Raw genomic sequence first — 113740 nt, forward strand, 5'->3', positions numbered from 1 at the left:
GACAGCAGGCTGGCAATGTCGTCCTCATCGATCGTCACCGGTGCGGCATGGCCGCTCAGGACCTTCGGCCCGTCATCCTCGAAGACGACGGTCTGAGAGATGTCGGCGCTCTGTGTGACGTGGTCGCCGTCGCCATCGGTCGCCGTCACGGTGACCGAGACCGAGCCGGCGCCGAGCGCGATGCCCTCGTCGTTGCTGCTGGTGTCGGGATGCTGGAGCGAGACGTATTGCGCCACCGCGACCTGGCCGGTGGCGGCATCGATATGCAGGGCGATGGCGACCTTGTCGGTGGCGGTGATGCCGTTGTTGTCGGCATCATAGACGCCGATCACGCGGCCGCTGCCGTCGGTGAACAGCGAGATGGCGTGGCCGTCGGTGGTCTTCAGGCCGGAATCCACGCCCGTATTGCTGGCAAGGGTGAGCGCATAGACAAGCGAATTGCTCGTTGCCGGGCCATCGGCGCCGAACAGCCCCGTGGCGTTCACGACGCCGCCGCTGCCTTGCGCATATTGATGCAGCGGCATGTCGGAATCGGCTCCGGCATTGACGCCGGCAAACAGGGCCGCCACGGCCGGATCGGTGGTGTCGTCGGAATCAGCATCGACACCTGCGGTCTCGTCGATGACGATGATGTCGCCGACCTTGATGTTGGCCAGGAAGGTGCCGGTGTTGTCGCCCGCTTCGCCGATCTCACGGAAGGTCAGTGAGTTGTCGCCGGCCGTCGCCGTGACGTCGATGGCGATGGTCTGCATGACGCCCGACGTAGGATCGTAGGTTCCGACCGAGACGCCGTTCCACAGCACTTCGAGCTTGGCGCTGTTGGCAATGCCCGGATCGTTGGCGGCGCCGATCTCGAAGGAGATGCGGTATTCGCCGGCGCTGAGGCCATGCAGCGTCTGCGAGATCTGGATGTTGCCAGGGCTGGCCTCGAGGTCGACCATAACGCTGTCGGTCGGGCTGTCGACGCCGCGATAGCCGTCACCGACCTTCTGCAATTCGATGCTGCTGGCGCCTTCGTAGGGCGAAGCCGTGACAGTCCAGGCGCCGGCGGGACCGGTCGTGGTGCCGCTGCCCGCGCCCCAGGCGTCGCCATTGGGAACGAAGCCGTCCAGGAACAGGCCGTTCAAGGCACCGTTCGGCTGCGAGATGGTCAGGCTCGGACCATCGTCGTCGAAGCTGATCTGGCCCGAGACGTCGGCGCTGGCGCTTGCGGTGTCGCCGTCGCCATCGGTGACGGTCACGCTCACCGCGACCGAATGCGAGGCCAGCACCACCGTGTCGTCGGGATTGCCGGTGTCGGAATGATGAAGCGACAGATACTGCTCGACGGTCACCTTGCCGGTGGCCGGATCGATCGACAGCGCGAACGCCGCATCGCCATCGAACGTGCCGCCCTGGACGACGCCGACGACGACGCCGTTGCCCAGCAGCTGCAGTTGGATCGCGGAGCCGTCGGTGACGGCAAGGCCCGAGACCGCATTGGTGACGCTCAGCGCATAGACGGTGTGGCCGGAGATCGCCGGACCATCGGCACCGAACAGCGCCGTGATGTTGACGAAGGCACTGTTGCTGGTGCCGTGCGCGATCGCGCCGCTGCCGCCGACATCGGGATCCTCGCCCCTGGCGATGCCGGGCGTGGCGATCAAGGCCGCATCGCTCGTGGTCGCCGTCTCGTCAAGCGCTACCGTAACGCCGGTGGCGGCGACAGCCGTCACCTTCGGCCCGTCATCGTCGAAACTGATCTGGCCCGAGACGTCGGCGCTGGCACTAGCGGTGTCGCCATCGCTATCCGTGACCGTGACCTTCACGGCCAGCGAGCCGGCGGTGAGTGCAACCGTGTCGTCGGGATTGCCGGTGTCGGAATGGTGGAGCGACAGATATTGCTCGACGGTCACCTTGCCGGTGGCCGGATCGATCGATAGCGCGAACGCCGCCTCGCCATTGAACGCGCCGCCCTGCACGACTCCGACAACGACTCCGCTCGCAAGCGTCTGCAAGGTGATCGTCGAGCCGTCGGTGACGGTCAGGCCGGAAACGGCGTTGATTACGCTCAGCTGATAGACAGTGGTGCTGCTCGCCGCCGGGCCGTCGCCGCCGAACAGCGCCATCACGTCGACCAGGGCGCCGCTGCTGGCGCCGGAGGTGATCGCCCCGGTACCGCCGATATCGGGATCCTCGCCCTTGACGATGGTTCCAGTGTCGATCGCAGCCGCCATGCTCAAGCCCTGCGTCTCGTCGAGTGAGACCACGGCGCCGGCGTCGGCGACGACTGTCACCAAAGGTCCATCGTCGTGGAACTGGATCGCGCCGCCGATCTGGGCGCCGCCGAATGCGCTGTCGCCATCGAAGTCGGTGACGGTCACCGAGGCTGTGACCTTGCCCGAGAGGGTCAGCACGTCGTCATGGGCGGCAGCGCTCGATCCATCGACAGCGTGCTCCAGCGGAGCGTATTGGGTGACCGTAAGCGTGCCGTTGCCGTTGATGACGATGGTAAAGGCGGTGTGGGTGCCGCCGTTCTGATAGGTGCCGGTGACCGTCGTCGCATTGGTCTGCAGCAGCGTGATCGCAAAATCGCCAATGGCCGTCTTCAAGCCCGAATCGAGCGATGCGGCATTGCCGGTCAGGCCCAACGCATAGGCGATGCCGCCGCCAGCGGCGGCGCCGTCGGCACCGAAATTGGATGCAATGGAAATAATCGGGTTGGTGCTCGTCACGTCGATCGGAAAGCCGGCCGGCGAACCGGCATTGGTTTCATCGAGCACCGCGGAACTGGCTGCCGTGTTGCCCACAGTCAGGGCAGGGCTGTCGTCCTCGACGACTACGGTCATGTTGGCAGTTGCCGAGCCGCCGAACGGATCCTGCACGGTAACCGGGACGACGATGGAGAGGTTATCCTCGAAGCCGGCCAGCGGGTGGTCGAGGGGGCCGAGCAGGGCGATCTGGAAGGTTCCCGCGCTCGCATCCGTGATGGTGACACTGATCACGACGTCCGATCCGACCCTGCCGACGAGATGCGTCGAATCGACCAGTTCCCAGACGACGTCGGTGCCGTGCGAGGTGAGCGTCGTGGCAGGCACGCCGAGGCCGTAGGTCAGCGGATCGCCATTGGGATCCGTAGCGCCGAAGCTGCCGTTGATCACCGAAAGATTCGATTCGTCGAAGGGTGAGCCGGGATCGCTGTCCGGGTTTGCGCCTGAAAGCCCTTCTTCCGACACGCGGACGGTGAGATCGCCAAATTGCGGGTTCGCATTGGGAAGGAACAGCTCCCGCCTCTCGGCCTGCCCGAACTGCAGATCGGTCGGCGGCAAGAGCGCCGAAAGATCAAATCCATCGCCGATGCCGCCGGGAGGAATTTCAAAATTTCCACCGGCGCTCGAGGTCGAACCTCCAGGGCCAGCCGACATCGAGCCATCGGCGCCGAAGGCGACATCCACATGGCTTGCCTCGAGCGCGGCGATCAAGGCGACGCGCGGCACCTCGACATCGCCAAGGACGAAGGTCGGCACGTTGAGCGCGCCGTCCTTGATTACGATGACCGAGCCATCGGCCTGTTCGAGCACGAGATTGTGGCCGTCGACCTTGATGTTGTCGATCGAGACGTTCGCCGGAAGCTTCACGACGTTGCTGGCGTCGGCCACGTATTCGTGCGGCGCGGCTGCCGCCGGAGCCTTAGCCTCCGCTGGTGCTTCCGCAGGCGCACCGCTGCCCACATCGACCGGCACTGGTTCGGCCGCTGCCGGCGCGGCCTGCTGCGTCGAAGCCGCTTGGGCGACCTGGAACTCTGCCGGCGAGGTCTGGTCGTGACGTTCACTGGCCATGGAATGCTCGTCCCACGAACCCGAAACGGCGTCCAATTCGTTATTGATGGTCATTGCTTGTACCCCTCCGGCATTTTCCGGAAAGAGACAGCGGCAACCATTACTTTGCAACAGTTCGTCAATCTGCTTTATATACTATTATATGCGTACAAAGGCATTTTTTACGCGTGGTAAACTGGGAGCATATATTCTGTTATATAAGTCGATATCCGTCGGTGCGGATGAGGGGCTCGCCTCCTGCCGCATGGTAAATAGAAGTATAAATTCTAATAAAATTTTACGAAAAATGGGAGAGGTAAGTTTCGTCGCCATTATCTACCTTCATTGCCAATAATTTGAGACAAGATTGGTACCGTCCACAGTCAAAAGGTGGGCGTTATGAAAAAAGAAAAAACCGCGCCGGGAACAGCCGGCCTCAAGCTACTCTTGCTGACGATCAGCCTTGCGGGCCTGCCGCAGCCATCGCTCGCGAGCGTCCCTTTAGACGACACCGCTTCGGTCGGCGGGCTTGTTGAAGACGTGCGGATGCCGTTCAGCCTGGGCGGCGTTTCCCTGGAAAGATCCCAGCCTTGGCAGCCGGCGGCAGGATACCAGCCCGGCGTGGTTTCCATGAGTTACACGCTCGACGATGCCCAAACCGGCGTTGCGTCGGGGCCTGCCGATGTCGGAATTGATCCCGTCAAAACGGCGGCGATCATCCCCGGCGTGTTCGGCTCCGTCGCGTTGTCCATGCATAACTTTCCCGTCGCCGCGCGGTGGGCGCCGGTCTACCAGGCAATTGTCGGCTGCTCGGCGGGGAGTGCCTGCGAACAGAAGAGCGCGGCATTTGCAAGGCTGATCTCGTCGGCACAGGGCAAAGGATTCAGCGAGAAACTGTCCTTCGTCAACAGCGGCATCAATCACCTGATCGCCTACAGGAAGGACAGCGTCGTCTATGGCAAGCTCGATTATTGGGCAAAGCCCGCGGAGGTGCTTGATAAGCGCGCCGGCGACTGCGAGGATTTCGTCATACTGAAGATGACGGCGCTGCTGAGGGCCGGCATCCCCGCGCAAAGCATGGCGTTGGTTGTTCTCCAGGATCGCAGGCGGGGATTCTTCCATGCGGTCCTGTCGGTAAGCACGGCAAGTGGCGTGTTCATTCTCGACAGCCTCAACAACACCGTGCTGCGCGACAGCGATCTCCCCGACTATGTTCCGCTGTATTCCTTCAGCACGGACCGAGCCTGGATCCATGGCTCGAGGTCGGGCAGCGCGCAGGTCGCGGAGATCAAGGGCGGTTTCGCAGGCGTCGCGCCCGGCGAGGGATTGCAGCCCGACATGGCTTCAGGAGCGCTTGCCCGTCGGTGAGCAACCGCGGTTCGCCGTTTCTATGCAACGCCGAACCGCTCTATCTCTCTGTTTTTTTCACAATTCCCAAGGGCGCTACGCGCTTTTCCCGGGGAAAGCGTTTCGCACCTGGAATTGCTTCTAGCCGCTGACGAATGCCATTAGCAGGTCCTGCCCGACCAGCGGTGCTCGCACGGCATTCAATTGGCCACGATATCGGCGCTCGCCGGCGCCGATGACGAACCCACTCGCGACCGGAATCTCGCCATTGGCATCCAGCCGCGCGAAGATGTCCGCGACGTTGAGATCGAGAGCCAGCCTGAGATCCTGACGGCCGTCATCGCTCGGCGCCGTCGGCAATTGGCGCTTTACCAATTGTTGGAATGGAGCGTTGAAGGTCAGGATCTTTTTCGACGATGAAAGGGCGAAGGCGGGCGAGGGGCAGGCGACCAGTATCGCGGTGATCGTCCTGATTGATGCAAGCCTCTTCAACGTCAGGTTTTCTTCCGTCAAGTCACGAATGCAGGCAACCCTGATCGCCGATGTCAGGTTGCCAGCGGGAGACTGGCTCTCGGCGATCTCATCGACAAGCATGCCGATCGTGCATTTGCGGCTTTCCGCCATCTGCTTGAGTGACGTCCAGAACGTCCGCTCCAGGCGGATGCCGCGGCGGATGCCGCGGCGCGCGACAACCCGGAACTCCATGCCGAGATCTTCCGTGGCCATCGGCACGAGCAACCGCTCGAGGACAGCGGGAGGCGTGGCGCTATCGTTCACTCATCGCCTCCTCTCGTGCCTTGTTGATGGGTTTCAGCAGGTAGGTCAGGATCGTCTTGCGGCCGGTCTTGATGTCGACGGAGCAGATCATGCCCGGGATGATCGAATAGGTCTTGCCATCCCGCGTCAGCGTCGACCTGTCGGTCGCGACGCGCACCTGATAATAGGGCTCGCCTGTCTTCTGGTCGACGAGACTATCGGCGGTGATGTTCGAGACCTTGCCTTCGATGCCGCCGAAGATCGAGAAATCATAGGCGGTGACCTTGATCAGCGCCTCCTGGTCCGGCCGGATGAAGGCAACGTCGCGGGGCGAAACCCGCGCTTCGACCAGCAAGGTCTCCGAAGTCGGAACGATGCCGGCCACGACCGCGCCGGGCTGCACGAAGGCGCCAACCGTATTGATGTCAAGCGTGTTGACGATACCGTCGACTGGAGAACGGATGTCGGTGCGGGCCACCTTGTCGGTCGCGCCGCGTATGGTTTCATCGACCACCGAGAGATCGGCCAGCGCCTGCGTCAGGTCGCTCAGCGCTTCCTGTTGCAGCTGCAGACCGAGCTCATCGACCTGAAGCTGGGCCTCGGTGATGGCCGATTTGGCTTTCTTGGTGGTTTCTCCAGCAAGCGTCAGCTGCCCGTTGAGCTCTGTCTGCTCGCGTTCGACCCGGAGTTGCTCGGTTCGCGCCATCAGGCCTTTCTTGACCATCGCTTCGACCAGCTTTGCCTCCTGGTCGCTGACGACCAGATTCTTCGTAAGGCGATCGGAATTGGCGGTCGCCTCGTCCAATTCCTTCTCGCGCTGATCGAGGCGCGACTTGAGAACCGACAGCTTGACTTCGAAGTTGTCGCGGCGGGCGACGAGCAGCTTCTGCTCGTTGTCGCAGATTTCCGGGGCGACCTTCTGGATTTCGGCCGGACACGGAAATTCCCCTTGCAGATCGCCGCTCTGCTCGAACTTCAGCCGTGCAATGCGGGTCTGTAATGCCCGTGCCTTGGCCTGTTGCTCGCCAAGGCTGGAGGTGTTGAACGTATTGTCGAGGCGGATGATGAGGTCGTTCTTCTTCACCACCTGCCCGATCTTGACGGCAATTTCCTGGACGACGCCCGGCTCGCTGGCCTGGATGATCTGCGTTTTGGAAGCAGGTATGACCTTGCCGTCGCCGCGTGCGATTTCATCCACCTCGGCAAAGGACGCCCAAGCAACGGAAGACACGAAGAGTGCACCTATGATGAATATGGACGCCGACGCAAAGAGCGGCGGCCGGTCTTCCCTTGCAAGCATTTCCCACGGCCCCAACGCATTGAATACTTTGATAGTTTTTGTTCTTCAGGTGCTTTTTTTCTGCAGCGCCTGTATCACTTGGTCCTTTGGTCCATCGGCAACGATCCTGCCTTGCTCGATGACGATAAGCCGGTCGGCAAGTTCGAGCATGCTGAAGCGGTGCGTCGAGACGATCAACGTCGTATTTCGATCGAAAGCCACTTTGAGCTGCTTGATCAGTTGCCGCTCGGAAGCCAGATCCATCGAGCCGGACGGCTCGTCCAGGAAGACGACTTTCGGTTTGGTCAGCAACAGCCGGGCGATCGCCATCGTCTGTCTCTGGCCGCCCGAGAGATTGGTGCCGCGTTCGCCGACATTCATGTCATAGCCACGCGGGTGGCGAGAGACGAAATCATCGACGCCGGCGGCCTTGGCCGCTTCGACGATCTGCTCATCGGTCGCCTCCGGACAGGCCATCAAAAGATTTTCCTTGATGGTGCCTGAAAACAGATCGTTCGCCTGCGCGACGATGCCGACGGCGGCGCGAACCTCGGAGGGGTGGTATTGGCGGATGTCGATGCCATCCAGCAGCAGTTCGCCGGAACTCGGCAAGAAAAGCCTGCCGATCAATCGGCCCATCGTCGTCTTTCCCGATCCTATGCGGCCGATGATGCCGATCCGCTCGCCCGGCTTCACGGAGAAATTCAGGCCGGTCAGGACCTCGTTCTCGGAGCCGGGATAGGTAAAGCCGACGTTCCTGAACACCATGGCGCCGTTGCGGATGGGCCGGTTGACGAAGCCCACGGTGTCCGGGCGATCCTCCGGCTGAGCCATGATCGAATTCACCATCCGCAAAGAGAGCATGGCCTGGCGCAATCTGGACAAGGTGATGGCGATCTGACCGAGCGGGGCGACAGCCCGGCTGGCCAGCATGACGGTGCCGATGATGGCTCCGGTGGAGACATGTCCTTCGGAGAAGGCGTAGGCGCCGGCTACCACCAGCGCGACCGTGACCATCTGCTGGATGGCCTGCGTTATATTGCCGGCGGCGGCCGAAAGCTGCTTAATCTTCTCGGAGGTGTTGGAGGCATTTTTGGAATGCTCTCCCCATTTTCGCAACAGGTAGGCCTCGGCGCGCAGCGACTTGATCGTTTCCAGCGTGGAGATGGATTCGACCAGCAGGGCCTGCCGTTGCGAGGCCTCGTTCATGGACGCCGCCACACGCTTGCCGATGCGCCGCTGCGTGACCAGTCCGACGATCACCGACGCGACGAAGGCCAGTGCGGGTATCATGACCAGCCAGCCGCCTATCGCATAGATGACGAGGAGAAAAACAAACACGAAAGCCGTGTCGATGAACACGCTGATGGTGTTGGACGTGAAGAATTCGCGCACGAATTCATATTGAGTCACGCGATTTGCGTATTCGCCCGTTGAGCCCGGCCGTGCCGCCAGAGACGAGTTCAGCACCTTCTCGAACAGCATATATGAAATGCGCAGATCCGCCTTGCGCCCGGCATAGTCGATGAGCGATGCCCTTGAGGTCTTCAGCAGCAGGTCGAACAGGATGACCGCGCTGATGCCGATGGCCAGCACCCAGAGCGTCGATATCGCCTTGTTCGGCAGGATCCTGTCGTACACGTTCATGGTGAAGATCGGCGAGGCGATGGCGAGCAGATTGATGAACACCGCCGACAGGATAACCTTCGAATAGGTGCGCCAGAACGGCCCCATCGTTCCCGTCAGCCAATGTCGTCGCTCGATCTTCGGCGCCGAGCCGACGCTCATCGCCTCCGTTGCGTTGGCATAGGTGATCGAGAAGGACGCACCGCCGCTGATATAGCTGTTGGCCAGTTCCGACCGGCTGATCGTGGTGCGCCCGTCCTCCTGGGGAGCGGTGAAATATTCGCCGGCTTCACCATCGGCCAGCAGCGCGACCGGCAGCTGGCTGACGCGAAAGACGATCGCGGGGAGGTCGATGCGCCCCCGAACAAAGTCGCGATGGCCGAACTCTGTGATTTCAAGGCCGACGCGTTCGGCAAGATGCCGGATCGCGTCGATATCGATGCGCGTTTCGGCCAGCGGCACGCCGGCAAAGAGCACGGTTTCGGCACTGGGGCGGCCGAGATACGCGGCTACGGCCGAAAAGCAGGCCTTGAAAGCCTCTTTCGGTGACAGGATGTTGGGTTGCTGGTTCACGATCCGCCCGCGGGGACTCTCGATCGATCCTTGGGCTCGCCTATTTTTTCCTGACCGGCGCCAGAATATCGAACGGCACGTCGTTCTTCTGTTCCGAGGGCGTGCGCGCATAGGTTTCGGTGTCGGCCGTTTCCGGCGCGGCGAACTCGGTCCGCGCATATGCCGTAGCCTGTTTTGGCGGGTGGATGTCCATCGTTTTCAGCAACTGCCCAGTCGCCGCCAGAAGCCGATATTGCGCGAAAAGGGATGCATAGGACGCGGTGTCGGCCAGTGTCGCGGTGTTGAACCGCGTATTCTGCGCATCGAGCACGTCGAGCAGCGAGCGCTGCCCGACCTTGAACTGTTCGCGATAGGACGCGACCAGCTTTTCGTTGGAGGCGGCTTGCAGCTTCAGGGTCTTGGCCAGATCGGCCTGCCGGAAGCGACGATCCCATGACGTGCGAACGGCTTCCTCGATCTCTCGGAGAACCTGGTGCATCGCGAGCCGCTGCTCGCTGGTGCGGCGGATCTGCTCCTGCTCATTGGCCTTGTCGATGCCGCCCCGATAGAGATTCCAGCGCAACACCAGACGTGCCTGCAGATCGGATGCGTCTCCATTGTCGCCGTCAATGTCGTAGCCCGCCCGGGCAGAGCCTTCGGCAATGATCGAAGGACCGTATTTCGCCCGCGCCGCGTCCACCAGCGAGGCCGCCGCGGCAATATCGCTGTTGGCCATGTGGACGCGCGGGTTGCTCTCGCGCGCAAGGCCCAGCGCATCGTCCAGCGACCTTGGCAGCGTGCCGGATACGTCGGCCGGCCTCGCTGCATTGGTCAGCGGCTTGCCGACAGTTTTGAAAAACCGTATCCGCGCGGCCTCCAGTTCCTCCGATGCTTCCTGCATGCGGGCCTTGGCCGCGAACAGCCGCTCCTCGGCCTGTTGTCGGTCGGCTTCGTTCAACCCGCCGCCGGCAATGCCTTCCTGGATATCGTGGAGGATTGCTTGATGGAAGCCCAGGTTTTTCTTTGCCTCGGCAACAATCGAAGCCTGGAGCATGTATTCGAGGTAGTCTTGGACAACAGAGAGGCCGATGAATTCCGACCGTTCCAGCACCCGAAACGACGCGCCATCGACGCGGGAGGCCTGGCGGTTCAATTCTGCGCGCCTTGCGCCGCTGTCATAGAGCGTCTGCGAAACGGTCAGGTCGGTTTCTGCCGGATAAAGCGCGTCGTCCTCTATCGAGAGTGCGCGCCGTGACGAATTGTCGAGACGGCGAGCGCCAGCCGACGCCTGCAGGTCGACGCTGGGCAAATAGAGGCCCTTTGCCTGACGCAATTCGAACTCGATCGCTTCGCGATTTTCTATCGCCTGACCGATCTCCGGATTGGATTCGACTGCTACCGCCACGGCCTCCTTGAGCGTGAGGGCGTTCGCCCCCCCGCAAGTCAGCATCGTAGCCGCCATCAAAAGACCAAGGCGCTTGCCTATGGCCGACATGCCAGTTCTGTTCATTTAGCCCACCCGTTTCCCCAACGCCTTCCTCAAGGCGCTTAAGCGGGCCAACCCCAGGCCCACCATTGCCGAATTACCCGATATATTCAGAAAATACGTGAGCGAATATTAATTTAGATGACTCTAAATGGGTTTTCCCCGTCATGAGCAGTGACATGTAGCAAAAATAACACATAGCAGCGGGGTCGATCGGGGCGGGAGAATGCCGATCGGCTGCGACGAAAAATGCCTTGGTTGGAGCGGTGAGGGCACTTTTTGAAAAAGCCGCGCAATGGTTCCCAATAGTTGGAGGCGCTTGCCCGGGCCGAGACGTGGCGCTGTTGCCGAACGGGGACACCGGGCGCGGACTATAAAACGGATGTAGCCTCCGATAAGTGCCGATAACGCGTCAATGGAGTGCTGCCCATCCAGTCACAAGAATAAGGGCAAGCGTAACCAGCGCTCCCGAAACGTACAGAACTGTCCTGACGCTACCTCCCTTTGCGGCGTTTCCGCCACGTAGGTAGATTCCCAGATGAATCAGGCGTATCGCCAGGTGCAGCCCTACAAGGGTCGCCAAAGTGGTCGGTCCAACACCAACCATCATCGCCAGCACCGCGGGCACGACAAAGGGCGCCAGCGCCTCAACCGAGTTCATGTGGACGCGGTCGATCCTGTAGAGCGGGTTGTGGTCGTCCGCCGGGACTACCGGTCCTGAAAGTACCCCTGCAAATCCCTTGGACGAACCGGAATAGACTGCCAACACCACTGACAGCAAACAAAGCGTAAGCACGCCGAGGATGCTTAACCAATAGGCTTCCATGTTGTCTCTGCTCCTGGAATCTCAGTGGGCGATAAGGTGCTTGCGAGTCATACCCCATGAACTGCAACGCGATTTTCAGGCTGCCCGATGGTTGAACAGCCCGTGGAACCGTTGCAGGTAGAGCGGCCAGCCCTGATCGCTATCAACTGCACCCCTCACGCCCTCCCAGCCTTCCCCATGGCGCTCGAAATGCCGGTGCTCGATCTCAACCCGGGTTCTGTTCTCGGTCTCGGCCGTGAACCGGACCTCCCATTCGCTCGTCTTGTTCGGGTCGGTCTCGATCTGCCACCGAGGGCTGATGTCCCAGCTCAGAACCAGCCGGCTGGGCGGATCGTAAGCCAACACACGAGCCCAGCGGCACTCGCTGCCATCCACACCTCGGTCGTAAACGTGCCCTCCGACCCGGGGGTCGAAGATCGTTTCTGCGATCGGAACGGCAAGAAGATTGTGCTCTGGAGGTTTGAATCTCCCGAAATCCTCGGTGAAAACCTTGAAGGCACGCGCAATGGATGCCTCGACGACGACGAAATGCCTTACGGGCGCGAGTGCAGGATCCTTACTCATGCTTGGTCCTTTTTTGGATACTCGACGGCTGATTTGTAGCCCGCCAGGGTCTTGCTCCAGAACTGGTCCATTTCCGCGCGCAGGCCTGCCAGCCCATCCTGATCGATACGGTATATGCGTTCCTTGCCCGAGCGCGTGTCGGCCACAAGCCCGGCAGCCTTGAGTATCTTCAAGTGTTGAGAGACAGCCGGCCGGGTTACAGGCAGGGCACGAGCAAGTCCGCTGACCGAACAGGGCTGTTCGACCAACAGTTCGAAGATCGTGCGCCTTGTCGGATCTCCGAGCGCTGTCCAGTAGTTCGCGTTAGTCACCACTAACGCGAACTTAATTCGATGGTCGCGACCTGTCAATATCGGGAGTCAATGATGCGTCGTCCAAGGCCCCATCCGGCTCCGCGGGATTAAAGGGAAACCATTCAGCGACCTGCGCTCTCTCGTGGCATGAATCATGCGGCCGTCGCAGGGAGTGTCAGTTGCGCTTTGACGGTATCGGCATAGCCAATTGCATTTTTTGAATTGGCCTCTGCCGACCTGCCTTGGCATTTATCGAAGCAGTCGGTTGATGCTGGGATCGAGGATGGCCAAAGTGGCGCAAGTCTATTGCAATCGGCGTTACATGCCCGAAGACGAGGCGCGCATCGGTTTCTTCGATCGGGGATTCCTCTTTGCAGACGCGGTCTACGAGGTGACCGCCGTGATAGGCGGCAGGCTGATAGACAATGATTTCCATCTCAATCGTCTCCAGCGGTCGCTTGCCGAGATCTGTATTCCCATGCCCGTGACGCTGCCTGAGATAGAAGCCATTCAATTGGAACTGATCTCGCTCAACGGATTGGATGAAGGAACGGTCTATCTCCAGATTTCGCGCGGCGAAGCCAAGCGCAATTTCCTGTTTCCCGATGATCTTGAGCCTACCATGGTCGCCTTCACAAGCGCCCGCAAACTCGTAGGAACCAAGGCTCAGACCGAAGGCGTCGCCGTCGACCTAGCGCCTGACCCGCGCTGGGCACGGCGCGACATAAAGACCGTCATGCTGCTGGGGCAGGTTCTGGCAAAGCATGCTGCAAGCGAGAAAGGCTTCGATGATGTCTGGTTTGTCGAGGGTGGACAGGTGACCGAGGGCGCGTCGGCGACGGCTTTCATCGTTACGCACGACGGCCGTGTCATCACTCGCGCCAATTCTCAAGCCATCCTGCCCGGCTGTACGCGGCGAGCAGTGGCGCGTCTGTGTGAAGACCAGGGCATTTTGTTTGAAGAGCGTGCGTTCTCGCCAGAGGAGGCGTTTTCGGCGGCGGAAGCGTTCCTTACCTCTGCCTCGAGCCTGGTCACCCCCGTCATCCGTATTGCCGGCCACAGGATCGGAAACGGCCAACCTGGTCCATTGACACGTCGCCTGCAGGAAATTTACGTCCAGACAGCTTTTGCAGAGATGAACGGGCATGCGGCCGGACGAGCGGCCCTTGCTTGATGAGCGGGATGTGAGCATGGGTGCCGCACGGCGTTTAGGCCTTGGCATGGGGCGGCTGCCGCCCGGCCCGAACAATGCGATCACGGACGTGCCGGGTGTCCTGGTCGGCCACAAGACGATCATCGCCAACGGACTGGCGACAGGCGTCACCGCGGTCTTGCCCCATGGCGGCGACCTGTTCAGATCCAAGGTCAGGGCCGCGGTCGATATCATCAACGGTTTCGGCAAGTCTGTCGGGCTCATGCAATTGGCCGAACTGTGCACGATCGAAACGCCGATCCTTCTGACCAACACGTTTTCGGTCGCGCCATGTGCAGAGGCGCTGATCAAGCGTGCCATTGCCGCCAACCCGGAGATCGGCCGCAAGACCAGCACGGTCAACCCCGTCGTTTGCGAATGCAACGACGGCGGCATCAATGATATTCAGGCAATGGCGGTCAGCCGGCATGACGCCGAAGCGGCGCTGGATGCCGCGAGCGCCGGTCCGGTCGAACAGGGCAGCATCGGCGCCGGCACCGGAATGACGTCGTTTGGGTTCAAGGCGGGTATCGGCAGCGCATCCAGGTCTGTCGAGATCGGGTCTCGCGCCTTCACGCTTGGCGCTCTGGTGTTGTCCAACTTCGGCAGGGCAGGGGATCTTGTCCTCCCGGATGGCCGCAGAGCCGATCCCAAAGGGCTCGGCGAGCCTGAAAGCGGGTCGATCATCATCATTCTCGGCACGGATATTCCTCTTGACGACCGGCAATTGAACCGTGCCGCCAGCCGGGCCGGCGCCGGCATTGCCCGTCTCGGTTCGTATTGGGGACACGGCAGTGGCGATATCGCCATCGCCTTCACGACCGCCGATCCTCTGCCGCACGTCTCCCCTTCACCGTTCAGTTCGATTTCGCGTGTCGATGACAGATACATCGACCTCGTTTTCGAAGCGGTTGTGGAAACCACGGTCGAGGCCGTTCTGAATGCCCTGTGCGCCGCGCAAAGCGTGGTTGGACGAAATGGACGCAGGATTCCGGCGTTGACCGAATGGCTGAAGGAGCCCCTTTGAGCATGAAGATTTTCATTTCGGCCGATATCGAAGGCACCGCGGGCATTCAATCCTGGGACGAGGCGGAAAGAACGCATGCCGACCATAGGGAATTCCGCGAACTGATGACCGGGGAGGTCCTGGCCGCCTGCGAAGGAGCGCGAGCCGCTGGCGCAACTGAAATCATGATCAAGGATGCGCATGACAGCGGGCGCAACCTTATTCTCGAACGCATGCCGCCCTTTGCGCGCATAGTGAGGGGCTGGTCGGGACATCCGGACGCAATGATGTTCGGGATCGATGAAAGCTTCGATGCCGCGCTCTATACCGGCTACCATTCCAAGGCCGGCGTCGAGGACAACCCGCTCGCACACACATCGACATTGCGCATATCGCGGCTGATCCTGAATGGCGAAACAGCGTCCGAATTCACATTGAATGCGTTGTGCGCCGCGCGCTATGGCGTGCGCTCGGTATTTCTTTCCGGCGACGAAGGCATTTGCGCGGACGCCAGAGCCCTCGTCCCGGGGATAGCCACTGTCGAAACCCTCAAAGGCGCCGGCGCGGCCACCATCTCCCTGGCGCCTGCGGCGGCGCGCGGCGCAATATGCGAGGGCGTTGAAAGGGCGTTGCGCGACACGGCGCGGCAGGCTTTGCCGCCAATGCCGGAAAGGGTCGAGATCATCATCGAATTCAGCAACCCCGTCGATGCCTATCGCGCCTCCTGGTATCCCGGAGTGCGCCGGCACGGGCCACGTGCCGTCGCCTTTGCATCGAACGACTATTTCGAGGTGCTGCGCGCCTTCCGTTTCATGAAGAGCTGAAGGTCGCTGTGCCCGCGGGCTTCAACGTTTGCGCCAGCGCCTTGGAGGATTGCCAAAGAGCCTCCACCATGGTGCTTCGAGTCTTCTCCGAGCTGCGATACAATCGTATCTCGAGATCGAGCGTCCATGTGCTGTCATTCGAACAGATGACAAGGGCTCCATTGGAGATGTCGTTCTCGACGAGGCTTTCTGGCAGCCAGCAGATGCCCGCGCCGGTCAGGGCAAGTTCCTTGAGCCCGGCGCTTATTGTGCTTTCATGCACTGTTTGACGCCGGAACGGCGAGTGCTTCGAGAAGAGTTTTCCGAGGGCAACGCCAAAGAAAGAGCTGTAACCGTAGCCGAGATAAGGCAGAGCGAGCTTTGCCGTTTCCGGACTGTCCAGAATGCCCGCCGCGGGCACGGTCGACTTGTCGAAGCGCAGTTCCGGCGCCGCGACCGGGATGAGCCGATCCGATCCGATAGCCAGATGAGAAAACTTGTCGCGATCCAGGTGAAACGGCACTTCACGGTGCGCATAGGTCAGGAAGAAGTCGGTTTCGCCATCGGTCAGTGCGGCCAGGTTCGCCTCGATGCCACCTCTGTCAGCCATGAAGGACGTGCCGAAGGTGCGAGTGTTCCGCTGCACCTCCCGCAGCCAAACCGGAAAGAACGTGATGGTCAATGTGTGAAGGGCCGCAAAGCGGACAAGCCCCTGTTCCGCAGGCGGGCGTAGAGACTCGCGCACCGAATAGAACATCCTGATGGCGTCCTGCGCCATTGGAAGAAAATTGCGCCCGGCCGATGTCAGTTCGGCCGGCATGGTGGCACGACTGATGAGCGGTGCTCCGAGCCACGTCTCAAGTTGCTTGATGCGCCGACTGAAGGCCGATTGGGTGACATTGCGGATTTCGGCTGCCCGCGAAAAGCTCGATGTTTCTGCAAGCGTCACGAAATCTTCGAGCCATTTGATTTCCACGCGGCCTCTCCTCCACTGCGTTCGAGCACTGATCGAACCGCAATGGGGAACATATTTCATTATAATTGCTATGTTATGCAAATTTTGCATGCTCGATTGCGAAAACCGAATTGGCCTTGTGATCGCTGACGCCCCAACGTCCGCAAAACGAAAAAGCTGGCAACTGGGGCCGGTGGCAGGGGAAACGTGAAGTCGAGCGCGGGAGAAGAATCTGACCGTGCGCGAAACGGAATGCCACTCAAGTTAAATCTATGTCGGCGGCGGCCGTGAACGCCGGAGAGAAGAAAAGGCAGCATGAATTCGCAGAACCAAGCCGATCTCGTTTTGCATGGCGGCAAGATTTGGACCGGTTACGGAAATCCGATCGCGGAGGCGATTGCGGTCTTGGGCAACCAGGTCGTGGCCAGTGGCTCCAACGCCGCTATCAAGCCCCTGATCGGAAAGGGCACGAGCGTCGTGGATCTGGCCGGGCGCTTCGCAATGCCCGGTCTGAACGATGCGCACCTGCATCTGATCTCGACGGGACTCCTGCGTGGCAAGGTCGATGCGACGCCCGATGCCGCGCCGACCCGCGGCGCGCTGATGGCTGCGTTGCAGGCGCGGGCCGCCGAAACGCCCAAAGGCGCATGGGTGACCGCGCGCGGTTTTGACCAGACCCGCTATCCCGACGGTTTGATGCCCACCGCGAAGGAGCTGGATGCAGCCCTGCCCGATCACCCGGTTTCCGTCACGCGCGCCTGCGGCCATATCACTGTCGCGAATTCGCGGGCGCTGGCGCTGGCGGGGATCGACATCGACACGCCCGATCCGGATGGCGGCCTCATCGGCCGCGAAGCCGGACAACTGACCGGATTGCTGGCGGAGAACGCCCAGAACCTCGTCTACGATGTCCAGCCCACGCCCTCGCTTCCCGAGATCATCGACGCCATCGAGGCGGGCGGCCGGCACTTGCTACAATTCGGCATAACCTCCTGCATGGACGCGGCTGTCGGCCAGATCGACGGAATGACCGAGATCGAAGCGTATCGGCAGGCCGAGCGCGGCGGCCGGCTGCCGGTCCGGGTCTGGGCGACGCTCCTGGGCGATCCCGGTTCGTCCATCGTCGAGCCCTGTCATGCCGAGGGTCTCGTCACCGGTGTCGGCAGCGACATGTTCCGCATCGGAGGCGTGAAGGTGTTCACGGACGGTTCGGCCGGCGGACGCACGGCCTGGATGCGCCAGCCATATATTGGCCAGCCCGACAATTTCGGTGTCCGGATGCTGCCGGACACCCGCTTGTTTGAACTGGTCGACCGCTATACGGCAATGGGCTACACCATGGTCTGTCATGGCATTGGCGACGCCGCCATCGACCAGCTCGTGCGCGCTTATGAACGTGTGCGCGCCGCCAGGCCGGATCACAAGCACCTGCACCGGATCGAGCATTGCGGCTATGTCGATGACGCCATCAATCAGCGGATGTTGAAAGCAGGCATCTTGCCCGCACCGCAGCAGGCTTTCATCTACGATTTCGGCGACGCCTATGTCTCGGTTCTTGGGCCGGAGCGCGGCTTGCGCTCTTATCCGATCGGAACCTGGGATCGTCTGGGCATGAAGCCATCCACCGGCAGCGACTCGCCGGTTTGTTCGCCCAATCCCTTCCCCGATCTCTACGCCATGCTGACGCGCAAGACGCACAAGGGCACGGTAATGGACGCTTCCGAGATACTGACGCCCGAACAGGCGTTGCGCGCCTACACCGAACATGGTGCTTACTCCCAGGGCGCGGAAACGGTGAAAGGCCGGCTGGAGCCTGGAATGCTCGCGGACATCGCCGTCTTCTCCAATGACCTCCTGGCGGCCGCACCGGAGACAATCCTGCGTGAAACGCGCTGTGAGATGACAATTCTGGACGGGCGCATCGTCTATGAAGGAAACTGAGGCGGGATGCCGGTTGGGCCCGCCTCTGACAGGAAATCAACAACGAACCACAGGGAGGAATTGAGGGATGTTGAACAGACTTGGCTTGATCGCGGCGCTTGCGCTTGGAACGGCGACCGCCGCGCTGGCGCAGGACGCCACACCGAAGGATGGGGGGAAATTGGTGTTTACCGCACCTTATGGCAACTCCATCACATCGCTGGACATCACGGCGACACCGCATACGCAAGACGAGATCGTGGCCAAAGCGATCAACCGCTCCCTCTACAAATGGAACCCGGAAAGCGGCAAGCCTGAGCTCGACCTCGCCGAAACGGTAGAGAAGTCGGCCGACGGCAAGACCTATACCTACAAGCTCCGGGAAGCGACCTTTCACAATGGCGACAAGCTCGACGCCGATGACGTGATCTGGTCCTACAACCGTCTGGCCGATCCCAAGAAGGCGCTGCCGGGCGCCGAGCAGATGCTGCAGATCGCCGGCGTCGCCGAATTTCAGGCAGGCAAGGCCGATCATATTTCCGGGTTGAAGAAGATCGACGACAGGACCATCGAAATCACTTTCATCAACCTGGCCGATCCGGGCTGGAACCTGATGTCGAACTATGCGCCGATCTACTCCAAGGACTATCCGGAAGATCAGCTCGCCTCCAAGCCGAACGGCCTTGGCCCGTTCAAGCTCGCCAATTACGTCGCGGGCTCGAAGGTCGAACTGGAGAAGTTCGACGGCTATTATGAGAAGGGCAAGCCGCATCTCGACAAGCTCGACATCATGCTGATGGGCGAAGCTTCGGCTCGCGACGTCGCCTTCCGCAACGCGGAGATCGATACCAACGTTCTCGGCCCTGTGCAGTATGAGGCCTACAGCCAGGATCCGGCGCTGAAGGATCACATCCTTGAGGTGGCCGAAGTCTACACCCGCAATATCGGCTTCAATCCGAAGGTCGAGGCATTCAAGGACAAGCGCGTCCGGCAGGCGATCAATTATGCGATCAACAAGGACCTGATTGTCGAGAAGCTCTTGAAGAACAAGGCTTATCCCGCGGTCTCCTGGCTGCCGATTTCATCGCCGGCCTTCGACAAGGACGCCAAGCCCTATGCCTATGATCCGGAAAAGGCCAAGGAACTGCTGAAGGAGGCAGGGTTCGAGGCCGGCCTGAAGTTCTCGGTCACCGCGACCTCGAACGAAAGCTGGGGCCTGCCGATCGTCGAGGCGATCATCCCGATGCTGGCCAAGGTGGGCGTCACCGTGACGACCGACCCGGTGGAAAGCTCGGTCCTGTCCGACAAGATCCTGTCCGACAATTTTGATGCCTTTATCTGGTCGAACTCGTCGGGCCCGGATCCGCTGAAATATCTGAATTGCTTCTATTCGAAGACGTCGCAAACCGCCTGCAACTACGTCAAGTTCAACAACGCCGACTTCGACAAGCTGATCGAGCAGGCAGGCAACGAAACCGATCCGGCCAAGCAGAACGATCTGCTGAGGCAAGCCAACAACCTGCTGCAGGACGAGGCTCCGGTCTGGTTCTTCAATTACAACAAGGCCGTCATGGCCTACCAGCCATGGGTCCACGGGCTGAAGCCGAACGGCGCGGAACTGGCGATCCAGGATTACGAGGACATCTGGATCGACGACAGCGCACCCGCATCACGCAAGTAGCGCGATGGCATGGCTGGCGGGCGGGACCGGTTTGTACGGCCCCGCCCGCCGCATGGCGCCCACTCCCGCCCGGCGCATGGCGCCCAGTTGTTGAAAGGCAGGATTCGCGGATGTCGCGCTTCATCTTTCGTCGCACGCTGCAGATGATCCCGACCCTGCTGGCGGTCGTGCTGATCATTTTCGTGATCTTCAGCGTCGTCCCCGGCAGCTTCATATCGAGCCTGATGTCGGAGGGGCGCAACGCCACGAATGCCGATGTGATGGCGCATCTGAACGAGCAGTTCGGGCTGGACAAGCCTCTGCCGGTCCGCCTGTGGGACTATCTGTGGGGGCTGGCGCATTTCGACCTTGGAATTTCCTACCGCACCCGCGAACCGGTGTGGAACGTGATCGAGCCGCGGCTCTGGCCTTCGATCAAACTGGCGCTGGCGGCGATGGGCTTTGCCGCGGCAGTCGGTATTCCTCTGGGATTTCTGGCCGCGCTGAAGCCCGGCAGCGTGTTGGACACCGGCACGATGATGCTGGCGGTTTCCGGCCTGTCGGTTCCCGAATTCTGGCTAGGCTTGCTGCTAATGTACGTCTTTGCGCTGCAGCTCGGCCTGCTGCCGAGCTTCGGCTACCAGCCCGGCGGCATCCGCTACATCATATTGCCTGCCATCGCCCTCGGCGTATCGCCGATGGCGCTCTTGGCGCGAACCACCCGCGCGGGCGTTCTGGACGTGATGAACGCGGATTTCGTGCGCACGGCGCGAGCCAAAGGGTTGACCGAACCGCGTCTGGTGCGCAGTCACGTTACCCGCAACGTGCTGGTGTTGATCCTGACCACGCTTGGCCTTCAGATCGGTTCGCTCATGGGGCAGGCGATCGTGATCGAGAAACTGTTTTCCTGGCCAGGGATCGGGTCGCTTCTGGTAGACAGCGTGTCGGCACGCGACATTCCCGTGGTTCAAGGCACGGTCATCGTGATCGTGTTGTGGTTCCTTGTCATCAACATGCTGGTCGATATCGCCTATGCCATGATCGACCCGCGCATCAAGGTGGCCTGATCCATGCGGTTGCGTTTCAATTTCGCCCTTGGGCTGGCGCTGGCGTTGCTCGTGGTCGCCGCAGCCGTCAGCGCCGGCTGGATTGCCCCGTACAACCCGATATTCGACGCCGACCTGATGAATTCTGAAATGCCACCAAGCTGGGACCATCTTTTGGGCACGGACGGGCAGGGTCGCGACGTCTTTTCCCGTATCCTCTACGGCGCCAGGGTGTCGCTGACCGTCGGCCTCGTTTCGCAGTTGATCAACTCGTGCATCGGTATGGCGCTCGGGGTTTCGGCCGGTTATTTCGGAGGCTGGTGGGACGATCTGGTGAACGGGCTGACCAACGTCATGCTGGCGATCCCGTCCCTGGTGTTCGCGCTCGCCATCATGGCGGTGTTGGGACCCGGCTTGCCAAGCCTCCTGATCGCATTGGGCCTGACCAACTGGTCCTGGACCTGCCGCATCGCCCGCAGCTCCACCTTGTCGCTCAAGAATCAGGGCTTCGTGCAGGCCGCCAGGGCGGCCGGCTTCAGCGACGCCAACATCATGCGCACGCAGATACTGCCGAATATCGTCGGTCCGGTGCTGGTCATCGCGACACTTGGCATCGGCGGCGCGGTTCTGGCGGAAGCTGCACTGTCTTTCCTCGGCGTCGGCATCCGGCCGCCGCAGCCGAGCTGGGGCAACATGCTGACCGATGCGCGCGAACTGATCCGCACCGCCCCCTGGGCCTCGCTGTTCCCCGGCATCGCAATCTTCGCCACGGTCCTTGGCTTCAACCTGCTCGGTGACGGGCTGCGCGACATGCTGGATCCGCATATGAGGATCAGGCAGGCATGAGCGGCATTCTTCCCGACCCTGTTCTGTCCGTCCGCGACCTGCGCATCGGCGTCGGCAAGCGGAACGAAATCCTTCACGGCGTGTCTTTCGATATCCTGCCTGGGGAAACTTACGGACTTGTCGGCGAATCCGGCTCGGGCAAAAGCATCACCGGCCTTTCGGTGATGGGGTTGCTTAAGCGTCCGCTGGAGGTGACCGGCGGCTCGATCTTCTTCCGGAGCCAGGACGTGTTGAAGCTTGGCAGCCGCGCCAGGCGCCGTCTGCGCGGCGACCGTATGGCGATGGTGTTTCAAGAGCCCATGACGGCGCTCAATCCGCTGATGGCAATTGGTCGGCAGATCGCGGAAATGTTCGTCGTCCACAGGGGCTTCGGATGGTCGGATGCGCGCAGGAAAGCCGTCGAGGCGCTGGAAAGCGTTCGGGTGCCGGCGCCCGAGGAACGCGCCCTGTCCTATCCCCATCAACTGTCGGGAGGGATGCGTCAGCGCGTCATGGTTGCCATTGCGCTGGCCTGCCGTCCCGACCTGCTGATTGCGGACGAGCCGACCACCGCACTTGATGTGACGGTCCAGGCAGGCGTCCTGGAATTGCTTGCCGAACTTTGCACGGCTGAAGGAACGGCCGTGCTGCTGGTCAGTCACGATCTGGGCGTGATCGCCAATATGTGCCGGCGCGTCGGGGTCATGGACCGGGGGCGGCTCGTCGAGGAACAGGACACCAAGGCTCTGTTCGAAAATCCGCTGCATCCCTATACCCGCGGCCTGCTCGCGGCGCGCCCCCGCCTGGGGTCGCGAACGCTGGTTGGACGCGCCCGCCTGACCGAACTGGACCAGGTCGTGACCAGCGAGGAGCGTGGACATGACGCACCGACGCTGACCACGCCGCGCGGCTTTGGTCAAGAGGCGACCGCATGAACCAGCCTCTTCTGGAAATCCGCGACCTCAACGTCCATTTCCCGCTGCCGCGGCGCTCACCGTTGGGCCCAAAGCGGACGCTTCGTGCCGTTCAGGGCGTGAACCTGACCCTGAACGAGGGAGAGTGCCTGTCCATCGTCGGTGAATCCGGCTGCGGAAAATCCACCACCGCGCTGACCGTGATGGGCCTGCAGGAGCCCACTTCGGGAAAAATCCTGTTCCAGGGCAAGCCGTTGGCAGGCCCTGGCGCTCCCGCCCGCAAGGAGCGCGCGCGCATCGCTCAGATGGTGTTTCAGGACCCGTATGCGTCGCTGAATCCGCGTCAGACCATCGGCCGCATGCTGTCCTCGCAGCTTGCCCTGCATGGAATCGCCAAGGGAAGCGAGGCCAGCCACCGCGTCGCCGAGATGCTGACCCGCGTCGGCCTGACACCCGATCACGCCAACCGTTATCCGCATGAATTCTCCGGTGGGCAACGCCAGCGGATCGGCATCGCGCGGGCGTTGATGCTCGATCCGAAGATCCTGGTGCTGGACGAGCCGGTGTCGGCGTTGGACGTGTCCATCCAGGCGCAGATCATCAACCTGCTGATGGACCTGCAGGAAACGCTGGGCTTGAGCTACATCATGATCTCCCATGATCTGAGCGTGGTCGAGCATGTCAGCGACCGGGTTGCCGTCATGTATTTCGGCCGCGTGGTGGAAGAGGGTGACTGGCATTCGATTTTCAGCCGCCCGACGCATCCCTACACGCGTCGCCTGATCGGTTCGGTTCCCGATCCCGATGCGATCCTGACCGGGGCACGCACCTTGCCGGATGCCGCCTTCGTTCCAGACGCCGCCCGCTTTTCGCCCGACATTTCGCGCCGTCCGGACCCCGACGAAGAACCCGAGCCAAGCGAGCTTGTCGAGATCGACCGCGGTCATCGCGTGCGTCTAGCGCAATAGGAATTGCCCATGACCTTCAATGTCCTTACCTGCGAATTCATGCACGAGAGCAATACGTTCTCGCGCTTCCGTACCGACTTGCCGCAGTTTCAGGTGGACACGCTTCTCCTTGGCGATGACGCGATCCGCGCCCGGCGCAACGCCAATACCGAACTTGCCGGATTCATGGATGTGGCGGAACCGGCGGGCTGGAATGTGATCCACGCGATTTCGGCACATGCCGTGCCCGGGGGGCGCGTGACGAAAGCCGCCTATGACCACATCGCCGGTATTATCCTGGAAGCAGCGCGTTCGAACAAGAGCCGACTCGACGGAGTGCTGCTTGGACTTCATGGCTCGATGGTGCCTGAGTTTTGCCCGGACGGGGAAGGACATCTGCTAGGCCTTCTGCGGGCCGAACTTGGAGCGGACATTCCTGTCGCGGTAACGCTCGATCTTCATGCGATGGTGTCGGAAGACATGGTCCGGGACGCGCAGATCCTTGTCTCCTACAAGACCTATCCGCATGTGGATATGCGCGAAATCGGCGCGCATGCCGCCCGTATCCTGGATCGCGCAATGAGGGGTGAAATCGCGCCCCGGACTGTCAGGGCGCATGTGCCGATGCTGGACGAAGCGAATTCCGGCCGCACCGACATTCCCGAGACGCTGGCCCTTTATGACCGCGCCCGCGAGGCCGAGGCCGAGGGCTTGCTCGCGGTTTCCGTCAATGCAGCCTTCACGGGCGCCGACGTGTCCTGCGTCGGTCCCACCGTGCTCGCAACCTATGACAGCCGTGATCCCGGCGCGAAGGCAGCCGCCATGCGTGTGACAGAGGAACTTGCGGACAGGATCTGGCAGGGCCGGACCAAGAAGCGCAATGTTTTCATCGAGGTCGACCAGGCTGCTGCCGAGGCGCATGCCTGGCGCGGCGACAAGCCACTGGTCATTGCCGATTATGCCGACAATCCCGGCGCCGGTTCCTACGGCGACTCGACCGCGCTGTTGACGGGCCTGCTCGATGCGGGAGTGAGGGGTGCGGTACTCGCGCCGATGATCGATCCTCAAGCGGCAAATGAATTGCACCGTCACCGGCAAGGCGAAACCGTGACGGTGACGATTGGCGGCAAGGGCGACGCCAACTTCGGCGGCGGCCCGCTGACGGTGACGGGTGTGCTGACCAGGCTTTCGGACGGCACCTATGTCGGCGACGGACCGATTCAGGGCGGGCTCACCCATAGCTTCGGGCCCAGCGCCGTACTCGATGTCGACGGGATCGAAGTCCTGGTCGTTTCAGAAGCGCAGCAGATGGTCGACCTTCAGCAATTGCGGGCTTTCGGGATAGAACCGACGGCCCGCCGCGTGCTGGTCCTGAAATCGATGCAGCATTTCCGGGCGGCATTCGAGCCGATAGCGGGCAAGGTCATCGTCTGCGATGCGGGCGCGCTGGCAACGCCGCGGGCAGAACGGCGCCCCTATATCCACGCGCCGCGCCCGCTCTGGCCGCTCGACAAGGATTTCGAGCGCTTCGTTCGTCCCTTGGCCGACATACTCTAAACTACCAAAGCGGGCCAGTGCGGACGGCCCCTTCGATCTCCTCGCTGTATTTGTCGTCCATCTGCGCCACTTGGCGCCAGAACGCCTCCTTACCCTCCTCGGTAAGCCAGGGCTGGAGATAAAGCCGCATCTCTTCTTCGCGCAATTCGTGCTTCACAGCGGCACCGATATACGCGCGCAGGACTGCTTCATGGATATAGGCCGGTAGACCGGCAAAAACGTCTTGGTGCGTCTTGGCCGCCTGCACCAGCGCGGGAGGCCGGTCGATCCGCCAGTGATGGGAATGACGGCTTCATGATCCTGCTCCTCAGATGACCCCGCCATTCGCGCGGACGATCTGGCCGTTGATCCAGCCGCTGTCCGGCCCGACCAGCAGGGAGACGACGCGCGCGATGTCGTCGACCTCGCCCAGACGGCCGAGCGGGTTCATCTGTTTGATGCGGTCGAGCGTAGCCTGATCTTTGCCTTCGAGAAAAAGCTCGGTGGCCACCGGCCCCGGCGCAACCGCGTTGACCGTGATGGCGCGGGATCCCAACTCCTTCGCCAGGATGTGGGTGAGCGCTTCGACCGCGGCCTTGGTGGCCGCGTAAACGCCGTAGGTCGGCTGGTAGAGTCCGACGACGCTGGTCGAGAAGTTCACGATGCGGCCGCCGTCGCGCAGGCGCCTCGCCGCCTCGCGAAGGCCGTTGAACGTGCCCTTGAGGTTGATCGCGATGGTCTGATCGAAGGTCGCATCATCAAATTGAGCGACCGGCGCGAGCTTCATGATGCCGGCATTGTTCACCAGCACGTCGACGCCGCCATGGGCCGCTTCGGCGGAATCGAACATCCGTCTCACAGCTTGCGGGTCGCTGACATCGGCCTGGAAGGAGGTGGCTCGACCACCAGCCTTTTCGATTTCATCCACCAGCTTGGCGGCCGCGTCGGGGCTGCCTGCATAGTTGACGACGACCGTGAGGCCGTCGCTCGCCAGCCGGCGGGCGATGGCCGCTCCAATGCCGCGAGACGCTCCGGTGACGATCGCAACTTTGTTCGTTGAGGTGATCATTGTCGTTGTTCCTTTGACGTGTTGCTGCCATCAATCTTTCGCTCGATATTCCTGCGGGATCACGAAGACCTCGTCGGCGCGGGCGTAACCGCCGTCCTTGACCTCCTCGATCAGGACCATGGTGTGCCGCCGAGCGGCCTCGGAGAAATATTCCACGAGCATCGCCGTGGCCCGATGGACGATCTCTTCTTTCTGGGCCCGGTTCAGCGCCGCTTCGGGGACCTTGAAATTGACGAAGGGCATGATCTTCACTCCTGTCGATCTGATGACTTGAATGGTGTGAAGGTAGCTGTTTTTAAAACAAGCACTAGAAAGCCGATTTTAACATCACCATTTCAAAATCCATAACAATCGACTACGAGATGGTTATGGATCGCATCGACATCATGCGGCTCTTCGTCAGGATCGTCGAGCGCGGGAGCTTTGCTCAGGCCGCGCGGGACCTGCGGGTTCCGCGCCCAACCGCCACGCATGCGATCCAGCGTCTGGAAGCGGATCTCGGCGTTCGGCTCCTCGAACGGACAACCCGAAATGTGAGGCCGACGCTCGATGGCGCACGCTACCATGAGCGCTGCATCCGGCTCCTTGCGGACCTGGATGAGGTGGAGAGCGTCTTCAGGAATGCCGAACCCAAGGGTCCGCTTCGTGTGGATATGCAGGGGACCATCGCGCGGTTTTTCGTCATGCCCGTCTTGCCCGAGTTCATCACGCGCTATCCCGGCATCTCGCTCAGCCTCAGCGAAGGCGACCGGATGGTCGACCTCATCACTGAAGGCGTCGATTGCGTCGTGCGAGCCGGCGAACTGTCCGACTCGTCTCTGATCGGTCGCCGCATCACCGCATTCGAGCAACTCACCTTGGCGAGCCCAGCCTATCTCGAACGTCACGGCGTCCCTTCGACACCAGATGATCTCGGCGGCCATCGAATGGTTGCCTATACCGCCTCCGCGACAGGGCAGCCATACCCGCTGGAGTTCGAGAAGGACGGTGTGGCAAGTGAGGTTCCACTACCCTACGATATCGTCGTCCGAGGCGCCGAAATCTACACGGCCTCCGGCGTTGCCGGGCTCGGATTGATACAGGTCCCGCGCTATCGCGTGGAACATCAGATCGCCGCCGGACAGTTGGTTCCGATACTGGAAACCTTTCCACCCCCGGCGATACCCGTATCCGTGCTCTATCCCCAGAGCCGCCATCTGTCTTCGCGGATCAGGGTGTTCATCGATTGGCTGGCGGACGTCTTTCGCGCCCCTCGCGGCGCTGCCGGGCGTTCCTCTCAGAAGGGCTCGGTCGAGATATCAAGCTGAGGCAGTTCATCGTTGCACGGAAAGGCGGAACAGGTACGCCACGCTTCGGCACACCGTCTCATGGCCCGTCTCTATGCATGAATGTGAGATGCCTCTGGTGCATTCTCAGGCGAAGGCGTCTGGCGAGCAGAAGCGCCAGACCAAGCGCAAATACGATGCCGCCCGCCACCAGCGCCTGGGCCGCCAGAACCAGCACCGTCTGCTCTGTCGTCGAGCCTGCCCGCATCTGGCGCACATCGGCTGCCGTGACGCTGACTTGCGGGTTTCCGAAGCGCGCGGTCACATAGTTTGCAAGGGCCGCCACCTGGCCGTCGTCCAGCCAGCCGTCAAAGGCCGCCATCGATTTGCGGCCCGCGACGCCGCCTGCCTTGACGCCTTCAAGGATGGTCATGACGACATTCTCAGGCGAGGTTACGCCGAGAGTGCTGTTGTTGGTCAGTGATGGATAGGTGCCATCCGCCGATCCGTCTCCATTCAGGCCATGGCATCCCGAGCAGAGCGACCGGTAGAGATCGTCGCCCACCGCGACCCCGCTGCCCTCCACGCTGGTTTTCGTCCCGGCATCGCGGGCGGCTGCGGGCGGATTGGCCCACGCGAAGCGCGGCCGCGTCTCGTCTCCCGATTGGGCGGGCACGGTCCTGAGATAGGCGACGATGGCACGAATATCGTCGTCCGAAAGATATTGCAGACTGTTCATGACGGTTTCCGCCATCGGACCGCCCGCATACGCCTTTCCAGGCACGGCGCCGGTCTTGAGAAACCGAAACAGCTCCTCATCGCTCCAGCCCCCTATGCCCGCGATCTTGTCGCTGCTGATGTTGAACGCCTGCCAGATGCCGGCGCTGCCGCCGGCAAGCTTGCGGTCTTCATCCATGCCGAAAGTCGTATTCCTCGGCGTGTGGCAGGCGCCACAGTGGCCGAGCACCTCCACCAGGTAGGCGCCCCTGTTCCACGCGGCGGTTCTGCTTGGATTTGGCCCGAAGCCGCCGGCGTGGAAGTTGGCAAGTTTCCACAACCGGAGCGTCCAGCGCTGGTTGAATGGAAAGGGCAGGATGTTTGGCGGCCGCGGCTGAGAAATCGGCGCCTTCGTGAGGAGGTACGCTCGAATCGCGAGCACGTCCTCGCGGTTCATCCCGGCGAAGCTGTCATATGGCATGGCGGGATAGAGATCGGCCCCGTCGCGTCTGACGCCTTTCTGCACGGCTCGCACGAATTCGTCGGCGGAATAGCGCCCGATGCCTGTGTCGGGGTCCGGTGTGATGTTGGTGGAATAGACATCGCCGAACGGCGTTGGCACCCGATAGCCTCCGGCGAAAGGCCGGCTCGGATTGGACGTGTGGCAGCCGACGCAATCGGCGGCTCGGGCAAGATATTCGCCTTTCTGGATCTCGTTCGCCCGCAGCGGCGTGCCAGGCGCCAGCGACGCCATGACGGTCGCGACTACACGTAGGAGAACGGCGAGGAACGGAACGCTCGCAGCAGGCCACCGCAAACGCTGCCCATGGCGGATGACCGCTCGTCGGCTCCGCTGCACAGTCACAGTTCGCATCCGCTGAAGATCAATCCGGCCGCCATTTGCGCCAGCATGACGAGCGTGAACAGGGCCCCGATACCTACCGAAGTCCTGGCCAGAAACGCGCGCGTGCGCGCCTTTAGGGGCGGGCTCGTGCCGTGCCTTGGATCACGAACGGCGCGCCATGACCACAGGACGCCCAGCGCCGCGACGGCGGCGCCTGTCAGCGAGAACAGAACAGTGGGCCGAAACCCGGCGCTGCATTGCCAGTATGCGATTGAATAGTCGAGCTGCAGCGATACCGCCCACGCTGTTGGTCCGGTGACCAGGCCTGCCCAGGAAACGCCCGTGCGGATCGCCTGCATGTTACATCCTCGGGACCCAGTAGATTACGAGATAGAGCACGACCCATGAGACGACCACGAAGTCCCAGTAGAAGGCATTGTCCGACACGTCGCTGAAGTGGCGTCCGGTGTTGCCTTTCTTGGTGAACATGAGAACGGCGAGCACGATCGTGTCCCCGACATCGGTGAGGAGGTGTGTCGTGTGCAGGCCGAGCAGGAACCAGACGATCGACCCGTAGGCATTCTGGTCCCAGGAGATCCGGAGCGCAGGAAATTCCCAGATGCGCACGATCAGGGGAAGAATTCCGGCGATCGACATGACCACGATGCCGATGCGCACCTTCACAAGGTCCTGCCGCCGCGCCCAAAGATCGATCAGACGGTTGGGAACGGCGCTGGCAAGCAGAATGACCAATATTGCCGTGCCCGGCAGGAGATCGGGTGCTGGCGCTCCGATCGGCCAATGCCGCGCCTGCACAGCCAGGTAGAAATAGGTGCCGATCGCCAGGGCAAAACCGGTCGCTTCAAGGGCGATGAAGGCCACCGTTCCCCACCAGATCGGGCTCGCCGATCCAAAATCATAGGTGGGCAGGCGGCTGACGTCGACGGTTGGCCGGTGTCTCATTCTTCGTCCTCCGGCTCGCCTTTCGGCCAGAACCAGCAGATAAAGCCGATCGAGACCGGTATCGCGCCCCAGACCACCGCCCATGGCGTGTATATCGAGCCCAGAAACGCGCCGCCCACGGCAATGGCCGAGAGCAGCGGCCAGATCGAATTGTCGGCCGATGGCACCCGCAGCTGCGGCACCGCATCGGCGACCGTGCCGGCAAGCACCTCGCGCGCGTCGACGCGCAGGCCCTCGACGACCGGGAGTATGTCTGCTTCGGCCCAGAGCGGCTCGCGATGGGTCACCACCGGCAGGCGCGAAAAATCGTAGGAAGGCGGCGGCGACGTCGTTGCCCATTCCAGTGTGCTCGCCCCCCAGGGATTGTCTCCCGCGATGCGACCGTTGCGAAGGCTGAGCAGCACGTTCAGGACAAAAAGCGCGAAGCCGGCGAACACCACCAGCGACGAGATGCTGATGAACAGGTTCGTGCCGCCCCAGCCGCTCGCCGGCGGATAGGTGTAGACGCGCCGCGGCATGCCTTGCAGGCCAAGGATGTGCATCGGGAAGAAGGTGAGATTGAAGCCGATGAAGACAAGCCAGAAATTCCAGCGGCCGAGCCTCTCGGACAGCATGCGGCCAGTGATCTTGGGAAACCAGTAATAGACGGCGCCGAGCAGGGGGAATACGGCGCCCCCGACCAGCACATAGTGGAAATGCGCTACGACGAAATAGGTATCGTGCACCTGCAGGTCGAGCGGCACCGAGGCGACCATGACCCCGGTCAGCCCGCCGATCACGAAGGTGAAGATGAAGCCGAGCACGAAAAGCAGCGGCGTGGCAAAAATCGGCCGGCCGCCCCAGATCGTCGCGGTCCAGCAGAAGATCTGGATGCCGCTCGGAATGGCGATCATCATCGAGGAGGCGGTGAAGAAGCTCTCGCCGAGCTGCGGCAGGCCCGTGGCGAACATATGATGCACCCACAGACCGAAGGAAAGAAAGCCGATCGCAATCAGCGACAGCACGATGCCGAGATAGCCGAAGACCGGACGGCGCACGAAGGTCGGCAGGATTGCCGAGACGAAGCCGGTCGCGGGAATGAAGATGATATAGACCTCCGGGTGGCCGAAGAACCAGAACAGGTGCTGCCAGAGCAGTGCATCGCCCCCGGCCGCCGGATCAAAGAACCTGGTGCCGACCAGCCGGTCGAGGATCAGCATCGTGCTCGACACCATCACGGCGGGCATGGCGAACAATATGATGAAAGCCATGACAAGGACCGACCAGACATAGAGCGGGATGCGATCGAGCGACATGCCAGGGGCGCGCTGCTTGAACACAGTCGCGATGATCTCGACGGCGACCGCGAGTGCGGACACTTCGGTGTAGGTCACCATCTGCGCCCAGAAATCGGGACGCTTGCCGATCCCATATTCAGGTCCGGCGAGCGGCACGTAGGAAAACCAGCCGGCATCCGCGCCCGTGTCGAAAGCGAAGGCGATCCAGATCATCAAACCGCCTGAGAGATAGACCCAGTAGCTGAAGGCGTTGAGCCGCGGGAAGGCGACGTTTCGGGTGCCGATCATCAGCGGCACCAGGTAGATGGCGAACGCTTCCATGACCGGTACGGCGAACAGGAACATCATCGTCGTGCCATGCATGGTGAAGAGCTGGTTGTAGAGATCGGGGCCGATATGGCGTGCCTCCGGCGTGGCAAGCTGGAACCGCATGGCAAGTGCCGACAGGCCGGCAAGGGCGAGGAACAGGAAGGCCGTCACCATATAGCGCCGTCCGATCAGCTTGTGGTCGACCGTGACCAGCCAGCCATAGAGGCCTTTCGGCGTCCGCCAGGCATGCGCCAGACACTCGTGCAGTCTTGCCTCGTCGAGGCCGATGTCGCGGATGCCTTTCAGGGCCGCTTCCTGTCTTTGCCCGGCCGTCTTCCCGGCAACGCCACTCATTCAAGGCTTCCAAGATAGGCGACGACCGCATGAAGATCGTCGGCGCTGAGAGCAATGCGCGGCATCTTCGCGCCGGGCTTTAGAGATTGCGGATCGGCGATCCACGCGGCAAGTGCGCCGGGCGCCATGGCCAGCGTGTCGGCGGCCAATGCACGCCGGTTTGCGAGATGGGTAAGGTCGGGCCCGACCGTTCCCTTGGCCGGCGTGCCCCTGATCGTGTGGCAGAGCGCGCAACCGGTGGAAAGAAAAGCCTGCTGGCCGCGGCGTTCCTCCTCGCTGGCAGGCGCGATGGCGGCGGCGTCTTGCCTGGACCGCCATGCCTCGAACGCTTCGCGGCTTTCCGCGACGACGATGATGGCCATGTGGGCATGCTGGTAGCCGCAGAACTCGGCGCACTGGCCGCGATAGATACCGGGCCTGTCGGCAATGAGGGTGATCTCGCTTGGCCGGCCCGGAATGAGGTCCCGTTTGCCGGCGAGACTTGGCACCCAGAAGCTGTGAATGACATCGATCGAATCGAGCTCGACCTTGACTGGCTCGCCGACGGGAACGTGGATTTCGTTCGCCGTGACAATCGTCCGCGACCGATCATCGTTGGGATAGCGTATCTCCCACCACCATTGATGCCCTGTGATGCGGACGGTGAGCGTCTCCTTTCCGCCCAGCGAGGCAATGGATTTGCCTGCGAAGAAGCTCGTTATCGTCAGCGCGGAGAGAACCAGCACGGTCGCCGCGACGGCGCTTCCGACCGCGCGGCCAAACCTGTGCTCCTGATGGCTGTCGATGACCAGCGGCGGGGGTGCTGCTTGTGCCCGGCGCTGATGGAAGAGCGCCATTGCCAGGGCCAGCATGACGAGCAGCCAGGTGATGGTCGCCACCGCGCCAAAGGACCAGATGAGATCGAGAATCGCACGGGCATTCGCACCATGTGCGTGGAGCGCGGATTGCCAGCCGCTGCACCCGCTCAGGACCGTCGACACCAATGTAGACGCGGGGCCGGCCCGTTTCAGGATGCCTAGGAAGACGATTGCCGGACGCGGTTCGAGCTGGACGTGCAAAGGCGGACGCAACCGATGATCGCCGCCGTTGCCGGGAGCGGATGACGGGCCCGTGCATCTTGCCATGTAAAATCCACCATCGATGAAGGCGATAACGCGGATCGCTGTAAAAGGATGCTTGGCAACGGTGGCCGGCTTTTCTGCGCTGCGATTGGCGCCGGGCCGAGGCTTGCGCGCCGGGAGCGCAACCAAATGGCGGATATGCCCGTTTCTTCAGGCAAAGGCGCGGGACGCGCATCGGACGGGTCCGCGCCGCGAAAGTTTAGGAACTAGCCATGAGCAACACAGACAAAACGGCCGGCGGACATCGAAGCGTCGCAGGCAAGGACAATCGCAGCCAGGACGCGACGCGCAACGACCGCCGAGGCAGGGAAGAGACGCGGCAGGAACAGGCTACGGACAGCCATCCGGAAGAGGATCCGGCGGAGGGTTCTCGCCAAACGGTCGAGCGCGAGTTGGACAGGCTGGATCGGTCGGGGCGTAGCGCCTCGCAATCCACCGACCAGGCCCAGGTGGAACGCGCGCGTGAGAAACTGCGGGAGCAGGTCAGCGAACAGACGCAATTGCCTGGACGAGGCTCGGCCTGACAGCACCAGTAGATCGCCCAGGGTCGACTTTCTGTTTTTCTCGGCTATCAGACGGCACGCAGGTCGTGCCGCGCCTGCCGCTTTCCGCTTTCCCGAATCCAGAGAGCCGCCATGAGCAGCGCGGCCCCACCATAGACGGCGCCCACGCCATGGCGCCACGATCCCCGCGAGCGGTAAGGTGATGGAAGAGCCAGCGTCCAACCAGCGGCAGGGGCGCCATTGCCATAGCAGATGGAGGTCGAAAAGAGCGCGGTGAGGCTCATCGCCGGCACCTTCCGCGAACGTCGCTCTCCTCGTCGGCCCCGGGGCATATCATGTCGATGTTCAAGCCGATGCGGCTTCAGCGGCATCAACGGGCAAGCCGGGCGCTACGTTCCATTAGGCGGTTGGCTTCCACAGGAACAAAAAGCCTGAACGGGGGTTCCAGCCTCAATCTCAGAAACGGCACTTGGTCGGAACAATCGACATGAATTTCTCCTGTGTGGCCTCGTTGGACACGCCTCTCCAATGAGTGGACCAGCTGACAATGCCGACCAAAGCGAGAGGCAGCGAAAAAACGGCGGCATCACCCGGGCGCTCGGGCTCGGACTGATCACCGGGGCGGCCGACGACGACTGCTCGGCCATTGGCACCTATGCGAGTGCCGGAGCCCGGTTCGGGCCCGACCTTTTGTGGACGGCTCCCGTCACTCTCCCGATGATGTACATCGTCGTCTATCTCTCGTCCAAACTTGGCCAAGTCTCGGGCCGCGGTCTTTTCAAGGTCATTTCCGATTTCTATCCGCGTTGGCTGCTGTGGTCCGTGCTGGTGGGCGTGCTGATCGGCAACACGATCGAGGCAGCCGCCGATCTTGGCGCGATGTCGGCGGCTGTCGTGCTGTTCGTTCCGCTGCCTTCGAACTTGGTCGTCATTGTTGTTGCGATGATCATTTTTGCCTTGCAGGTGTTCGGATCCTACAAGCTGATCCGCAACATATTCCGATGGTTGGCGCTGGCCCTGCTTGCCTACGTGGTCTCCGCCGTGCTCGCCAAGCCGGACGTGGTCTCTGTGCTGCGCGGCACCTTGCTGCCGAAAATCGAGTTCAGCCGCGAATATCTGTCCATCATCGTCGCCATCGTCGGCACGACGCTGTCCGCCTATCTCTACACCTGGCAGTCCAACCAGGAGGTGGAGGAGGAGATCGCCAAGGGCAGAACGAGCCTCGAAGAGCGCAAGGGAGCCACCGAGGGTGAACTCCGCCGGTCCCGGCGCGATATCCTGATCGGCATGATCTTTTCCAATCTGATCATGTATTTCATCATCCTTTCTACCGGATCGACGCTGTACGAGGCAGGGCAGACCCAGATCGAAACGGCGGCGCAGGCGGCCGAAGCGCTGCGGCCGCTTGCCGGTGACGCGGCGGGAATTCTCTTTGCGGCCGGGGTGATCGGCGTCGGCTTCCTGGCGGTGCCGGTCATGACGGCGGGCGCCGCTTTCGATTTCGCGCAGGCCATGGGATGGAAGAATGGCTTGAACGCCAAGCCCCGACACGCGCCCAAATTCTACATCGCCACGGGAGTGATCACCCTGGTGGCGGTGGGTCTCAATTTCTTTGGCTTCAACCCGATGAAAGCCTTGGTCTGGTCCGGCATCGTGCAGGGTTTTTCAACGCCACCTCTGCTGCTTCTCATGCTCATCATGACCAACAATCGCAAGATCATGGGCGACAAGGTCAACAGCAGGGCCACCAACATTCTGGGCGGCGTGACGACCATAGCGGTCTTTGCGGCGTCCGCGGGACTGGTGGCGACCTGGTTCATGTAGTTCGCCGGCGCGGAAAGGACGTTCAGGCCCAGTGGAACATCCACGGTCAACTCTCGTTGAAGTTCGTATGAGAGAAAGGGCTGTCCATGTCAAAGTTCCAAGCCGCCACTCAAGAGCATTTAGAGCAACTGAGACTCGAGGCTTCGGCTCGTTTCGCCCCGATGATGCTGCATGAGGCATTGTTGCGTCTTTCCCGGGCCTGCGGGGATGATAGCCTTGCCCGGTTCGAGAAAGCCATGGTCGATCAGATCGAGGCGACCAAGGACGATCGGGCCGATTTCGAGGCGATCAAGGAATTCGCGATCGAACAGCTTTATGGCTGGATCAGGGACGTGAACGAATCGCCGGATAAGAAGCAACCGCTGGAAAAGATAGAGGACCGCAGAACCCCCGGCCGCTCGGAAGAGCCGCAAACGCTGGAGGATCAGCTGCAGGCCGGTCTGGAAGATTCCTTTCCCGCAAGCGACCCGCCAGCGGTGGTGTCCACCTCCATTCCAGGCGGAGCCAAGAAGCTGGTCGGAACCGACGAAGTGCTGAGAAAACAGCGGGAGGCCAAGGAGCAACACCGCCCATAACCCGCACCACTGGAATCCGGCTGGCCGAACCGCCGCTCACGGACGGGGAATCCGTGTGGGGTCGATCGCGTCACAGCTTGACGGCCGCTTCCCGGGCCCACAGTCGCAGCTTGCGGCAAGCCTGCACGAATGCCTTGGCGGAGGCTGCGGAGTCCAGCCGCATCAATCCCTCATCGGCATCGGCGGCGACGCCTGCCTTGGCCAGCAGCGGCTCGGCTCCCGGTGTGAAGCCGATGAACTTGCAATGTGCGAAGGCATCCGACACGAAGTCCTTCGCGGCTGCCTCCTTCACCAGCAACTCGGCGTCCGGTTCGGACAGGAGCAGTACCACGGCGTCGAACAGGACCGATGGACCGCCGTCGATCATGTGCCTGGCTTCGATGTGGGTGCCGTCGGCGGCCTCGACGCCGCCTACCTTGGGTGCGATTACCTCCATGACCGCGCCTTCCGTTTCGATGGCCGAGCGGATTTGTTCGAAAAGCGCCGTGTCGGCCCCGTCGCTCAGCAACACGCCGACCTTGCGGCCTTTGAAACTGTCGGGGCCGTTCTCGATAATGCTGAGAGCCGGAGACGGCGGCAGGTCGTCGCGCGGCGGGACGGCGGCCTCGGCGGGGTCGGGCATGTTTCGAATGCCAAGCTTGTCGGCGACTTGAGTCGCCAGCGTTTCGTCTATGTTCAGCAGATGCGCCACCATGCGTTCGCGGATCGCCGGTGCCTGCACCTTGCTCAATTCGAATGTCAGCGCCATGGCGATATGGCGTTGCTCCGGCGCTGTCTGGCTGTTGAAGAATTGCCGCGCCTGGCTGTAGTGGTCGGCGAAGCTCTCCGCCCGCAGGCGCACCTTCTGCCCCTCTTCGGCGTCGGCAAAAGAGCGGAAGCCGCGTTGCGGATCCTCGCGGGGACCCGATCCCCACGAATTCGGCTCATAGTTGGCGCGGCCGACCGGGTTGTGCATGGCCATGTGCCCGTCCTGCTGAAAATGTGCGAAGGGGCATTTCGGAGCGTTGATCGGAATATGGGTGAAGTTCGGGCTGCCCAGCCGCTTCAACTGGGTGTCGAGATAGGAGAAGTTGCGGCCCTGCAGAAGCGGGTCGTTGGAGAAGTCGATCCCGGGCGGCACGTTCTGGGTCATGAATGCGACCTGCTCGGTCTCGGCGAAGAAATTGTCCGGCATGCGGTCGAGCACCAGCCGCCCGACCGGGATTGGCTCGATGATCTCTTCAGGGATGATCTTCGTGGCGTCCAAGATGTCGAAGTCGAAGCTGTCGGCAAAATCCTGGTCGAACAATTGCACCGTCAGCTCCCATTCCGGGAAGTTTCCTGATTGGATCGCTTCCCACAGGTCGCGGCGGTGGAAGTCGGGATCGGCACCATTGATCTTGACCGCTTCGTTCCAGATCACCGACTGCATGCCGAGTTTCGGCTTCCAGATGAATTTGACGAATGTGGATTCGTCGTCGGCATTGACGAGGCGGAACGTATGGACGCCAAAGCCTTGCATGAAACGGAAGGAGCGCGGTATCGCTCGATCCGACATGATCCACATGACCATGTGCATCGATTCCGGCATCAGGCTGATGAAATCCCAGAAATTGTCATGTGCGGTCTGGGCCTGCGGGAAAGCCCGGTCGGGCTCCTGCTTGGCGGCATGGATGAGGTCCGGAAATTTGATGGCGTCCTGGATGAAGAAGACGGGAATGTTGTTGCCGACGAGGTCCCAATTGCCTTCCTTGGTGTAGAGCTTGACGGCAAAGCCGCGTACGTCTCGGGCGAGATCGAACGAGCCCTTGTTGCCGGCAACGGTCGAGAACCGCACGAAGGCTGGCGTCTTTTCGCCAGCGCGCTGGAAAATGTCTGCACGCGTGTATTTGGCCAGCGATTCATAGGTCTCGAAATAGCCATGAGCGCCGTAACCGCGGGCATGCACCACCCTTTCCGGGATGCGTTCGTGATCGAAGTGGAAGATCTTGTCCCGAAAGTGGGAGTCCTCGATCAAAGACGGTCCGCGCTCGCCGATCCGCAATGTGTTCTGGTCGTCGGAGACAGGAGTTCCCAGGGAGGTCGTAAGAGCAGGCGTTTCGGCTCCCGCGATCTGGTGCAATTCGCCGCCATTTCCCCGCGCGGCATTCTGATCGTGCACGCTCGCCGATTTGGGAGCTGAACGGTGTGCGGATTTGGCCATGATTTTTCCTCGATTGACGCCCGCGGGCTGACTTGGCTCAAGGCGCCGAACTGCTGGCGCAGGGCTTTGTTCCCGCACAAACGGCGCGCCGCCCTACCCGAAGCCAGCGCGGGCACGCCGGTGCACGCGCGCCAGGGGGCGCAGGCACAGCAGGATCGTTCGGCCGGCATCCTGGCAGTGCAGAATTTTCTGGAGAGTTATCTTCAACGCCCGGAACGATACAAACGTCCATGCATTTAGCTGGGGTCTGCATTCATACTTCTTTCTGGGAGCTGGACCATTGTCAGGCGAAGGCTATGTTTTGGCCGACCAGGAAACCCATGAAGTTTCCATCGTTGACCTGATACCCGCGCTGCGGGCTTTCGCGCGCACCTTCTGCCGCATCCCCGACGATGCCGACGATCTGGTGCAGGAGACGCTGACGAAGGGGCTCGCCAACATCGACAAGTTCGAACCCGGCACGCGCATGAAGTCGTGGCTCTTCACCATCATGCGCAACACCTACTACACTCGCATCAAGGTCGCTGCCAGGGAAGCGCCTGGCCTGCTCGACTGCGCGTCCTCGAGGCCGATTTCGGAAGCCACCCAGGAATGGACAGTTCAGAGCAAGGAAGTTCACGGCGCCATCCAGAGGCTCCCTGAGCACCAACGCGAGGTGCTGATGCTGATCGGCGTTCTTGGTGTCAGCTATGAGGAAACGGCCGAGATATGTGGTTGTGCGGTGGGGACGGTCAAAAGCCGGCTCAATCGTGCCCGCGCCGCCGTCCTTGAGTTCCTGGGGGAGAGTTCGCTGCAGACGCTGGTGGAAAGACGAAATCATCTGTCGAATGGACAGTTCGATATCGATGCCGACAGCCGCAGATAGTCAGTTCTTTACGTCGCGCCGGCGTTTCGCGACGAGCGCGTTTTGCAGTTCGATCGCCAGTCTGGTCAGGCGATCGGGAACCTTTTCCTGTTCGATGGCGATCAGCAGAGAGGCAATCTCCTGATCCATCGCCATGCCTGCGCGCGGGTCCATGGTATCATCGCTCGAACGGGACATCGTATTCTCTGGATGGATGGCAGTCCTTCATCCTACTGTGATGACAAGCGCCGGGCATTACAAGCAGATGGCCGGCGCAGAGACCGTTGCCAGGTAGCCCTTGCACAGGTTTTTTCTTCTATTCTCGATTGCCGAGAGTCGCGGATGCAGCGCGGCGCCTTTCAGTCCTTCGGCAATCGATTTGCGGCGTGATCCTGATATTGATCGGACTTGATCTGATTGCCATCCAGGCCGCGTTCCTCGCTGTGCTGCTTCTTGTCCCTGTTCGACAAAACCGCGTTTTCTTCGATCTTGTCCTTGGCCAGTTCGGTCATTGCTCCGGAGTCGGCACCTTTGTCGTGGCTGCCGCTGCCGACATGTTTCTTGCTGCCGGATGCCATGCTGTCCTCCATTGAATTGGCGGCGCTCTTCAGCGTCTCTGTGTTCGAGGCCCGAACTGGCATTGGCTGGTAATGTTCCGTCACGCCGGCAAGCAGGAAGGCGTCGCCGTCCCACAGCCGAAACGGCTTTTCGCTATCGATGACGATCCGCAATCCGTGACGTTGCGCCAGGCGATGGATATCGGCGCGGTCCAAAAACATTGATTCGCGATATGAGTAATTCAGCAAGGCCAGCCTGCCCGGTCTTTTGAGGACGCGCGCGATTTCGCCGAAATGCCGCTCTGCCACGCCGGCCAGCACCAGATAGGGGAAACTGTCGACCGCCAGAACGCAGTCGAAACTCGCGTCACCGAACTCCGCCAGATCGAGGCCCGAGGTTCGCCGCAGCTCTACATTGCCAAGCGCTGCGCATTGCTCACGGGCGATGGAGATCATCCTCGACGATATGTCTATGCCGACGACCCGGCCACAGGATGCCGACAGGGCGCGCTCGAAACGCCCGATGCCGCAACCGATGTCCAGAATCTTTCGTCCAGCTCCGGTGAAGTCTTGCGCTTCCAACCATGCGACTATTTCGTCGGTCGTGGCGGCTAGCCTTTCCTCATCGCCGAGAGAAGCCAGCTGGACACTCGCCACCCGGGAAATCGCTGCCGCGGCGTCAAAGCCCGAGGCCAGCCGCGTGACGACATCTGCATCCGTCTCGTCGTCGTCGCGTTCGTGACGAACGGCGGAACCCGTTTTCTGCAACGTGGCAAAAACCTCCGATCCGCGGCGAAGCAGCCCGGCTATCTGCTGGAGCCTTTCCCTGTCTCGGGAATCGACCGAATCGATCTCCGCCACGATCTCCGCCAATTCGACTGCCCCGATGCCTGGCTGGAGATGCAGCGCCAGCCTGGCGATCACGGCCTCGGCGCTGACAGCGTCCGCCATACAGTCCTCGACCGCCAGCCTGACCGCTATCCGGCGGCGCACGGATGTTGGTACCATCGAACCCATGGGCTCATTTCCGCGTCCAAGTCCTTCGCATCGTCCACCTGTCGCCAGCGCCCCAGCCATATTTGTAAGGCTCCCGGCCGCGCAGGAAGTCGAACTCGCGCGCACTTTCGCGGATCGATTCGGCAATTGCGTGGCCAACCAGGATCGCGCCTGGACTTTCCTCCGCATAGGCAGGATCAAAGCCGCCAAGATAGGCATAGGCACGGCCGCGATGGTGAAATCCGTAATAGGCGCCGATTGGCTTGCCGTCGATCGCGAGCAACCAGCAGCGGGTCAGATCGCGGGCGTCGAGCAGGGGAAGTGAGCGCCTGTGGAATCGCTCCACCGCCGGGTCGGCCAGCACACCGCCTCCGTTTCCAGCCCAGCGCGCGCCGTGCAGGCCTATCAGGTGATCGAGGAACAGCTGAGGATCATCCCTTGCCGGCGACAACACGACCCGGCCGCGCCTAAATGCGGCGCGCCGCGCCCGGCGTAACTGGCGTCTGCGCCGGGCGGGGACGCAGCCCGCCAGCGTTTCGTCGCCGTCGGTGGTGAGCACGGGACAAACGGCATGCCCGACCGGTCCAGCGGCCTCCAATTCGGGATGTTCGATCGCGAGACCGGCACTGCCCTGCGGCAGATCCGGCAGGATCCACTGCGACCACTCGATCGAGAGTATCTTCTCGGCAAGGGCAGCGGCGACCTGGGCTTCGCTGCCGGGCACACAAAGCACGTCCAGATAGTCGCTGAGTGAAATGCCGATCGGAAGCAGTTTCGACCCTGCCGTGCCATGTTCGAGATAGAGCGGTGCCAGGCCCACCAGATCGTCGCAGCGCCAGATGGCGACCGTCGCCAGTTCCCCCGGAGCGAATGTGTGCCACCACGGCAGCAGCCAGGCGGGACATTGAAAGGGCGTCGCCGACGAACTCTGCTCCCACAGTTTCCACCAATGCGGCATCAGCGCATGCAATTGCTCTGGCTCGCCGATGATCTCGCTGCGCAGCATCGGCTCGTTCACCGTGCCGCGGCGAAGCGCCTGCGGTCGGCGCCGAGCCGGGCCAGCGCCAGATAGGCGCTCATGTAGGATGAGACCATGCGCTCCAGCGAAAACCGCCGACGCGCCTCGCTTCGGCACGTCTCGGCATCGAGGCCGGGTGCCGCGAGAATTGCTTGCGCCATCTCGTCGACATTGTTGACGATAAAGCCGGTCTTGCCGTGCTCGACCACATCGGGAAGCGCACCGCTTGGAAGGGCGATCACCGGTGTGCCGCACGCGAGTGCTTCCATCGCGACCAGCGAACTGGTCTCGGCGGCGAGGCTCGGAACGACCAGGCAGCGTGCTGCATTGAGCAGGCGCCGCTTGGCGGTGAAGCCGAGCGGGCCGAGGAAGCGGCGCCGGCGATCAAGGCGAGGTTCGACTTCATCGCGAAAGTATTGGATATGCGTTTCGTACGGATAGACCCGCCCGCCGATGACCAGCGGCACATCAGCCCGCTTAGCCGCATCCAATGCCAGGTGTATGCCCTTTTCCGGGCAGATGCGGCTGAGCACGAGGGCGAAGCCGCCCCTGGGCCGCGGCTGGTTCAGCGCGTCGATATCGACACCATTCGGGATCGGGGTAATCAAGCTTGCATCCGGCGGCGCGGTTCTCTGCTGGGCCGACGAGACGGCGTGAAGCCAGAGGTCGTCGCGTGTCGGGCGCAGTACCCCGGCCGGGTACCAGTCGAGCGGCAGGTGAAGGGTCACCAGGGTCGGACCGTCGGCAGGCAGGTAGGCGTCGAAGTCGATGCCATGGAGATGAACCAGGTCGATCGGCCATCGGGTGCGGGCGGCGGCGATCGCGGCGCGATGGGACTGCTGCGCCCGGTTTTTCGCCGCCTGGTCGAGCACGCCGGCTTCGGCGGGCGTTTCCACCAAAATGCCGCTTGCACTGGAACCCTGGCAGCCGATGACAATGGACCGATGGCCGGCGTGGGTCAGCGCCTGATCGAGCATTGACAGCACCTGCTCGGCGCCGCCAACGGCGTTCGGTCCCACCGGCGCGAGAGGATAGGCAACATTGAGCACTGTGAGCGTCATGGCTGGTCGAGCCGGAGCGCCTCGTGAGCACGGGCGCTCGCATGCAGCCAGGTGCCGGGCTCGAAACCCAGCGGCAGCGATTCATAGTAGAGCCTGCCATCGTTGGGCAGCTTCAGGAAATCATAGGTCGGCGCCAGTCGGAAGCGCTCGGTGCGGGTGGAAAACGGCGCCAGCGTTCGCTGCTGCGTCAGGTGGCTGGCCAGCATGCGCTGCTTTTGCTGAAAGGCCGCTTCGGTCAGGCAGACCTCTATGCAATCACTGCCGGTGCCGCTGGCGAAATCCTGAAATACCGGGCCGTCCGGGCCAGCCGAATAAAAGGCCATTTCGATGATGGTGGGCACGGGCCGGCGGTCACGGCGCAGAAGATGGCAGGCCGCGTGAACGGCAAAAGCGGTCGCGTCGTGGTCGGGATGGCCTCCCTCGAAAGGATGTGTGCAGACGAAGCGGATGTCGGGTTCGCAAACAAGGCAGGCGAGTTCCTGCGCGAGCGCCACGAGATTCGCCGCAGCCTCCTTGTCGGGATAGCCAAGGGCGGTCAGGCCCGATGGCGATATGCCGGCCGCGGTCAAGGCTTCCGTCAGTTCCGCACGGCGCGCATCGGCATAGCCCTGCCATGTCTCGAAACCATGCGCTTGCGCGTCGGCAAGATCGCGTGGTGCTCCGTCTGTGACATGGACGATGCGGCATGACCGCAGTCCGGCAAGATGCCCGCCGATGCCGATCGTCTCGTCGTCCGGATGCGCGACGACGACCATGATGGCGGAGCCATGTGCTGCGTCACTGCCCGTCAACAGGGCCGCGAATTCGCCCAGGGTTGCCGACGGTTGATGCATGGGAGCCTCACGCTGCCGAGGCCCGCCGCCTCGACGTGGAAGCCACGCCGGGCGCGTAGCGGCGGATCATGGTTGCACAGAATTCGGCGAATTCCTCCGGCACCAGCGGCGGACTGGTGTGGTGAGGCATCATCCCGCGATGCTCCGGCGTGAAGCAGAAGGTGACGGTCACGTCGAAATCGGCGAGCGCTTCCATTTGTCGATCGAACCAGTTCAATGCATTCGGCCTGAAGCTGTCGGCCCAGGAAAGTCCGGTCCGCATATTGGTGACCCCGAGCCGCTTCATCCAGGCGACGGCGTCGTCCAGTCGCGGGTCCTCGAAATGAAACCACTGCACCAGCCCCATCTCGGGCGTACGGCGCAGGAATTCCTCCAGTGCCGGTTTTGGCGTGCCGTCCTGGCGCAGCAGCCCCATATGGAAATGACGATAGTAGGAGGAGCCTTCCGCTTCGCGATGGCGCGTCGTTGCTTCCCATTCGCGCGGGAGATCATAAAGGCTGTACCACTGGATGCGCGGAGCGTTGCCGAGCAGCAGCTCAGCGGTGCGCCTGAGGCCCCAGACCTGGATCTCGTCGGCGCCGAAGGTCGATACGCCGACTTCGCTGACCCAGATCGGGAGATCGGTGACGGCCGCGATCTCACCGATCTTCTGCGGCCATTCCTGGATCTGCCACAGGTTCCAGTCGAGCGGGAAGCCATGCACGGCGACTGCGTCGACATGGTCCAGCAATCCGAATTCCTTCATGCGCGTTATGAAACCGGGGTCGATCGGCGAGATGCCGCCGAGTACCTTGGTCAGGGCCGGATTCTCGGACGCGATCGCATCTGCCGACAACATTGCCATGGCGGCGAAGCGGCTCCAATCGGGGTCGAGCTCGGGGTCCCAGTGCGATTTGTTGTTGGGCTCGTTCCAGATCATCGCGGCTTCAATCATGGAGCTGTCCTTTCGATGGGTAGACGGCGCCGCCGCCGGCCGGGTCGCCGGCGGGACGGCAGAAATAGACCTCCTGCTCGGGATGAAGAAAGATCTCGAAACCGGCGCTGCGCAGCATCGCTTCGGTGCAGGCGCGGTTGGGGATCCACCAATTGGTCGGATCGTCGGCGTAGCGATGTTCGATGAAATGAAGTTTCGGAAAATCCGGCTCGTCGAACAGGTCGTGCGTCCAGAAGTGATAGTCCTGCTCCAGCGCGGGCAGATCCTTGCTGCCGCGCTGCATCGACTGAAAAATCATCAGCTCACCCGCGACATGCTCGCGGATCAGGTCGAGCGCGAGCAGGGGGTGGCGCAGGTGGTAGAGCACACCCATGAAAAGCACGATGTCGAATGTCTCGCGCAGGGCACCGACGTCGTAGACTGAAAGCTTCTGGAACTCGATGTCGCAGTCCGCGATCTCGGCGGCAAAGCGCGCCTGTGCCAGATAGGCCTCGTCGAAATCGATGCCGAGGACACGACCGGCGCCGCGCCGTTTCATTTCGATGGAGTAGAAACCGGCATTGCAGCCGATATCGAGCACGGACTTGCCGGCCAGGTCGGCGGGGATGGCGTCGGCGAACTTGCGCCACTTGACCAGCGGGTAATTGCCGAGAAAGTGGTCGGGAGCGGTTTCGACGCCTGCCAGCTCCATATTGTGGAACCATGGGCCAAGGGCATCGATACGGCGTCGAATTTCAGCATGGGAATGCAGCATGGCTAGGCTCCTTCGCCCGGAACGGCAGGCACATGCGAATGTGCCTTGGACGCGATCATGGTGGGCCGGTGCTGTTTGGACGCGGCATCTTCGTCGAGCAGCCGAAGGGCCGCGCGATAGCCGTTGAAGGTCCCGACGTCGACATAGGCGGCCCCTGCCTTGACACCATAGGCCTGACCGCCCGCTGCCAGATGGGCGTTGATCAACGTGCCGATATATTCGTCATGGCAATCCCGCTCGCGCCAGAGTGCCGCTAGCCGGTGCAGGACATGGCCCGGCATCTTGAAGGCGCCCCATATCCAGTTCGTGGCGGCGTCCTCTCGCTTGACCTGGATTTCCCGCACCCGGCCGTCCTCGCCGAGAACCACGGCATCGAAGAATTCCGGCCGCTCCACCGGGAAGAGCAGGAATGACAGCTGGTCGTCCGGCAGACGGCAGAAGCCGTCCTCGGGAAACCAGATCGTATCGGGAAGGCCGATCAACACCGTCTCGTCCGGTGCGACGAGGGGTGCCGCTCGGAAGATCGCGTCGCAAAGGCCGACAGGTGTGGGCTGTACCACGAACAGAGCGGTCGCCGCGCCGTAGCCCGCGGCATAATATTCGAGGATATCGGATTTGCCCGATCCGATGATGAAACAGATCTTGTCGACGCCGGCGCGCACCATCCGCCGCACCAGATATTCGCTTACGGCGCAGGGGCGCTCCGTCTGTCCATCGATCCGGCTCCCGACCGGCAGCAGTTCCTTCGAGAAGCCGAGCGGTTGAATGCGGCTGCCGCGTCCGGCAGCGGGCACGATGCCCAACATCAGACTGCTTCCTTCATCGGTTCGCCGGCCGACCTTTGCAAGGCTTCGTTCAGGATGCGATCCAGCTCCGCCGCGCGCCGTGCGGACGTGTGTTCGTCCAGTACCCGTTCACGCGCACGGCTTCGGATGGCATCGAGCTCGTGCGCTGGCAGTTTGAGCGCTGCGACCACGTCGTCCGTGTCGTGCGCCAGCAGAATCTCGCTGCCGGGTTTGAAGAAGCTGCTGAGGCCCGGCCAGGTGTCGGTGATGATCGGTACGCCGCATGCCGCCGCTTCGAACAGCCGGCCCGACGGACACCAACCCTTCTGTGCCATCGCCTCGCGCGTCACATTCAGCGTCAGGCGGGACGATGAAAAGAAGGCCGGATGGTCGGCCGGCGGAAGGTGCCTGACGAAGAAGATGTTGTCGCTCCACGGGAATTCCTGCGGATATTGCGCACCGCCGATGATGAAGCGGTGGTCAGGCAGGCGCGCGGCCGGGCGGACCAACAGCTTTTCTACGCCGGCCTGGCGATCCGCCGCATAGGTGCCGAGATAGGACAGATCGCCCGCAAATTCCGGCCTAGGTACTGCCGGCCGGTGCTGGTCGGGATCGACATGGCCATAGAGCGGCACCACGTGGCGTGCACCGAGGACCGTCTTGAGCGCGTCGATCGCCGAGCCGCCCGTGTAACTCAGGACGAGATCGAAATCGGCAAGGCCCTCGGGCCCGAAATAGGGTGGGCGTTCACCTTGATCGACGCGCGCCAGCGTGACCGGAGTGTCCAAGTCGTAAAAAACACGCAGCCCGCGGCATGCCTGCCGCGCCAGGCGTGAAGCGTCCACGGCGTCGGGGCAGTAGGAGGTAATGATGACGACGTCCGATTGCTTGATCGTCTGCTCCGCGACCCTTCGGATATCCTCCCAGTCCGGGTAGAGCACGACGTTGCCGCCGTCCAACTGATCGAGGTCCCTCGCACCGGCATAGTAAGGGGTGTCGCGCTCGAAAAAGGTGATGGACCAGCCGTGCCGGGCCAGCGCCCGGATCAGCCCGCGCCACAAGGTGGCGTGACCGTTTCCCCATGAGGACGTGACGGTGAGACCGAAAATGACCATCTGCATCCGGCAAGTCCTCGTCAGGCAAGTTCGTTCAGGCGGAGGAGCTTTGCTCCCCAGTCTCCAGATACGATCGTGGTGATGGAGGCGGGGTCGATATCGAAGCGAAAACTGTTGCCGACGGGCAGGCCGAGCACATTGCAGATCGCTGCCTTGATCACGTCGGCATGGCTGACCAGCGCGACGCATTGGTTCTGATGCCGCTCTCGAGCCTTGTCCATGAGCGAGACGATACGCTGTTGGACGTCCAGCATGGTTTCGCCGCTTGGGGTGCTTGCTTCCTGCCGCCGACTGTTCCACGCCTGCCAGCCGGCATCGCCGTTTAGCTCCTCGAACGTCTTTCCCGACCAGATGCCGAAGTCGATCTCGTCGAGTTCGGCGCAGATCGCGATTTCGCCGACATTACAGGCAGCCGCGATCGGCTTCGCGGTTTCCAGCGTGCGCTCGCGTGGGCTGCACCAGATAGCGGCAATCGACTCGCGGCCCATGCGGCGGCCAAGATGCGCCGCCTGGTCCCTGCCGGATTCGCCAAGGCGAACTCCGCCCATCCGTCCGGCCAGATAGGAGCCGACATTGTCGTGTGCCGCGTGCCGGATCAGGAAGAAGGTCGTCGTCATTCCGCGGCATCGAGCATGGGCTCGTCCCTGCCGGTGATGAATGCTAGCGTGCGTTGCCGAGCTTCGGCATCGGTGAACTGCTCAGGCGGAGACTTCATGAAATAGCTGCACGGACCGGTCAGCGCGCCCGCGATGCCGCGGTCAAGCGCCAGCTTGGCGCAGCGCACGGCGTCGATGACCACGCCGGCCGAATTGGGCGAATCCCAGACTTCCAGCTTGAGTTCGGCGTTGAGCGGCACTCCACCGAAGGTCGTGCCTTCAACCCGGATGTAGGCCCATTTGCGATCGGTGAGCCATGGCACATGGTCACTGGGGCCGACATGAATGTTGCCAGGCTCCAAGGGAACATCGAACTGGCTGGTCACGGATTGCGTCTTCGAGATCTTCTTCGATTCTAGCCGCTCGCGTTCCAGCATGTTGAGGAAATCGGTGTTGCCGCCGAAATTCAACTGATAGGTGCGGTCGATGCGGACGCCGCGCTCGCGGAAGAGATTGGCCAGCAACCGATGCACGATGGTCGCGCCGACCTGGCTCTTGATGTCGTCTCCGACCAGCGGCAGCCCGCGTTCCTCGAAACGCAGGCGCCATTCGGGCCGTGACGCGATGAAAACCGGTATGCAGTTGACGAAGGCGCAGCCGGCCTCGAGGGCGCATTCGGCATAGAAGCGCGTCGCTTCCTCCGACCCCACCGGCAGGTACGAGACCAGCACATCGGCGCCGCTGTCCCGCAGGATTTCGCTGACATTGGCAACCGGCTCCGGCGCTTCCTCGATTTCCGTGCGCAGATATTTGCCGATGCCGTCCAACGTGGGGCCACGCTCGACGCGAACCCCGGTTGCAACCGCATCGGCAAAACGGAACGTGTTGTTCGGGGCGCTGTAGATCGCTTCGGCCACGTCGCGCCCGACCTTGCCCTTGGCGACGTCGAACGCACAGACGACCTCGATATCCTCGACGTGGTAGCCGCCGAGATCGGCATGCATCAGCCCGGGGATCGGCTCGTTGCCTTTTGCATCTCGGTAATAGGAAAGGCCTTGCACCAGGGAGGATGCGCAATTGCCTACGCCGACGATACCGACACGAACTTTCTTCGATCCCACGAAACTGCCGTCCTGTGCTGTCCAAGGTAAGTTCCTGGGGCCGAACCGCCAGCTTGCCGGAATGTTCCTTGGCATGTGGAAAAATTGCGCGCGGCAGGATGGATCGAAGCCGCGCAAGCGGCGTTGGCGCACGGCAGGCTTGGAATCGATCGATGATCGTCTACGGCGACCACAAACGAACGGAAGACGCGCGGCAGCTTCGCAAGGCTGCAGGCAAAATGGCGGAAAGCCTCGATCGCATGCCCTGTGGCATCCAACGCCACGCTGCCTTGGTAGGGCTGTTCGTCAAGGTCTCGGAACTGGTCCAGGCGCTGGCTGATATCGAGTTCGAGGCCGGCGGCGGGGACACCGCTTCGCCGCGGCAGCGGCAAGGCGCCAAGCTGCTGGTCGGCCTTGCGGCGGAAGTGGCGAGGTCCTGGCAAAGCGGCTTCGCGGTAAGCGGCGCCGTCGATCCCGTGCTGAGGCAAATGCTGGCGGCGCTCGACTGCCAGGGCAAGGTTCTTACCGGCACGGCCGAGGGGTACGCCCATTATGCGCTTTATCCGGAAAGCTATCTCGGCGCGGCGCGGGCATCAGGCCTCGACGCGAATACATGCGTCATCGGCATCCGCAGCATTGGCCTCGGGCTTGCCGCCCTGGTCGCCGCGGCGATCGACGCGCCGGCACCCATCAGCGTGCGCCCGATCGGCCATCCTTTCCGCAGGCATGTCAACGCCGACCCGGAATTGATCGGCGCCTGGAGGGACAAGCCGTCCGCCTGCTTCGGTGTCGTCGACGAGGGCCCCGGCCTGTCGGGCAGTTCGATGCACGCCGTCGTCGCGTGGTTGCGGCGGCTGGGCATCGGTAGGGCCCGCATCCACCTGTTCCCCAGCCATTCCGGTGGCCCGGGTGCCGAAGCCTCTGAGGAGGTTCGTGAGACATGGTCGGGTTGCCGCAAACATGTGGCGATGGCCTTCGAAAGCACCTTCCCGGGCGGCGCGCAAATGCCGACGTTACGCGATTGGGTGGCGGAGGCGACCGGCAGCCCGCAATTGGCCCTGTCCGAAATATCCGCTGGAGAGTGGCGAAACCTCCACTACGCCGAGGAGAGGCTCTGGCCGCCCAGTCAACGCGGCATCGAGCGGCGAAAATTCCTGGCGTCCGCAGGACGCGATCGGTGGCTCGTCAAATTTGCCGGCCTCGGTCAAATCGGGCAGCGCAAGATGCAAACCGCAGAGATGCTGAACGAAGCCGGTTTCGGACCGCGGATCGTCGGGCTTTGCCACGGCTTTCTGGTTGAACGGTGGGTCGACGGCAAGACAATGGATCAGGCAAGCCTATCGAAAGACAGGCTTGTCGCGAAGCTCGCACGCTATCTCGCCTGGCGTGCGGCCAATCTGGGAACTCCGGAGCCCGGTGCTCCATTGCCGGAACTCGTTGAGATGGCCATCCACAATGGCGCCGAAGCCCTTGGCGAGCAGTGCGCGGCAGAGCTGCGGAACTGGTTCTCGAAGCAAGGCCCCGCACAAGCGCTGTCACGGGTCGAGATCGACGGAAGGCTTCACCCGTGGGAGTTTCTCGTTTGTGCCGACGGGACGCTGGTCAAGACGGATGCCGTCGACCACTGCCGGGGACATGATTTGATCGGCTGCCAGCCCATAGAGTGGGATATTGCCGGCGCTCGCGTCGAATATGGATTTTCCGACAGCGAGCTAGCGACGTTGGTCCACCACATGGAAGCCGGGGAGCGGCTCAATATCGATACCGGCCTCATTGACTATCTCGAACCTTGCTACCTGGCGTTTCAACTGGGACTCTGGAACGTTGCTGCCCGATCCGAGCATGGCCCGGAGAAGCCAAGGCTGGTAGCTGCGGCAACGCGGTACAAGAATGGGCTGCTACGCTTCCTGGAGAGGTCCGGGCCCTGACGATCAGTCCAGTCTCCGCAGCATGTCCGCTTCGCGTTCGAGAATGGTGGCCACTTCCTCGCGCTGCAGATGCGTCATCATCAGGCTGACGCAGCACTCGAGATAGGTGATGGAGGCCCGTCGCAGAAAGGCAGCCGTCTCTCTTTCCGCAATCTGCTCGATATCCTTTGCGGATCGTTTGGGTTGCACGGGTCCGTTCTCCATAGCGGGGTCTCATCGTCAAACCCCGAGCTCGCCAGGATGTTCCGGGCAATCCGCAAAAGTGCGGCAGGAGGCATGACCGTGCTTGAGCGGTCATGCCGGGGGCACGTGGCTGCGGCGGCCTGGCTTCAGGCCGGAAGGTTTTGCAACCTGCCCGATCTTGCGTTTGTCGCAACAGCTGTCATCCGGCCGCCGTCGATCCCGCTGGTTTCGAGATTGGAGAAGTATCCGATCGTCTGCATCAGCCCTTGCGTGAGTGGCACTTTCGGCGTCCAGCCGAGCAGCGCCTTTGCACGCGAGATGTCGGGCTGCCTGCGGCGGGGGTCGTCTTGCGGCAAGGGCAGGAATTTCAGATCCGACTTGGTTCCGGTCATGTCCCTCACCATGGATGCCAGTCGCATGATGGTGAATTCTCCGGGATTGCCCAGGTTGACGGGTTTCCCGGGATTGGGATCGAGATCCATCAGGCGCATCATACCGTCGATCAGATCGGAGACGTAGCAGAAGGACCTTGTCTGCAACCCATCGCCGAATATCGTCATCGAGCGCTTCTCAAGCGCCTGCATGATCAGGTTCGAGACGATGCGGCCGTCGGCGGGGTCCATCCTGGGACCGTAGGTGTTGAAGATGCGGGCCACGCGAATATCGGCTTTTGCCGCTCTCAGATAATCGAAGCAAAGCGTTTCGGCGGTACGCTTGCCTTCGTCGTAGCAGGCGCGCGGGCCGGTGAAGTTCACATGGCCAACATAGTCTTCCCGTTGCGGATGTTGTTCCGGGTCGCCATAAACTTCACTTGTCGACGCCTGTAGGAATCGTGCGTTGTTGCGGACGGCGAGTTCGAGCAGGTTGAGGGTTCCGATGACGCAGGTGCGCGTGGTGTGTATCGGATCGGCCTGGTAGCGAGGCGGCGAAGCAGCGCATGCCAGGTTGAAAATGCGATCCACCGGCTCGCTGAGGTTCAGTGGCCGGCAGATATCCTGCTCGATCAGCCGGAAGCGCGGCTGGTCCATGATAGAGACGATGTTGTCCATGCGGCCGGTAAGGAAATTGTCGACGCAGATCACACGCCAGCCGTTGCGGAACAACGTTTCGCAAAGATGCGAGCCGAGGAAACCCGCGCCGCCGGCGACAAGCACTGTCTTCGCCCTTCGCGCTTTTCTTGTTTGCCGCATCGCTGTTTTCTCCTGTCTTTCAGTCATGCTGCGGTTCCGATATCGACATCGATCATCGCCGCTCTCGGTCCTGTCAGCAGCGACACGAATTCGCGGGCCCTGGCCGCACCGGTATGTGCTCCCAGGACGACTTCGCGCGCCCGGCCGGCCATGGCGAGCCGGGCGTGCTCGGATTCCCTGAGCAGGATATCGACGATGTCATCCCCCTTGTCGGCCATGTGGATCGCCGAAGCAGGAAAGAAGCTGTCGAGACCTGGCCAGCGATCGCTGATAATCGGCGTACCGCAAGCGGCCGCTTCGAAAAGGCGCACGCTGGGGGACCATCCGGCGGCGATCATCGATCTGCGCGTGACGTTGAGCGTGTAGCGCTGGCGGCTATAGAAAGCGGCATGATCGGCCGGCGGCAAATGTTCGATGCGTTCGACATTTTCGGGCCAGACGATGTCGGGCGGATATTGCGAGCCGGCGACGACAAAACGGCGGTCCGGCATGCGCCGTGCGGGCTCGAGCAACAGCGCGTTGAGCGTTGCCTGCCGGTCGGTGCTGTAGGTGCCGAGATAACCAAGATCCCAACCGACCGGGTCGGCGGTTCGGTGATGCCGTTCCGGATCGACCGAACAGTAGAGCGGTTCGGCGCGGCGCGCACCGAAATCCTGCGCCAGTCGGCCAAGCGTCGGCCCGCCGGTGAAGGAGAAATAGACATCGAAATACGGAATCTGGCGCCCACTAAGATAGTCGCATTCATCCGTCGAAAGCTTTGCCAGGGTCACCGGCGTGTCGATGTCATAAAAGCAGAGCGCCCCCTTGCAGAGCGCCGCGGCAATGTCGATGACCGCGCGCCCCTCCGGAACGAAGGACCCGACGACCACGACATCCGCCTGTTGCAGGCATCGTGCGCAGTCCTGTTGCAACTCATGGGTGGTTTCGTAATAGCGCAGGGCGCAGAAATCGGGATCGCGCAAATCGCGATGATTGGCGTACCACGGCACGTTACGCTCAAGGAATGTCACACGATGGCCGAGTTCGTGCAGGCCCTTCAGCAGGCCTCGAAAGGTCGTGGCGTGACCGTTTCCCCAGGACGAGGAGAGGGACAGGCCGAGAAAGACGATGTTGAGCCGCTTGGTCATCACGCCGCCTCCACGGTCCCGCGCTCGAAGTGCCGCTTCAAGACCGCGTCGGTCACCGCCGCTCTCATGGCGTAGGTATGTTCGCCGCGGACGCGGCGCAGTGCGGACGCGCCGATCGCCTTTGCCCGGTTGGGGGGCAAGGTGCGCATGATTTCGGCGACATCGCCGCCGTCGCGCGCGACCAGAATCTCCTCGCCGGGTTTCAGGAACAGTTCGACACCCAGCCACGCATCCGTGATGAGGCAGGCACCGGCGCCCGCCGCCTCGAAAACGCGGGTGGCCGGCGAAAAGCCGTTTGCGGCCATGCTGTCGCGGCTGATGTTCAACACCGCCTTAGGCGTGACGTTGAAGGCGTTGTGGTCGCGGGTGCCGACGTGGCCGAGCCAACTGACATTGGCGGGAAGCGGCTTGTCGCCCCAGCCCGATCCGCCAAGCAGGAAACGCTGCTCCTGCAAACGGCTGGCCGGATCGAGAAAAAACGCCTCGACGCGCGCCTCACGGTCCGGCAGCCGGTTTCCGAGGAAGGCGAGGTCACAAGCAAAACGCGCCTGACTGGCGACTGGATGGTGCGTTTCAGGATCAAGCGCATTGTAGATCGGCACGCATTCCTTCGCTCCCATGGCGCGATAGGCCCAGACCACGGGGTCGCCGCCGCCATAGGTCAACACAAGATCGATTTGCCGTAGCGCGGCATGCAGCGGATGGTCCGGTTCATCGCGCAATTGGCCGAGCGTCGCTGGAGCATCCACGTCCCAGAACACGACGAGCGCGTCAGGACGCGCGTGATCGAGCACGGCACGCAGCAGCGCCTCATCCTCGAAACCGACGCCGCTCGCCTTGACGACGATATCCGCCTCGGCGGCTTGCGCCGCCACCTGCATCAGCGCGTGCCGGGTCGCCTCGTAGACGACGACGGCGCACCAATCCGGCGCCTCGATGTCGCGGTTGTTCCGGCGGTCATAGACGTCAGGTTCATAGAAGGTGATTTCGTAGCCGAGTTGGGAAAGCGCCTTGAGCAACCCACGGTAATAGGTAGCGGCGCCGTTCCAGTAGGACGACAACAGGCTCGATCCATAAAAAGCGATCTTCATTCAGCAGCTTCCTTTGCGGCGGTCGGATTGGTGATGTGTTGAGGTCCGCATTCGGCGAGCACGCCGAACAACTCGTCCACGCGGTGCCGGCATGTGTGCCGCAGGCGGATGGTCTCAAGACCAGACGCTGCCAAGGAGGCAGCGAAATCCGCGTCGCTGAGTACGGCCCGGAGGTGTTGCCGCATCTGGGAGCCATTGTCCGCAAACAGGAAATCGACGCCTGGTCTGAACAGTTGCTCGGTGTCGGACCAAGGGGCCGAAATCAGCGGAATGCCGCAGGCGAGCGCCTCGAACACGCGGATGGTCGGAATGCCGGGCAGGCCTTCCCGATAGGGGCGGCGCGGAACATGTACCGTGACACGATGCGCTGCGAACGCCTTCGGCACGTCGGCATTGGCGATCCAACCTTCATGGCGCAGGCCGGCGGCTGCGAGATCGGCGAGCGCCTGCCTGGGGTAGCGCACGCCATGAACGGTGGCCTCGAGGCCGAGTTCGTGCACCGGCTCGATCAGAAATTCCTTGAGTTCTGCGGTACGCTCGTCGTCGCCCCAGTTTCCGATCCAGATCAGGTCTGACGCAGGGCGGATCTCCGGGTGCGGTCTGAACAGGCGGTCGTCAGCCGCCTCGTGCCAGGTGAAGACGCGTTTGCCCCACCCGGCGCGCAGGTAGCTCTCGCGCAACGCTTCGCCAAAGGCGAGGACGCCGTCGTAATGCTCCAGCTGGAGCGCCGAGATCGCCTCGGTCGCCGACACGGCGCGGTGGTGGGTGTCGTGAAACAGGAGGATGAAATTGCCGCCCCTGGCCCTGGCGCGACCAATGCGCGCTACGAGGTCCGGCTCGGTCCATTCATGGACGACCACCACGTCCGCATCGGCGATCCAGGCCTCGTGGTCAAAGCCGGCATCGTAGGTCACCGGCATCAGCTCTGGGAAATCGTTCCTGAAGCGCTCGATGGCGAAGGAGCCCTTCTCGGCCAGCAGATTCGAGCGGCTCCAGCCGTCCGCCGGCTCCAGCGCGATCGCCTGATGCTGGCGTGCGACCAGCTCCCGCATGATGCCGCGCAGGAAATGTGCGTTGCCGTGGTTCCAGTCGGAAACGACCGAATGGGTATAGAACAGAAAGCGCATGATCAGCGCTCCGCCATCGCTAGGGCCGCTTTGTCGTAGACGTCGCGCATGGCCGCTGCCTGCCTCGCCAACGAAAACCTGCGGCTCCGGCGCAGGGCTGCCCATCCGAGCTCCCGCCTGTGCTGCGCATCCGCGGAGAGACGGTTGATGCAGGCGGCGAGATCATGCGGATCGCGCGCGTCGTAGAATAACGCGGCCCCGTCCCATAACTCGCGGTAGGTGGCGATGTCGGATAGAACCAGCGGCGTTGCCGACATGGCCGCTTCCAGCGTCGCCAGGCCGAACGGCTCGTAGAGCGATGGCGACACGAAGATTCCGGCGCGCGCCATCAGGGAGCGCATCTCATCATGCGGTAGCGCTCCGAGAGCGACGGCATGGCTGAAGCCGGCGCGCTGGCCGTCCGGACCTTGCGTGGAACCGGCTGCAAAGACGGGCCATTGCGTTATCGACGCGGCCTGGTCGATCACCGCGGCGTTCTTGGCTTCATCCCACCAGCGGGCGGCGGCGAAGACGAGCGGTTGACGCTTTTCGGCTTTCGCTACCGGGCGGGCGCCGTTGGCGACGACATTGAGACGCGCGATTTGTCCATAGCAGGTTTCGAGCACGCCGGCGTGGCTGTGGCTCGGCGCGATGACGGCGTCGGCCGTGTCGAAGCCGCGCCTGTTGCGCTGCTTCTGCCAGTCCCATGCACTGTCCACCGCCTGTCCCTTGACGGCATGGAACCATGTGACCACGCAGGAATGCGAGACCACCACGATAGGGCAGGGCGCATCGAGCCCCACTGCCTGCGTCGGCGCATTGAGATGAACAAGGTCGATGGCGTGGTCACGAATGGGCGCATGCAACTCCCCCGGCAACGCATCGAGGTCGCAGGCATTGCGGGTCATCCAGTCCGGCGGCGTGTTCAGCCAGGTCAGTGTCGCTAAGGACTGTGCTTCTTCGGCTTGTTGCGTGGATGGTTCCGGACCAAGACCGGCAAGCAAAACGCTGTCCCCGCCGTCCACGAATTCCCGGGTCAGATCGAGCGCGTACCGCCACACGCCGCCCACGGCATCGACCGTCATCAAGATGCGCCGCGAACGCGGGGTCAGTGTCCGCAACATGTCGCCTCCAGCTCCGCCAGCGGACGCGGGCGCTTCTCCTGGATGTCGCTGAATTTTTGGAACGATGCGAGATAGTGCTCATGCGCGCGCTCCCAGGCGATGTCGTCGGGCTCGCCCCAAAGCTCGCGATAGCTGGGCGAACTCGGATAGGGATAGAGCGGTACCGGCTCATTGGCCCATACGCCGTTGTCTATCAGGTGGTTTCGCCAGTGGTCGACCAGGGCAGGGTCATCTTCGACCACGCCGATCAGGTTGGCCTGGACGAAGGGAACATGGCGTCTTGCGTCGACGAGGAGCGCGGCGAGTTCCTCCGTGCCCAGCCGGCAGCGCTTGGCCAGCATGGCCCGGCCCTCTACCGTCAGGCTTTCGAGGCCCGCTTCGATGGACACGCAACCTGCCGCGCCAAGCAATTCCAGAAGCTCGGGCTTCCACAGGTCGATGCGGGTCTGTACGCCGAACTTCACCTCGCGGTCGATCAGTGCCTCCAGCAAGGCTTTCTGCGGCAGGAAGATCTCGTCGATGAAGTAGATGTAGCCGACACCTTGGGCGATCAGCCGGTCTATCTCCGTCACGACCGCCTCGTGATTTCGGCGGCGATAGGCATCGCGGAAATCCATCTTGGCGCAGAAGCTGCAATTGTAAGGGCAGCCGCGCGATGCCTCGACTTCCGCGCCGAACCCCACTTGGTGGTCGTCGAACCTGTGATGGTGGTGCGCGTGCGCGGCGATCCAGTCTGACGGCCATTCGAGCGGCGGATGGTCGACGAACGAACTGGCGTGGACGGCGCCGTTCGAGACCAGCCTTGCTTCGCTAAAGTAGGCGGTTGACGACACCGCACTCCAATCGTGGCGCCGCGCGAGGTCGGCCACGACCTCCTCGCATTCGCCGCGCACGACGATGTCGACGCCGAGCTTGCGCAGGGTTGGCGCCGGTGTCGCCGAGCCATGCGGCCCCACTGCGACGGTGCGCCCGCCGCGCCCGGCAAGGCGGTTGAGAAAATCGGCTGGCACGCGCAATTCTGGCGGTGCGCAGCGCCAGAACAGATAGGTCGGCGCAGTGGTGACGACCGTCATTGCCGGCGCGAACTCGGCCACCCGTTCGGAAAGGCTGGAATTGTCAAGCTTCTGAAGCTGTCCGTCCAGCATCAGCACCTCATGGCCGGCCCGTTCGAGCAAGGCTTTCGAGTAGCCGAGTTCCAGCGGCAGATGCGGTTGGCGGCAGCCGAAATAGATGCTGTCGTCGTAGGTCCAGAACGGATTGACCAACGCGATTTTCATGCGACGTACCTCTCGGCTTCGGCGTGGGGTTCGAGCCGGTGATGCTGCAACCATTCGGCGAGGTCGCGGATGCCTTCGCGCCACGAAACATGCGCCGCCCAGCCAAGCGTGGTTTGCATCTTCCTGGTATCGGCGACGAAGAAGGGCTGGTCGCCGGTCCGCTCTGCCTCATAGCGGACCGACAGTGCTCGATCCGTCAGGCTGCCGATCTCGCTCAACAGCATGCGCAGGCTGAGCGCATTTTCCGGTCCGCCGCCGAGATTGAACGCCTGGCCCGTGATCGTCTCGATCCGGTCGAGCACGGCCCTGTAGGCCGCAACCGCGTCGGAGACGTGCAGGATGTCGCGCACCTGCCTGCCGTCGCCGTAAATGGTTATCGGCCGCCCCGAAAGCGCGCAAAGCAGGAAATGCGCAACCCAGCCCTGGTCCTCCGTTCCGAACTGGCGTGGGCCGTAGATGCAGCTCATCCGCAGGACCGCCGTCGGCAAGCCATAGGACTTGGCGTAGTCGAGCACGTACTGGTCCGCCGCGCCTTTGGAGCAGCCATAGGGTGTGCAAAAGTCCAGGCTGCGGCCCTCGCCGATGCCCTCGGTGCGGATCGCAGGGTCGCAGGGCACATAGCGCTCGCCCTCCGGGCGAACCGCGATGTCGGGGAGGCTGCCGTACACCTTGTTGGTGCTGGCGAAGATCACCGGGATGCGTTCGCCGCTCTGTCGCGCCGCCTCCAGAACGTTGAAAGTTCCCCTAAGGTTGATGTCGAAATCCTCGCCCGGTCGAACCAGGCTGGTTGTGACGGCGGTCTGCGCGGCCAGGTGGAATATGGCTTTCGACCCCGTCAGGGCCGAAGCCAGGGCGTTGGCGTCGCGCACATCCACGGTTTCCAAGGTGAGGCGGCTTCCATGCTTGTGCGACAACCATTCAAGGTTCTGTTCGACACCGGCGCGACTGAGATTGTCGATCACCAGCACCGGCTCGCCGTCCGACAACAGGCTGTCGGCGAGATTGGACCCGATGAAGCCGCTGCCGCCGACGATGGCGACAGGTGCTTGGCGACGGTTGCGCCGACCCGGCTTCATGACACCAGCCCGCGTTCTTCGAGCTCGCGTTTCATGTCGGCGCCGCGATCGATGGCAATCGTGTTGCGCACCCAGGAAACGAAGTCGCCGAGGGAATTCTCCAACTGCCGCCCCGGCTCGAAACCCAGCAGTTCACGCGCCTTGCAAATGTCGGCGAAGCAGTTGCGAATGTCGCCGGAACGCGCTTTGCCGAGCAGCTCGGGCGAGCGGTCCGGCGTTCCCATGGCTTCGGCCAAAAGGCGCGCGACATCGCGGATCGCATAAGCCCGGCCGCTTCCAATGTTGATGACGTGGCCTTTCGCCTGGCGTTGCTCCAGCGCTAGGCGAAAGGCGCGGGCGACGTCACGTACATGAACGAAATCGCGCTTCTGCTGGCCGTCTTCGAAGATCATCGGCCGCTTGCCGTTGGCGAGACGCGAGGCGAAGTTGGCCAGCACGCCGGTATAGGGGTTTGAAAGCGCCTGTCCGGCGCCGAAAACGTTGAACAGGCGCAGCGCCACCGCATCCACGCCATAGGCTTCGCCGAAGATCAGCACGGCGCGTTCCTGGGCATATTTCGTCAATGCATAGATGGATGCGAGATCGACCGGCTTTTCTTCGTCTGTCGGCAACGGCGAGAGGGGTTGACCGTCCGCAGACAAGGGATTCCACTGTCCGCCTTTGAGATCGTTGGCCTTGCGCCGGGCGTTGCCGATGCGCCGGCCGTCGGGCGTGGCGTACAGACCTTCGCCATAGACGCTCATCGAGGACGCGACGACGATCCGCTCGACCGGGTGCTTGATCAACGCCTCGAGCAGTGTTGCGGTGCCGAGATCGTTGGCGCCGACATAGCGGGCGATCTCGTACATGGATTGGCCGACGCCGACTTCCGCGGCCAGGTGAACCACCCCGTCGACGCCGTTCAGCGCCTTGGTGACGGCTTCGCGATCGCGCACGTCGCCCTTGATCAGTTCGGCTCCAGCGGGAAGGTTGACCGCTTCGCCTGCATGCACCTGATCCAGCAATGCATCTAGGATGCAAACCGAATAACCGTGATCGGCGAATTCTTGTGCGACGTGGCGACCAATGAAACCACAGCCCCCTGTGACCAGTATACGTTTCACGACAACTCCTCGGACTGGTGACCTCGGCGCCCCCAACTTCTCGGCAAAAGCTTTGTTCCCTGCGCATCAACAAAGTTCTCCTGGCGGTTTCATTCGACAGCAGGCGCATCGCACCACGCGACGGGTGCTGGAACATTGCCTGCCGTGTGCTGTTAGGACGCTCAACAGTTGCCGCGGTGCGTGCGCGGCGAGAGAGCAGGCCGAAAGGAGATTTCGATGTCGCAATCGCAGACGACCACCAATCACGAGGAGATTCGCAAATGGGCCGAGGAGCGGAACGGCCGGCCGGCAGTGGTGCGAACCAAGGGCGAGGGTGGCATCCTGCGGATCGATTTCGGCGAGCCCGAGGAGGCATTCGAACCAGTCGAATGGGATGAGTTCTTCCGGATATTCGATGAGAACCGTCTGGCTTTTCTTTACCAGGCCAACACCGGCGGCGGGCAGACCAGCCGTTTCAACAAGTTCGTCGAGCGTGACCAAAAGGGCTGACCGAGGGCCCGGCCGTCGATCAATCGGAAGCCTGGTTCGGCTCAGTTCAGAAGCCTTGCGCCGCTGGACTTTGCCAAATCGCGCATAATGGCGTTAAGCCAGTCTTCGGTAGACTGGCCGATCCGCCTTTGGTCGATGTCACGGATCGCTCGCTCGAGCGTCCTTTCGACAAGCCGGTCGGAGGCTTCCACATCCCCCAGCAACAGACGTGCCGCAAGCCTGAGTTTGGGCAGGAGCGAAAACACGTCGTCCGGCGAACTTGGCACAAAGCCGCTCGCCGCAGCCGGACTTTGCGGCGGGAAAAGAGCATTGAATACAGCCCCGCTGCCCGAGGATTTTCGCAGGTTGCTGGCATGCCGGAGATGTTCGGGAATGGCGATATCGCTGTCACCGCTGAAAAACACGAACGGCACGCCACGGCGCATCAGTTCGTCCGCGATTGGAAAGACCCGTCGTCCGTTGAGGTTGACGTCGAGGATGGCAGCCTCGGCCGATTCGGTGTGCAATGATGCTTGTTCGACCGTCGCTGCCGGTCCCAGAATGATCGCACCCATATTGCTGAAATAACGGGCGAGATCTCCGGCTACCATCCATTCGTCTTCGACGATCAGAAGATGCACCCCTTGCAGATCGCGCACCTCGTCATCCTTTCTCGAGCAGTATCTGGTGGAAACAGTCTCCCTCGCCGAGCCTGCTGGGTGTTTCGGCACGAGCCCGGCCGAGATCGTCGAGCAATTCCACGCCGCTGACTCCATGTGCGTCGGGAGCTTTGTTTCAGATGGACGGTTGGTCATTGAACACTTGAACTCCAAATTCAACGCCATCCGTCGCGACTTGTTCCGTATCTCCGCCGCGCCTATGCTTACCTGCTGTCCAGCCTGCTTCATAAGTGATTTCGCCCACAGGTGCCGAAAGGGGAACGTCCAGTGACAGCCCAGTCGAAAAGATTTCCCATCGTTGGCGTCGGCGCGTCCGCCGGCGGGATTCCGGCGATGGAAGGGCTGTTTAAGGGTATGGCCGATCAGCCCGGCATGGCGTTCGTCGTCATCACTCATCTCAGCCCTAAGCGAGAGAGCCTGTTGCACGAGGTTGTCGGCCGCTACACCGAAATGCCGGTCGAAGTCGCGGCGGACGGCATGATCGTTCAACCGAACCACGTCTATGTCATGCCGCAGAACGTCATCCTGACCATCGACAAGGGAATGCTGCGCCTGCGCCGGCCCAACGGGTTCAGCCAGGAACGCAAACCCATAGACATCTTCTTCAGCGCATTAGCCGAAGACCAGGGCGAACATGCCGTCGGCGTCATCCTGTCGGGCGGAGATTCCGATGGAACCTTGGGCGCCAAGGCGATCAAGGAGCGTGGGGGGCTCACCGTCGCGCAGATCTCCGACGGCTACGGCCCGCGCAATCCCGATATGCCGCAGAGCGCCATCACCAGCGGACTTGTCGATATAGCCGCGCCCGCCGAGGAGATCGGCACGAAGCTGGAAGCCTTCGCCCGCGGCTTCGACGCGTTAAATGGGTTGGCGGAGGAGGATAGCGTCCGAACGGCAGGTATGGAAAAGGTTCTGTCCCAGATCTACGGCATCCTGCGCAGCCACTCAGGCCATGATTTCTCGGGCTACAAGACCAAGACGTTCCTGCGACGCATCAAGCGGCGGATGCAGATCGCGCAGATGCAATCCATTGGCGCATACGTTGAATGGCTGCAAAAGGACCCTCGCGAGGTGATGAACCTTTTTCGCGACCTGCTGATCAACGTCACCAACTTCTTTCGCGATCCCGAGGCCTTCGAACTGCTCGAGCGAAAGATCGTACCGCAACTCTTTGAAGGCAAGACCGCCAACGACATCGTCAGGGTGTGGATTCCCGGCTGCGCCACAGGCGAAGAGGTGTTCTCCATCGGTATCCTGCTGCGTGAACATGTGGAAAAGCTCCCGGTCGTTCCGCGAATCCAGATATTCGCGACCGATATCGACGAACCGGCGCTGGCGGTGGCGCGGGCAGGGCGCTATCCCGAAGCCCTGCTGCAGGGACTTTCCCCCGAACGCCGCCAGCGGTTTTTCAATGGCGACGGCGACACCTATGTCATCAGCAACGAGATACGGGAGCTGTGCATCTTTTCGCCGCACAGCGTCGTTCGCGACCCGCCTTTCTCACGCATGGACCTGGTGTCGTGCCGTAACCTGCTGATCTATTTCGGCCCAGCCATTCAGAACCGGGTCATTCCTATTTTCCATTACGCCCTGAAGCCCGGGGGATACCTTTTTCTCGGCACCTCGGAGAGCGTCGGACAGAACGACAATCTGTTCGCCACCGTCGACAAGAAACATCGTATCTTCCAGGCGCGGGAGCATGCCTCGCCGCATGTCAGGCTGCCCGCCCTGATCGGCGATAGCCGTTCGGGCGCATTCCCGTCCGAGAGCACCGGCTTGAGGAAGGGAGCCGCCGGTTATCCGTTGCGCCAGGCGGTCGAGGCGCAGGTGCTGGAGCGCTTCGCCCCCCCGCATGTGCTGGTCAATGCCGAAGGCGACGTCGTCTACTACTCAGCTCGCACCGGAAAATATCTCGAGGCGCCGCAAGGCATTCCCAGCCGGCAATTGTTGACAATGGCGCGGCGCGGGCTGCGGCTCGACCTGCGCGCCGCACTGCGGGAGGCGACGTCGACGCGCCGGACCGTCGTGCGGGAAAATCTCACGGTCGAGGAGGATGATGAGCGGATCCAGCCGATCAAGCTCACCATCGAGCCGCTGGCGGAACGCGACAATGGCGAGCCGCTCTATCTCGTCCTGTTCGAACCGTCGGGACCTACGCAGATCCGAACAGACGAAGGCGGCAGCCATGACACCGATAGCACCGCTGATCTCGAGCGGGAACTGCGCGATACGAGGGAGCGCCTGCAATCGACGATCGAGGAATATGAGACCGCACTGGAAGAGGTGAAATCGTCTAACGAGGAACTCGTCTCCGTCAACGAGGAAGCACAATCGACCAATGAGGAACTTGAGGCTTCGAAGGAGGAAATGCAGTCGCTCAATGAGGAGCTGAACACCATCAATGCCGAGTTGACGAACAAGATCGAGGAACTCGATCACGCCAACAGCGATCTGCGCAATCTGTTCGAAAGCACGGAGATTGCCACCATTTTCCTCGATCGCAATCTGGTGGTGCGAACCTTCACGCCCGCAGCTTCGTCCTTCTTCAGTCTGCGTCCTTCCGACGTAGGCCGGCCGCTGACGGACCTGTCGAGCCAGCTCGACTATCCCGAGTTGAAGCAGCATATCGCCGAGGTGTTCGAGACCGGCGAGACCCTGAACCACCACCTCACGCGCGACAGCGCCGGGCGGTTTCACATGGTCCATATCAATCCCTATCGGGACAAGGGCAACCGGGTTCAGGGCGTGGTCGTGACACTGGTCGACGTCACCACCCTGGCTCAGGCGGAAGAGCATCAGCAGGTTCTCATCTCTGAGCTCAACCACCGGGTCAAGAACATGCTGGCGGTGATCGTCAGCATTGCGAGCCGTACGCGGGAGAAATCCCTGTCGAAGGATGAATTCGCGGAAGCCTTGATCGGACGCTTGCATGCGATGTCGCGGGCCTATGGATTGTTGAGCCGGAAAAGCTGGAAGGAAGCTTCGGTCAGCGAACTGCTTCACCAGGAACTCGAACCGTTTGGCATTGAACGGTTCGAACTGAACGGCCACGAGATAGAACTTGGACCGCAACAGGGTCTTTCCCTCAGCATGGCCGTCCACGAACTGGCCACCAACGCGGCCAAATATGGCGCCCTGTCCAAACCTCGTGGCAAGGTGATGGTGATGTGGTCGATCGCTGACGACATCTTCACGTTTACCTGGAGCGAGAAGGACGGTCCCCCCGTCAATGAACCCGTCGGCAGCGGCTTCGGCCTCACGCTGCTGCAGGGAGAGATCGGCTACAGGCTTGGCGGCCATGTCGAAACCGCTTTTCGCAAGGAAGGCCTCAACGTTCAGATCGCATTTCCCGTTAACCGGAGGGAGGGGTCGTGAACGACGGACCGCGCGTCCTGGTTGTCGAGGACGAATGGCTGATCGCGGAAGACACCGCGTTAGTCCTGCGTGGCGCCGGTTACCAGGTGGTCGGTCCCGCGCCTTCGGTCGCCGCGGCGCTTCGTCTCGTCGGCTCGGACAAGATCGACATGGCGTTGCTGGACATTCAGTTGAACGGTGAAACGAGCCTGCCCCTCGCGGAGACATTGCAGGCGCAGGGTATTCCCTTCGCCCTCATGACGGGATTTGGCGCGCGCGACTTACCGGCATCCTTTCGCGATTGCAAATTCGTGCCCAAGCCGGCGACTGAAGCAACCATCCTGGCTGCGCTGGCCGATCTGGGGTCGCTGCGCGACGTTTCGCGTTGACGGGTCACTCCAAGGGCGCCGCAGGATCAGCCCAAGGGCTTGTCCGCCGGTCGCGGAGTCGTGCTGGCCTGACGGGGACGACCGGCATTTCGATTGGCTGTGGGATTGTCCAGGGGAGGGGCTGAAGGGTGAGATCCTCCGGCAGTCTTCGGCGTCGGCGATTTCGCCCCTGCGTCCGTATCACCGGCGTCTCGCCTCGGGTGTGGCAAACCATCGGTGTTCGGAGACCGAATAACGGGTTTCGAGCGAGAATTCTCGTTGGCCATGGTGGCGCCCTTCTTCTGAATCGAACTCAGCGGGTCAATCGCCGACACAGCAGAAGGTTCCGAACTGCCAATGCCGATCAGGCGGGCGTCCAACGATGCCGGGAATGAGATAGTTCTTGCCTCTGGAACCGCGACATCTCAACCATGCGGCCGCATAACCACCTTGATGCAACCATCCTGCTTATCGCGGAAGGTCTTGTAGAGGTCCGGCCCGGCTTCGAGCTCGGCTCTGTGGGTGATGACGAAGGACGGGTCGATCTCGCCATTCTGGACCTTGGCCAGAAGTGGTTCGTGGGTCTGGGAAGGTCAGGCCCTTGTTCATCGCGGCGCCGAACGGGATGTGATCGACCAGGCCAATATAGACTCCGGGAACCGAGATGGTGCCGCCCTTACGGCAGCAATAGATCGCCTCTCGCAGCACATGCGGCCGATCGGTGCCGAGATAGACGGCGGCCTTCATCTTGTCGAGCATGGCGTCGGCGCTGGCGCCGGGATCGCATTCAGTGCCGACGCAGTCGATGCAGCGATCCGGACCGCGGCCGTCGGTCATCGCCATCAGTGCGTCGTAGATATTGGAATTGCTGAAGTCGAGCGTCTCGGCTTTGCCGCATTCACGCGCCAGGGCCAGCCGCTCCGGCACCTTGTCGATGGCGATGACACGGCCGGCGCCGAGCATCCACGCGCTTTGGATGGCGAATTGGCCAACCGGGCCGCAACCCCATAGGCGCGGACATTGTCTTGTTGCTGCCAGCCCGGGACCAGGCGTTTTCGAATTCCAAACGGGAACAACTGGCCAGTCCGGCAGTTCGGCGTCAGCAGGAACGAGAGGAACAGATGCAATATGCCGAGGACATCGCGCTCCGGCGCGTGAAAATGCTGGTCGAGCAATATGTCCTGACCAGGAGCAGGCGGTATGATTTCGTGTCGACGGAGCAGGCTTGCAGGGCCATTCGGGAGGTGATGCGCAGCCCGATCGACGATGCAGAACTGGATCGCATGTTGGCCAGAAGCGCGGCCAGGCAGGGGCTTTCGGTTCGATTCGACCGGGAAGCAGCTTGGCAGGTTGCTCCGCCATGCCCGACCGAGGGGATATCGATATGAAAGCCGCGTTGCTGATGCTGGCGCTGATCTGTCTGACCGGATGCAACAATCCAGATCCCGACAAATCCAAGGCAGATACGAACAGCCAGCCGGTCGACAAGAACCCAACGACCGACACGAATCCCACACCGCAGACTACAACGGGCGGAGATCAGCAAGGCACCCAGCCGACCCAGCCGGCATCCCCCAAGCCGGCTGGCGGCTAGCGCGCCGCCTACCCGCCAGACTGGGGAACCGCCCTAGCGGCGCGCGGTGCTTCTCGTTTCCGTTTCCTTGGCAACAATTCTCACGGGAACCGACTTGACGGCTGGAACGTGAGCTTTCTTGGCCCGGTGCCACAGAGGAACCAGGGGATTGAGTTCCGGATAATAACCGGCGCAGTTGCCTTCAGGCACGGAGTAGGGGGTGATGCGCAAACCTCGAACCCGCCGCTCCACGCCATCGTCGGCATGGGTTTCCAGATCGATTTCCTGCCCGGCACTCAATCCGAACCGCTGAATGTCGGCCTCGTTCATCAACAGGACCATGCGTGTGCCGTGGATGCCGCGGAGTCTGTCATTGTACCCATAGACGGTGGTATTGAACTGGTCATTGGAGCGCACCGTTATCAGCGTCAGCACATTGTGACCCGAAACATCGATGTCCGGGTCTGTTTCAAGCGTCGTCGGCAGCTTGAAATTGGCTTTCTTGTTCGGCGTCTCCCAGACCCGTTTCGAGGCTTTGATGTCGCGGTGAAAGCCTCCCGGTATCAGGAACCGCTTGTTGAACTCACGAAAATGCTGCGGGTAACAACACTCGATCTCATCGCGGATAAGGGAATAATCGGCAACCCATTTATCCCACGGGATCGAACTCACCCCCGATACGGTGGCCTTGGCCAGTTCCGCCACGATCTTCGGTTCGGAAAGCAGATGCGGTGAAGCCGGCGGACGCGAACCGAAGGAGCCATGGATGCAGGCGGTGGAGTCCTCCATCGAAACGGTCTGGTCGCCGCTCGCCTGGTGGTCCTTTTCCAGCCGCGACAGGCAGGGCAGCAGATAGGTCACCGCCCCTGGCAGGAGATGGCTGCGGTTGAGCTTGGTGGCGACTTCGACATGCAGCCCAAGCCGACGCCATGCTTTCTCGATCAGGCCGGTTTCGGGAACGGCCCGAACGAAATTGCCGCCGAGTCCGATGAAACCTTTCACCGAGCCGGCGATGACGCCCTCGCAGGCCTCGACCGTGTCGAGACCCTTCTCGCGTGGCGGCTCGAAATCATAGAACCGGGCGAACTTGTCGAGCGGAACGAGCTCGGGCTTTTCGGATATGCCGACCGTGCGCTGGCCCTGGACATTGGAATGGCCGCGCAGCGGCGAAATGCCGGCGCCGGGTTTTCCCATATTGCCGCGCATCAGCAGCAGATTGCACAGCATCTGGACGTTCTCGGTACCGTGCCGGTGCTGTGTCAAACCCATGCCGTAATTGCCGATCACCGCCTTGGAGCGGCTGTAGACTTCGGCAACATGTTCGAGATCCGCCCGCGCGATTCCCGCGCGCTTGACGATGTCCTCCCACCTGGCTGCCCGCAGGTAAGCTTCGAAGTCGGCAAAACCATCCGTGTGCTCGGCAATGAAATCGACGTCGAGGACACGCGGATCCCCGCTTTCCCGTGTCGCGTCGTCGAGCGCCAGCACCGCCTTGGCGATGCCGCTCATGGCGGCGATATCGCCACCGCTGCGGACCTGGAAAAAGTCGCTGGACATCTTCGTGCCGGGGCCCGGCGACAGCATCTCAAGGGGATCTTGCGGATTCTTGAAGCGCTTCAGCCCCCTTTCCGGCAAGGGATTGAAGGTGAATACCGGCACCCCGCGCTGGCGAGCCTCTTGCAGCGGATGCAGCAGCCGCGGCGCCGTCACCCCGGTGTTGTGGCCAAAAAAGAACATCATGTCGCACTGGGAGAAGTCCTCGAGCTGCACGGTTCCAACCGGCGAGCCGATCGATTCGGGCAGCCCGACCGAGGTCGATTCGTGGCACATGTTGGAAGAATCGGGCAAGTTCGATGAGCCATAGATACGCGCAAAGAGCTGATACATGAACGAGGCCTCCAGCGAGGCCCGGCCGGATGTGTAGAAGACGACCGATTTCGGATCAAGCCGCCGAAGCTCCATGCCGATCTCGAGGAATGCGTCATCCCAGGAAACCGGTTCATAGCGGTCGGTGACGGCATTGTAGCGCAGCGGATCCGTAAGCCTGCCCTGTTTTTCGAGGTCCCGATCCGGCCAGTCGAGCAGTTCGGTGACCGTATGTCGTACGAAGAAATCCGGGCCGCAACGCAGCTTCGTCTGATCCCACATGGTCGCCTTCGCGCCATTTTCGCAGAACTCGAAGGGCCGCGGATCGGCCGGCTTGGCCCATGAACAGGAAACGCACATGTAGCCATCGGCCTTGTTCTGCTTGAGCAGCGTGCTCCATATGCCCGACATCAGCAGGCCTTCGCCGTATGCCTTGCGGACCAATGATCTCAGGGATCCCCATCCGCCCGTGGGATGGTTGTATTTTTTTGTTTCGATACGGTCGGTTACGGCAGGTTTCATCGAGATCGTCCTTGAAGAACCATACCGAACCTCGCCCGTCACCGATTGTTCCCGCGGCTCCGTGCAGTGTTGGCGTCGAACTTGCGTGTCGAAGCCGACGCGACCAAGGAGCGATCGCGGCTGGTTGTGGAACTATTTTCGTGATCAGCTGTTCGGCTTGGAAGGGAGCCTGGCAATGGTGCGACGCAATGCGGTGCTTTCGCTCGTGATAGCCGCCATCATCATCATCGGCTTTCTCATAGGCTTTCTCTACGCCGATATGGGCTGGCATACTTCGCCGCTGAGGCGGGCGCCTGAACAGAACCAGGGCGGTAACGCGCCGACGGATACTTCCCCAGCCGCGGGCGTCCGGAAAAATCCCCAGGAAAACACCGAAATGCCAGGGCAGCAATAGCCACCTCGAACGGGGCCACTCGCGAAACGATGTCATGCTGTCAGACCCCACCGTGCTGATTTTGATGTATGTCCTGCTGCCGGTCTGGTTGGCCGCCGGATTTGCCGATTGGCTCTGCCATCGCGCCTCTCACATCGAATCGACGACGGGCGCCAAGGAATCCTTGATCCACCTTCTGATGTTCGCCGAGGTCGGAATACCTTTGCTGGCCGCCATGTTTCTTGACGTGAATGCCTTGATCATCCTCATCATGATCATCACCTTCTTCGTCCACGAGGCGACGGCGATGTGGGACGTCAGCTACGCCACCACCGCCCGCACCGTCACGCCGATCGAGCAGCACGTTCACAGCTTCCTGGAGATGATCCCGCTGATGGGGCTGGTCAGCGTCATTTCCCTCCACTGGGGACAGTTCCTTACCTTGTTCGGGGCAGGGACGGAAACCGCGCGCTTCGAACTTGTCTGGAATCGCAGCAGCTGCCGGTGACCTACATTGCCTGCGTGATGGCCGTGATCCTGCTCTTCGAACTGCTTCCCTATCTGGAAGAGCTCGTCAGGGGATTGCGGGCCAATGCCGGCAGGCTGATCCCGTCAAAAGCCAGGCGAGGGAATCCGGGCCAGACGACATTGCGTTGACGTGATCGCGCGGCGACACTCCTCCGGCCACTGGCATCGGGTATTCAGCCGGTCTGCAATGCCAGCATCGTTGTACGGAACATTTCTGCCGGGCCGGCCATTGAGCGAGCGGGCATGGCAGTGATGGGGAGTGCGATGATGGGATTTCTATCCGACCTCGACAAGAAACTGGCGGACAATGTCTACGAACACGGCAGTCAGCTCACCGATTCCGCCGCGGATCTCCCGCAGACGGTCGGCGAACTTGTCGAACGGCTGATGCCTTTCGTCCAACCTGAGGCGCGCGAGACGGTCAAGGCTCAGATCCTAGGCCTGATCCACGAGTACAAAGTCGAGCGGAGCGGGGCCGAGCAGGATCATCCAGACTGAACTACCCGTTCTGGTCTATCGCATGAGGCGCGGGTTGGCTGCCGCCCCCGCTGCCCGATGTATCGCGCCCGAACCATATCCAAGCCGCAACAAGCACAATCACCACGATGGCTATCCAGGCAATGAGACGGGGCATTGAGGGGTCCTTTCCCTGCCAGTTGACCATTCTCGCGGCACGAACGATCAGGGCGGAAGTCGAACCGCCCAGCCGCCTCCTCGTTAATCCGGCTATCGAGGCTTTGTTCCGCTCGAGTCGGTTCCTGCCGCGGCCGCTTGGCACCTGTCAGGGCCGACATGGCTTGCACTCCGTTGCTCGATCGGTGGCCTCGGTTGACGGGCCGGGCGGGCGCGCTAGATCAAATTACGCCGAACATGGTTTCGTCGGCGGGGGAGGTCATTCGTGTGGCGGATCCAACGCCGGCTCTAATCCTTAGCGGCTATCGCCTTGGCCGCGACAGCGCGTGCCTGCTGTTGCTCATGGCCATGTCGGCCGCATGCTCGTCGTCCGACCAGATCGAGCAGCAATCCCGAACTGCCGCCTCCACGGCGCGGACCGTATCGATGACGCTTGACGCCTGGTCGGCGGGAACGGCCCCCTCCGCATACGCTTCTGACACGCTGCACTCGGCCAGCACGACGCTGGCCGACATCGACACGAAGATCCGATCGGCCACTACGGTTGAACCTGCCAAGCAGGCTGCGCTGGCGGCGGCGGTCAAGGAGCTGTCGATCGCGGTGGACCGCGCCCGTGCGGGAGTGCAAGCGGACCGCTGCCCGCAAGTGCAGGAGGCTCAAGAAGATATTCGGACGGCCACGCGCTCCCTGGCCGCCGCTTACTTCAGATATTTCGCGCCGAAGCCATGAAGAAGCTCTTGGAAATATCGCTGGGCATCGTCACCAGTGTTGGCGGCTTCCTGGAAGTCGGATCGATGGCGACGGCAGCCCAGGCAGGTGCGACCTTTGGGTTTCAGCTGATCTGGGCGGTGGTTCTCGGCACCATTTGCATCATTTTTCTGGTCGAGATGGCCGGCCGGTTTGCCGCCGTGAGCCATCACACCATCTCCGACGGGATCCGGGAACGATTTGGCTTTAACGTTTCACTATGGCCATTGCTTGCCGCCCTGCTGGTCAATTTCATGGTGCTGTCCGCCGAGATCGGTGGTGTTGCCATCGCGCTCGAACTTGCCACTGGCATTGGCTTCCAATGGTGGGCTTTACCCGTGGCTTTGATGGCATGGCTGTTGCTGTGGAAAGGCACGTTCGGGCTGATCGAGAAAGGCGTGTCGATACTCGGCCTTGTGACGCTGTGCTTCGTGGTCGCAGCGGTAATGCTGAAGCCCGATTGGACAGCTGTCACGTCCGGCGCGGTGCCCACGCTGCCGGCCCACGACGCGGCGAACTACTGGTTCATGGCGGTCAGCATTCTCGGCGCTTCGATATCGCCTTACCTGTTCATGTTCTATTCCTCGGGGGCGATCGAGGACAAGTGGGACAAAAGCTATCTCGGAACCAATCGGGCCATCGCCGGACTGGGCATGGCCTTCGGCGGCACCATTTCGATCGGCGTCTTGATGGTGGCCGCGCTCGTGCTTGCAACGCACGGCATCGATCAGGTCGACGACTATCATCAATTGCCGTTGATGTTGATTCCGATATTCGGCTTCTGGGGGTTCGTCCTGTTCGTTGCCTCACTCGCCATTGCCTGCTTCGGTGCCGCTCTCGAGGTTGGGCTGCAACAGGCTTATCTGGTGGCGCAAGGTTTCGGATGGAATTGGGGTGAAGACCTTAAGCCGCGCGACGATCCCGGCTTCAGCGCCGTCTACACGGTGTCACTATTTCTGGCCGCCATTCCTATCATGCTTGGCCTCGATCCGCTGAAGCTCACCATTTTTTCCATGGCGCTGACCGCGGCCAGCCTGCCGTTGACGGTCGTTCCTTTCCTTTTTCTGCTGAACGACAAGCGCTATGTCGGCGAGCACCGCAACGGCATCGTCTCGAATGCCGCGGTGATCTTTATCATCGCGCTCGGTTTCGTGCTCGCCGTGGTGACCATTCCCCTGCAGATATTCGGAGGCACGTGATGGATTTGCTGCGCGACATCCTGGACAAGCAGATCGTCGACCGCGAGCAGGTCAAGATCGGCAAGATCGACGGGCTGGTGGCCGAGTTGCGGCGGGGCAAGCCGCCGAGGATCGTCGCGGTCGAACTCGGCTCCGTCACCCTTGCGCGTCGCCTCGGCGTGCGGCCCGGGCGTTGGATGACGCGGCTTGCGGCAGCCTGGGGCGGTAAACGCCGTGGCAAGCCGCACCGGATCGCCTGGACCAAGGTTCAGGACATAGGCGTCGACATCCAGTTCGATATCGATGTGCGCCAGACGTCGATCTTCGCCTGGCAGGACTGGCTGCGCGACCATATCATCGGACGCATTCCGGGAGCTTGATGATGTCCACCGTCAACCTCGAACATCTGGCCGGCCGACGCGTTCTCTCGCAGGAGGGCAAAAGTATCGGCTATATCGAGGAGATACGTGCCGAACCGGCCGGCGACGACTTCGTCGTTATCGAATTCCATGTCGGTATCTACGCCGCTTTCGAGCGTCTCTCGGCCTCGACCATCGGTGCGGCAGTGCTGGACCTCTTCCGGCTGCGTCGCGACGGCCTGTACCGTATTCCCTGGGACAAGCTCGACATCTCCGATCCCGCACGGCCGCGGCTGCTATGCTCGACAACCGAGCTTTCCGGCATGAAGGGCGCACCCGAACCCCATCGGCGCGGAAAGCAGGATCGATGATGACCCGGCCGACGGCCACGCGAAAAGTGCTCGATCTCAGCCAAGGGTTGTCCCACGCTGTCTGCACTCAGGATGATGCGCCTTACCGCAGCATGCTGGCTGCCAGGAACACCGCGGCCGCTATCAGTACGACGGCCGCAATCACCATTAGCGGCCAGTTGCTGCGGGGCTGCAACTCGGGCTCGTTCTCCACCGGCCGCATCGCGTTGGCGAAGCTGGCATCGTTTTCGAATTTTGGCCGGGGAGAACGTTGCGGACCTGCGTCAGTGACGGGATTCTGCGTGTCCGCCGCCTCGGCGTCGGTCTCGAATGGGGCAATGGCAGGATCGAATCCGGGCGTTTTGTCCCGCGTGGCTCCGGCCTGAACTTCGCCCCTGGCTGCGGCAGGCGTGGGATTTGAAACCTTGGCCATGATCTCTCTCCTTGAAATCAAATCCGGCAGGCTCGCTGTTGTTCCGCGCCGCGGGTGCCGATGTTGAAAGTTTTGTTGGTCCGGGTACCTGTGGAGGGCCTTCGCTCGGGGTGGCAGCGCATCGCCCGGCGCCGGAACAAAGCACATCTTGGCTTGTTGGGACGCATCGTAATATCGCGCATCGACAAGGACAAAGCCTATGAAACCGCGACACCTTCTTGCCTCGCTCGCCGCTGCTTCCATGCTTATCGCAATGCCTGCTTTGGCTGCCGACAGCGCCCAGGATTTCGTCGACAAGGCCGCTATTGGCGGCAAGTTCGAAGTCGATTCGAGCAAGATCGCCCAGGACAAGGCTCAGGACCAAAGCATCAAGAATTTCGCGCAGACGATGATCCGGGACCATGGCGCGGCAAACGCCAAGCTGGAAACAATTACCGGCGAACAGAAGTTGAAGGTGCCGACGGCGCTCGACGCGCAGCATCAAGGTGATCTGGACAAGCTCCAGAACGCACAGCCGCCAATCGATCCGGCCTATGTGGACATGCAGCGCAAGGCGCACGCCGATGCCGTCGATCTGTTTGAAAGCTACGCCCGCGACGGCGATAATGCGGCCCTCAAGACGTTCGCCCAGCAGACGGTCGATACCTTGAAGATGCATCGGCAGATGATCGAAAAGATCGCCGCTGCCCAGGACTCCATCACGGGAGCGACAACGCCCGCTGTGAAAACCACGAACACGCCCAATGCCGCGGCCCTGGTGCCCGGCGCAAACAGTTTCACCGAGACGCAGGCAAAGAGCCGCATCGAGGATGCAGGCTATTCCAATGTGTCGAAGCTTGCCAAGGACGATCAAGGCATCTGGCGCGGGCAGGCGACCAAGTCAGGCCAAAGTGTCGCCGTCGGGCTCGACTATCAGGGCAACGTCGTCGCCGACAGCAAGTGAGCACGATCAGGAGATATCAAAATGAAAACCGTAACCGCACTGTTCGACAACTATGACGACGCAGCCGACGCGGTCGGCGAACTGGAAGCGTCCGGAGTGCCACATTCCAATATCAGCATCATCGCCAACAACTCGGATGGCTGGTACGAGAGAGATCGTTCCGAAGCCGCTGAAGATGCCGCGAGCGGCGCAGGGATAGGGGCCGTGGTCGGTGGCGCCGGCGGTTTGCTGACAGGGCTGGGCGTCATGGCCGTTCCGGGCGTCGGACCTGTGGTTGCGGCGGGATGGCTTGCCGCTACCGCCGCCGGCGCGGTTGCCGGCGCGGTGGCTGGTGGCGCGGCAGGCGGTATCATTGGCGCTCTGACGGATTCCGGCGTTTCCGAAAACGATGCAAATGTCTATGCAGAGGGCGTACGTCGCGGCGGTACGCTGTTGACGGCCAAGGTGGACGATGAGCTTGTTCCGGAAGCCGAGGACATTCTGGGTCAGTCCAGCTCGGTTGATGTGATGGAACGCCGCAGGGCATACGAGGCGGATGGCTGGACCGGCTTTGACGTCAGCGCGGGCGACTATGTCCCTGAGCGCGACGGCGGCAGGGCAGTAAACCGGCCCTGAAGGACAAACCCGCCAGGGCAGCGGGCACTTGCCGTCCTATCTTGGCTTCGGGTGGCTTGCCCGAAATCTCCGTGATATGTGCAAGGGTATTCGGTCTGCTGATGGAGTTTGCTTCGGGCCATGGTAGCCGCGGTCAGTCCTTGTCCTGACGATAAAGCCGATCGGTGGCGCGGTCGCTTTCCCTGCGTTCTGCGGGGCCACGGCGACGGCGAGTGACGACGACATACGCTAGCAATGCGACCAATAACAATGGCCCGCCGGCGACGACGATCAGCCACATGACACTTTCAAACATGGGACGTCTCCTTTCCCCTCACAAACCGGTGGAGAGAAGAACCGTTCCGCTTGTCGACCACGGTACCTGGACCAGTCTGCCTTCAATCACCGGGCGCGTTCGTAGGTTCCGACGAGCTCTGCCTGCTCGATCAAGTGTTTCTGCGCCTCCTGCCAGATACGCTCCACGCCCGTGCTCGCGGGGATGGCAAGGTTCGGCGTGTCGAGCGCGGCCAGCCGGAAGTGGTAGTGGTGGATACCGTGTCCGACAGGCGGGTCAGGGCCGTCGTAATAGGCGTTGCCGAAATCGTTCCGCGCTTGCCTGAGGGCCTGTGGACCCGGTCTGCCGCTTTCCGCCTCGGGCAACTCCTGAACCTCCGGCGAAATGTTGAACACCGCCCAATGGCTGAACGTTCCGTTCGGCGCATCGGGATCCTGGACGACAAGGACGAGGCTCTTTGTGCCGTCCGGTACCCCGGACCACTTTAGCGGCGGAGATACGTTCTTGCCGCCACGAGTGTAGCTTTCGGGGATCTCTCCGCATTCGGCAAAGGCGGGACTGCTGAGCGTCAGGGGCATGGTTCGCACTCCTTCGGGGGAAGCATCGATCGCATCACGGCGGCGATCACGACGCCCCAGGTGATGAGCTGTCCGGCACCGCGTTGCTCTTCCTCGCGAGCAGGTCTTCCGGCATTGCGCGGATCTTCCTGTAAAGTTCGATGATTTAGCAACGTGTCTTGTCGAGGCGGGTTCCCGGCAGCCAAATCCAGAGCGAGACGCGCAATTCAACTCGAACGCATCCCGCTCTGGACGGGAAGGCTGCCGGGCGCTTAGCGCCGCGCCGCGCCGCGGCTAAGCGGCTTTCTCAAGAGCGCGCTCATTGACCCCGCCTTCGCCCAAGCCTGTAAGCGCTTCATCGGTTGCCATTTCCTCTTTGAGCGTCTCGTTGAGGAGCTTGACCGCGTCGCTCTTGCCAAGCTGTTCGGCCCACGCGATCAACGTGCCGTAGCGCGCGATTTCATAGTGCTCGACCGCCTGTGCCGCTCCGACCAGTCCTGCATCCAATGCTGGGTCCCCCTTATAGTCGTCGAGAATCTCCGACCCCTCTTCGAGAATGCCGTCGATCGCCGGACAGGTCTTGCCGCGGGCCGGCTTGTCCATCAGCTCGAACACCTGTTCGAGGCGGTCGACCTGGCCTTCGGTTTCCACGCGATGTTTCTCGAACGCCGCCGCGACCTCCTCGGACTCGGCGCCCTTGGCCATTTTGGGCAGCGCCTTGAGTATTTTCTTTTCGGCGTAATAGATGTCCTTCAGCCCGTCGAGGAACAGGGCTTCCAGCCCTTTCGTCGCCGCCTTCTTCGCAGTCGCCATGTTTTCGTCTCCCTAAGGTTGTCGTGAAAGCTCCACCACCGGTGCAGCTTTTCCATAACCTTGAACACGGGCCGTTGTTCCCGCCGGATCGAGACAAACAAGGACGGCCGCATCTCACACGATCACACTGTGCCAGCCGCCATAGTGCGCATCGCTTGAGGCTGGCTGCGGTCCAGCTACCTGTCACCAGCCGGCTGGAGAGAGTGCGTGGCGGGTCTTCGACCTCTAGCTTCGGCCGGTACGCGTGCTGGCGGCCTTCTGCGCTGCTTTCTTTCTGCCGGCAGCACCCTGGTGCGGACCGCCTTGCGTGCGGCGGACCGGCCGGCAGCGCCCTTCGTCTCAGAGGCCTTCTTGGCTGCGGCCGAGCGCTCCTCGGCCCTCCGGCGCGACGCCGCCTGTTTGGTCTGTCTTGAGAGCGCCTCATGGGATGCCGTGCTCTTGGGTTCGTGCTCGAGAACCTCGGAAACGGCCTTCGAGACCTTGGGGCGGCGTTTTGGCTTACGTTCGCCCTGGCCAACTTCATAGGCGTATTCGGCGCTCTTGCGGGTGCTCTCCTTGACGCTTCGTTTCTTGGGCGGAGGCAGGTCGACGCCGGCGCGCCGCGCCTCCGAAAGGCCGATGGCGATCGCCTGCTTGGTGGAGCGCGCGCCGTGCTTGCCGCGACGGATCTTCTCGATCTCTTCATGCACGAACTCGCCGGCCTGCGTGGTGGGCGACTTACCTTCGCGCCTGTCTTTTTGCGCCTTCTCGATGGTTTTCTTATCCGGCATCGCTTTCTCCTTGTTGGATACAGCGGGACTGGTGGCGGTGCGACATCGGGACCAGAAAACCTAACGCGTCGATGGCGCAAATGATCCGGAGGAAAGAGACTTGCTCCGGCGAAGATCTACGGACCGGCCGGACGCCACGAGAGCGCCGACATCGTCGTGAGACAGAGCGCTGCGAATACGATCGCGGTGTTTGCCGCATGAGAATATTCCCATTGCCGCCTGAGCGCTTCCCAGTTTGCAGGAACTGTCGTCCAGTTCTGCGTCGCCTGGTTGGCAGGGAGCGTCCAGACAACGAAGATCGCAAGCATGATCGCGAAACAGAGCGCCGCGAGCAGGGCGAGCCAAAACGGCCAGGCCTGTGAGCGCGCGGAGATCGCCAGCAATGCGTTCATGATCAGCGCGGTCGGCCAGAGCAACCCGAGGATCGCCCATCCGTAATAGATGCCCTGGACGGTGAAATATTCCGGCTGCGGCAGAGATATCTTGTTGGGAAGAGCGGCGAGATGAGCCCCTGCCGGGATGAGAGCGAGGGCCGAAATGACAATGGCGAGAAATTGCAGATACCTGACTGTCATGAAACCTTCTCCGCGGAATGATTTTTAGCACGCCGACGACCCAATCGATCTGGCTCTCTGATGAGGCGATGGCGTTGGCGCCGGCGTAGCGCGATCACCTGCGTGTCTGCGCCACCGACCACGAGCAGCGTTGGTGCCCGGACGCGGGGCAGGGCAGGTGCCGCAAGATCCGGACGCCCGCCGCGCGAGACGACGGCGGCCGCTCGATCCGGGCGCTCTGCCGCGGCAGCCCCTGTGCTCGCGCCGAAATAACCGACGCGCAGCGCCGACCTTTCGTCGGACATGTGCAGCCAGTCGGTAACCTGAACCAGTCGATCGGCGAGCAAGCGGATGTCGAACCGCAACTCGGCGGTAATCTGGTCGATACGCTCCTCTTCGGTCGTCTAGGTCGATGAGCAACGTGGCGAGTTCCGCTTCGTTCAACCGTTCGGCCACATAGCGGTTGCGCGGGCTGTGCCGGCTGCTGCGGCTGCCGTGAGCGAAGAGGACGAGCCCACGGGCTTCCCGCGGCAGCGACAGGTTGCCTGCGAGCATTGCGCCGCCGGCGGGGACCTGCACGGCCTTCTCGTTTGTCTTCGGGACTGAGACCATGGCGATCTCCAACTCAATTGGATCGGTCCCTAAACCCCGAACGGATAGGTCTCCGCGAGCTCGCCGGCGTCCCATTGGGAGCTGCGCTCCAGCGGCTCGACCGCCCGTGTCTCGTCGAAATGCAGCAGCATGTCGAATTGCGCGGCAAGGTCGGCATGGAAGTAGTGGCTGGCCCGTTCGGTCTCAGGCCGGTAGATGACGCCGATCGCGCGCTCCAGGAGCCGTCGCGGCAGGGCTTCGCCGTCGCCGCGCAGATCGAGCTGGAAGCGATCAGCCGGGACTGCATGCAGCAGCGCCTCATAGCTGCGCGCCAAGGCAGGCCGGACAGCCTTGCGCTCCGCCGGGCCGTCCCAGTTCGATGCCGCCGTCACCGTTCCCTCATACGTCGTGAAACCGACGAGGAAGGCCTCGCGCTCATGCTTTTCGCGAATGAGCTGTCCGAGGTTGATTTCGCCATGCAGGCTCCTGTCCGTCGCCCTGGCGTCGCCGAGATGGGAGTTATGCGCCCAAACCACGATCTTCGGCGATCGCCCGAGCCGGCCGAGATGAGCGGCGAGGGCTTCGAACGTCTCGGCCATGTGCCGGTCGCGCAGGTTCCAGGTCGATTCGGGCGCCAGGAACATGGCGCGATAATAGGCCTCCGCATTCTTCACCAGGCGGGCGTTTTGCTGCGCCGCGAAGAGTTCGTCCGCGATGGCGCCTTCGCGCGGCTCGGCTTTCGCCGGGCGCTGCTTCAGCATCTCGACCAGCTGCGCGACCACAGCCTCCTGGCAAGATTTGTCGACCTCCTTGCCGGCTATGAAGCCATAAGCCTGCGGGTCAGGGCCGAAATGGTCGAAACAGGCATAGCGGCGACGCGCGATCTCCGCCGCGGCCGGGTCGGCCCTTTCGAGGTAGCGCAGCACCGCCTTCATCGCACCGTGCAGGGCATAGAGGTCGAGCCCGTAGAACCCGGCTTTCGGATTGCCCTTGCCGGGCGCTTCATTGTGCCGGCGCAGCCATTCGACAAAATCGACGACGACCCTGTTCCGCCACATCCAGGTCGGGAAGCGCCGGAAATCCGCGAGCGCCTCTCCGGCGTCGATATCCTCGCCCGTTCCCTGAACATAGCGGTTGACCCGGTATGTGTCGGGCCAGTCGGCTTCGACAGCAACGGCGGCAAAACCCTGCTCCTCGATCAGCCGCCGCGTGATCCGCGCGCGCTCCTCATAGAATTCGTGTGTGCCGTGCGAAGCTTCACCGAGCAACACAAAGCGCGCCTCGCCGATCGCTGCCAAAAGCTCGTCGTAGTCTCGCGCGTCTCCAGAGAGCCGAACGACGTGCTTGTGCAATCGGCTTGCCGTATTCTGTGGCGCATCGCGACCGGACGGTGCGGTTGGTCGCCCCGCCTTGGCGAGAAGGGCGCGGACCTCGTCGTCGCTCGTTTGGGAGAAGTCTTCATACCAGCGCCCGACGCCGATGAGCGGCTGCGGCGTCGTCGCACAGACGACCTCGTCGGCCTCGCTCTCCATCGCCTCGCAGGTGTCGGGACTGCCGACCGGAACGGCCGCAACGATACGGGCAGGCCGCTTTTCCCGCAGCGCCCTGACCGCCGCGCGCATGGTCGACCCAGTGGCGAGCCCATCGTCGACGAGAATGGCGATTCGATCCTCCACAAGGAGCGGTACCCGCTCGCCGCGATAGAGGTGCTCGCGGCGTAAAAGCTCCCTCTCCTCGCTGGCAGTGACCGCGTCGATGACGTGGGCCGGCACAGCGAGGCCTTCCACGATCTCGTCGTTCAGGACGCGTACACCGGAGGTCGCGATTGCGCCCATGGCCAACTCTTCGTAACCGGGAACGCCGAGCTTGCGCACGACGAAAACGTCGAGCGGTGCCTTCAATGCCTGTGCGACTTCGTAGGCGACGGGCACGCCGCCGCGTGGCAGCGCCAGCACAGTGACATCATCGCGCGCTGCGAAGTGGCCGAGCTTACCAGCAAGAACGCGTCCGGCCTCGCGACGATCCGCAAAGACAATAGTCATGATCTCAAGCCCATATTTGCGCCGCGTCCGCCTTTTGGGGTCCCGCTGCAAGGCTTTGATTGGCCGAGCCCACACAAGGCGGCAATGCGTGGCACAGGCACATCATTGGCGTGTGCGTCGCCAAGAATTCGGGCGGCGGGCATTTCCAAGTCATCCACCACCGCGCCGATGCTCGGAAACGACCTAATCCCCCAAGGGTTCCGTGTCGCTCCGGGGCGGCTGGTCCGGATCGCTCCAAAGCGTTGCCTTGTTCCCGGAGGGAACAAAGCGGTCTGCCGGAGATTGGGGCGCGCAGGAGGAGTTTCCAATGGACAAGGAAGAACTCATAAAGCGACGAGCCTACGAGATCTGGGAGCGCGAAGGCCATCCGCAGGGCCGAGAGCAGGAGCATTGGGACCAGGCCGTGCAGGAAATAGAGGCGGAAGGATCGGAAGCCGAGCGCGGTCCGGTAGTGCCCGATCCGACCATCGGCCGCGGGTCGGAGCCTCCAAGCTCCTGAAGCGACGTCAGACGTCATTGCCGCCAAGGAGGAAAAATGCGTCGACCGACTGTTGTTCCGTCGACGCATTGAGACGGCTTTTCGGTCAACGTCCGAGCAGCGCCCTGAGCCTGGCGAATATATTGAAACCTTCGCCCATGGCGGCGCGCACGCGAACGGCGACCCACCCGGCTTTCATGGTCGCACCGACGTGGCAATCACAGACGATGTTGTGCAACTGCCAGTTGGACAGTTCGAAAAAGCGCTTTGCCTCGCCATAGGTGTCGCCTTCCAGACCCTGCGCCCGCAGTATTGGATCTTCGAACGCGACGCTGATGGGGGATTGCACGCAGTAGGCGTTTTCACGCATGTCGGGACTCATATATTCGGTGCCCGGAAGCGCTCCGAGGCGCCGTTCAGGATGACGCTCAAGAAGACTTGCCCAGCGCTCCAGGCGTTGGTTCCGCGTCATTGTCGGGCACACCGTATCAACTTCCGCGATAGCGTGTAGTTGTTCGAGTGTATGGGACTTCATGGTCAGCTCCTGTTGGTCCAGGTTCCTCCCGCTTCAAGGTGAGTCGCGAGATCACGACAGCGCGCTCGCCGTCGCCGCGCTCCGAACTCTTTGTTGTCGCTGAAGTTCCATCATTTTGAGAATTTGAAGCCCGGTGCGGCGGCAGCTCGGCAACCCGGAGCCGTTGCGTCACCTCGGTCGGTGTTGGGTCAGCCCCTTCCAACTCCACGCTCCTGGCCCGGCCGCCTCCCGGCGCAGGAGTGTCGGTGTTCAATGCTGGAGATCGTCGGGCGGCTCCTCCAGGCTTCTGCTGGGGTGAATTTCGTTCGAGAGGGGGATATCCATCGTGCAGATCACCTCGGCATCGGTGAAGCGCAGCGAGCCAGCTCCGCCGATCTCGTAGGGCACCACCTTTTCGATCAGCTCGGATCCGAAGCCGCGTCGCGCAGGTATTGCTGCCGGACCATGCAGCTCCTCGATCCAGCGGATCTTCAGCTCCTGTCTGGCGGCCGTGCCATCCACTTTCCAGCTTACGCTGATTGATTTGTCGGCTGCCGACAGCGCGCCATATTTCATCGAGTTGGTAGCGAGTTCGTGGAACGCGAGGCCCAAGGTCTCCGCCGCCTTTCCGGACAAGGAAATATCCGGGCCATCTATGGTGAACTGATCTTCCGTCCGGCCGCCTTGGGACGCAAGCTCGTCAAGGACAAGCATGTCAAGCTGCACGGTGGCCGAGGCCGATCGCATCAGCACATTGTGCGTGCGTGCAAGCGCATTGATGCGGCCCTCGAGGTGAAAGGCATAGTCCTCGACATCGTCGCTGTTTTCAACCGACCGGCGAGCGATCGAACGGACAATGCTCAACGTGTTGCGAACGCGGTGCTGCAATTCGGCGGCAAATGCCTTCGTCGCCTGGAGGCGGTCGCGTGTGACCTGGAGTTCGGCTTCGAGCCGGGCGATATGATCGTCACGTTCGTCGATCTGTTCATCGACATGGCTGAGCCGCGTCGACGCGGAAGCATCGCCTTCTTCGGCCGACAGGCCTTGCGGACGGGAGAATGTACCCGTGACGTCTTTCTTGCGCGGTCTTTTTCCAACCACCTGTCAGTCTTTCAACCGTTCCTCGATGATGCGCGGTGCCAGGCGCATCGCCTCGTCGGCCTTTGGCTCGCGTTCACGCGCCCAGGATTGGCTTTCGTGCCGCCGCGCGCGGTTTTCAGCCGGCGAAAATGAGACCGTCGAGCCGGCAGGAGCATTAATGCCGCCGCTGTCGGCGGAAATATGGAAGGCGATCGCAGCGGCCAACTCCCCAGCGATGTCATTGAGAGTCGACCCCAGCGGATCGATCGTACCTACCGAACCGCCGATCAAATCGCGCTTGGCCATCGCCGCTACCGCTTCCGGTTACGCCGAACCGGCAGAAGCCGGCCAGGTTCCCTATGATGCTTCATTTTTGCGCTCCACTCGATGAGCCCGTGCCTGGTTATGCAAAAGGCTCCCTGACGTCCAACAGATGAAGGTAGTCAGGATTGAAAAAGGCGGCCGCCTCCAGTTTCGCCAGGTTCTTGATCGTTACGGTGCCGTTGTTGAACGAAATGAGGCCGTCGCGCCTGAGATCCTGAAGCGTACGGTTGATGTGCACGTTCGAAAGACCGAGCGTATCGCCCAGGGTCGCCTGGGTTACCGGTAGGGGATAGCTTTTGCCGGCCGTTTCACCAATTGCGTGAAGCCTGTGGAACAGCTCGCAAAAAAGGTGAGCCATCCGCTCATAAGCAGTCCGCTGGCCGATGTTGACGACCCATTCGCGGGTGATCGCCTCGTCGAGCAGCGTGGTCCACCAGAGCGCCCGCGTAAGATTGGGATAGCTGTTGGTGAAGCCGAGGATCGCGCTCTGCGGGATCGCCGCAACCTTGGAGCGGCTGAGAGCACCGATCGAGTGGTCCATGCGCCGCAGCAGGAACACGTGAAGATCGCAAAGGTCGCCCGGCACCAAATAAGCAAGGATCTGTCGTCGACCGTCCTCGAGAATTTTGTAGCGGCAGGCAAATCCTTCGAGCAGCAGGTTGACCCCGCCTGTCCTGTCACCCCTTTGGATGACGTCATCGCCGGCGGCGAATTCGGCGACCTTTGTCGTCGCGCTCTCGATGGCGTCGCATTCTTCGACGGACAGGACCGTGAAATTGGACAGCTTGCGGATAAGCGGGTGCCGCGCGGTCTTCGCTCTCAGGCCAACCGCCGGCTCGCTTCTCTCGTTCATTGCGTATCGTGTGCCGTCGCGGCAACGAACTCGACAATGCTGCCGAATTCCAGAGGCTTTTCAAATCGCCTGATCCCGCCGAGCTCTGCTGGAATGGCCGTCTGATCATAGCCGGTGGCGAAGGCGATCGGAACGCCTTTTGCCAACGATTCGCGAGCAATCTCGAATGTCTGCTCGCCGCGCAAGTTGATATCGAGAATCGCAAAGTCGCATTGACCGCTGTTCAGCAATTCGATTGCGGGCTCGGCTGTGGCGACCGGGCCGAGCACTATCGCCCCTTGTGTGACGAGAGCCTTACGCAGGTCATCGGCGAGAAAATATTCGTCTTCCACGATCAAAACGCGAATCCCGCCCAGAAAGGCTGATTTCGCCGCTTCCCCGTCCATGGTGCAAGCACTCTCCCTTTGCAGCGGCCGTCACTTGGGACACTACACCGCAACCTGCTGCACTCCCAGTTCTATTTCCACCGATGCAACCGGAGGCGAACCCCGGGCCACCGCCTGCCGTCATTTATTTTTTCGGAGTCGACAGCTTTTCGCCCGCCATTTTAACAATTGTGATGGCGGCCTTCGGCGTCCGTTAACACAGTGAGAAAACCGGGGAAAAAACGAGGAGGAGGAACCGATGCCTGTGATCGATATGACCTCGAAGGAACTGATCCGGGCTGTCGATCACTACATCAATTCCCGCAGAAATCTCGAATGGCCGATTTCCACGGCCCAGGCGGTGTCAGCCATCCGTTACAAACTGCCAGAATGCACTCTCTCTGACAAAGAACTGGCGGACATTGTTGCCAGCTCAGCAATTCAAAAGCACCGCAACATCGCATTTGACCTGCTGTCGTAGCCATGCCCATACATGTCGTCCAAAACGCCTTGGTTTTGGAACAAAGACACGCATGAAAACAAAGACATGCATGAAAACAGAATCCTGACGCACGTCGCCCGCCTCGACGCATGCCGGGGCGGGCGCTTTGGAACGTGCGGTCATTGAAGGACCTGGACGATTTTCCGGGTTTCCGGGTCGACCAGAACTGTTCTATTGTCGACCACGACGTAGCGGTATTTCACATCCGGAACTTCATGAAGTTCGACCGTATCGGGCACGGTGGATCCGATATTGAGCTCCACGCCGGGCAGCTGGACCGAGGCCAGGGGCTGCTTCTTCACATACTCCTTGATAACGGTTTCCTGTTCCGGCTGGATGACCACATCTTGCGCCGCGGCCACTCCGGCCCCCGCAAGAAACAGGATGCCGACTGCCGTTCCCAGTAGATATTTTTCCACTTCTGTCTCCATCAGATGTTGCGCAGGGCGCCAAGCCGACGACGCCACCGGCATTTCGGCAGGTGCGCCCCATGCGCCGAACTTCGCAAAATGCCGGCAGTTCCATCCGCTCCGGAATATATTAGCCTTCGGTGGAACAATCGCGGGGTGGCAAAGTTTTGCCGCGAAGGGACTGCCATCCTAGGAGACTTCTCATGAGAACCACTCTGATCACCAGCATGTTAGCGCTTACCCTCGGATGTGGGGCGGCAATCGCGCAGACCCAGCAGCAGTCGGGCGAAGCGGCCCAATCGGGTGGGGCAGACACTTGCGCAGCCGGCTCGGCCGATTGCCAGAAGGGCGGCAGCACCGAGCAGCAGACGCAAGGCAAGGCCGGCATGAAGACCGACGAGCAGGCGCAGGGCAAAGCCGGAGCGAAGACCGATGAGCAGGCGCAAGGCAAGGCGGGCGTAAAGACCGACGAGCAAGCGCAAGGCAAGGCCGGCATGAAGACCGACGAGCAGGCGCAAGGCAAAGCGGGCGTAAAGACCGACGAGCAGGCGCAGGGCAAGCCCCTCATGAAGACCGACGAGCAGGCGCAGGGCAAGGCGGGCGTAAAGACCGACCAGCAGGCGCAAGGCAAGCCCCGCATGAAGACCGACGAGCAGGCGCAGGGCAAAGCCGGCGCGACTACCGATCAGCAAGCGCAGGGCAAGGCCGGTACGACTACCGATCAGCAAGCGCAGGGCAAGGCCGGTACGACGACCGACCAGCAGGCGCAAGGCAAGGCCGGTACGACTACGGACCAGAGTTCAACCGCTTCAATCAACAATATATCCGTCGAGCAGAAGACCGAAATCACCAACGTCATCCGGGAGACGAGGGTGGAACCGGTCTCGAATCTCGACGTGGACATTTCGGTCGGCGTGAAAGTGCCGAAGCAGAAGGTGCGGCTGCATCGACTTCCGCACCGGATCGTCGAAATCGTTCCTGCCTATGAGAGCTATGAATATTTCCTCCTGGCCGATGGCAGGATTGTTATTGTCGATCCGAACTCATATGAGATCGTCGCTATCCTGAGCTAGGAGCTGAAGCCGACTAACAAAAGCCCGCTCTCCATCGAAAGCGGGCTTTTGCGGCGCCTTCGGGCGCGAAAATGTCAGTCGTGCGTCCCCTATTCACTCAGCTGCCATGTCGGGTGCCCGGCTGCCTACCGGGCCTAGCGCGTCAGCGTTCTGCACCAGTGCGCGCATGTAGCCCAATGCGAAGGCCTTGCCGGCGTGCCATGGCGCGTCGCAGGCCATCTCAGGCGTGTGATCGGGTATCATGACGCCTTGATAATTCTCGTCGCGCAGAATACGCACGATCTCGGCCATGTCGATGTCGCCGTCATCGACGAAGGTCTCGTGATATTTCGGCACTTTGCCCTGCACATTGCGGAAATGGATATAGCCGATGCGGCCACGCCGCGCGAAACGGCGCACATGGCTGTAGATCTCCTCGGTCTGCGGCATCTCCTGCAGCGAGCCGAGGCAGAGCTCCAGCCCGTTGGCGGGCGAGTCGACGATATCCATCAGCCGATCATATTTCTGCGGCCGGTTGACGAGGCGCGCCGTGCCGCGCAGCGCCTCGGCGGGTGGGTCGTCCGGATGCGCAGCCATCACGACGCCGGCCTCTTCGGCCACCGGTACGATTTCGCGCAGGAAGACGCCAAGCCGCTCCCACAATTCCTCTTGCGAGACCCTGACAGGCGCGGCACCGGCTCGGCCCGGTCGGTAGCGCATATTCCAGACCACTCCGTCGGGCAGCGGCAGGTCGGGATCGATATTGGACAAATCGAGCCCCACGGACATGGCGTTGCCGCGCGCGAATGGCCCGCGCTGCCAGCCCCACACGCCCGCGATCGAGAAGTTGTAGCCTATGCAGGGAATGCCGGCCCGGCCGGCGTCACGCACCAGCCGCTTGAGGCCTTCGAGCTGCCTCGCCCGGTCGGGGCCGCCGAGCAGTACGTCGGACCAGAAGCGCGGCGACAGATTTTCAATGCCGGCGATCTCCAGGCCATTGTCGCGTACGGTCTTCACCAGTCCGGTGAAATCCTCGTAGCTCCACAATCGATCCGTTGAACAATCGCCCCAGCCATCCGTTTCGCTGCCGGCCGACAGCGAGGGATCGCGGCCGCGAAAATAGTTGGTCAGATGCGCAACGACATGCGTTGCGCCGGCCTGTCGGGCAAAGCGGAAATTCTCCGGCGTCAGCGAATCGCGATAGAGGCCAAGTCCGATCTTCATCCGCGTCGCCCTACTTGACGCCGATGCCGGCGGTGAGGCCGCCATCGATCTTGTAGTCCGCGCCGGTGCAGAAGCCGGCTTTCGATGAACAAAGGAAAGCGATGAGTTCCGCCACTTCCTCCGGCTCGCCGATCCGGCCGAGCGGATGGGCGGCGCCGAAGCGCCTGTAGGCTTCTTCGACATCGGCGTCGCTGCCACTGTCGCCACGCGCTGCCTTCTCGAGGATTGGCGTGCGGATCGAGCCCGGGCTGACCGAATTGACCCGGATGCCGGCCGCGGCATAGTCGAGCGCCAGCGAACGCGTCAGCGTGTGGATGGCGCCCTTGGTCGTGGCATAGGCGGCGACGTTCTGCTGGCAGGCGAACCCCTGCACCGAGGCGACATTGACGATGGCACCGCCGCCTCGGCGGATCATTTCGGGAATGCCGAAATGCGCGGTCAGGTAGATCGACCCGACATTGACCGTCATTGCCCGGTTCCAGGTTTCCCAGTCGGTCGTGGTCGCCGTGCCGTAGGGGTGGACCGCCGCCGAATTGATGATGATATCGATGCCGCCGAACCTCGCGACGCCCGCTGCGACCGCGTCGCGCACCTGGTCGGAAACGGAGACATCCACCGTTTGCACCAGCGCATTCGCTCCGGCCTTGGCTAGGCTTTCCTGCATGGCGGCATTGGCCGCCCGGTCGATGCCGCAGGCGATGATCGCAGCGCCGCCTTGCGCCAGGCGGCTCGCAGTGGCGAGCGCGATGCCGGTCGTGCCGGTGATCAGCGCCACCTTGTTCTCAAAATCAGACATGATGCAAATCCTTGGAAGATGTCGGCACTGGGTTTGCTGCCGAGATACGGGCGTTTTCGAGGTCGTCGGGAACGAAGCGCAAGCCGAAATCGAGATGCCGGCTCATCAGGTAGCAGTAGGCAATGCGGTCGCGCACGCGCAGCGCCGCGATGATCTCGCCATGCGCGTGGCGTGTTTCGCTCAGCACCGGCCGGATGGATTTGCCGACGGTCATGATGTGCAGGATGACCGGCGACAGGAACTGATAGGTCTGCACCAGCATGCGGTTGCCGGCGAGTTTCATCAGCGCCAGGTGAAAATCGAAATCGCGTTGCGCGGCTTCCTGGACATCCTTGCTGGTCTCGATCAGGCCATTGACCTCGTCAAGGGCTTCAAGTTCGGCGGCACTGGCATTGAGGATGATGTGGTCGCCGACGCTCACTTCGATGATGCGGCGAAATCCTTGTATGTCGTGAAAGGACGTTTTCGATATGTCCATTTGCGCGGCGAAAAAATTCTGGATCGCGACGTTCTGGCGATCGGCGAGCACCGCGCCGACGCGCGGCTTGGGATCGATCAGCCCATAGGTGCGGATGGTGCGCAGCGCCTCTCGTATCGTGTTGCGGCTGGCGCCGAACAGTTCGCCAAGCTCCCGTTCGGTGGGCAGCACATCGCCGATGGACATGGCGCGATTGCGAATGAGGTCGAGGATCTGCCGCACGGTCTGGTCGACGGCGGAACTGCTGATCCCGGCTTCGTCCGCCGCCTCCACCCAATCCTGGCTCGCCTGTTCCACCGCAGAACTCCTTGCTATTTGTTGGACCAGACTATGGCTCGATCCGCAGGAAATCAACCGCTTGGCGATGGAAAGGTTCTGTTGACAGGCTTGTGGTCCGACAATATGGTCGCCACCAATCCTGAGGAGGCTTCATGGAACAGTGCTGGCGCTGGTATGGTCCCGATGATCCGGTGACGCTTGAACATGTCAGGCAGGCCGGCGCCACCGGCGTTGTCTCCGCGCTGCACCAGATCTATGACGGCCGCGCCTGGCCTGAGGCCGATGTGCTCGAGCGCAAGCGGATCATCGAGGCGGCCGGCCTGAAATGGTCGGTCGTCGAGAGCATTCCGGTGCACAATTCCTTCAAGATCGGCGCGCCCGAGCGCGAGCGCTATGCCGGCTACTACCGCGACAGCATCCGGGCGCTCGCCAAGGCCGGCATCGAGACGATCTGTTATAATTTCATGCCGGTGGTGGACTGGACCCGCACCGACCTGATGTATCGCCTGCCGACAACCGGCTATGCGTTGCGCTTCGATGCTATCGATTTCGCGGCCTACGATCTTTTCGTGCTGCAGCGCAAGAATGGTGCGGCAAGCTACACGCCGGCGCGTATCGCCGAGGCCGAGAAGCGGCTGAAGACGCTGACGCCGGAGCAGATCGACCGGATCGAGCGCAATCTCATCGCCGGCCTGCCGGCGACCGAACGCAGCTATAACAGGGACAGCTTTCGCGAAGCCCTGGCTGAATACGATTCGATCGGCCCGAAGGAACTGCGCGACAATCTCGCCTGGTTCCTGCGCGAGATCATTCCGGCGGCCGAAGAGGAGGGAGTGCGTATGTGCATCCATCCCGACGATCCGCCCTTCTCTCTCTATGGCCTGCCACGCGTCGTTTCGACTGCCGAGGACGCGCGCTTCATCCTCAATGCCGTCGACAGCCCGGCCAATGGGCTGACCTTCTGCACCGGCTCCTACGGCACGCGCGCCGACAACGACATCGTCGCCATGGTCAAGGAATTCGCCGCCCGCATCCACTTCGTCCATCTGCGCAACATCACCATCGAGGAGGACGGCTCCTTCTACGAAGCCGAACACCTCGAGGGCGGCACAGACATGGCGCATGTCATCCTCGCGTTGATGCAGGAAGAGAAGCGCCGTCGCGAGGAAGGCCGGGTTGACTGGCAAATCCCGATGCGTCCGGACCATGGGCATCTGCTTGCCGACGACATCGGCAAGAAAAAGATCAATCCCGGCTATTCGCTTATCGGACGGCTCAAGGGTTTGGCTGAACTGCGCGGCATCATGCGCGCCGTGGAGCGTTTCGATCTGGCTTGAACCACGCGTCGGCCAGTCGGGAGGATGTATGCGCTTTTTGCGCAAATGAAAACAAGTTGCGTATATGAAAAATAGTGCTAGTGTCGATGGCGAGCCGGTTATTGCCGGCGCCGGGAGGATTTAAGTGGCATGACGAAGCTGCGCGGATTGGCGTGGGATCATAGACGATGCTGGGGTCCGCTGGACGCCAGCATCGAGTCCTATTGCGCCGCGCATCCCGGCCTGGAGATCCAATGGGACCGCCGCAGCCTCTATGAATTCGGTGAGGGTGCGCTCGGCCCGGTGCTCGGCACTTACGATCTTGTCGTGTTCGATCATCCCTTCATCGGCGATATCGCGCAGGATGAACTGATGGTCCCGTTCGACGCTTATCTGTCGGCCGAACAGATCCATTTCTTCGAGCGTGATTCAGTCGGTGCGTCCTGGCGCTCCTACCAGAAGAACAGCCGCCAGTGGGCGCTGCCGATCGATGCCGCCTGCCAGGTTGCTTCCTATCGGCCGGATTTGCTGGAGCGCTACGGGCCGGTGCCCAGCACGCACCAGGACGTGCTGGAGCTTGGCCGGCGTGCGCGCAGGGACGGCAAATGGCTTGGTCTGCCCTTTGTGCCGACCGACGCCATGTGCCTGCTTCTGACGCTCGGCCGCCCCCAGGAAGATGGCGAGCAATTCATCGCGAAGGAAGTGGTCGAGCAGGCGATTGCACAATTGCGCGGGCTTGCGGCGCTTTCGCACCCGGACTCGTCGAAGTGGAATCCGATCCGCTGCTACGACCACATGATCGCGCATGACGACGTTGTCTACGTGCCGTTCGCCTTCGGCTATGTGAATTACGCCTCGAAACCGGATAGGCCCCATTTGCGCTTCGCCGACGTGCCCACCCCGCAAGCCGCCGGCGCCTTGCTCGGCGGTGCCGGCATCGGCGTCAGCGCCCAATCGAAGCACAAGCAGGCTGCGATCGACTACGCACTGTTCCTGTGCTCGCCCGAATACCAGCGCGGCGGCTATGTGAAATCGGGCGGACAACCGGGTTCGCTGGCGGCCTGGAAGGATGCCGGGGTCAATCGTCTTGCCGGCGATTTCTTCGGCTCGACGCTGCGAACGATCGCCTCGTCCTATCTGCGTCCGACCCATCCGGGCTTCATCGCCTTCTTCCGCGAATGCGCGCCGCATGCCGCCGCCGCCATAGCCGGTGATATGTCGGCGACCGAACTCGCGGGCCACGTCAACAACCTCTACCGCGAAACCAGGCAAGTCCAGCCGGAACGGAGCGTCGCCTGATGGCCGCCAGCGGTGCCCAGACGATCGACGAGGGCGAAAGCGGCCGCAACGGCTATCGCGTGCCGGCGGTGGAAAAGGCGCTCGACGTTCTGGAATTCATGGCCTCCAGCGCCGAAACGCTGACCCAGACCGAGATCGCGACCGGCCTCGGCCGCTCAATACACGAGATCTACCGCATCCTGCTTCTGCTGGAGAAGCGGGGTTATATCTTCCGCACCCAGTCGGACCGTTTCCGGCTGTCGCTGAAGCTGTTCGAACTGGCGCACATGCATCCGCCGGTAAACCGGCTGGTGGAATGCGCTCTGCCGGTGATGCGCGAATTGACCGCCAATGCCGACCAGAGCTGCCACCTCGTGGTACGCGAGGGCCAGAACGCACTGGTGGTTTTGCAGATCGATTCGCCGCTGCCGATGCGCTACTCGGTAGCACTTGGGTCGCATTTCCCGATCCTCGAAACAAGTTCGGGTGCCGTGCTGCTCGCCCATTCGAGCCGGGCCGAGCGCGACCGCATCGTCGAGCGCATCGTGGCCGCCGGTGAGGGGCAGGGCACGCGGGCCGAAATCGAGGCGCGGCTGAACGAGGTCGCCAGGCTCGGCTACGAGATGCGCGCTTCCTTGGCAGTTGCGGCCTGCACCAACATCTCCATGCCTGTACGCGATCACACTGGTGCCGTCATCGCCGCGCTAACCGTGCCGCTGCTGCCGCAGAAGGCGGCGCGGTTCGATCCTGAAACTGTCTTCGAACGCACCCGGGCCGCCGCCGAAAAGATATCGGCCGCACTCGGCTGGGGCGAGGCCACCACCTCCTTACGTGCCGACCCGGAACGGCGGGACTATCCGTTCAGCGACTAACAAAAGCGATAAATCTGGGAGAAGAAAATGCTCTGGTCCAAGTCAATCCTGTTTGCGTCGGCCGCCGTGCTGGCGCTCGGGGCCGCCGCGCATGCCGAGAACATGCCCAAGCGCATCGGCTACGTCACCAACTACGCCACCCATGAGTGGTATCAGAACGTCATCAAGGGCATGAAGGCCCACGGCAAGGAACTCGGTATCGAGGTCGAGGTGCAGGATGCTAATCTCGACATCGCCAAGCAGGTCGCTGCGGCCGAGGACTTCATCGCCAAGGGCGTCGACGTGCTGATCATCACGCCGGTGAACGAGGAAGGCGTGGTGCCGCTGCTGCGCCAGGCCAAGGCCGCCAATGTCCCGGTCGTGCTGGAAGGCAATCCGGTCAAGGGCATGACCACCATGGTCGCCATCTGCGACTACGACACCGGCTATTTCTCCGGCGTGGAGGCCGGCAAATACGCCAAGGAAAAGCTCGGCGGCGTTGCCAAGGTGATGAATGTCGGCCTGCCGCTGCTTTCCGCCACCGTGCTGCGCTCGCACGGCTTCATGGACGGGCTGAAGACCATCATCCCCGACGCGGTCATGGTCCACGATCTCGACGGCGGCGGCAATCCGGACCGCGCTCTCGAAGTGTCCTCCGCGGCACTGGCCAAGAACGCCGATATCAACATCATCTACGGCATCAACGATTCGTCTTCGTTGGGTGGCCTGCAGGCCTGGAAAGCGGCGGGCAAGTCGCAGGATGGCCTGTTGACGGTCGGCACGGGCGGCGAGGGACTTGCCTTCATCAACGCGATGCAGAACGAGCCTTCCTACCGCATCGAAGCCGCGATGTTCCCCGAGAAGGAAGGCTTTACCGCCATCGATGCCGCGGTGAAGCTTTTCAACAATGAGGAAGTGCCGGAGCACATCGTCAGCCCGACCGCGCCGATGAACGGCGACGACTGGAAGAAGTTCTATGACTATGACGGCACCACCCGCACCATCAAATGGGATGCCGTCAACGCGTTGCAGCCGCCGGCAAAGTGCATGAAGACCTCCGCCGACCTGAAGAAATAAGGTCGGCCGACATCGCCCTTCCCGTGTTGCGGGAAGGGCAGGCGGTCAGGACCTTTCGGTGGCCAAGACAAATGCCGGGTTCGACGCGACAGGTTCCAGAAGAACCAGGCAAACGGCCGGGAATGGACTGAAATGAGCGAGCTTACACAGGCCTCCGCGTCGAAGCGTTTCATCGGCGGCAACCTTCTGGGCAGCAGCCAGCTCGTGCTGGGCGCAATCCTGGCCGTGCTGTGTATCGCCATCTCGATGGCGGCGCCGCAATTCTATTCGGAGGCCAACATCATCGCCATCCTGCGCCAATGCGCTCTGGTGCTGATCGTCGCCTCGGGCATGACCATGCTCATCATCACCGCCGAGGTCGACCTGTCGGTCGGCGCATCGCTCGCCTTCGTCGGCTGTATCGGCATGGCGGTGCTCAACGCAACCCATAGTCTTACGCTCGGCATGCTGGCGGCGCTCGCCTTTGCCGGCGGCGTCGGCCTGTTCAATGGGCTGGTCGTCACAAGGCTCAGGGTGAATTCGCTGATCGCCACCATCGGCACGATGATGATGCTGCAGGGCGGCGTCTATCTGTTCACGCGCGAGGCGGTGCAGAACCACAACCAATTGGCAAGCTTCACCGATCTCGGCGCCGGCTATATCGGCCCCGTGCCGGTTCCCGTCATCCTGGCGGCGCTGATCTTCGTGGTTGCCTATGTGACGCTGCGCTTCACCACGCTCGGCCGCTACCTCTACGCGGTCGGCGCCAATGAAAAGGCGGTGCGCCTGTCAGGCATTCGCTCGGAACGGCTCAAGCTGCTGGCCTTCGTCGTCACCGGCCTGTGCGTCGGTGTTGCCGGCATGATCCTGTCGTCGCTGATGAATGCCGGCCAGCCTACCGCCGGCCGTGGCTTCGAGCTGACGGTGATTGCCGCCGTCATCCTCGGCGGCACCAGCCTGCTCGGCGGCCGCGGTTCGCTGTTCGGTACCTTGCTTGGCGTTCTGGTGCTGAAGGTGATCGACAACGGCATCATCATCCTCGGCTGGAACCAGGATTTGCAGATGGTGGTGCCGGGCATCGTCATCATCCTGGCAACCTATCTCGACATCATCCGGAACAGAGCCAATGTCCGTTGATTTCCTGCATCCTGGCGAAGGCGCGGCCATCGATACCGATGTGCCGGCGCTGGAACTGCGCGGCATCGGCAAGCGCTTTCCCGGCGTCGTGGCGCTCGACAATGTCGACTTCACCCTGGAGCCCGGCAAGATTCATGCGCTGATGGGAGAGAACGGCGCCGGCAAGTCGACACTGATCAAGATCATGGCCGGCGTCTACGGCAAGGACGTCGGCTCCATTCGCATGCGCGGAGGCGAGGTCGACATCAAGTCGCCGCGCGACAGCTTGAAGCAAGGCATCAAGGTCGTGTTCCAGGAGATCGCGCTGATCTCCGAATTCACCGTTGCCGAGAACATCTTCCTGGAAGGCTATCCGACCGGCAGGACGGGCTCCATCGACTGGAAGAAGATCCGCGCCGATTCAGCCGCGCTCTTCGACCGCATCGGCTTCAACGTCGATCCGGCGGCGCGCACCGGCTCGCTGCCGGTCAGTCAGCAGCAGATGGTCGAGATCGCCCGTGCGCTCGCTCATGAAGCCCGTGTGGTGGTGATGGACGAGCCGACATCCTCGCTGACGCCGAACGAGGTTTCGCTGCTGTTCACCGTCATCCGCCGGCTTGCCAGCCTCGGCATCGCGGTGGTCTATGTCAGCCACAAGCTCGACGAAGTGTTCGAGATCGCCGACACGGTGACGGTGCTGCGCGACGGGCGCCACATCTCGACCAAGCCGATCGGCGAGCACACCAACGACACGCTGATCCAGGACATGATCGGCCGGCGCATCGAAAATCTGTTTCCCCGCAAGCGTGGCGCACCGGCTAGCAAGGTAGCCCTGTCAGTGGACAAGCTCAGCACGGCGAAGAAGCTCAACGGCGTGTCCTTCGAGGCGCGCGCCGGCGAGGTGCTCGGCTTCTTCGGGCTGATGGGCGCCGGTCGCACCGAACTCGCCAAGGCGATCGTCGGTTACGATCCGATCACTTCGGGCACGATCACCGTCGACGGTCAGCGCCTCTCGCCGCACGATACGCGCACCGGCGTCAGGTTAGGCATCGGTCTGCTCACCGAGGATCGCAAGAGCGAAGGGCTGATGGGCGAGCTGCCTGTCTACCAGAACGCCAGCCTCGCCTCGCTCGGCGCCTTCGCCCGCATGGGCTTCGTCGACAAGGCCAGGGAACACAAAGCGGTGCAGGATTACGTCAACCGCTTCCGCATCAAGACGCCCAGCCTGTTCCAAGAGGTGAAGAACCTGTCTGGCGGCAACCAGCAGAAGGTGCTGATCTCGCGCTGGCTGATGCGTGGCCTCAAGGTCATCGTCGTCGACGAGCCGACCCGCGGCATCGATGTCGGCGCCAAGTCCGAGATATTCGCCCTGATCGACCGGCTCGCCGGCGAAGGCCTGGCGGTCGTCATGATGACGTCGGAAATGCCGGAGCTGCTCGGTCTTGCCGACCGGGTCGCGGTGATGTGCGAAGGCCGCCTGACCGCGATCATGCCGCGCGACGAAGCCACGCAGGAGAAGATCCTCAATGCGGCGATCGGATAAATCATGAGCGTTGTGAATACAGTCTCCGCGAAAGCCCCGCCGTCCGTGCTGGCGCGGCTCTTTGCCCGGCAGGAACTGGCGCTGCTGGTCTGCCTCGTGCTGGTGCTGGCTTTCTTCTCGGTCACCGTCGAGAATTTCTTCTCCGTGCGCAATATGACCAATGTGCTTGGCCAGGCCTCGCTCGCGCTCACCGCCGGCATTGGCTGCGCCATCGTCTTCATTTCCGGCGAGGTCGACATCTCGATCGGATCGCTGCTGGCGACCATTGCACTGCCGCTGATCATCATCATGAACGACACCAATTCGCTGCTGCTCGGCGTCGGCGGCGCGCTGCTGTTCGGGCTGATCATCGGTGTCGTCAACGGCTATCTCACCGCCTATGCCGGCATCAACTCGCTGATCGTGACGCTGGGCACGATGTTCATCATGCGCGGCGGCGTCTATCTCTACACTGGTCAGCGCGCGATCCCTGACGATGCCAGCCTCGACAGCTTCATCGCGCTGTCGGATGGCCGCCTGTTCAATGTCATCCCCTATTCGGCCGTCATCGCCATCGTCCTGCTCGCAGCCTTCGCCTACATGATGCAGCACCGGCCGTTCGGACGGCAAATCTATGCCGTCGGCGGCAATCAGGAAGTGGCCCGCCTTGCAGGCTACGACGTGCGGCGGGTCAAGTTCATCTGCTTCATCATCAGCGCGCTACTGGCGACGGTCGCCGGCATCATCCTGGCCGCGCGGGTCGGCTCGGCGCAGCATACGGCGGGGTTGAATTTCGAATTCCAGGTGGTTGCCGCCACCGTGCTCGGCGGGGTCAGCCTTGCCGGCGGCATCGGCAGCCTGACCGGCATGGCGCTCGGTGTGCTGATCCTGCAATTCCTGTCCAACGGGCTGCGCGGGCTTGGCCTGCCGACCGAATGGCAGCTGGTCATCACCGGCATGATCATCATTGCCGCGGTCGCCCTCGATGAGGCGAAACGCCGGCGTGCGAATGGAGGCTGAAGATGGCTCGTCTTGAAGCAAAAATCGCCGTCATCACGGGTGCGGCCGACGGTATCGGCCACGCGATCGCGCAAGCGATGGCGCGCGAAGGGGCGCATGTCTTTCTGGGCGACATCGCCGACAGCGCGGGCGAGGATTTCGCGGCCGCGCTTCGCGCTGCCGGCCACCGCGCCGACTATGTGCATTGCGACGTCTCGCAGGAGGCCGACATTTCAGGCCTCATCGACAGCGCCGTCAAAAAGACGGGACGCCTCGACATACTGGTCAACAACGCGGCCATCGCCATTGGCGGCATGCCGGTGCACGAGATGACCGACGAGCAGTGGCACCGGCTGATAGCGGTCAACCTGACCAGCGTGTTTCGCGGCTGCAAATACGCGCTGCCGCACATGATCGCGCAGAAATCGGGCTCGATCATCAACATGGCCTCCGCGCAGGGTCACATCGGGCTTGATGGCTGGACCGCCTATGCCGGCGCCAAGGGCGCGGTCATGGCGATGACACGCCAGATGGCGGTTGAATTCGGGCCGCTGAACATCCGCGTCAATTCGATCTCGCCGGGCACCATCAACACGCCGATGAACGAGAAACTCATCAAGGAGATCGGCGGCAATCTCGCCAAGGCCTGGGTCAAGATGCATCCGCTCGGCCGTATCGGCGAGCCTTCGGAAGTGGCCGAGGCCGCCGTCTATCTTGCCTCCGATGCCGCCGGCTTCACCACCGGCACCGACCTGCGCGTCGATGGCGGGTTGACGGCGGCACCGCGCTACGTTCCCGAACTGCTTTGAAAATTTTGAAACGAGACATGACATGAACAAGGCCCTCGAAGGCGTCCGCATCCTCGATTTCAGCCATCTGCTGCAGGGGCCGTTCGCTACCCAGCTGCTCGGCGACATGGGCGCCGATGTCGTCAAGATCGAGCGCGCCGGCGCCGGCGACATGTTCCGTGGCATGACCTTTTTCGCCAAATGGGTCGGCGGTTCGGAGAGCCCGAACTTCCTCGCCTGGAACCGCAACAAGCGTTCGATCGCGCTCAACCTGAAGAGCCGCAAGGTGCATGCTATCATCATGGAGATGGCGAAAAGCGCCGACGTGGTGGTGCAGAATTTCCGCCCCGGCGTGCTGGCCAAGCTCGGCTACGGCTATGAGGATTTCAAGGCCATCAATCCGCGCATCATCTATTGCTCAGGTTCGGGCTACGGCGAGGAAGGACCCTATGTCGAGCGCCCCGGCCAGGACATGCTGATCCAGGGGCTCGCAGGGCTGATCGCCAACACCGGCCGCGGCGACCAGGCCCCGGTTCCCGCCGGCGCCGGCCTCGCCGACCAGATCGGCGCCATGAACATGGTCTACGGCATCCTGTCGGCGCTCTATTATCGCGAGAAGACCGGCAAGGGCCAGAAGATCGAGGTCAACCTGCTGGCAGGCCTCTTGGCGCATCTCAACCAGGAATATGTCGCGGTGCTCAACCTCGGTGAGGACTTCGTGCGGCCGAATTCCGGGATCGGCCATCCCGGCATGCAGGCGCCGTTCGGCATCTACGAGACCAGCGACGGCGGCTACGTGTCGATCGCCATGAGCCCATTCAAAACCCTGTATGGGGTGCTGGAGGCCCCGCAGCTTGCCGTCTACGACGACCTCAAGACTTTGTTCGACAAGCGCGATGAAGTCTTTGAGAAGGTGAATGCCGAGACCAGGAAATTCGCCACGCAGGATTTGTTGGCGCGGCTGCTGGCGGCCGACATCTGGTGCGCCGAGGTGAAGGATATCCGCCGCGCCGCTGAGGACCCGCAGGTCAAGCACATGGGCATGATCACCAGCTATGACCATCCGCGCGGCGGTACGGTGCGGGTGGTCGCCCCGGCGGTGAAAATGAGCGAGACGCCCGCGACCATAGAACGGCCGGCGCCGCTGGTCGGCCAGCACGGCCGCGAGATCCTGGCCGAGTTCGGCCTCTCCAGGGACGAGATCGCCGCATTGGAGGCGTCCGGTGACATGACCGTGGACGCCGCCTGACGATGCGCGCCTGCCAGACACTCACGGTCGAAACCGCGGGCCGCGTCGCGATCGTCACCTTCCGCCGCGCCGATCAGCTCAACGCCATGAACCGGCTGATGCAAGGCGAGATCACCGAAACCTTCGAGTCGCTATCCGGCGATGCAAGCATCGGGGCGATCGTGGTGACAGGGGAAGGGCGCGGCTTCATGGCCGGCGCCGACATCAAGGAATACGCCGCCCAGACCGGACCGGAATTCGATATTTTCCAGGCTGCCGGCATGCGCATGTACGCGGCCATCGAGAACAACCGCAAACCGGTGATCGCGGCGGTCAACGGCTTCGCGCTGGGCGGCGGCATGGAGCTGGTGCTGTGCTGCGACCTCGTGATCGCCAACCAATTCGCCAAGCTCGGCCTGCCGGAGATCAAGCTCGGGCTGGTCCCCGGCGGCGGCGGCACGCAACGCAGCGTCGCCAAGCTCGGCCGCAACCGCGCCAATTTCCTGCTGATGACCGGCGCCATCGTCCCGGCCTCGCAATTCGTCGCTGCCGGTCTGGTCAACGAGATCGTCGAGGTCGACCGGCTGATGCCGCGCGCGCTGGAACTGGCCGAAATGATCGCCGCCGAGCCCGCTGCCGCAATCGAGGGACTGAAGACTCTGACGGCGCATGCCGTGTCCGGTGATCTGGCCGATGGGCTCACCATGGAACGCGACATATTGGGTGAGCTCTATCGCAGCGAGATCGGCCAGCAGCGCGTCAGGGAGTTTGCCGAGCGGAGCACGACAAAGGCAAAGAAGGGCGGGCCGTGAACGCGGGCGATGACTATCGCGGATTGGGCTGGGCGCATGGCGCGCTGACTGTCCAGCGGCTTGGCGCGATGCTGGCGCCGGTTACGTTCATTCTTGAGGACGGTCGGCAGATCTCGCCGATGCACATTGCGCCGTGGTCGAACGAACCGCAGGCACAAGCGCTGCCAGGCATCCTGCGCAAGCTTCGCGGCGAATGGCCCTGCGTGCCGTTCGGCTATTCGGTGCCTGCCGAGGGATGGCCCGAGGACTGGGCGCGGGCGATGGGTCCGCCGGAACCAGGCGAAGAAGTCCATGGCCATAGCTCCAATCATGAGTGGACATGGCGTCCCAGTAGTCGCGGATCATTGTCGCTGACGCTTACCTATCCCGAGGGAAGTCCGGTCGAGCATGTTGAACGGACCGTGCGGCCCGACCCGTTGGCGCCCGCCATCGACATCGTGTTGAAGATCGTCGTTCGCCGTGTCTGCCGCCTGCCGATCGGCCTGCATCCGGTGTTCCGGCTGCCGTTCGAGACGGGCGCAGCCACGTTGCAATTCGGTGGCTTCGACGAGGGCCGCACCTATCCGCACGATGTCGAACCAGGTGCTGCGCTATTTGCCCGGAACAAGACGTTCCTTGAACTGACAGCCGTGCCGTCGCGCACAGGCAAAGCGGTCGATGCCTCGCGGCTTCCCTTGGCTGCCGCAACGGAGGAGCTGCTGCAGATCGAGGGCACTGACGGTTTGGCGGCGCTCCTCAATCACGAGGACGGCTATCGGGTGGACCTCTCCTGGCAGAAGGAGCATTTCCCAAGCCTTCTGCTCTGGTACTCCAATCGCGGCCGCAAGGCCGCGCCCTGGAGTGGCCGTCATGTCGCCATCGGCATCGAGCCGATCTGCTCGCCCTTCGGGCTCGGCCCGGCGATGGCGTTGGCCGACAATCCGATCGCACAATCCGGCATTGCGACCGCACTCGAATTCTCGCCGGAAAAGCCGTTCGTCACCCGCTATCGCATCGAGGCATCCGCGCTGTGACGAACCGTACCGCAATGTCTCTGGTCAAGCCGAACCGGCCGCGCTTCACGGATGTCGAGGGACTGGCAGCGATGGTCGGCCGTGGCGAATCGGTTGGCGTCGGCGGCCATCATTTCGCCCGGCTGCCGATCGCATTGCTGCGGGCGATAGCCCGGTCGGGCGTCAAGGATCTGCGTTACATCTGCTGGGCCGGCGGCTTACCGCTCGAACTGCTGCTCGAAGCGCATGCCGTGGCTGAAATCGATCTCTGTTTCTCCAGCCTCGACATTTTCGGCCTGCCGCCAAAATTTCGCGCAGCCGCCGAGAGCGGCGCGATACCGGTTCGCGATTGGACGGCGCTGGCCATGATCCAGGCGCTGCGGGCGGCGCAACAGAACTTGCCCTCGATGTCGTTCCAGCTTCCGCAGGGATCGGACATGCTAGCGCGCGTGCCGGGTGCGAGCGCCAGACCTGATCCGATTGCCGGAGCCGAAAACGGATTCATTCCGCCGCTGCGGCTCGACACATTCGTCGTCCATGCCCAGCGCGCGGATGAAAGCGGCAATGTGCAGATCATCGGGCCCCGCGCGCTGGACTTCGCCATGGCGGGTGCGGCGCGCCAGGTGCTGGTCACGGTCGAGGAAATCGTTCCGGTCGGGACGCTGCGCCAGGACGGCCGCCAGAGCGTGCTGACCCGCAATCAGGTTTCGGCCATTGCCCTGGCGCCGGGCGGCGCTTATCCGGCCTCCTGCCTGCCGTTTTACGTCACCGATTATCAGCGATTGTGGGAGGCGTTCGCCGACCGGGAAACGTCCTTGGCGGACAATCTGCGACCGCCTTCCGAGGGCGTGCCGAAGCCGTTGCAAAGCGCCGCGAAGGTACGCGCTGCGGCAGTGCTCGCCATGCCCGCGCTAGCGCACGCCGAAAAGAAAGCGTCCGTCGACGAGATCATCGCCGCCCGCATCGCTGCCGAACTTGACAATGAGAGCTTCGCCAGCGCGGGTGCAGTCTCGCCGCTGGCCAATGTCGCATACCGCCTGGCCAAGGCGACGCACGCGCCGGACATGATCATCGCGACGATGAGCTGCGGCCATCTCGACATCGCGCCGAGCCCGATGGTCCTGTCGCTGATCGAAAGCCTTGATTGCGAAACGGCGGTGGCGCATGCCGGCGGCGACGACACCTACTCGACCTACTACCAGGCCGGCGCGGTGACGCACGAGATCGTCGGCGCGGCACAGGTCGACCGGCGCGGCCGCGTCAACACGATCGCACTGCGCAAACCAAGCGGCGGCCTCATCCGGTTGCCGGGGCAAGGCGGCATGGCCGATGTTGCCAACATGCACCGCGATTACCTGCTCTACATCCCCCGCCACTCGATCCAGTCGCTGGTAAATGAGGTCGAAATCGTCAGCTCGGCTCGCGGGCTGCTGACTCCGGCCGAGCGCGCGCCGATGGGCTATCGCACCGGCAGAGCGCTGGTCTTCACTGATCTCTGTGTCTTCCGGCTCGATCAGACTTCGAGGGAATTGATCGTTGTCGAAACCATGCCGAGCGTCACGCAGCAGCAGATCCGTGACGCCACCGGATTTGCGGTGTCGTTCGATCCCGACTGCCGCGAGGTTCCACTGCCTTCCGACGACACGCTCGCCACCTTGCGAACCCGCATCGACCCGCTCGGTCTGCGCCGTCTGGAGTTCGTCAGCGCCAAGGAGCGCGGCGCGCTGATCGCCGAGATTCTTGAAGCCGACCGCGCGATGGTCGAACGCTGCATCGCCGCGCAGACGGCGCTTGTCGAAAGCTGAGACCCCATGGCAAAACCGTTGCTCGACATATCAGCCGCGCGCGTTTTCTTCGATGGTATCTTCACCAGCCCGCGCGTCGCGCATCCGGAGGGCGTGGCCGTTCACCGCGATGGCTCGATCTGGTGTGGCACCGAAACCGGCGACCTGCTGCGGCTGGCCGCCGATGGCGGCTCGGTCGAGCGCATGGGCGGCACCGACGGTTTTCTGCTCGGCATCGCTTTCGACAGCGCGGGAAACTGCTTCGCCTGCGATCTCAGGCATGCCGCGATTTTCCGCTGGGATGCCGCGACAGCGCGCATGGAGCACTTCGCGTCGGCCGGCATTCGCGTGCCGAACTATCCGATCGTCGACGAGGCGAGGGGCTGGCTCTTCGTTTCGGACAGCGTTGGCCAGGACAATCGCTCGGGCATCTTCCGCTACGATCTCAAGACGGGCGAGGGCGGCCCGTGGTGCCGGGAGGCGATGTCGTTCGCCAACGGCATGGCGATGGCGCCGGACGGCAACGGCCTCAATGTCGTGGAGAGCGACGCACCCTGCATCAGCTATGTGCCGATCCTTGCTGACGGATCGGCGGGGGCTCGTGAGATCGTCGTCGAGGGCGTGCACAATGTTCCGGACGGAGTGGCCTTTGCGCCTGACGGCTCATTGTTCATCTCATGTTATGAGCCCAGCCGTATTTATCGCTGGCAAAAGGACAAGGGTCTCGAAGTGCTGATCGAGGATCCGGCGGCAACCACGCTGGCGCACCCCACCAACATCGCCTTCAAGGGCGACAAGCTCTATACCGCCAATCTGGGTCGCTGGCATATTACCGAGATCGACTTGAGCCTTCTCCTGCAAGAGAAGTAGCATTTCCCAGAAGGTCAACTGGCCGGGCGGAAGGGTTTTGCCAGCGAGGCCGGGAAGTGCAGGGCCAGCATCTGGCGGTTTCGTGAGATCAGCACCAGCACGATGATGGTCGCGAGATACGGCAGCGCCGACAACAGTTCGGACGGCATGTCCAGCCCCAACGCCTGACCTTGCAGCTGAAGGATCGTCATCCCGCCGAACAGCCACGCGCCAAGCAGGATGCGCAGCGGCCGCCAGGTGGCGAAGACCACCAGCGCAAGCGCGATCCAGCCCTTGCCGGCAGTCATGTTCTCGACCCAGAGCGGCGTATAGGCGACCGACAAATAGGCGCCTGCCAGGCCTGCCATCAACCCACCGAACAGCACGGCCATGTAGCGGATCCTGATCACGGGGTAGCCGATCGCATGCGACGTCTGCGGCGACTCGCCGATCGTGCGCAACACCAGGCCAGCCTTGGTCCGGTAGAGAAACCAGCTGATGGCGACGAACATCAGCAGGGCCAGATAGACCATTGGATCGAAGCGGAACAGTAGCGGACCGATCAGCGGCAGGTCGGACAGAACGGGGATGTCGAGGCGGCGCAATGCCTCGATCGGCTCGCTGCCGAAGCCGCGCCCCAGGAAGGCCGAGACGCCCGAACCGAAGATCGCCAGCGCCAGGCCGGCTGCATACTGGTTGGTCAGGAAGGTCAGCGCCAGAACGCCGAACAGCAGCGAGGCGGCGGCACCCGCCAACGCGCCGGCCAGGATCGCGACAGGCATCGGATAGCCTGCGGTGACGGCCCAGAATGCCAATGCGGCGCCCATCAGCATCATGCCTTCGATGCCGAGATTGAGGACACCCGACTTCTCCACCACGAGTTCGCCGAGCGCGGCGAAGATCAGCGGTGTGGCGGCAATGACGGTGCCGGTGAAGATGGCGATGAACAGGTCCATCAGGCTGTCTCCCGCACGATCGGAAATCCGCTCATCGTGCCGTCTCCAGCGCATGCGTGTCCCGGACGGGTCGCACCAGGCGAACGCGATAGAAGATGAAGAAATCGGTGGCGAGCAGGAAGAACAGCAGGATGCCCTGGAAGATCCGCGTCAGGGCCGAAGGCAGGCCGAGCGTCATCTGCACACCTTCGCCGCCGAGGAAAAGCAGCGACATCAACAGCCCGCCAAGCACGATGCCAAAGGCGTTCAGCCGTCCGACGAAGGCAACGATGATGGCCGCGAAGCCGTAGCCTGGCGAAATCTGAGGCGAGAGCTGCCCGAGCGGCCCGGCGGCTTCCGCCATGCCGGCGATGCCGGCCGCGGCACCTCCCGCCAGCAGTCCGATCCAGACCGCAGCCGATTCGCGAAAGCCGGCATAGCGGGCGGCAAGCGGCGCAGCCCCACTCACCGACATCTTGTAGCCGAGGAAGCTGCGGTCGGTGAACAGCCACATCAGGAGCACGGCGACGACCGTGATGAAGATCGACGGGTTGAGCCGATAGGCGGGGTCAAAAGACTCGAACAGGGCCGCCGTCGGCAGAAGCGCCGTCTGCGGATAGTTGAAGCCGGCCGGATCTCGCCACGGTCCGTGCACGAGATAGGACAGGAACAGCGTCGCGATATAGGTCATCATCAGCGTGACCAGGATCTCGTTGGTGTTCATGCGGGCGCGCAGAAAGGCGGGGATTGCCGCCCAGGCCATGCCGGCGCCCATGCCGGCAATGAACATCAGCGGCAACAGCAGCACGCTTTCGGGGTTCGGCCAGAAAAGCCCCACGCCGCTGGCCGCGATTGCCCCCATGGTGAACTGGCCCTCGGCGCCGATATTCCAGACATTGGCGCGGAAGCCGACCGCCAGCCCGCAAGCGATAAGGATCAGCGGCGAGGCCTTGAGCAGCCATTCGGACAGGCCGTTCATGGAAGAGAGCGGCTCGATGAAGAAGGCATGGAGGGTCGCCAGCGGATCATGTCCGAGGGAGGCGAAAAAAATCGATCCGACGACAACGGTCAACAGGGTCGCCAGTGCCGGCGCGGCGACGCGCATCAGCGAGGAGGGCTCCGGCCTTTGTTCAATCCTGAAGCGCATTGTTGCCACCCCCATTTGCCGATGCGCCGTCGCTCATGCCGCCGCCCGTCATCAGAAGTCCGATCTCCTCGCGATCGGTCGTCTTGCGCTCCAGCGGCGGGGAAACCTTCCCTTGGCAGATGACCAGCAGCCGGTCGCAGATCTCGAACAGCTCGTCGAGTTCCTCGGAGACGACGAGCACCGCCGCGCCGGCGCGGCTGAGATCGACGATGGTCTGCCGGATGAAGGCGCTCGCGCCGACATCGACCCCCCAAGTCGGCTGAGACACCAGGAGGAGCTTCGGCTGGAGCGCGATTTCACGCCCCACGATGAATTTCTGCAGATTACCGCCGGACAGGCTTTGCGCGATCGCCTGCGCCCCGTTGGCCTTGACCTTGAACCTATCGATTATGCCGGCGGCGAACGCCTTGGCCCGGCGCCGGTCGACCAGCCCATTGCGCACCGTGCCGAAACGGTGCGCGGTCAGCACCGCATTCTCCCACAGCGTGTGCGAGGGCACGGCGCCGCGCCCGAGCCGCTCTTCGGGAACGAAGGCAACGCCGAGCTTGCGGCGCTCGTGCGGGCGAAGGCGGGCTGCGCCGGTTCCGCAAATCCGGATGGCGTCGCTGCGCTCATGCGTGCGCTCGCCGCTGAGCAAGGCGATCAGCTCGGCCTGGCCGTTGCCGGAAACCCCGGCCAGGCCGACGATCTCGCCGCCATGCACCTTGAAGGAAACGTCCTTCAGGTCGACGCCGAAATGATCCCGGGCCGTCACCGTAAGCCTGTTGACCTCGAGCACCGGTCTGTCGCTTGGCGTCGGCGGCCCGACATGCATTTCAGGCAGCTTCGAACCCACCATCATGCGGGCAAGCTCCAGCGATGTCGTCTCCTTCGGACGCGCGGTACCGGTGACCTTGCCGTTGCGCAGCACAGTGGCGGTGTCGCAGAGATCCTGGACCTCGTCGAGCTTGTGGCTGATATAGACGATGCTGCAGCCCTCGGCGGCAAGTTGGCGGAGCGTCTCGAACAGCTTCACCACCGCCTGGGGCGTCAGCACCGAGGTCGGCTCGTCGAGGATCAGCAGTTTCGGCGACTGTAGCAGGCAGCGCACGATCTCGACGCGCTGGCGCTCGCCGACCGACAGGTCGTGCACCTGGCGATGCGGGTCGATGGGCATGCCGTAGCGGCGTGACAGATCGCGGATCTTGTCGGCGAGCAAGGGCAGGTCGTACGCGCTGCTGGCCGAGAGCGCTATGTTCTCGACCACCGAAACGGATTCGAACAGCGCGAAATGCTGGTAGACCATTTCGATGCCGAGCGCGCGCGACATCGCCGGGGTGTGCGTGGCGATCGGATTGCCATCGCAAAAGATCTCGCCGGAATCGGCTTGCGTCGCCCCATAGATGATCTTCATCAGAGTGGATTTGCCGGCGCCGTTTTCGCCCAGCACGGCATGGATCTCGCCGGCTTGAATCGAGAGCGACACATCGTCATTGGCGACGACGCCGGGATAACGCTTGCAGATGTTGCGCAGTTCTAGTCGCGGATGCATGGCGGGGTCCTGCCGTGGCGTGAAGCGAGGTTGGACGGGAACCAGGCAAGGAGAAGCCGAAGATATGGACTTGGGCGTCTCCCGGCACTTTTACGGCGATCAGCTCAGCCTGCCGATCATCCCCTTCACGAACCAGTTCATGCCGCGAATGTCGCCATCGGCCAGAACCGAACCAGCGGCAACCTTGACGTTGCCGTCCTGATCCTTCAGCTCCCCGGCGTAGGGATGAAGCTTGCCGCTGCCGATGTCGGCCTCGAGCTGCTTGAGCTTGGCGCGCGCATCGGCGGGGATACCCTCATTGTAGGGGGCCATTTTCACCACGCCGGCCGCCAATCCGTCCCAGCGTACTTCCGGCTTCCAGGTACCGGCGGCCACGGCCTTGGCTGCGCCGACATAGTCGCTGGTCCAATCGAGAACGAAAGAGGTCAGCTGCTTGCCCGAGGCGAATTTCGACATGTCGCTGGCATAGCCGATCGACCAGGCGCCGCCTTCGCCGGCGACCTGCACGCCGGTCGCGGTGTCCGTCATCGAGCAGACCACGTCGCAGCCTTGCGAGATCAGCGTCTTGGCCGCCTCCTTCTCCTTGCCCGGGTCGAACCAGGAATTCAGGAAGATGGTGTTGCAGGTCGCATTTGGGTTGACGCTCTGCGCGCCAAGCAGCAGTGCATTTGCCGGACCGACGATGTCGGGGATCGGAAAGCCGCCGATGAAACCGATCTTGCCCGACTTGGACATGTAGCCGCCCGCCGCGCCGGCAACGAAGGTGCCTTCGTAATATTTGGCCTCGAAGGTTCCCAGATTGGCGAGGTGGACGATGCCCGAGCAGTGTTCGAACGCCACCTTGGGAAAGCGCGGCGCCACCTTCTGCATCGGCGTTCCATGCGAAAAGCTTGTGCCGAAGATCAGCCTGTTACCGGCGCTGGCCAATTCGCGGAAGACACGCTCGGCGTCCTGCGGCATGAAGATGTTGTCGATGACGGTGAGCTCGACCTTGTCGCCGAATTCGGCCTTGATGGCCTCGACGCCGAGGCTGTGCTGCTTGGTCCAGCCGATCTCGGCGACCGGCGAGACGTAGACGGCACCGATCTTTAGCACCTCCTGCGCCTGTGCGCTGGCGCTTAGCCCTCCCGCGCCCAACGCGGCTCCGGCCGCGCCGCTGTATTTCAGGAATTCGCGTCTCGTCAGATTGTTCATGATGGCAGCCCTCTGTTGGTCTTTTTTGTCGATGCCCGGCTTGTCGGTGCCCGGTCTGTTCTGGGGAGATGGAGGTGAAGATGCGTTGCCGTGTCGCCGTCGCCGGATGCATTAGACAACCTTCGCAGCGGCACAGTCTCGCCGTCGGCCTTGCCGTCCAGATAGGGCGCCAGCGCTTCGGCAGGCGTCATCTCTGGAAACACTGCGCGATCCATGATGTAGCCGCGCACCACCGCGCGGTGGTGGGTGTCGATCAGGTCCATGGCCGGTTTCAGCCGGCCCTTCTCCAGCAGGTCGACGACCCGCGAGTGGTCGTCCAGCAGATTGCAATAGTCGAAATCGGCCGAAATGAGGGAGCGCAGCAGCGTCGTGCGGCGCACCAGCTGCGCGTGGATTTCCTGCATGACCTTGTTGCGGCTGAGGCGTACGAACACGGTATGGAACTCTTGGCCAAGCACGTCGGCCAGCGCATCGTTGCCGGCGGCAACAGCCTGGCGCTGGCGCTCGACATGCTGGCGCAGCTCGGCCCAGCCGGCCGGCCCGAGGCGATCGCTGAGCTGTGCTGCGACGCCCTGTTCGACGAGCGTCAACGCGTCGTAGATCTCCATCGCCTCCTGCATGCTCGGCTTGGCGACGAAGGCACCGCGGTTGCGTTCGATCTGGGCCAGCCCGTCATCGGCGAGCCGGATCAGGGCCTGGCGCACCACAATGCGGCTCACGTTGAATATTTCGGAGAGTTCGCGTTCGCCGAGCTTGCAGCCGGGCACGAGGCGATGGTCGATGATGGCGCGGGTCAGCGTATCCGCGATGGTCTGGGAACGGCTGCTCAAGGCATGGTTCTCCGCCATTTCGACGACATGATCAGCAGGCTTTCGTGATGGCGACATGCCCCGTCAGGACACGACATATCCCAAGTTCAGCTTTCCCATATCGGAATTCAATCATCATAATCTGTCAACACAAAAAGGGATTTTGGACGACAAAAAAATGTTGATTGGTATCCAATCTTGTGGTTTCGTCATCTCGAAACGTCGGGCTAGGTTCATGGTGAAGGGCTAGCCGAGCTGGGAGGGAAGCCGATGGCTCCCCATTGCGTTGACCGCGAGCTTCTGAATGATTGGCACATCGTCGCGGATCAGGAATCGCTAAGCCAGGATACGCCGTTTGCCACATGCCTGCTTGGAGTCGATCTCTCCGTCCACAAATGTTCAAACAAGATCGAAGTCGTTCGCGGCGACACGGGCGCCACGCTGAAAAGCGCCCAGCGTTATGGCTTCATCTGGACCTGTCTGGACAAGCCCTCGCGCGACATCATCTATATCCCCGAGGCCAATGAGGCAGACCGGCATCTTGTCAGCGGCGGTTCGATCGCGGTCAAGGTGTCGGGCCTCCGCGCGGTCGAGAACTTTCTCGACATGGGGCATTTTCCCTTCATTCATACCGGCTGGCTCGGCGAGGAGCCGCATACCGAGGTCGCGCCCTACAAGGTTGAGATCACAGCGCAGGACGAACTGCTGGCGACCGAGTGCAAATTCTATCAGCCGGTGGCTTCGCCGACCGCCAAGCAAGGCTTTGTCGTCGACTACATCTACAAGGTGATCCGGCCCTACACGGCAGCTCTCTACAAGAGCAACCCGATCCAGAAGGACCGGCTCGACGTCATTACCCTGTTCGTGCAGCCGGTGGACGAGGAAAACTGCATCGCGCATCCTTACCTCTGCTATCTCAAGGAAGGCATGGAGGCGGCAACGGTGCGCAGCTTTATGCAATTGATCTTCGCCCAGGACAAACCGATCCTGGAGAACCAGGTACCCAAGCGCCTGCCGCTCGATCCGCGTGCCGAGACCCCGATCCGTGCCGATGCCGTGTCGGTTTCCTACCGGCGCTGGTTGCGTGATCGGGCCGTCACCTATGGCGCGATACCGGCACAAGCCTGATGACGTCTGAGGACATCCAGAGGATAAAACGATGACAAAATGCTCGGATCCCGTGATCCTCAATCTCTGGCATCCCGTAGGCGCGATCGCCGAGACCGTTCCCGGCGGTGTCCAGGACACCGTTCTGCTCGAGGAGCGCCTCAGTTTTGCGGTCGATATGGATGGTGAGCCCGTCGTCTGGCGCTCACGTCCCGATGTAGAAAGGGTGGATCGTATTCCAGGCGCCGACAGGCTGCCGGCAAGAAGCGCCTACGGCTATGTCTGGACTTCGCTCGGCTCGCCACCGGCCGAGCTGTTTCCGATCCCGGAATATGAAGAGCCGGACCGCCGCAAGCTCAACGCGGCCACGTTTGGCGTCAACGTCTCGGCACCGCGCGCCATCGAGAACTTTCTCGACATGGGTCACTTCCCCTATGTCCATACCGACATATTGGGTGTCGAGCCGCACACCGAGGTCAAGGAATACGACGTCGAGATCTCGGTAGATCGTGACGAGATCCTGGCCACGCGCTGCCGCTTCTTCCAGCCGATGGCTTCGACCGCTTCCGATGGCGGCGCAGACGTGGATTACGTCTATCGCGTGCCGCACCCCTATTGCTCCGTGCTTTATAAATCGAGCCCGGTCGATGAGGCACGGCGCGATGTCATCGCCATCTTCCTGCAGCCGGTCGACCAGGAGCATGTGCGCGCCCACATGTTGCTTTGCGTGCTCGACGAGGACAACGAAGACAAGGTGATCAAGCGCTTTCAGCAGACGATCTTCGGCCAGGACAAGCCGATCCTGGAAAACCAGGTGCCCAAACGCCTGCCGCTCGATCCGCGTGCCGAAACACCCATCCGGGCCGACAAGTCGGCCATCGCCTACCGGCGCTGGCTCAGCCAGAAGGGCGTGACCTACGGTGTCATTCCGGTTGCGGCCTGACGAGATTCTTGGAGACGATTGATGTTGGAAGAAGCCAGAAGCCAGTGGCATCCGATCGCCGCTTCCCATGATTTGCCGTACCGCCACGTTTTCCATGGTCAATTGCTCGGCCGGGAATTCGCCGTCTGGCGTGCCGATGACGGCTACGTCAACATCTGGGAAAACCGCTGCCTGCATCGCGGCGTCAGGCTGTCGATCGGCATCAATGATGGGCGCGAGCTGAAGTGCCAGTATCACGGCTGGCGTTATTCGAACCGCACCGCCGGCTGCACCTACATTCCCGCGCATCCGGCCGACGCGCCGGCCCGCACCATCACCAACCGCACCTTCCCGGCGGTCGAGCGCTACGGTCTTGTCTGGTCGTCCGAGGAGCCTCGCGGCGAGGTGCCGGATTTTGCCGCGCTGACCGGAAGCGAGCTGCTCGCCTTGCGCGGAATTCCGGTCAACGCGCCGGCCGGCAGGGTCGTGGAAAGGCTGAAGGCCTATCGCTTTCAGCCCAACGCAGCGCTCGAAGGCGAGGGTGCGGAAACCATCATGGAGGCCGCGCGGGATTTTGTCGTGGCGCTGCGTTCGCGCGATGGCGGTGCCGCGACGCACGGCGTGTTCTTCGTGCAGCCGGTTGACTCCAACCGCTCGGTGATCCGTGGCGTGCTCGATCGGGAGGCCGAAGGAGCCGCCCGCATCGCCATCCTGCGCCACCACAATGAACGGTTGTCGAAGCTGCGCGACGCAGCCGAGCGCGAGGCGGCAAGCGCCACGGCGCCCCCGCCGATCGAACCGGTCTATGAAAGGGTGTCGGCCGAACTCTCCGAAATGCCCGAGGTGACCGCGCATGGCCGCAAGGCGGCGCTGCGCGTCAGCGTGGCGAGGAAATGGCAGGCGGCCGACGGTATTGCCGCATTCGAGCTTCGCCCGGTCAAGGGACTGCTGCCCACCTTCCAGCCTGGCGCCCATATCGACGTCCACATGCCCAATGGCGAGATCAGGCAGTATTCGATCACCAATGGCCCCGGCGAGACCGACAGCTTTGTCATCGGCGTCAAGCTGGAGCGCGATTCCAAGGGCGGTTCGAAATGCATGCACGAGACCGTCCGCGAGGGCGACGTGCTGGCGATTTCCGAGCCGCGCAACAATTTCCCGCTACGCCGTGACGCGATCAAGACGCTGTTCGTCGCCGGCGGCATCGGCATCACCCCGCTGTTGGCCATGGCCCAGGCATTGAAGAACCAGGAGCTGACGCACGAGCTTCACTATTTCGCGCAAGGCGAAGAGCACCTCGCTTTCGCCGATCGCTTGCAGCGTTTGGGGGATTCGCTGGTTCCGCATCTCGGCCTCTCGCCGGAGCAGACGGGCGCGAAGGTGCGCGAGCTGCTTTCGCAGTACCGCAACGGCATGCACCTCTACATCTGCGGCCCCGGCCCAATGCTGGAAGCGGCGCGAAAAATCGCGGCCGATCAGGGCTGGCCGGAGGCCGCCATCCATTTCGAATATTTCAAGAACACCAACAAGATCGATGACAGTTCGAGCTTCGAGGTGGCCCTGGCGCGCTCCTGCGTCACGCTTCAGGTGCCGGCCGGCAAGACCATCATGCAGGTCATGCGCGAGAACGGCATCGACGTTCCGTCATCCTGCGAGCAGGGGGCGTGCGGTACCTGCGTCGCGGCAGTCATCGAGGGCGAGCCGGATCATCAGGACGTCTATCTGAACGACGCCGAGAAGAAGGCAGGGACCAAGATCATGACCTGTGTCTCGCGCGCCAAATCGGCACGCCTCGTGCTGGACATATAGGAGCTGCCGATGATCACGCTTTACGACTACGAGCTGTCGGGCAATTGCTACAAATTGCGGCTGCTGATGAGTTTTCTCGGCATCGACTACAAGACCGTGCCGGTCGACTTCTACCCCGGCCGCGAGCACAAGGCGGAATGGTTCCTGAAGCTCAATCCGCTCGGCCAACTGCCGGTCATCGATGATGACGGGCTGATCCTGCGAGACGCCCAGGCGATCATGGTCTACCTCGCGTCGAAATACGATCCGTCGGGCACATGGTATCCCCGGAACAGCCCGGCCCTGCTCGGCGAGATCAGCCAGTGGCTGGCCTTCGCCGACGGCATCACTTCGACGGCGTCGGTCGCCCGCCTGCACGACGCGCTGTTCTACGATTTCGACATCGATGCCGCGCGCGCCGGCGCGCACCGGCTGTTCCGTATCCTCGACGAGCATCTGTGGTTCGGCGAGCAGCAGGGCCGCGGCTGGATCTGCTCGGCCGGTCATCCGACCATCGCCGATATTGCCTGCTTTCCCTACATCATGCTGTCGGAGGAGGGCGGCATTGCGCGCCAGGACTATCCCGCCATCCGGCGCTGGTGCGATCGCGTCAAACGCATCAAAGGCTTTACCGTGATG

The 113740-nt window shown here is 62.4% G+C and carries 113 protein-coding genes and 1 pseudogene (1 of these 114 cut by a window edge); 52 read left to right on the plus strand and 62 right to left on the minus strand.

Annotated elements, in window-relative coordinates:
• A partial coding sequence (locus LB532_RS26000; protein ID WP_224557442.1) for a DUF5801 repeats-in-toxin domain-containing protein occupies nt 1–3872 on the minus strand: 3872 nt, incomplete at its 3' end.
• Nucleotides 3873–4196: 324 nt separating this feature from the next.
• Between LB532_RS26000 and LB532_RS26005 the strand changes: the two genes are divergently transcribed.
• On the plus strand, nt 4197–5165 hold the full coding sequence (locus LB532_RS26005) for a transglutaminase-like cysteine peptidase (protein WP_140638329.1): 969 nt from the start codon (nt 4197–4199) through the stop codon (nt 5163–5165).
• Nucleotides 5166–5285: 120 nt separating this feature from the next.
• Here the strand turns inward: LB532_RS26005 and LB532_RS26010 are convergent, their stop codons facing one another.
• From LB532_RS26010 to LB532_RS26040, 7 genes are all read right to left on the minus strand, one after another.
• Nucleotides 5286–5921 (minus strand): ribbon-helix-helix domain-containing protein, encoded by a 636-nt coding sequence (locus tag LB532_RS26010; RefSeq protein WP_140553520.1) that lies wholly within the window; start codon nt 5919–5921, stop codon nt 5286–5288.
• Entirely contained in the window at nt 5911–7200 is a 1290-nt protein-coding gene (locus LB532_RS26015) for an HlyD family type I secretion periplasmic adaptor subunit (RefSeq protein ID WP_140497322.1), read from the minus strand. The genes LB532_RS26010 and LB532_RS26015 overlap by 11 nt, the downstream gene beginning before the upstream one ends.
• Nucleotides 7201–7245: 45 nt before the next feature.
• A complete protein-coding gene (locus tag LB532_RS26020; protein WP_140638330.1) occupies nt 7246–9378 on the minus strand; it encodes a type I secretion system permease/ATPase in 2133 nt (710 codons plus the stop codon).
• A gap of 40 nt (nt 9379–9418) precedes the next feature.
• Complete coding sequence (locus tag LB532_RS26025) at nt 9419–10867, minus strand: TolC family protein (protein WP_140553515.1); 1449 nt, start codon at nt 10865–10867, stop codon at nt 9419–9421.
• 388 nt (nt 10868–11255) lie between these two features.
• Nucleotides 11256–11669 (minus strand): MAPEG family protein, encoded by a 414-nt coding sequence (locus LB532_RS26030; RefSeq protein WP_140638331.1) that lies wholly within the window; start codon nt 11667–11669, stop codon nt 11256–11258.
• A 75-nt stretch (nt 11670–11744) separates the two neighbouring features.
• Nucleotides 11745–12233: an SRPBCC family protein gene (locus LB532_RS26035; RefSeq protein ID WP_140638332.1), complete on the minus strand. Its 489-nt coding sequence runs from the start codon at nt 12231–12233 to the stop codon at nt 11745–11747.
• Nucleotides 12230–12583 carry an ArsR/SmtB family transcription factor gene (locus tag LB532_RS26040; RefSeq protein WP_140638333.1) on the minus strand — a complete coding sequence of 118 codons (354 nt, stop codon included), beginning with the start codon at nt 12581–12583 and terminating at the stop codon, nt 12230–12232. The genes LB532_RS26035 and LB532_RS26040 overlap by 4 nt, the downstream gene beginning before the upstream one ends.
• A gap of 226 nt (nt 12584–12809) precedes the next feature.
• On the opposite strand from LB532_RS26040, the gene LB532_RS26045 reads away from it, so the two are divergent.
• Genes LB532_RS26045 through LB532_RS26055 form a run of 3 tightly spaced genes read left to right on the plus strand, consistent with a single transcriptional unit; the run spans nt 12810 to nt 15548 of the window.
• Entirely contained in the window at nt 12810–13700 is an 891-nt protein-coding gene (locus LB532_RS26045) for a D-amino-acid transaminase (protein ID WP_140638334.1), read from the plus strand.
• Nucleotides 13701–13716: 16 nt separating this feature from the next.
• Entirely contained in the window at nt 13717–14745 is a 1029-nt protein-coding gene (locus LB532_RS26050) for a P1 family peptidase (RefSeq protein WP_140638335.1), read from the plus strand.
• Nucleotides 14746–14747: 2 nt separating this feature from the next.
• Nucleotides 14748–15548, plus strand: a complete 801-nt coding sequence (locus LB532_RS26055; protein WP_140638336.1) for a M55 family metallopeptidase — start codon at nt 14748–14750, stop codon at nt 15546–15548.
• On the opposite strand, the gene LB532_RS26060 is transcribed toward LB532_RS26055, so the two are convergent.
• Nucleotides 15535–16503 carry a LysR family transcriptional regulator gene (locus LB532_RS26060; RefSeq protein ID WP_140638337.1) on the minus strand — a complete coding sequence of 323 codons (969 nt, stop codon included), beginning with the start codon at nt 16501–16503 and terminating at the stop codon, nt 15535–15537. The genes LB532_RS26055 and LB532_RS26060 overlap by 14 nt on opposite strands.
• A 294-nt stretch (nt 16504–16797) precedes the next feature.
• On the opposite strand from LB532_RS26060, the gene LB532_RS26065 reads away from it, so the two are divergent.
• The 7 genes from LB532_RS26065 to LB532_RS26095 all read left to right on the plus strand — a co-directional run bounded on the left by LB532_RS26065 (nt 16798) and on the right by LB532_RS26095 (nt 25351).
• On the plus strand, nt 16798–18423 hold the full coding sequence (locus LB532_RS26065) for an amidohydrolase (protein ID WP_140638338.1): 1626 nt from the start codon (nt 16798–16800) through the stop codon (nt 18421–18423).
• 67 nt (nt 18424–18490) lie between these two features.
• On the plus strand, nt 18491–20083 hold the full coding sequence (locus LB532_RS26070) for an ABC transporter substrate-binding protein (protein ID WP_140638339.1): 1593 nt from the start codon (nt 18491–18493) through the stop codon (nt 20081–20083).
• 110 nt (nt 20084–20193) lie between these two features.
• Nucleotides 20194–21129 (plus strand): ABC transporter permease, encoded by a 936-nt coding sequence (locus LB532_RS26075; RefSeq protein ID WP_140497345.1) that lies wholly within the window; start codon nt 20194–20196, stop codon nt 21127–21129.
• Nucleotides 21130–21132: 3 nt separating this feature from the next.
• Nucleotides 21133–21954, plus strand: coding sequence for an ABC transporter permease (locus LB532_RS26080; RefSeq protein WP_140638340.1), 822 nt, complete (start codon nt 21133–21135; stop codon nt 21952–21954).
• Nucleotides 21955–21959: 5 nt separating this feature from the next.
• The gene (locus LB532_RS26085; protein WP_411908902.1) at nt 21960–22868 is read left to right on the plus strand and encodes an ABC transporter ATP-binding protein; all 909 of its coding nucleotides are present in this window, start codon (nt 21960–21962) and stop codon (nt 22866–22868) included.
• The gene (locus tag LB532_RS26090) at nt 22865–23815 is read left to right on the plus strand and encodes an ABC transporter ATP-binding protein (RefSeq protein ID WP_140638342.1); all 951 of its coding nucleotides are present in this window, start codon (nt 22865–22867) and stop codon (nt 23813–23815) included. The genes LB532_RS26085 and LB532_RS26090 overlap by 4 nt, the downstream gene beginning before the upstream one ends.
• A 9-nt stretch (nt 23816–23824) precedes the next feature.
• Nucleotides 23825–25351: a M81 family metallopeptidase gene (locus LB532_RS26095; RefSeq protein WP_140638343.1), complete on the plus strand. Its 1527-nt coding sequence runs from the start codon at nt 23825–23827 to the stop codon at nt 25349–25351.
• A 1-nt stretch (nt 25352) separates the two neighbouring features.
• Here LB532_RS26095 and LB532_RS26100 read toward each other — a convergent pair whose 3' ends face one another.
• Genes LB532_RS26100 through LB532_RS26110 form a run of 3 tightly spaced genes read right to left on the minus strand, consistent with a single transcriptional unit; the run spans nt 25353 to nt 26642 of the window.
• On the minus strand, nt 25353–25598 hold the full coding sequence (locus LB532_RS26100; RefSeq protein WP_210239866.1) for a hypothetical protein: 246 nt from the start codon (nt 25596–25598) through the stop codon (nt 25353–25355).
• Nucleotides 25599–25658: 60 nt separating this feature from the next.
• A complete protein-coding gene (locus LB532_RS26105; RefSeq protein ID WP_140638344.1) occupies nt 25659–26399 on the minus strand; it encodes an SDR family oxidoreductase in 741 nt (246 codons plus the stop codon).
• Nucleotides 26400–26429: 30 nt separating this feature from the next.
• Nucleotides 26430–26642 carry a tautomerase family protein gene (locus tag LB532_RS26110; RefSeq protein ID WP_140638345.1) on the minus strand — a complete coding sequence of 71 codons (213 nt, stop codon included), beginning with the start codon at nt 26640–26642 and terminating at the stop codon, nt 26430–26432.
• A gap of 125 nt (nt 26643–26767) precedes the next feature.
• Here LB532_RS26110 and LB532_RS26115 point away from each other — a divergent pair, with 125 nt between their 5' ends.
• Nucleotides 26768–27706, plus strand: a complete 939-nt coding sequence (locus LB532_RS26115) for a LysR family transcriptional regulator (protein WP_140638346.1) — start codon at nt 26768–26770, stop codon at nt 27704–27706.
• A gap of 58 nt (nt 27707–27764) precedes the next feature.
• On the opposite strand, the gene LB532_RS26120 is transcribed toward LB532_RS26115, so the two are convergent.
• The 5 genes from LB532_RS26120 to coxB form a co-directional block, all read right to left on the minus strand.
• Nucleotides 27765–29135 (minus strand): c-type cytochrome, encoded by a 1371-nt coding sequence (locus tag LB532_RS26120; RefSeq protein WP_140638347.1) that lies wholly within the window; start codon nt 29133–29135, stop codon nt 27765–27767.
• 107 nt (nt 29136–29242) lie between these two features.
• The gene (locus tag LB532_RS26125) at nt 29243–29584 is read right to left on the minus strand and encodes a hypothetical protein (RefSeq protein ID WP_140638348.1); all 342 of its coding nucleotides are present in this window, start codon (nt 29582–29584) and stop codon (nt 29243–29245) included.
• Between the two features lies 1 nt (nt 29585).
• Nucleotides 29586–30188 (minus strand): heme-copper oxidase subunit III, encoded by a 603-nt coding sequence (locus tag LB532_RS26130; protein WP_140638349.1) that lies wholly within the window; start codon nt 30186–30188, stop codon nt 29586–29588.
• A complete protein-coding gene (gene ctaD / locus LB532_RS26135; protein WP_140638350.1) occupies nt 30185–32128 on the minus strand; it encodes a cytochrome c oxidase subunit I in 1944 nt (647 codons plus the stop codon). Before ctaD ends, LB532_RS26130 begins: the two co-directional genes overlap by 4 nt.
• The gene (gene coxB / locus LB532_RS26140; RefSeq protein ID WP_140638351.1) at nt 32125–33252 is read right to left on the minus strand and encodes a cytochrome c oxidase subunit II; all 1128 of its coding nucleotides are present in this window, start codon (nt 33250–33252) and stop codon (nt 32125–32127) included. The genes ctaD and coxB overlap by 4 nt, the downstream gene beginning before the upstream one ends.
• Nucleotides 33253–33461: 209 nt before the next feature.
• Between coxB and LB532_RS26145 the strand changes: the two genes are divergently transcribed.
• From LB532_RS26145 to LB532_RS30420, 3 genes are all read left to right on the plus strand, one after another.
• The gene (locus LB532_RS26145; protein WP_181169286.1) at nt 33462–33773 is read left to right on the plus strand and encodes a hypothetical protein; all 312 of its coding nucleotides are present in this window, start codon (nt 33462–33464) and stop codon (nt 33771–33773) included.
• A 507-nt stretch (nt 33774–34280) separates the two neighbouring features.
• On the plus strand, nt 34281–35576 hold the full coding sequence (locus tag LB532_RS26150; RefSeq protein WP_140638352.1) for an Nramp family divalent metal transporter: 1296 nt from the start codon (nt 34281–34283) through the stop codon (nt 35574–35576).
• Nucleotides 35577–35662: 86 nt separating this feature from the next.
• A complete protein-coding gene (locus LB532_RS30420; RefSeq protein WP_140638353.1) occupies nt 35663–36151 on the plus strand; it encodes a hypothetical protein in 489 nt (162 codons plus the stop codon).
• Between the two features lie 70 nt (nt 36152–36221).
• Here LB532_RS30420 and LB532_RS26160 read toward each other — a convergent pair whose 3' ends face one another.
• Entirely contained in the window at nt 36222–38333 is a 2112-nt protein-coding gene (locus LB532_RS26160; RefSeq protein WP_140638354.1) for a catalase, read from the minus strand.
• A 301-nt stretch (nt 38334–38634) separates the two neighbouring features.
• Here LB532_RS26160 and LB532_RS26165 point away from each other — a divergent pair, with 301 nt between their 5' ends.
• On the plus strand, nt 38635–39198 hold the full coding sequence (locus LB532_RS26165; protein ID WP_140553532.1) for a sigma-70 family RNA polymerase sigma factor: 564 nt from the start codon (nt 38635–38637) through the stop codon (nt 39196–39198).
• Here LB532_RS26165 and LB532_RS26170 read toward each other — a convergent pair whose 3' ends face one another.
• From LB532_RS26170 to LB532_RS26225, 11 genes are all read right to left on the minus strand, one after another.
• A complete protein-coding gene (locus LB532_RS26170) occupies nt 39199–39351 on the minus strand; it encodes a hypothetical protein (RefSeq protein ID WP_181172636.1) in 153 nt (50 codons plus the stop codon).
• Nucleotides 39352–39536: 185 nt separating this feature from the next.
• On the minus strand, nt 39537–40751 hold the full coding sequence (locus LB532_RS30425; protein ID WP_411908901.1) for a class I SAM-dependent methyltransferase: 1215 nt from the start codon (nt 40749–40751) through the stop codon (nt 39537–39539).
• A 4-nt stretch (nt 40752–40755) separates the two neighbouring features.
• Complete coding sequence (locus LB532_RS26185; RefSeq protein WP_140638355.1) at nt 40756–41736, minus strand: GNAT family N-acetyltransferase; 981 nt, start codon at nt 41734–41736, stop codon at nt 40756–40758.
• Between the two features lie 8 nt (nt 41737–41744).
• Entirely contained in the window at nt 41745–42797 is a 1053-nt protein-coding gene (locus LB532_RS26190; RefSeq protein ID WP_224557444.1) for a glycosyltransferase family 4 protein, read from the minus strand.
• Between the two features lie 8 nt (nt 42798–42805).
• Nucleotides 42806–43642: a PIG-L deacetylase family protein gene (locus tag LB532_RS26195; RefSeq protein WP_140638357.1), complete on the minus strand. Its 837-nt coding sequence runs from the start codon at nt 43640–43642 to the stop codon at nt 42806–42808.
• Nucleotides 43643–43649: 7 nt separating this feature from the next.
• Nucleotides 43650–44576 (minus strand): beta-xylosidase, encoded by a 927-nt coding sequence (locus LB532_RS26200; RefSeq protein ID WP_140638358.1) that lies wholly within the window; start codon nt 44574–44576, stop codon nt 43650–43652.
• Nucleotides 44569–45330, minus strand: a complete 762-nt coding sequence (locus tag LB532_RS26205) for a TIGR04290 family methyltransferase (RefSeq protein WP_224557446.1) — start codon at nt 45328–45330, stop codon at nt 44569–44571. Before LB532_RS26205 ends, LB532_RS26200 begins: the two co-directional genes overlap by 8 nt.
• 2 nt (nt 45331–45332) lie before the next feature.
• A complete protein-coding gene (locus LB532_RS26210; RefSeq protein WP_140638360.1) occupies nt 45333–46136 on the minus strand; it encodes a sugar phosphate nucleotidyltransferase in 804 nt (267 codons plus the stop codon).
• Complete coding sequence (locus LB532_RS26215) at nt 46136–47236, minus strand: glycosyltransferase (RefSeq protein WP_140638361.1); 1101 nt, start codon at nt 47234–47236, stop codon at nt 46136–46138. Before LB532_RS26215 ends, LB532_RS26210 begins: the two co-directional genes overlap by 1 nt.
• A 14-nt stretch (nt 47237–47250) precedes the next feature.
• Entirely contained in the window at nt 47251–47847 is a 597-nt protein-coding gene (locus LB532_RS26220) for a histidine phosphatase family protein (RefSeq protein WP_140638362.1), read from the minus strand.
• A complete protein-coding gene (locus tag LB532_RS26225) occupies nt 47844–48947 on the minus strand; it encodes an inositol-3-phosphate synthase (protein ID WP_140638363.1) in 1104 nt (367 codons plus the stop codon). The genes LB532_RS26220 and LB532_RS26225 overlap by 4 nt, the downstream gene beginning before the upstream one ends.
• A gap of 152 nt (nt 48948–49099) precedes the next feature.
• On the opposite strand from LB532_RS26225, the gene LB532_RS26230 reads away from it, so the two are divergent.
• Complete coding sequence (locus LB532_RS26230; RefSeq protein ID WP_140638364.1) at nt 49100–50854, plus strand: hypothetical protein; 1755 nt, start codon at nt 49100–49102, stop codon at nt 50852–50854.
• A 3-nt stretch (nt 50855–50857) separates the two neighbouring features.
• Here the strand turns inward: LB532_RS26230 and LB532_RS26235 are convergent, their stop codons facing one another.
• From LB532_RS26235 to LB532_RS26275, 9 genes are all read right to left on the minus strand, one after another.
• On the minus strand, nt 50858–51043 hold the full coding sequence (locus tag LB532_RS26235; RefSeq protein WP_140497402.1) for a hypothetical protein: 186 nt from the start codon (nt 51041–51043) through the stop codon (nt 50858–50860).
• 140 nt (nt 51044–51183) lie between these two features.
• Nucleotides 51184–52227, minus strand: a complete 1044-nt coding sequence (locus LB532_RS26240; protein WP_140638365.1) for a UDP-glucuronic acid decarboxylase family protein — start codon at nt 52225–52227, stop codon at nt 51184–51186.
• Nucleotides 52228–52250: 23 nt separating this feature from the next.
• Nucleotides 52251–53354 carry a glycosyltransferase gene (locus LB532_RS26245; protein ID WP_140638366.1) on the minus strand — a complete coding sequence of 368 codons (1104 nt, stop codon included), beginning with the start codon at nt 53352–53354 and terminating at the stop codon, nt 52251–52253.
• Nucleotides 53354–54445, minus strand: a complete 1092-nt coding sequence (locus tag LB532_RS26250; RefSeq protein ID WP_140638367.1) for a glycosyltransferase — start codon at nt 54443–54445, stop codon at nt 53354–53356. Before LB532_RS26250 ends, LB532_RS26245 begins: the two co-directional genes overlap by 1 nt.
• Nucleotides 54442–55572 carry a glycosyltransferase gene (locus LB532_RS26255; RefSeq protein ID WP_140638368.1) on the minus strand — a complete coding sequence of 377 codons (1131 nt, stop codon included), beginning with the start codon at nt 55570–55572 and terminating at the stop codon, nt 54442–54444. Before LB532_RS26255 ends, LB532_RS26250 begins: the two co-directional genes overlap by 4 nt.
• A 2-nt stretch (nt 55573–55574) precedes the next feature.
• Nucleotides 55575–56675, minus strand: coding sequence for a glycosyltransferase family 4 protein (locus LB532_RS26260; RefSeq protein WP_140638369.1), 1101 nt, complete (start codon nt 56673–56675; stop codon nt 55575–55577).
• The gene (locus LB532_RS26265) at nt 56660–57952 is read right to left on the minus strand and encodes a TIGR04295 family B12-binding domain-containing radical SAM protein (RefSeq protein ID WP_140638370.1); all 1293 of its coding nucleotides are present in this window, start codon (nt 57950–57952) and stop codon (nt 56660–56662) included. The genes LB532_RS26260 and LB532_RS26265 overlap by 16 nt, the downstream gene beginning before the upstream one ends.
• On the minus strand, nt 57949–59028 hold the full coding sequence (locus LB532_RS26270; RefSeq protein WP_140638371.1) for an NAD-dependent epimerase/dehydratase family protein: 1080 nt from the start codon (nt 59026–59028) through the stop codon (nt 57949–57951). Before LB532_RS26270 ends, LB532_RS26265 begins: the two co-directional genes overlap by 4 nt.
• The gene (locus LB532_RS26275; RefSeq protein WP_140638372.1) at nt 59025–60131 is read right to left on the minus strand and encodes an NAD-dependent epimerase/dehydratase family protein; all 1107 of its coding nucleotides are present in this window, start codon (nt 60129–60131) and stop codon (nt 59025–59027) included. The genes LB532_RS26270 and LB532_RS26275 overlap by 4 nt, the downstream gene beginning before the upstream one ends.
• A 216-nt stretch (nt 60132–60347) precedes the next feature.
• On the opposite strand from LB532_RS26275, the gene LB532_RS26280 reads away from it, so the two are divergent.
• A complete protein-coding gene (locus tag LB532_RS26280) occupies nt 60348–60620 on the plus strand; it encodes a hypothetical protein (RefSeq protein ID WP_140497420.1) in 273 nt (90 codons plus the stop codon).
• 41 nt (nt 60621–60661) lie between these two features.
• Here the strand turns inward: LB532_RS26280 and LB532_RS26285 are convergent, their stop codons facing one another.
• A complete protein-coding gene (locus tag LB532_RS26285; protein WP_224557466.1) occupies nt 60662–61675 on the minus strand; it encodes a hypothetical protein in 1014 nt (337 codons plus the stop codon).
• Between LB532_RS26285 and LB532_RS26290 the strand changes: the two genes are divergently transcribed.
• Nucleotides 61613–64654 (plus strand): CheR family methyltransferase, encoded by a 3042-nt coding sequence (locus LB532_RS26290; protein ID WP_246674423.1) that lies wholly within the window; start codon nt 61613–61615, stop codon nt 64652–64654. The two genes, LB532_RS26285 and LB532_RS26290, sit on opposite strands and share 63 nt — an antisense overlap.
• Nucleotides 64651–65022 (plus strand): response regulator, encoded by a 372-nt coding sequence (locus LB532_RS26295; protein ID WP_140638374.1) that lies wholly within the window; start codon nt 64651–64653, stop codon nt 65020–65022. Before LB532_RS26290 ends, LB532_RS26295 begins: the two co-directional genes overlap by 4 nt.
• 404 nt (nt 65023–65426) lie before the next feature.
• On the opposite strand, the pseudogene LB532_RS26300 reads toward LB532_RS26295, so the two are convergent.
• Nucleotides 65427–66012, minus strand: a pseudogene (locus tag LB532_RS26300) (zinc-binding dehydrogenase); the annotation flags it as partial.
• A 14-nt stretch (nt 66013–66026) separates the two neighbouring features.
• Between LB532_RS26300 and LB532_RS26305 the strand changes: the two are divergent.
• Together LB532_RS26305 and LB532_RS26310 are read left to right on the plus strand one after the other, a co-directional pair.
• Nucleotides 66027–66389: a hypothetical protein gene (locus LB532_RS26305; protein ID WP_224557467.1), complete on the plus strand. Its 363-nt coding sequence runs from the start codon at nt 66027–66029 to the stop codon at nt 66387–66389.
• Nucleotides 66386–66595 (plus strand): hypothetical protein, encoded by a 210-nt coding sequence (locus LB532_RS26310; RefSeq protein WP_140638375.1) that lies wholly within the window; start codon nt 66386–66388, stop codon nt 66593–66595. Before LB532_RS26305 ends, LB532_RS26310 begins: the two co-directional genes overlap by 4 nt.
• A 33-nt stretch (nt 66596–66628) precedes the next feature.
• On the opposite strand, the gene LB532_RS26315 is transcribed toward LB532_RS26310, so the two are convergent.
• Nucleotides 66629–68962 (minus strand): FdhF/YdeP family oxidoreductase, encoded by a 2334-nt coding sequence (locus LB532_RS26315; RefSeq protein ID WP_140638376.1) that lies wholly within the window; start codon nt 68960–68962, stop codon nt 66629–66631.
• A 124-nt stretch (nt 68963–69086) separates the two neighbouring features.
• On the opposite strand from LB532_RS26315, the gene LB532_RS26320 reads away from it, so the two are divergent.
• The 8 genes from LB532_RS26320 (at nt 69087) to LB532_RS26350 (ending at nt 73151) form a co-directional block, all read left to right on the plus strand.
• On the plus strand, nt 69087–69356 hold the full coding sequence (locus LB532_RS26320; RefSeq protein ID WP_224557449.1) for a hypothetical protein: 270 nt from the start codon (nt 69087–69089) through the stop codon (nt 69354–69356).
• Between the two features lie 34 nt (nt 69357–69390).
• Nucleotides 69391–69843, plus strand: a complete 453-nt coding sequence (locus LB532_RS26325; protein WP_318011248.1) for a diguanylate cyclase — start codon at nt 69391–69393, stop codon at nt 69841–69843.
• Entirely contained in the window at nt 69840–69992 is a 153-nt protein-coding gene (locus LB532_RS30260) for a hypothetical protein (RefSeq protein ID WP_318011249.1), read from the plus strand. The genes LB532_RS26325 and LB532_RS30260 overlap by 4 nt, the downstream gene beginning before the upstream one ends.
• A 135-nt stretch (nt 69993–70127) precedes the next feature.
• Entirely contained in the window at nt 70128–70361 is a 234-nt protein-coding gene (locus LB532_RS26330; protein WP_140638377.1) for a hypothetical protein, read from the plus strand.
• A 330-nt stretch (nt 70362–70691) separates the two neighbouring features.
• Nucleotides 70692–71225: a hypothetical protein gene (locus LB532_RS26335; RefSeq protein WP_224557452.1), complete on the plus strand. Its 534-nt coding sequence runs from the start codon at nt 70692–70694 to the stop codon at nt 71223–71225.
• Nucleotides 71222–72442 carry an Nramp family divalent metal transporter gene (locus tag LB532_RS26340; RefSeq protein ID WP_140638378.1) on the plus strand — a complete coding sequence of 407 codons (1221 nt, stop codon included), beginning with the start codon at nt 71222–71224 and terminating at the stop codon, nt 72440–72442. The genes LB532_RS26335 and LB532_RS26340 overlap by 4 nt, the downstream gene beginning before the upstream one ends.
• Complete coding sequence (locus LB532_RS26345) at nt 72442–72801, plus strand: hypothetical protein (protein WP_140638379.1); 360 nt, start codon at nt 72442–72444, stop codon at nt 72799–72801. The genes LB532_RS26340 and LB532_RS26345 overlap by 1 nt, the downstream gene beginning before the upstream one ends.
• 2 nt (nt 72802–72803) lie before the next feature.
• The gene (locus LB532_RS26350) at nt 72804–73151 is read left to right on the plus strand and encodes a hypothetical protein (RefSeq protein ID WP_140638380.1); all 348 of its coding nucleotides are present in this window, start codon (nt 72804–72806) and stop codon (nt 73149–73151) included.
• Nucleotides 73152–73233: 82 nt separating this feature from the next.
• Here the strand turns inward: LB532_RS26350 and LB532_RS26355 are convergent, their stop codons facing one another.
• The gene (locus LB532_RS26355) at nt 73234–73563 is read right to left on the minus strand and encodes a hypothetical protein (protein WP_140638381.1); all 330 of its coding nucleotides are present in this window, start codon (nt 73561–73563) and stop codon (nt 73234–73236) included.
• 199 nt (nt 73564–73762) lie between these two features.
• Between LB532_RS26355 and LB532_RS26360 the strand changes: the two genes are divergently transcribed.
• Both LB532_RS26360 and LB532_RS26365 read left to right on the plus strand, forming a co-directional pair.
• The gene (locus LB532_RS26360; RefSeq protein WP_140638382.1) at nt 73763–74506 is read left to right on the plus strand and encodes a DUF4142 domain-containing protein; all 744 of its coding nucleotides are present in this window, start codon (nt 73763–73765) and stop codon (nt 74504–74506) included.
• A 21-nt stretch (nt 74507–74527) separates the two neighbouring features.
• The gene (locus tag LB532_RS26365; protein ID WP_140638383.1) at nt 74528–75121 is read left to right on the plus strand and encodes a general stress protein; all 594 of its coding nucleotides are present in this window, start codon (nt 74528–74530) and stop codon (nt 75119–75121) included.
• Nucleotides 75122–75254: 133 nt separating this feature from the next.
• Here the strand turns inward: LB532_RS26365 and LB532_RS26370 are convergent, their stop codons facing one another.
• From LB532_RS26370 to LB532_RS26395, 6 genes are all read right to left on the minus strand, one after another.
• The gene (locus LB532_RS26370; RefSeq protein WP_140553417.1) at nt 75255–75416 is read right to left on the minus strand and encodes a hypothetical protein; all 162 of its coding nucleotides are present in this window, start codon (nt 75414–75416) and stop codon (nt 75255–75257) included.
• 86 nt (nt 75417–75502) lie between these two features.
• On the minus strand, nt 75503–75973 hold the full coding sequence (locus LB532_RS26375) for a YbhB/YbcL family Raf kinase inhibitor-like protein (protein WP_140638384.1): 471 nt from the start codon (nt 75971–75973) through the stop codon (nt 75503–75505).
• A 273-nt stretch (nt 75974–76246) separates the two neighbouring features.
• Entirely contained in the window at nt 76247–76765 is a 519-nt protein-coding gene (locus LB532_RS26380; RefSeq protein WP_140553414.1) for a ferritin-like domain-containing protein, read from the minus strand.
• A 176-nt stretch (nt 76766–76941) separates the two neighbouring features.
• Nucleotides 76942–77535, minus strand: a complete 594-nt coding sequence (locus tag LB532_RS26385; RefSeq protein WP_224557456.1) for a DUF6496 domain-containing protein — start codon at nt 77533–77535, stop codon at nt 76942–76944.
• 116 nt (nt 77536–77651) lie between these two features.
• Nucleotides 77652–78110 (minus strand): DUF1772 domain-containing protein, encoded by a 459-nt coding sequence (locus LB532_RS26390; RefSeq protein WP_140638385.1) that lies wholly within the window; start codon nt 78108–78110, stop codon nt 77652–77654.
• Nucleotides 78111–78730: 620 nt separating this feature from the next.
• Nucleotides 78731–80722 carry an erythromycin esterase family protein gene (locus LB532_RS26395; RefSeq protein WP_224557461.1) on the minus strand — a complete coding sequence of 664 codons (1992 nt, stop codon included), beginning with the start codon at nt 80720–80722 and terminating at the stop codon, nt 78731–78733.
• A 307-nt stretch (nt 80723–81029) separates the two neighbouring features.
• Between LB532_RS26395 and LB532_RS26400 the strand changes: the two genes are divergently transcribed.
• The gene (locus tag LB532_RS26400; RefSeq protein ID WP_140638386.1) at nt 81030–81221 is read left to right on the plus strand and encodes a DUF2934 domain-containing protein; all 192 of its coding nucleotides are present in this window, start codon (nt 81030–81032) and stop codon (nt 81219–81221) included.
• A gap of 85 nt (nt 81222–81306) precedes the next feature.
• Here LB532_RS26400 and LB532_RS26405 read toward each other — a convergent pair whose 3' ends face one another.
• The 5 genes from LB532_RS26405 to LB532_RS26425 all read right to left on the minus strand — a co-directional run bounded on the left by LB532_RS26405 (nt 81307) and on the right by LB532_RS26425 (nt 84357).
• Nucleotides 81307–81735, minus strand: coding sequence for a hypothetical protein (locus LB532_RS26405; RefSeq protein WP_140515225.1), 429 nt, complete (start codon nt 81733–81735; stop codon nt 81307–81309).
• A gap of 249 nt (nt 81736–81984) precedes the next feature.
• Nucleotides 81985–82815: a sensor histidine kinase gene (locus tag LB532_RS26410; protein WP_140638387.1), complete on the minus strand. Its 831-nt coding sequence runs from the start codon at nt 82813–82815 to the stop codon at nt 81985–81987.
• Nucleotides 82816–82818: 3 nt separating this feature from the next.
• Nucleotides 82819–83100 carry a hypothetical protein gene (locus tag LB532_RS26415; RefSeq protein ID WP_140638388.1) on the minus strand — a complete coding sequence of 94 codons (282 nt, stop codon included), beginning with the start codon at nt 83098–83100 and terminating at the stop codon, nt 82819–82821.
• A 97-nt stretch (nt 83101–83197) separates the two neighbouring features.
• Entirely contained in the window at nt 83198–83971 is a 774-nt protein-coding gene (locus tag LB532_RS26420; RefSeq protein WP_140497473.1) for a Crp/Fnr family transcriptional regulator, read from the minus strand.
• The gene (locus tag LB532_RS26425; RefSeq protein WP_140638389.1) at nt 83968–84357 is read right to left on the minus strand and encodes a response regulator; all 390 of its coding nucleotides are present in this window, start codon (nt 84355–84357) and stop codon (nt 83968–83970) included. The genes LB532_RS26420 and LB532_RS26425 overlap by 4 nt, the downstream gene beginning before the upstream one ends.
• Before the next feature lie 238 nt (nt 84358–84595).
• On the opposite strand from LB532_RS26425, the gene LB532_RS26430 reads away from it, so the two are divergent.
• The gene (locus LB532_RS26430; protein ID WP_140638390.1) at nt 84596–84817 is read left to right on the plus strand and encodes a hypothetical protein; all 222 of its coding nucleotides are present in this window, start codon (nt 84596–84598) and stop codon (nt 84815–84817) included.
• Nucleotides 84818–84957: 140 nt separating this feature from the next.
• Here LB532_RS26430 and LB532_RS26435 read toward each other — a convergent pair whose 3' ends face one another.
• Complete coding sequence (locus LB532_RS26435) at nt 84958–85257, minus strand: DUF1236 domain-containing protein (protein WP_140638391.1); 300 nt, start codon at nt 85255–85257, stop codon at nt 84958–84960.
• A gap of 194 nt (nt 85258–85451) precedes the next feature.
• On the opposite strand from LB532_RS26435, the gene LB532_RS26440 reads away from it, so the two are divergent.
• Nucleotides 85452–86321, plus strand: a complete 870-nt coding sequence (locus LB532_RS26440; protein WP_224557463.1) for a DUF1236 domain-containing protein — start codon at nt 85452–85454, stop codon at nt 86319–86321.
• 93 nt (nt 86322–86414) lie between these two features.
• On the opposite strand, the gene LB532_RS26445 is transcribed toward LB532_RS26440, so the two are convergent.
• Genes LB532_RS26445 through LB532_RS26455 form a run of 3 tightly spaced genes read right to left on the minus strand, consistent with a single transcriptional unit; the run spans nt 86415 to nt 89095 of the window.
• Nucleotides 86415–87524, minus strand: a complete 1110-nt coding sequence (locus LB532_RS26445; RefSeq protein WP_140638393.1) for a mannonate dehydratase — start codon at nt 87522–87524, stop codon at nt 86415–86417.
• A gap of 10 nt (nt 87525–87534) precedes the next feature.
• Complete coding sequence (locus tag LB532_RS26450) at nt 87535–88320, minus strand: SDR family NAD(P)-dependent oxidoreductase (RefSeq protein ID WP_140638394.1); 786 nt, start codon at nt 88318–88320, stop codon at nt 87535–87537.
• Complete coding sequence (locus LB532_RS26455) at nt 88313–89095, minus strand: FadR/GntR family transcriptional regulator (protein WP_140638395.1); 783 nt, start codon at nt 89093–89095, stop codon at nt 88313–88315. The genes LB532_RS26450 and LB532_RS26455 overlap by 8 nt, the downstream gene beginning before the upstream one ends.
• A 134-nt stretch (nt 89096–89229) precedes the next feature.
• On the opposite strand from LB532_RS26455, the gene uxuA reads away from it, so the two are divergent.
• From uxuA to LB532_RS26520, 13 genes are all read left to right on the plus strand, one after another.
• Nucleotides 89230–90414 (plus strand): mannonate dehydratase, encoded by a 1185-nt coding sequence (gene uxuA / locus LB532_RS26460; RefSeq protein ID WP_140638396.1) that lies wholly within the window; start codon nt 89230–89232, stop codon nt 90412–90414.
• A gap of 129 nt (nt 90415–90543) precedes the next feature.
• A complete protein-coding gene (locus LB532_RS26465; RefSeq protein ID WP_140638397.1) occupies nt 90544–91692 on the plus strand; it encodes an ABC transporter substrate-binding protein in 1149 nt (382 codons plus the stop codon).
• On the plus strand, nt 91692–92543 hold the full coding sequence (locus tag LB532_RS26470; RefSeq protein WP_140638398.1) for an IclR family transcriptional regulator: 852 nt from the start codon (nt 91692–91694) through the stop codon (nt 92541–92543). The genes LB532_RS26465 and LB532_RS26470 overlap by 1 nt, the downstream gene beginning before the upstream one ends.
• A gap of 27 nt (nt 92544–92570) precedes the next feature.
• On the plus strand, nt 92571–93599 hold the full coding sequence (locus LB532_RS26475; protein ID WP_140638399.1) for a sugar ABC transporter substrate-binding protein: 1029 nt from the start codon (nt 92571–92573) through the stop codon (nt 93597–93599).
• 132 nt (nt 93600–93731) lie between these two features.
• Nucleotides 93732–94715 (plus strand): ABC transporter permease, encoded by a 984-nt coding sequence (locus LB532_RS26480; RefSeq protein ID WP_140638400.1) that lies wholly within the window; start codon nt 93732–93734, stop codon nt 94713–94715.
• Nucleotides 94705–96237: a sugar ABC transporter ATP-binding protein gene (locus LB532_RS26485; protein WP_140638401.1), complete on the plus strand. Its 1533-nt coding sequence runs from the start codon at nt 94705–94707 to the stop codon at nt 96235–96237. Before LB532_RS26480 ends, LB532_RS26485 begins: the two co-directional genes overlap by 11 nt.
• Before the next feature lie 3 nt (nt 96238–96240).
• Nucleotides 96241–97236 carry an ABC transporter permease gene (locus tag LB532_RS26490; protein WP_140638402.1) on the plus strand — a complete coding sequence of 332 codons (996 nt, stop codon included), beginning with the start codon at nt 96241–96243 and terminating at the stop codon, nt 97234–97236.
• Between the two features lie 2 nt (nt 97237–97238).
• Nucleotides 97239–98024, plus strand: a complete 786-nt coding sequence (locus LB532_RS26495; protein ID WP_140638403.1) for an SDR family NAD(P)-dependent oxidoreductase — start codon at nt 97239–97241, stop codon at nt 98022–98024.
• Between the two features lie 22 nt (nt 98025–98046).
• Nucleotides 98047–99252 (plus strand): CaiB/BaiF CoA transferase family protein, encoded by a 1206-nt coding sequence (locus LB532_RS26500; RefSeq protein WP_140638404.1) that lies wholly within the window; start codon nt 98047–98049, stop codon nt 99250–99252.
• A gap of 2 nt (nt 99253–99254) precedes the next feature.
• Nucleotides 99255–100043: an enoyl-CoA hydratase/isomerase family protein gene (locus LB532_RS26505; protein WP_140638405.1), complete on the plus strand. Its 789-nt coding sequence runs from the start codon at nt 99255–99257 to the stop codon at nt 100041–100043.
• Nucleotides 100040–101056 carry a hypothetical protein gene (locus tag LB532_RS26510; protein WP_140638406.1) on the plus strand — a complete coding sequence of 339 codons (1017 nt, stop codon included), beginning with the start codon at nt 100040–100042 and terminating at the stop codon, nt 101054–101056. The genes LB532_RS26505 and LB532_RS26510 overlap by 4 nt, the downstream gene beginning before the upstream one ends.
• Nucleotides 101057–101070: 14 nt before the next feature.
• Nucleotides 101071–102840, plus strand: a complete 1770-nt coding sequence (locus LB532_RS26515; RefSeq protein ID WP_140638407.1) for a CoA-transferase — start codon at nt 101071–101073, stop codon at nt 102838–102840.
• A 6-nt stretch (nt 102841–102846) separates the two neighbouring features.
• Entirely contained in the window at nt 102847–103689 is an 843-nt protein-coding gene (locus LB532_RS26520) for an SMP-30/gluconolactonase/LRE family protein (protein WP_140638408.1), read from the plus strand.
• A 14-nt stretch (nt 103690–103703) separates the two neighbouring features.
• Here the strand turns inward: LB532_RS26520 and LB532_RS26525 are convergent, their stop codons facing one another.
• The 5 genes from LB532_RS26525 to LB532_RS26545 all read right to left on the minus strand — a co-directional run bounded on the left by LB532_RS26525 (nt 103704) and on the right by LB532_RS26545 (nt 109305).
• Complete coding sequence (locus LB532_RS26525; RefSeq protein ID WP_140638409.1) at nt 103704–104624, minus strand: ABC transporter permease; 921 nt, start codon at nt 104622–104624, stop codon at nt 103704–103706.
• A 31-nt stretch (nt 104625–104655) separates the two neighbouring features.
• A complete protein-coding gene (locus tag LB532_RS26530) occupies nt 104656–105750 on the minus strand; it encodes an ABC transporter permease (RefSeq protein ID WP_140638410.1) in 1095 nt (364 codons plus the stop codon).
• Nucleotides 105734–107281 (minus strand): ABC transporter ATP-binding protein, encoded by a 1548-nt coding sequence (locus LB532_RS26535; RefSeq protein ID WP_140638411.1) that lies wholly within the window; start codon nt 107279–107281, stop codon nt 105734–105736. Before LB532_RS26535 ends, LB532_RS26530 begins: the two co-directional genes overlap by 17 nt.
• 99 nt (nt 107282–107380) lie before the next feature.
• Nucleotides 107381–108475, minus strand: coding sequence for a BMP family ABC transporter substrate-binding protein (locus LB532_RS26540; RefSeq protein WP_224557464.1), 1095 nt, complete (start codon nt 108473–108475; stop codon nt 107381–107383).
• Nucleotides 108472–109305 (minus strand): GntR family transcriptional regulator, encoded by an 834-nt coding sequence (locus LB532_RS26545; protein ID WP_140638413.1) that lies wholly within the window; start codon nt 109303–109305, stop codon nt 108472–108474. Before LB532_RS26545 ends, LB532_RS26540 begins: the two co-directional genes overlap by 4 nt.
• Nucleotides 109306–109554: 249 nt before the next feature.
• Here LB532_RS26545 and LB532_RS26550 point away from each other — a divergent pair, with 249 nt between their 5' ends.
• The 4 genes in view from LB532_RS26550 to LB532_RS26565 are tightly spaced (at most 31 nt apart) and all read left to right on the plus strand, a layout consistent with a single transcriptional unit that may run on beyond the window.
• Nucleotides 109555–110412 (plus strand): aromatic ring-hydroxylating oxygenase subunit alpha, encoded by an 858-nt coding sequence (locus tag LB532_RS26550; RefSeq protein ID WP_140638414.1) that lies wholly within the window; start codon nt 109555–109557, stop codon nt 110410–110412.
• A gap of 31 nt (nt 110413–110443) precedes the next feature.
• Nucleotides 110444–111334 carry an aromatic ring-hydroxylating oxygenase subunit alpha gene (locus LB532_RS26555; protein WP_140638415.1) on the plus strand — a complete coding sequence of 297 codons (891 nt, stop codon included), beginning with the start codon at nt 110444–110446 and terminating at the stop codon, nt 111332–111334.
• A 21-nt stretch (nt 111335–111355) separates the two neighbouring features.
• Entirely contained in the window at nt 111356–113122 is a 1767-nt protein-coding gene (locus LB532_RS26560) for a Rieske 2Fe-2S domain-containing protein (RefSeq protein ID WP_140638416.1), read from the plus strand.
• 9 nt (nt 113123–113131) lie between these two features.
• A protein-coding gene (locus LB532_RS26565; protein WP_140638417.1) for a glutathione S-transferase family protein crosses the window boundary here: on the plus strand, nt 113132–113740 show its 5' portion. It continues 39 nt past the right edge of the window; the window shows 609 of its 648 coding nt (coding positions 1–609); its start codon is at nt 113132–113134; its stop codon lies off the right edge, out of view.

It is taken from the genome of Mesorhizobium sp. ESP-6-2 (genome assembly GCF_020164675.1).
GTDB lineage: Bacteria > Pseudomonadota > Alphaproteobacteria > Rhizobiales > Rhizobiaceae > Mesorhizobium.

Coding starts and splice junctions, on each gene's coding strand:
- LB532_RS26005 (WP_140638329.1), top strand. CDS start 4,197: ATGAAAAAAGAAAAAACCGCGCCGGGAACAGCCGGCCTCAAGCTACTC.
- LB532_RS26015 (WP_140497322.1), bottom strand. CDS start 7,200: ATGCTTGCAAGGGAAGACCGGCCGCCGCTCTTTGCGTCGGCGTCCATA.
- LB532_RS26025 (WP_140553515.1), bottom strand. CDS start 10,867: ATGAACAGAACTGGCATGTCGGCCATAGGCAAGCGCCTTGGTCTTTTG.
- LB532_RS26030 (WP_140638331.1), bottom strand. CDS start 11,669: ATGGAAGCCTATTGGTTAAGCATCCTCGGCGTGCTTACGCTTTGTTTG.
- LB532_RS26035 (WP_140638332.1), bottom strand. CDS start 12,233: ATGAGTAAGGATCCTGCACTCGCGCCCGTAAGGCATTTCGTCGTCGTC.
- LB532_RS26045 (WP_140638334.1), top strand. CDS start 12,810: ATGGCCAAAGTGGCGCAAGTCTATTGCAATCGGCGTTACATGCCCGAA.
- LB532_RS26050 (WP_140638335.1), top strand. CDS start 13,717: ATGGGTGCCGCACGGCGTTTAGGCCTTGGCATGGGGCGGCTGCCGCCC.
- LB532_RS26055 (WP_140638336.1), top strand. CDS start 14,748: ATGAAGATTTTCATTTCGGCCGATATCGAAGGCACCGCGGGCATTCAA.
- LB532_RS26065 (WP_140638338.1), top strand. CDS start 16,798: ATGAATTCGCAGAACCAAGCCGATCTCGTTTTGCATGGCGGCAAGATT.
- LB532_RS26070 (WP_140638339.1), top strand. CDS start 18,491: ATGTTGAACAGACTTGGCTTGATCGCGGCGCTTGCGCTTGGAACGGCG.
- LB532_RS26075 (WP_140497345.1), top strand. CDS start 20,194: ATGTCGCGCTTCATCTTTCGTCGCACGCTGCAGATGATCCCGACCCTG.
- LB532_RS26080 (WP_140638340.1), top strand. CDS start 21,133: ATGCGGTTGCGTTTCAATTTCGCCCTTGGGCTGGCGCTGGCGTTGCTC.
- LB532_RS26090 (WP_140638342.1), top strand. CDS start 22,865: ATGAACCAGCCTCTTCTGGAAATCCGCGACCTCAACGTCCATTTCCCG.
- LB532_RS26095 (WP_140638343.1), top strand. CDS start 23,825: ATGACCTTCAATGTCCTTACCTGCGAATTCATGCACGAGAGCAATACG.
- LB532_RS26105 (WP_140638344.1), bottom strand. CDS start 26,399: ATGATCACCTCAACGAACAAAGTTGCGATCGTCACCGGAGCGTCTCGC.
- LB532_RS26110 (WP_140638345.1), bottom strand. CDS start 26,642: ATGCCCTTCGTCAATTTCAAGGTCCCCGAAGCGGCGCTGAACCGGGCC.
- LB532_RS26115 (WP_140638346.1), top strand. CDS start 26,768: ATGGATCGCATCGACATCATGCGGCTCTTCGTCAGGATCGTCGAGCGC.
- LB532_RS26120 (WP_140638347.1), bottom strand. CDS start 29,135: ATGGCGTCGCTGGCGCCTGGCACGCCGCTGCGGGCGAACGAGATCCAG.
- LB532_RS26125 (WP_140638348.1), bottom strand. CDS start 29,584: ATGCAGGCGATCCGCACGGGCGTTTCCTGGGCAGGCCTGGTCACCGGA.
- LB532_RS26130 (WP_140638349.1), bottom strand. CDS start 30,188: ATGAGACACCGGCCAACCGTCGACGTCAGCCGCCTGCCCACCTATGAT.
- ctaD (WP_140638350.1), bottom strand. CDS start 32,128: ATGAGTGGCGTTGCCGGGAAGACGGCCGGGCAAAGACAGGAAGCGGCC.
- coxB (WP_140638351.1), bottom strand. CDS start 33,252: ATGGCAAGATGCACGGGCCCGTCATCCGCTCCCGGCAACGGCGGCGAT.
- LB532_RS26145 (WP_181169286.1), top strand. CDS start 33,462: ATGAGCAACACAGACAAAACGGCCGGCGGACATCGAAGCGTCGCAGGC.
- LB532_RS26150 (WP_140638352.1), top strand. CDS start 34,281: ATGAGTGGACCAGCTGACAATGCCGACCAAAGCGAGAGGCAGCGAAAA.
- LB532_RS30420 (WP_140638353.1), top strand. CDS start 35,663: ATGTCAAAGTTCCAAGCCGCCACTCAAGAGCATTTAGAGCAACTGAGA.
- LB532_RS26160 (WP_140638354.1), bottom strand. CDS start 38,333: ATGGCCAAATCCGCACACCGTTCAGCTCCCAAATCGGCGAGCGTGCAC.
- LB532_RS26170 (WP_181172636.1), bottom strand. CDS start 39,351: ATGGACCCGCGCGCAGGCATGGCGATGGATCAGGAGATTGCCTCTCTG.
- LB532_RS30425 (WP_411908901.1), bottom strand. CDS start 40,751: ATGGGTTCGATGGTACCAACATCCGTGCGCCGCCGGATAGCGGTCAGG.
- LB532_RS26185 (WP_140638355.1), bottom strand. CDS start 41,736: ATGCTGCGCAGCGAGATCATCGGCGAGCCAGAGCAATTGCATGCGCTG.
- LB532_RS26195 (WP_140638357.1), bottom strand. CDS start 43,642: ATGCATCAACCGTCGGCAACCCTGGGCGAATTCGCGGCCCTGTTGACG.
- LB532_RS26200 (WP_140638358.1), bottom strand. CDS start 44,576: ATGATTGAAGCCGCGATGATCTGGAACGAGCCCAACAACAAATCGCAC.
- LB532_RS26205 (WP_224557446.1), bottom strand. CDS start 45,330: ATGCTGCATTCCCATGCTGAAATTCGACGCCGTATCGATGCCCTTGGC.
- LB532_RS26210 (WP_140638360.1), bottom strand. CDS start 46,136: ATGTTGGGCATCGTGCCCGCTGCCGGACGCGGCAGCCGCATTCAACCG.
- LB532_RS26215 (WP_140638361.1), bottom strand. CDS start 47,236: ATGCAGATGGTCATTTTCGGTCTCACCGTCACGTCCTCATGGGGAAAC.
- LB532_RS26220 (WP_140638362.1), bottom strand. CDS start 47,847: ATGACGACGACCTTCTTCCTGATCCGGCACGCGGCACACGACAATGTC.
- LB532_RS26230 (WP_140638364.1), top strand. CDS start 49,100: ATGATCGTCTACGGCGACCACAAACGAACGGAAGACGCGCGGCAGCTT.
- LB532_RS26240 (WP_140638365.1), bottom strand. CDS start 52,227: ATGCGGCAAACAAGAAAAGCGCGAAGGGCGAAGACAGTGCTTGTCGCC.
- LB532_RS26245 (WP_140638366.1), bottom strand. CDS start 53,354: ATGACCAAGCGGCTCAACATCGTCTTTCTCGGCCTGTCCCTCTCCTCG.
- LB532_RS26250 (WP_140638367.1), bottom strand. CDS start 54,445: ATGAAGATCGCTTTTTATGGATCGAGCCTGTTGTCGTCCTACTGGAAC.
- LB532_RS26255 (WP_140638368.1), bottom strand. CDS start 55,572: ATGCGCTTTCTGTTCTATACCCATTCGGTCGTTTCCGACTGGAACCAC.
- LB532_RS26260 (WP_140638369.1), bottom strand. CDS start 56,675: ATGTTGCGGACACTGACCCCGCGTTCGCGGCGCATCTTGATGACGGTC.
- LB532_RS26265 (WP_140638370.1), bottom strand. CDS start 57,952: ATGAAAATCGCGTTGGTCAATCCGTTCTGGACCTACGACGACAGCATC.
- LB532_RS26270 (WP_140638371.1), bottom strand. CDS start 59,028: ATGAAGCCGGGTCGGCGCAACCGTCGCCAAGCACCTGTCGCCATCGTC.
- LB532_RS26280 (WP_140497420.1), top strand. CDS start 60,348: ATGTCGCAATCGCAGACGACCACCAATCACGAGGAGATTCGCAAATGG.
- LB532_RS26290 (WP_246674423.1), top strand. CDS start 61,613: ATGGAAGGGCTGTTTAAGGGTATGGCCGATCAGCCCGGCATGGCGTTC.
- LB532_RS26285 (WP_224557466.1), bottom strand. CDS start 61,675: ATGAGTGATGACGACGAACGCCATGCCGGGCTGATCGGCCATACCCTT.
- LB532_RS26310 (WP_140638375.1), top strand. CDS start 66,386: ATGAAAGCCGCGTTGCTGATGCTGGCGCTGATCTGTCTGACCGGATGC.
- LB532_RS26315 (WP_140638376.1), bottom strand. CDS start 68,962: ATGAAACCTGCCGTAACCGACCGTATCGAAACAAAAAAATACAACCAT.
- LB532_RS26325 (WP_318011248.1), top strand. CDS start 69,391: ATGCTGTCAGACCCCACCGTGCTGATTTTGATGTATGTCCTGCTGCCG.
- LB532_RS26330 (WP_140638377.1), top strand. CDS start 70,128: ATGATGGGATTTCTATCCGACCTCGACAAGAAACTGGCGGACAATGTC.
- LB532_RS26340 (WP_140638378.1), top strand. CDS start 71,222: ATGAAGAAGCTCTTGGAAATATCGCTGGGCATCGTCACCAGTGTTGGC.
- LB532_RS26345 (WP_140638379.1), top strand. CDS start 72,442: ATGGATTTGCTGCGCGACATCCTGGACAAGCAGATCGTCGACCGCGAG.
- LB532_RS26350 (WP_140638380.1), top strand. CDS start 72,804: ATGTCCACCGTCAACCTCGAACATCTGGCCGGCCGACGCGTTCTCTCG.
- LB532_RS26355 (WP_140638381.1), bottom strand. CDS start 73,563: ATGGCCAAGGTTTCAAATCCCACGCCTGCCGCAGCCAGGGGCGAAGTT.
- LB532_RS26360 (WP_140638382.1), top strand. CDS start 73,763: ATGAAACCGCGACACCTTCTTGCCTCGCTCGCCGCTGCTTCCATGCTT.
- LB532_RS26365 (WP_140638383.1), top strand. CDS start 74,528: ATGAAAACCGTAACCGCACTGTTCGACAACTATGACGACGCAGCCGAC.
- LB532_RS26370 (WP_140553417.1), bottom strand. CDS start 75,416: ATGTTTGAAAGTGTCATGTGGCTGATCGTCGTCGCCGGCGGGCCATTG.
- LB532_RS26375 (WP_140638384.1), bottom strand. CDS start 75,973: ATGCCCCTGACGCTCAGCAGTCCCGCCTTTGCCGAATGCGGAGAGATC.
- LB532_RS26380 (WP_140553414.1), bottom strand. CDS start 76,765: ATGGCGACTGCGAAGAAGGCGGCGACGAAAGGGCTGGAAGCCCTGTTC.
- LB532_RS26385 (WP_224557456.1), bottom strand. CDS start 77,535: ATGCCGGATAAGAAAACCATCGAGAAGGCGCAAAAAGACAGGCGCGAA.
- LB532_RS26390 (WP_140638385.1), bottom strand. CDS start 78,110: ATGACAGTCAGGTATCTGCAATTTCTCGCCATTGTCATTTCGGCCCTC.
- LB532_RS26395 (WP_224557461.1), bottom strand. CDS start 80,722: ATGACTATTGTCTTTGCGGATCGTCGCGAGGCCGGACGCGTTCTTGCT.
- LB532_RS26400 (WP_140638386.1), top strand. CDS start 81,030: ATGGACAAGGAAGAACTCATAAAGCGACGAGCCTACGAGATCTGGGAG.
- LB532_RS26405 (WP_140515225.1), bottom strand. CDS start 81,735: ATGAAGTCCCATACACTCGAACAACTACACGCTATCGCGGAAGTTGAT.
- LB532_RS26415 (WP_140638388.1), bottom strand. CDS start 83,100: ATGGCCAAGCGCGATTTGATCGGCGGTTCGGTAGGTACGATCGATCCG.
- LB532_RS26420 (WP_140497473.1), bottom strand. CDS start 83,971: ATGAACGAGAGAAGCGAGCCGGCGGTTGGCCTGAGAGCGAAGACCGCG.
- LB532_RS26425 (WP_140638389.1), bottom strand. CDS start 84,357: ATGGACGGGGAAGCGGCGAAATCAGCCTTTCTGGGCGGGATTCGCGTT.
- LB532_RS26430 (WP_140638390.1), top strand. CDS start 84,596: ATGCCTGTGATCGATATGACCTCGAAGGAACTGATCCGGGCTGTCGAT.
- LB532_RS26440 (WP_224557463.1), top strand. CDS start 85,452: ATGAGAACCACTCTGATCACCAGCATGTTAGCGCTTACCCTCGGATGT.
- LB532_RS26445 (WP_140638393.1), bottom strand. CDS start 87,524: ATGAAGATCGGACTTGGCCTCTATCGCGATTCGCTGACGCCGGAGAAT.
- LB532_RS26450 (WP_140638394.1), bottom strand. CDS start 88,320: ATGTCTGATTTTGAGAACAAGGTGGCGCTGATCACCGGCACGACCGGC.
- uxuA (WP_140638396.1), top strand. CDS start 89,230: ATGGAACAGTGCTGGCGCTGGTATGGTCCCGATGATCCGGTGACGCTT.
- LB532_RS26465 (WP_140638397.1), top strand. CDS start 90,544: ATGACGAAGCTGCGCGGATTGGCGTGGGATCATAGACGATGCTGGGGT.
- LB532_RS26470 (WP_140638398.1), top strand. CDS start 91,692: ATGGCCGCCAGCGGTGCCCAGACGATCGACGAGGGCGAAAGCGGCCGC.
- LB532_RS26475 (WP_140638399.1), top strand. CDS start 92,571: ATGCTCTGGTCCAAGTCAATCCTGTTTGCGTCGGCCGCCGTGCTGGCG.
- LB532_RS26480 (WP_140638400.1), top strand. CDS start 93,732: ATGAGCGAGCTTACACAGGCCTCCGCGTCGAAGCGTTTCATCGGCGGC.
- LB532_RS26485 (WP_140638401.1), top strand. CDS start 94,705: ATGTCCGTTGATTTCCTGCATCCTGGCGAAGGCGCGGCCATCGATACC.
- LB532_RS26490 (WP_140638402.1), top strand. CDS start 96,241: ATGAGCGTTGTGAATACAGTCTCCGCGAAAGCCCCGCCGTCCGTGCTG.
- LB532_RS26495 (WP_140638403.1), top strand. CDS start 97,239: ATGGCTCGTCTTGAAGCAAAAATCGCCGTCATCACGGGTGCGGCCGAC.
- LB532_RS26500 (WP_140638404.1), top strand. CDS start 98,047: ATGAACAAGGCCCTCGAAGGCGTCCGCATCCTCGATTTCAGCCATCTG.
- LB532_RS26505 (WP_140638405.1), top strand. CDS start 99,255: ATGCGCGCCTGCCAGACACTCACGGTCGAAACCGCGGGCCGCGTCGCG.
- LB532_RS26515 (WP_140638407.1), top strand. CDS start 101,071: ATGTCTCTGGTCAAGCCGAACCGGCCGCGCTTCACGGATGTCGAGGGA.
- LB532_RS26520 (WP_140638408.1), top strand. CDS start 102,847: ATGGCAAAACCGTTGCTCGACATATCAGCCGCGCGCGTTTTCTTCGAT.
- LB532_RS26525 (WP_140638409.1), bottom strand. CDS start 104,624: ATGGACCTGTTCATCGCCATCTTCACCGGCACCGTCATTGCCGCCACA.
- LB532_RS26530 (WP_140638410.1), bottom strand. CDS start 105,750: ATGCGCTTCAGGATTGAACAAAGGCCGGAGCCCTCCTCGCTGATGCGC.
- LB532_RS26535 (WP_140638411.1), bottom strand. CDS start 107,281: ATGCATCCGCGACTAGAACTGCGCAACATCTGCAAGCGTTATCCCGGC.
- LB532_RS26540 (WP_224557464.1), bottom strand. CDS start 108,475: ATGAACAATCTGACGAGACGCGAATTCCTGAAATACAGCGGCGCGGCC.
- LB532_RS26550 (WP_140638414.1), top strand. CDS start 109,555: ATGGCTCCCCATTGCGTTGACCGCGAGCTTCTGAATGATTGGCACATC.
- LB532_RS26555 (WP_140638415.1), top strand. CDS start 110,444: ATGACAAAATGCTCGGATCCCGTGATCCTCAATCTCTGGCATCCCGTA.
- LB532_RS26560 (WP_140638416.1), top strand. CDS start 111,356: ATGTTGGAAGAAGCCAGAAGCCAGTGGCATCCGATCGCCGCTTCCCAT.